General features: G+C 36.8%; 73 protein-coding genes, 1 tRNA gene and 1 pseudogene (1 of these 75 only partly in view). 45 read left to right on the forward strand and 30 right to left on the reverse strand.

All coding sequences use genetic code 11. From position 1 onward, the window contains the following. The 3 genes from murA to KIM67_RS06965 all read right to left on the reverse strand — a co-directional run. On the reverse strand, positions 1-919 hold the 5' portion of the coding sequence (gene murA / locus KIM67_RS06955) for a UDP-N-acetylglucosamine 1-carboxyvinyltransferase (protein WP_213830622.1). The gene continues 389 nt to the left of window position 1, outside the view; 919 of the gene's 1,308 nt are visible here — the first part of the coding sequence; the start codon lies at positions 917-919; its stop codon lies beyond the left edge, outside the window. A gap of 15 nt (positions 920-934) precedes the next feature. Beyond that, positions 935-1,594 carry a DUF4290 domain-containing protein gene (locus tag KIM67_RS06960; RefSeq protein WP_213830623.1) on the reverse strand — a complete coding sequence of 220 codons (660 nt, stop codon included), beginning with the start codon at positions 1,592-1,594 and terminating at the stop codon, positions 935-937. A gap of 85 nt (positions 1,595-1,679) precedes the next feature. Beyond that, complete coding sequence (locus KIM67_RS06965; RefSeq protein ID WP_213830624.1) at positions 1,680-1,967, reverse strand: DUF493 family protein; 288 nt, start codon at positions 1,965-1,967, stop codon at positions 1,680-1,682. A gap of 88 nt (positions 1,968-2,055) precedes the next feature. Between KIM67_RS06965 and KIM67_RS06970 the strand changes: the two genes are divergently transcribed. The 5 genes from KIM67_RS06970 to KIM67_RS06990 all read left to right on the forward strand — a co-directional run bounded on the left by KIM67_RS06970 (position 2,056) and on the right by KIM67_RS06990 (position 6,597). Next, positions 2,056-2,619: an AAA family ATPase gene (locus KIM67_RS06970; protein ID WP_213830625.1), complete on the forward strand. Its 564-nt coding sequence runs from the start codon at positions 2,056-2,058 to the stop codon at positions 2,617-2,619. Next, positions 2,619-4,514, forward strand: a complete 1,896-nt coding sequence (locus KIM67_RS06975; RefSeq protein ID WP_213830626.1) for an ATP-dependent DNA helicase RecQ — start codon at positions 2,619-2,621, stop codon at positions 4,512-4,514. Before KIM67_RS06970 ends, KIM67_RS06975 begins: the two co-directional genes overlap by 1 nt. Continuing rightward, on the forward strand, positions 4,495-5,457 hold the full coding sequence (gene fmt / locus KIM67_RS06980) for a methionyl-tRNA formyltransferase (protein WP_213830694.1): 963 nt from the start codon (positions 4,495-4,497) through the stop codon (positions 5,455-5,457). The genes KIM67_RS06975 and fmt overlap by 20 nt, the downstream gene beginning before the upstream one ends. Before the next feature lie 176 nt (positions 5,458-5,633). Next, on the forward strand, positions 5,634-5,906 hold the full coding sequence (locus KIM67_RS06985) for an HU family DNA-binding protein (RefSeq protein ID WP_213830627.1): 273 nt from the start codon (positions 5,634-5,636) through the stop codon (positions 5,904-5,906). A gap of 130 nt (positions 5,907-6,036) precedes the next feature. Further along, a complete protein-coding gene (locus tag KIM67_RS06990; RefSeq protein ID WP_213830628.1) occupies positions 6,037-6,597 on the forward strand; it encodes a YqgE/AlgH family protein in 561 nt (186 codons plus the stop codon). A 1-nt stretch (position 6,598) separates the two neighbouring features. Here the strand turns inward: KIM67_RS06990 and KIM67_RS06995 are convergent, their stop codons facing one another. After that, entirely contained in the window at positions 6,599-7,444 is an 846-nt protein-coding gene (locus tag KIM67_RS06995; protein ID WP_213830629.1) for an aminotransferase class IV, read from the reverse strand. A 54-nt stretch (positions 7,445-7,498) separates the two neighbouring features. Then, positions 7,499-7,882 carry an START-like domain-containing protein gene (locus KIM67_RS07000; RefSeq protein WP_163419110.1) on the reverse strand — a complete coding sequence of 128 codons (384 nt, stop codon included), beginning with the start codon at positions 7,880-7,882 and terminating at the stop codon, positions 7,499-7,501. Between the two features lie 135 nt (positions 7,883-8,017). Here KIM67_RS07000 and KIM67_RS07005 point away from each other — a divergent pair. The 9 genes from KIM67_RS07005 (at position 8,018) to KIM67_RS07045 (ending at position 19,996) form a co-directional block, all read left to right on the forward strand. Beyond that, a tRNA-Met gene (locus tag KIM67_RS07005) sits at positions 8,018-8,091 on the forward strand. A gap of 619 nt (positions 8,092-8,710) precedes the next feature. Further along, positions 8,711-12,163: a hypothetical protein gene (locus KIM67_RS07010; RefSeq protein WP_213830630.1), complete on the forward strand. Its 3,453-nt coding sequence runs from the start codon at positions 8,711-8,713 to the stop codon at positions 12,161-12,163. Positions 12,164-12,173: 10 nt separating this feature from the next. Further along, positions 12,174-12,647, forward strand: a complete 474-nt coding sequence (locus KIM67_RS07015; protein ID WP_213830631.1) for a lipocalin family protein — start codon at positions 12,174-12,176, stop codon at positions 12,645-12,647. A 12-nt stretch (positions 12,648-12,659) separates the two neighbouring features. Then, positions 12,660-17,387 carry a DUF6443 domain-containing protein gene (locus KIM67_RS07020; RefSeq protein ID WP_213830632.1) on the forward strand — a complete coding sequence of 1,576 codons (4,728 nt, stop codon included), beginning with the start codon at positions 12,660-12,662 and terminating at the stop codon, positions 17,385-17,387. A 22-nt stretch (positions 17,388-17,409) separates the two neighbouring features. Continuing rightward, positions 17,410-17,850, forward strand: coding sequence for a hypothetical protein (locus KIM67_RS07025; protein WP_213830633.1), 441 nt, complete (start codon positions 17,410-17,412; stop codon positions 17,848-17,850). A gap of 152 nt (positions 17,851-18,002) precedes the next feature. Further along, positions 18,003-18,320 (forward strand): hypothetical protein, encoded by a 318-nt coding sequence (locus KIM67_RS07030; RefSeq protein WP_213830634.1) that lies wholly within the window; start codon positions 18,003-18,005, stop codon positions 18,318-18,320. Positions 18,321-18,326: 6 nt separating this feature from the next. Further along, positions 18,327-18,659 carry a hypothetical protein gene (locus tag KIM67_RS07035; RefSeq protein ID WP_213830635.1) on the forward strand — a complete coding sequence of 111 codons (333 nt, stop codon included), beginning with the start codon at positions 18,327-18,329 and terminating at the stop codon, positions 18,657-18,659. 315 nt (positions 18,660-18,974) lie between these two features. Beyond that, entirely contained in the window at positions 18,975-19,274 is a 300-nt protein-coding gene (locus tag KIM67_RS07040) for a hypothetical protein (RefSeq protein WP_213830636.1), read from the forward strand. A 293-nt stretch (positions 19,275-19,567) separates the two neighbouring features. Next, positions 19,568-19,996: a hypothetical protein gene (locus tag KIM67_RS07045; protein ID WP_213830637.1), complete on the forward strand. Its 429-nt coding sequence runs from the start codon at positions 19,568-19,570 to the stop codon at positions 19,994-19,996. 143 nt (positions 19,997-20,139) lie between these two features. On the opposite strand, the gene KIM67_RS07050 is transcribed toward KIM67_RS07045, so the two are convergent. From KIM67_RS07050 to KIM67_RS07070, 5 genes are all read right to left on the reverse strand, one after another. Beyond that, on the reverse strand, positions 20,140-21,075 hold the full coding sequence (locus KIM67_RS07050; protein ID WP_213830638.1) for a phosphate/phosphite/phosphonate ABC transporter substrate-binding protein: 936 nt from the start codon (positions 21,073-21,075) through the stop codon (positions 20,140-20,142). Between the two features lie 193 nt (positions 21,076-21,268). Beyond that, positions 21,269-22,132 (reverse strand): M43 family zinc metalloprotease, encoded by an 864-nt coding sequence (locus KIM67_RS07055; protein ID WP_213830639.1) that lies wholly within the window; start codon positions 22,130-22,132, stop codon positions 21,269-21,271. A gap of 50 nt (positions 22,133-22,182) precedes the next feature. Continuing rightward, positions 22,183-22,962 carry a sterol desaturase family protein gene (locus KIM67_RS07060; protein ID WP_213830640.1) on the reverse strand — a complete coding sequence of 260 codons (780 nt, stop codon included), beginning with the start codon at positions 22,960-22,962 and terminating at the stop codon, positions 22,183-22,185. Positions 22,963-23,042: 80 nt separating this feature from the next. Further along, the gene (locus tag KIM67_RS07065; protein WP_213830641.1) at positions 23,043-23,606 is read right to left on the reverse strand and encodes a Crp/Fnr family transcriptional regulator; all 564 of its coding nucleotides are present in this window, start codon (positions 23,604-23,606) and stop codon (positions 23,043-23,045) included. Positions 23,607-23,747: 141 nt separating this feature from the next. Continuing rightward, positions 23,748-25,520, reverse strand: coding sequence for a DNA mismatch repair protein MutS (locus KIM67_RS07070; protein ID WP_213830642.1), 1,773 nt, complete (start codon positions 25,518-25,520; stop codon positions 23,748-23,750). 141 nt (positions 25,521-25,661) lie between these two features. On the opposite strand from KIM67_RS07070, the gene KIM67_RS07075 reads away from it, so the two are divergent. Together KIM67_RS07075 and KIM67_RS07080 are read left to right on the forward strand one after the other, a co-directional pair. Beyond that, positions 25,662-27,581, forward strand: a complete 1,920-nt coding sequence (locus KIM67_RS07075; protein ID WP_213830643.1) for a DUF294 nucleotidyltransferase-like domain-containing protein — start codon at positions 25,662-25,664, stop codon at positions 27,579-27,581. Further along, positions 27,578-28,258 carry a PolC-type DNA polymerase III gene (locus KIM67_RS07080; protein WP_213830644.1) on the forward strand — a complete coding sequence of 227 codons (681 nt, stop codon included), beginning with the start codon at positions 27,578-27,580 and terminating at the stop codon, positions 28,256-28,258. The genes KIM67_RS07075 and KIM67_RS07080 overlap by 4 nt, the downstream gene beginning before the upstream one ends. A gap of 3 nt (positions 28,259-28,261) precedes the next feature. Here the strand turns inward: KIM67_RS07080 and acs are convergent. The 10 genes and pseudogenes from acs to KIM67_RS07130 form a co-directional block, all read right to left on the reverse strand. Next, positions 28,262-30,181, reverse strand: a pseudogene (gene acs, locus KIM67_RS07085) (acetate--CoA ligase); the annotation flags it as partial. Between the two features lie 34 nt (positions 30,182-30,215). Then, positions 30,216-30,578: a response regulator gene (locus KIM67_RS07090; RefSeq protein ID WP_213830646.1), complete on the reverse strand. Its 363-nt coding sequence runs from the start codon at positions 30,576-30,578 to the stop codon at positions 30,216-30,218. Between the two features lie 2 nt (positions 30,579-30,580). After that, positions 30,581-33,268, reverse strand: coding sequence for a sensor histidine kinase (locus tag KIM67_RS07095; RefSeq protein WP_213830647.1), 2,688 nt, complete (start codon positions 33,266-33,268; stop codon positions 30,581-30,583). Next, positions 33,261-33,455 carry a hypothetical protein gene (locus KIM67_RS07100; protein WP_163419119.1) on the reverse strand — a complete coding sequence of 65 codons (195 nt, stop codon included), beginning with the start codon at positions 33,453-33,455 and terminating at the stop codon, positions 33,261-33,263. The genes KIM67_RS07095 and KIM67_RS07100 overlap by 8 nt, the downstream gene beginning before the upstream one ends. Before the next feature lie 96 nt (positions 33,456-33,551). After that, positions 33,552-35,267 carry a sodium:solute symporter family protein gene (locus KIM67_RS07105; RefSeq protein ID WP_213830648.1) on the reverse strand — a complete coding sequence of 572 codons (1,716 nt, stop codon included), beginning with the start codon at positions 35,265-35,267 and terminating at the stop codon, positions 33,552-33,554. Positions 35,268-35,290: 23 nt separating this feature from the next. Then, complete coding sequence (locus KIM67_RS07110) at positions 35,291-35,551, reverse strand: DUF4212 domain-containing protein (RefSeq protein ID WP_213830649.1); 261 nt, start codon at positions 35,549-35,551, stop codon at positions 35,291-35,293. A 12-nt stretch (positions 35,552-35,563) separates the two neighbouring features. Continuing rightward, positions 35,564-36,793, reverse strand: a complete 1,230-nt coding sequence (locus KIM67_RS07115) for a hypothetical protein (protein WP_213830650.1) — start codon at positions 36,791-36,793, stop codon at positions 35,564-35,566. A 98-nt stretch (positions 36,794-36,891) separates the two neighbouring features. Further along, the gene (locus tag KIM67_RS07120; protein WP_213830651.1) at positions 36,892-37,305 is read right to left on the reverse strand and encodes a helix-turn-helix domain-containing protein; all 414 of its coding nucleotides are present in this window, start codon (positions 37,303-37,305) and stop codon (positions 36,892-36,894) included. A gap of 140 nt (positions 37,306-37,445) precedes the next feature. Further along, positions 37,446-38,399, reverse strand: coding sequence for a phosphoribosylaminoimidazolesuccinocarboxamide synthase (locus KIM67_RS07125; protein ID WP_213830652.1), 954 nt, complete (start codon positions 38,397-38,399; stop codon positions 37,446-37,448). 169 nt (positions 38,400-38,568) lie between these two features. Further along, on the reverse strand, positions 38,569-39,522 hold the full coding sequence (locus tag KIM67_RS07130) for a PhoH family protein (protein WP_213830653.1): 954 nt from the start codon (positions 39,520-39,522) through the stop codon (positions 38,569-38,571). A gap of 122 nt (positions 39,523-39,644) precedes the next feature. On the opposite strand from KIM67_RS07130, the gene KIM67_RS07135 reads away from it, so the two are divergent. The 5 genes from KIM67_RS07135 (at position 39,645) to dnaN (ending at position 44,581) form a co-directional block, all read left to right on the forward strand. After that, on the forward strand, positions 39,645-40,475 hold the full coding sequence (locus tag KIM67_RS07135; protein WP_213830654.1) for an S-adenosyl-l-methionine hydroxide adenosyltransferase family protein: 831 nt from the start codon (positions 39,645-39,647) through the stop codon (positions 40,473-40,475). Next, positions 40,476-40,766, forward strand: a complete 291-nt coding sequence (locus tag KIM67_RS07140) for a putative quinol monooxygenase (protein WP_213830655.1) — start codon at positions 40,476-40,478, stop codon at positions 40,764-40,766. It abuts the gene before it with no gap. A 179-nt stretch (positions 40,767-40,945) separates the two neighbouring features. Beyond that, positions 40,946-41,677, forward strand: coding sequence for a gliding motility-associated ABC transporter permease subunit GldF (gldF, locus tag KIM67_RS07145; RefSeq protein ID WP_213830656.1), 732 nt, complete (start codon positions 40,946-40,948; stop codon positions 41,675-41,677). Beyond that, complete coding sequence (gene gldG, locus KIM67_RS07150; protein ID WP_213830657.1) at positions 41,674-43,341, forward strand: gliding motility-associated ABC transporter substrate-binding protein GldG; 1,668 nt, start codon at positions 41,674-41,676, stop codon at positions 43,339-43,341. Before gldF ends, gldG begins: the two co-directional genes overlap by 4 nt. A 121-nt stretch (positions 43,342-43,462) precedes the next feature. Next, a complete protein-coding gene (dnaN, locus tag KIM67_RS07155) occupies positions 43,463-44,581 on the forward strand; it encodes a DNA polymerase III subunit beta (RefSeq protein ID WP_213830658.1) in 1,119 nt (372 codons plus the stop codon). Between the two features lie 56 nt (positions 44,582-44,637). Here the strand turns inward: dnaN and KIM67_RS07160 are convergent, their stop codons facing one another. Continuing rightward, entirely contained in the window at positions 44,638-44,997 is a 360-nt protein-coding gene (locus KIM67_RS07160) for a DUF4870 domain-containing protein (protein WP_213830659.1), read from the reverse strand. An 86-nt stretch (positions 44,998-45,083) separates the two neighbouring features. Between KIM67_RS07160 and mnmE the strand changes: the two genes are divergently transcribed. The 4 genes from mnmE (at position 45,084) to KIM67_RS07180 (ending at position 48,978) form a co-directional block, all read left to right on the forward strand. Then, positions 45,084-46,454 (forward strand): tRNA uridine-5-carboxymethylaminomethyl(34) synthesis GTPase MnmE, encoded by a 1,371-nt coding sequence (mnmE, locus tag KIM67_RS07165; protein WP_213830660.1) that lies wholly within the window; start codon positions 45,084-45,086, stop codon positions 46,452-46,454. Between the two features lie 141 nt (positions 46,455-46,595). Continuing rightward, positions 46,596-47,462 carry a phosphatase PAP2 family protein gene (locus tag KIM67_RS07170; RefSeq protein ID WP_213830661.1) on the forward strand — a complete coding sequence of 289 codons (867 nt, stop codon included), beginning with the start codon at positions 46,596-46,598 and terminating at the stop codon, positions 47,460-47,462. A gap of 70 nt (positions 47,463-47,532) precedes the next feature. Beyond that, a complete protein-coding gene (locus tag KIM67_RS07175) occupies positions 47,533-48,102 on the forward strand; it encodes a phosphatase PAP2 family protein (protein ID WP_213830662.1) in 570 nt (189 codons plus the stop codon). A 135-nt stretch (positions 48,103-48,237) separates the two neighbouring features. After that, positions 48,238-48,978 carry a tyrosine-protein phosphatase gene (locus KIM67_RS07180; protein ID WP_213830663.1) on the forward strand — a complete coding sequence of 247 codons (741 nt, stop codon included), beginning with the start codon at positions 48,238-48,240 and terminating at the stop codon, positions 48,976-48,978. A gap of 28 nt (positions 48,979-49,006) precedes the next feature. On the opposite strand, the gene KIM67_RS07185 is transcribed toward KIM67_RS07180, so the two are convergent. From KIM67_RS07185 to KIM67_RS07200, 4 genes are read right to left on the reverse strand one after another with little or no spacing between them, the layout of a single operon-like run. Continuing rightward, on the reverse strand, positions 49,007-51,385 hold the full coding sequence (locus tag KIM67_RS07185; RefSeq protein ID WP_250149186.1) for a tyrosine-protein kinase: 2,379 nt from the start codon (positions 51,383-51,385) through the stop codon (positions 49,007-49,009). Positions 51,386-51,419: 34 nt separating this feature from the next. Beyond that, positions 51,420-52,211, reverse strand: coding sequence for a polysaccharide biosynthesis/export family protein (locus KIM67_RS07190; RefSeq protein WP_213830664.1), 792 nt, complete (start codon positions 52,209-52,211; stop codon positions 51,420-51,422). 29 nt (positions 52,212-52,240) lie between these two features. Beyond that, entirely contained in the window at positions 52,241-54,178 is a 1,938-nt protein-coding gene (locus KIM67_RS07195) for a nucleoside-diphosphate sugar epimerase/dehydratase (RefSeq protein WP_213830665.1), read from the reverse strand. 2 nt (positions 54,179-54,180) lie between these two features. Further along, positions 54,181-55,308, reverse strand: coding sequence for a DegT/DnrJ/EryC1/StrS family aminotransferase (locus KIM67_RS07200; protein ID WP_213830666.1), 1,128 nt, complete (start codon positions 55,306-55,308; stop codon positions 54,181-54,183). A 510-nt stretch (positions 55,309-55,818) separates the two neighbouring features. On the opposite strand from KIM67_RS07200, the gene KIM67_RS07205 reads away from it, so the two are divergent. The 14 genes from KIM67_RS07205 to KIM67_RS07270 all read left to right on the forward strand — a co-directional run bounded on the left by KIM67_RS07205 (position 55,819) and on the right by KIM67_RS07270 (position 71,664). Then, on the forward strand, positions 55,819-56,838 hold the full coding sequence (locus tag KIM67_RS07205; protein ID WP_213830667.1) for an NAD-dependent epimerase: 1,020 nt from the start codon (positions 55,819-55,821) through the stop codon (positions 56,836-56,838). Positions 56,839-57,038: 200 nt separating this feature from the next. Further along, positions 57,039-58,037, forward strand: coding sequence for an SDR family oxidoreductase (locus KIM67_RS07210; RefSeq protein WP_213830668.1), 999 nt, complete (start codon positions 57,039-57,041; stop codon positions 58,035-58,037). A gap of 6 nt (positions 58,038-58,043) precedes the next feature. Next, positions 58,044-59,375, forward strand: coding sequence for a UDP-glucose/GDP-mannose dehydrogenase family protein (locus KIM67_RS07215; RefSeq protein WP_213830669.1), 1,332 nt, complete (start codon positions 58,044-58,046; stop codon positions 59,373-59,375). 5 nt (positions 59,376-59,380) lie between these two features. Next, on the forward strand, positions 59,381-60,661 hold the full coding sequence (locus KIM67_RS07220; RefSeq protein ID WP_213830670.1) for a nucleotide sugar dehydrogenase: 1,281 nt from the start codon (positions 59,381-59,383) through the stop codon (positions 60,659-60,661). After that, positions 60,661-62,184, forward strand: coding sequence for a lipopolysaccharide biosynthesis protein (locus tag KIM67_RS07225; protein ID WP_213830671.1), 1,524 nt, complete (start codon positions 60,661-60,663; stop codon positions 62,182-62,184). Before KIM67_RS07220 ends, KIM67_RS07225 begins: the two co-directional genes overlap by 1 nt. Positions 62,185-62,326: 142 nt before the next feature. Beyond that, positions 62,327-63,391 carry a polysaccharide pyruvyl transferase family protein gene (locus KIM67_RS07230; RefSeq protein ID WP_213830672.1) on the forward strand — a complete coding sequence of 355 codons (1,065 nt, stop codon included), beginning with the start codon at positions 62,327-62,329 and terminating at the stop codon, positions 63,389-63,391. Between the two features lie 2 nt (positions 63,392-63,393). Continuing rightward, positions 63,394-64,362 carry a glycosyltransferase gene (locus KIM67_RS07235; RefSeq protein ID WP_213830673.1) on the forward strand — a complete coding sequence of 323 codons (969 nt, stop codon included), beginning with the start codon at positions 63,394-63,396 and terminating at the stop codon, positions 64,360-64,362. Positions 64,363-64,371: 9 nt separating this feature from the next. After that, positions 64,372-65,289 (forward strand): ATP-grasp fold amidoligase family protein, encoded by a 918-nt coding sequence (locus KIM67_RS07240; RefSeq protein WP_213830674.1) that lies wholly within the window; start codon positions 64,372-64,374, stop codon positions 65,287-65,289. 10 nt (positions 65,290-65,299) lie between these two features. Then, entirely contained in the window at positions 65,300-66,427 is a 1,128-nt protein-coding gene (locus KIM67_RS07245; RefSeq protein ID WP_213830675.1) for a glycosyltransferase, read from the forward strand. A 5-nt stretch (positions 66,428-66,432) separates the two neighbouring features. After that, complete coding sequence (locus tag KIM67_RS07250) at positions 66,433-67,341, forward strand: glycosyltransferase family A protein (protein WP_213830676.1); 909 nt, start codon at positions 66,433-66,435, stop codon at positions 67,339-67,341. A gap of 4 nt (positions 67,342-67,345) precedes the next feature. Beyond that, complete coding sequence (locus KIM67_RS07255) at positions 67,346-68,455, forward strand: EpsG family protein (protein WP_213830677.1); 1,110 nt, start codon at positions 67,346-67,348, stop codon at positions 68,453-68,455. Between the two features lie 33 nt (positions 68,456-68,488). Continuing rightward, positions 68,489-69,256, forward strand: a complete 768-nt coding sequence (locus KIM67_RS07260) for a formyl transferase (RefSeq protein WP_213830678.1) — start codon at positions 68,489-68,491, stop codon at positions 69,254-69,256. A gap of 8 nt (positions 69,257-69,264) precedes the next feature. Continuing rightward, entirely contained in the window at positions 69,265-70,254 is a 990-nt protein-coding gene (locus KIM67_RS07265) for a polysaccharide deacetylase family protein (protein ID WP_213830679.1), read from the forward strand. Positions 70,255-70,317: 63 nt separating this feature from the next. Then, entirely contained in the window at positions 70,318-71,664 is a 1,347-nt protein-coding gene (locus KIM67_RS07270; RefSeq protein ID WP_213830680.1) for a phenylacetate--CoA ligase family protein, read from the forward strand. A 57-nt stretch (positions 71,665-71,721) separates the two neighbouring features. Here KIM67_RS07270 and KIM67_RS07275 read toward each other — a convergent pair whose 3' ends face one another. Further along, positions 71,722-73,632: a right-handed parallel beta-helix repeat-containing protein gene (locus tag KIM67_RS07275; protein ID WP_213830681.1), complete on the reverse strand. Its 1,911-nt coding sequence runs from the start codon at positions 73,630-73,632 to the stop codon at positions 71,722-71,724. Between the two features lie 259 nt (positions 73,633-73,891). Between KIM67_RS07275 and KIM67_RS07280 the strand changes: the two genes are divergently transcribed. From KIM67_RS07280 to KIM67_RS07295, 4 genes are all read left to right on the forward strand, one after another. Then, a complete protein-coding gene (locus tag KIM67_RS07280) occupies positions 73,892-75,067 on the forward strand; it encodes a glycosyltransferase family 4 protein (protein ID WP_213830682.1) in 1,176 nt (391 codons plus the stop codon). Between the two features lie 408 nt (positions 75,068-75,475). Beyond that, the gene (locus KIM67_RS07285) at positions 75,476-76,123 is read left to right on the forward strand and encodes a NeuD/PglB/VioB family sugar acetyltransferase (protein WP_213830683.1); all 648 of its coding nucleotides are present in this window, start codon (positions 75,476-75,478) and stop codon (positions 76,121-76,123) included. 4 nt (positions 76,124-76,127) lie between these two features. Next, positions 76,128-77,720, forward strand: a complete 1,593-nt coding sequence (locus tag KIM67_RS07290) for an FAD/NAD(P)-binding protein (protein ID WP_213830684.1) — start codon at positions 76,128-76,130, stop codon at positions 77,718-77,720. 72 nt (positions 77,721-77,792) lie between these two features. After that, positions 77,793-78,398, forward strand: coding sequence for a sugar transferase (locus tag KIM67_RS07295; protein WP_213830696.1), 606 nt, complete (start codon positions 77,793-77,795; stop codon positions 78,396-78,398). 7 nt (positions 78,399-78,405) lie between these two features. On the opposite strand, the gene KIM67_RS07300 is transcribed toward KIM67_RS07295, so the two are convergent. After that, complete coding sequence (locus tag KIM67_RS07300; protein ID WP_213830685.1) at positions 78,406-79,827, reverse strand: CoF synthetase; 1,422 nt, start codon at positions 79,825-79,827, stop codon at positions 78,406-78,408. 86 nt (positions 79,828-79,913) lie between these two features. After that, the gene (locus KIM67_RS07305; protein WP_213830686.1) at positions 79,914-80,084 is read right to left on the reverse strand and encodes a hypothetical protein; all 171 of its coding nucleotides are present in this window, start codon (positions 80,082-80,084) and stop codon (positions 79,914-79,916) included. 659 nt (positions 80,085-80,743) lie between these two features. Between KIM67_RS07305 and KIM67_RS07310 the strand changes: the two genes are divergently transcribed. Together KIM67_RS07310 and KIM67_RS07315 are read left to right on the forward strand one after the other, a co-directional pair. Then, positions 80,744-82,945: a TonB-dependent receptor gene (locus tag KIM67_RS07310; RefSeq protein WP_213830687.1), complete on the forward strand. Its 2,202-nt coding sequence runs from the start codon at positions 80,744-80,746 to the stop codon at positions 82,943-82,945. A gap of 3 nt (positions 82,946-82,948) precedes the next feature. After that, the gene (locus KIM67_RS07315) at positions 82,949-83,314 is read left to right on the forward strand and encodes a heavy-metal-associated domain-containing protein (protein WP_213830688.1); all 366 of its coding nucleotides are present in this window, start codon (positions 82,949-82,951) and stop codon (positions 83,312-83,314) included. A gap of 99 nt (positions 83,315-83,413) precedes the next feature. Here the strand turns inward: KIM67_RS07315 and KIM67_RS07320 are convergent, their stop codons facing one another. Both KIM67_RS07320 and KIM67_RS07325 read right to left on the reverse strand, forming a co-directional pair. Further along, on the reverse strand, positions 83,414-84,772 hold the full coding sequence (locus tag KIM67_RS07320; protein ID WP_213830689.1) for a tyrosinase family protein: 1,359 nt from the start codon (positions 84,770-84,772) through the stop codon (positions 83,414-83,416). Between the two features lie 48 nt (positions 84,773-84,820). Continuing rightward, the coding region (locus tag KIM67_RS07325) for a fibronectin type III domain-containing protein (RefSeq protein ID WP_213830690.1) at positions 84,821-85,687 on the reverse strand (867 nt) is incomplete at its 5' end.

Consider the following 85,687-nt stretch of genomic DNA (forward strand, 5'->3'; position numbering starts at 1 on the left):
ATATAGATCCATCTATATAATTCTGCACCTCATATCCGTTCTCATGTTTGGGGATATATATATCGTCGCCTTTTCGTTCTATTCGTATTCCCAGTTTTTGAAACGCATTGGGTATTTGTCCCAAATCATCCCAACTTACATTTTTAATGGTCAGCTCGCTTCGGGTCATTGCAGCCAAACCTATCCAGCTACCGATTTCAATCATATCTGGCAGCATTGTATGGGTTGTTCCTCCTAAAGATTCTACGCCTTCAATAGACAAAAGATTAGAACCTATACCGGTAATTTTCGCCCCCATCCTGTTCAACATCTTGCATAATTGTTGCAGGTAGGGTTCACAAGCGGCATTGTAGATTGTTGTAGTCCCCTCCGCCAATACAGCTGCCATTAGGATGTTTGCAGTTCCTGTGACCGAAGCTTCATCCAAGAGCATATAGGCACCTTTGAGTTTTTCCGCTTCCACACCATAAAAGTATTCCTCTCTGTTGTATCTAAACTTAGCACCAAGTTTTATAAAGCCTTCAAAATGAGTATCTAGACGCCTGCGTCCTATTTTATCGCCTCCAGGTTTTGGAATATATCCTTTACCGAATCTTGCCAGTAATGGACCAACTAACATAATGGAACCTCGCAATCCCCGACCGTCTTGCTTGAACTGGTCGGATTGTAGGTAGTCCAGATTAACATCATCAGCCTTAAAAGTATAAGAGCCCTTTCCCTTTTTTTGAATCTTGACCCCCAAGTCTTCAAGTAGCGCAATCAACTTATTGACATCTATGATATCTGGAATATTATTGATCGTGATTTTTTCTCCTGAAAGCAGTACGGCACAAAGAATCTGTAGTGCTTCGTTCTTTGCTCCCTGAGGTGTAATTTCACCGTGTAACTGGTGACCACCTTCTATCCGAAATGTTCCCATGTATTCCTTTGGAATTTAATACCTTTTTTTACCTCTGTTGTTACGTTGTCCCTTTTTATTATGACTACTACCACCGCTTCTATTGGATTTAGCTAGGCGATTTTTAAGAAACTGTCCACTATCGGTCAAACTCTCGCCCTTTGGGGCCAAGTCTATTTCCCCGTCGCTCAATTCTTTTAAGTGTGCGAAAATCGCCGAATCTTCAACCGTATCCTTGTTCCAGTTTAGGTAACACTTCTTCATGTGGTTGGCAATGGCATATTCCAATCCAGAGCGCATATCACCCTTTTCCCATTTAATGGCCACATCTATCATTCTTTTAATGTTGTTACCGTAAAATCGATACTTTGGATGGTTTTGTGGATATTCCAAAGGCTCCGGTCGCTGTTGCAAAACTTCCTGTGGTGTAATGGGGAATGGGGAATCAACATCCAATTTAAAATCGGACATAATAAAAAGTTGGTCCCATAACTTATGTTGAAAATCTGCAACATCACGTAAATGAGGCTGTAAATTACCCATTACACTAATAATGGACTTAGCAACTTTATTACGTTCTTCTTTATCGGCTATGGAGACGGCATGGTCGACCATTTTTTGAAAATGACGTCCGTATTCTGGGATTATAAGCTTGGTCCGCTCCGTATTATATTCTAAATTTTCTACTAGATTCAAATTAAAAGAGTTTAATGAAATTAATTTAGTGGGAAGTCTTTCCACTAACGCATGCAAAATACTAAAATTATGTCAATTGTAGGTTTTATAGGGAAATTACTCCCTCAATACTGGAAACTTCCTTGTACTTGGCAATAACCTCATCTGGGTTATTTAGGTGCACGGTAATGGAAACACTGGTGTATGTGCCTTTTTTGGATTGTTTTGATTCTATGACCGCCCCAGGTATATTGAAGATAGTTGTGATCTGGTCAATTTTCTCTTCATCGGTAGGTACGATAAACTTGTACAGATAGTTGGACGGCCACTGCGTATTCTCCAACAACTGTTCTTTCAATCTAGCATAAAATGCATCGGACTCCTCCTTGTTCATGCGTCTATTTTGTGCAAAGATATGGGTTAGCTTACAATTTTTTTTCCTTCTTCGTATTTCATTACTTTGTATTGATAAATTTTTGCGGTTGAATACAAAAAAAGTAGTTATTACAGGAGCACCTGGAACTGGAAAAACCTCAATAATCAATGACTTGGAAAACAAGGGTTTTCAGTGTTTCCATGAGATTATACGAGACATGACTTCCGAAGCGAAAATAAACGGTGAATCTAGTGAATTTATATCCAATCCGTTGGTGTTTGTTGATGATGCAATGCAGTTTAACAAAGACCTATTATCCGGAAGGGCAAAACACCATGAAGAATCACAGCACCTAAACGTGGCTTTGAGTTTCTTTGACCGCGGTGTTCCGGACGTATTGGCCTATATGGATTTTTTTGAACAAGCCTATGGAGAAGATTTTATTGCCGTATGTAAGAATCATCGGTACGATGTTATATTCATTGTACCTCCTTGGAAAGAAATCTATATTTCAGATAATGAACGTTTGGAAACCTTCGAGGAAGCTGAAAAACTTCATAATGCCTTGATGAAGACCTATACAACGTTCGGGTACGAGCCAATACTAGTTCCGAAAAAACCTGTTGAACAGCGAACTACATTCATACTGGATTTACTTAATAACAATTAGTGCAGAAAAAAGCCGTAGTAGTTTTAAAAGAGATTTGGGGCTTTGAAGCTTTCAGGGGCTCTCAAAAAGAAATCATCGATGCTGTTATCTCCGGAAAAGATGTTTTAGCGTTACTGCCTACTGGAGGGGGAAAATCCATTTGCTATCAAGTACCTGCCTTGGTGAACGAAGGTATCTGTATTGTTGTCTCGCCACTGGTAGCGCTGATTCAAGATCAGGTGGATCGGTTAAAGTTAAAAGGTATTAAAGCGATTGCACTTACTGGAGGAATTTCCTTTGAAGAACTCAACAACCTCTTGGACAACTGTCTTTATGGAAATTATAAATTCCTGTATTTATCCCCTGAACGTTTACAACAATCCGTTGTCCAACAAAGGATTAGGGAGATGAATGTAAATCTAATCGCAATTGATGAAGCGCATTGTATATCGCAATGGGGAAATGATTTTAGACCGGCTTACTTGGAATGTGCAATCTTGAGAGAACTTGCTCCAAATTCACCAATGATTGCACTTACGGCAACCGCTACGCCAAAAGTTGTAGAAGACATCTTGGAAAATCTTGAGCTCAAAGAGGCTAAGATATTCAAAGATTCATTTTCCAGGTCCAACATCATATTTAAGGTTAAAAAAACAGAAGATAAGCTCTATCAACTTAAAAAGTATATAACTACTATACCAGGTAGTTCCATTGTTTATGTAAGATCGCGTAAAATGTCTTTGTTCCTTGCTGAATTTTTAAATAAAAATGGATGTAAAGCTTCCTTTTTCCATGGAGGGATTTCTAGAGCAGAGAAAAAAGAAAAGTTGAGCCTATGGCTTGATGGTGATTTAGAAATCATGGTAGCCACCAATGCTTTTGGAATGGGTGTGGACAAACCAAATGTTCGATTGGTAGTACATTATCAGGTTCCGGATAGTTTAGAAAGTTATTTTCAAGAAGCAGGACGTGCGGGGAGAGATGGCGAAACAGCTACTGCGGTTCTACTGAATACCAAAGAAGATGAAGAATTGGCGAAAAAGCAATTTATTACTTCGTTACCTGATGTCGATTTTGTCAAAAAACTTTATGCAAAGTTGAACAGTTATTTTCAGATTTCTTACGGGGAATCGACCTCGGAAACATTCGCCTTAAAATTTAATTCGTTTTGTAGGCGTTACGAATTCAACCCAAATATGGCATACCATGGTTTGCGTATTCTCGACCAAAATTCCGTAATTAACTTATCCGATACCTATAATGAAAAAACCACACTTAGATTTATTGCCTCCAAAACAAATATTTTCAATTACTTGGACAATAACCGTAAGACCGCACCGGTAATACAAACAATTCTTCGCACATATGGTGGAATCACAGATTATAACACCAGCATTAATATCCAATTGATTTCAAAAAAAACAGGAGAACAAGAAAAATCAATAAAGAAAATACTGGAACAGCTTCAAACGGATGGTATCGCAGAATATAGGAATACAGCTAGCGACTTGGAAATCAATTTTCTGATTCCACGAGAAGATGAACGGACCATAAATACCTTTGCAAACAAGATTAGAGACTTTAACAAGGTCAAACAAAGCAATATGGATGCTATGTTGGGTTACATCAACAATACCAGCTCATGTCGCAGTAACTTTATACTAAATTATTTTGGGGAAGACGTAAAAGAAGAATGTGGGACTTGCGATATTTGCACGACAAGCAATGACCATAGTTTATTTGATATTAAATCAGAAATAATCCAATTATTAAAGGCTAGTCCAAAAACCTCTAGAAAACTTGCAGAATCTATGACCGTTGATGAAAAGAAAATTTTGGAAGCATTAGTGATACTGCTCGAAGATGAAACGGTACTTTTAAACTATAAAAATGAATATGCCATCAATGTCCAATAGTTCTTTACGTATCGTGTTTATGGGAACACCAGATTTTGCAGTTGTAAGCTTAAAAGGTATTCTAGACGCAGGCTTTAATGTAGTGGGAGTGATTACAGCACCAGATAGGCCAGCAGGCAGGGGAAGAAAGATTCAGGAATCTGCGGTAAAACAATTCGCGACAGCACAAAACTTAAAGATATTACAGCCCACAAATTTAAAGAGTGAACAATTTTTAGAGGAACTTAAAGATTTGGAGGCAAACCTTCATGTTGTTGTCGCCTTTAGAATGCTACCCAAAGGCGTTTGGCAGATGCCCAAATTTGGTACGTTTAACCTTCATGCTTCTTTACTGCCACAGTACCGTGGAGCCGCTCCAATAAATTGGGCCGTAATCAATGGAGAAACCAAAACAGGGGTCACTACTTTTTTTATTGATGAAAAAATCGATACCGGAGGTATCATACTACAAAAAGAAGAAGAAATCCAATTAGAAGATACCGCAGGTACGCTTCATGATAGGTTGATGATATTGGGGGCCGAACTTGTTGTAGATACATGCCAACAGATTTCTGAAGGTAAAGTTGCCAGTACTACACAAAAACATTTTGAAAATTTAAAACCAGCACCTAAACTTCATAAAGAAAATTGTAAGATCGATTGGGAAGCACCTTTGGCAAACATCCATAACCATGTTCGGGGTTTAAGCCCCTACCCTTCCGCATGGTGTTATTTGTTGAACGGCGAAAAAGAAGAAAGTATCAAGATTTATAAAACCCGCATAGCGCTAGAAAAACATGATTATAATGTAGGGCGACTTTTTGCGGATAAAAAGACTTTAAAAGTTGCTACTAAAGAAGGGTATCTACAACTTTTGGAAATACAACTTTCGGGAAAGCGAAAAATGAACGTTTCTGAAATTCTGAACGGCTTAAATCTTCATGAAAATGCATGTCTTCGCTAAAGCCTTACTATGACTAGGCTTGCAATTGGTCGACTTTTTTTTCTACTTTATCAACAAACGTTTCAAGTTATCAACAAAAAACCCTATTTCCCTTGGTTTTACTTGCGTTAAAAGCAAATCCATATAAATTTGTTTAGCATTAAAATTATTTTAACAACAATTAATTTAATTCCATTATGAACAAAACAGAATTAATCGATGCCATGGCAGCTGATGCTGGCATCACTAAGGCAGCAGCTAAAAAGGCATTGGAATCTTTCTTAGGAAACGTAGAAGGATCTCTTAAAAAAGGAAACAGGGTTTCTTTAGTAGGTTTTGGTTCTTGGTCAGTATCCAAGAGAAATGCAAGAGAAGGTAGAAATCCACAAACTGGAGCAACTATCAAAATCGCAGCTAAGAACGTAGTAAAGTTCAAAGCAGGAGCAGAATTGAGTGGTTCAGTAAACTAATCGATTACCATTTGAAATATATTAAAGCACTTCTTGAGAAAGAGGTGCTTTTTTATTTTCTGCATTTTCCAGCGTTTTTTGTAATTATAATATATTATGTTACATTTAAGAATAAGAATCTAAAATTACTATGGTTAGCCTTAAACCTAAAAAAGGAAAACTACTGGTTGCCGAACCAACATTAACAGGCGATGTTTCTTTTAATAGATCGGTAGTTTTGCTTGCTGAACATAACAATGAGGGGTCTGTAGGTTTTATTCTAAATAAGCCTTTGGATTATACCATAAACGACCTTATTTCTGAAATTACCGTTCCCTTCAAAGTTTTTAACGGAGGCCCCGTAGAGCAGGACAATCTTTATTTTATACATAAAGTACCTCACCTTATCCAAGACAGTATTGAGATTTCTGATGGTATATTTTGGGGTGGTGATTTTGAACAAACCGTAGAGCTTATCAATAACGAGACTATCACTGCCCAAGATATACGTTTTTTTTTAGGATATTCCGGTTGGGATTCCAGTCAGTTAGATCAGGAACTTTCTTCAAAATCGTGGATTGTAGTACAAAATGAATATGAAAGCGGAATCCTAGAAAAATCTTCCAATGCTTTTTGGAAAGAAAAAATGGTAGAGCTTGGCGGAGACTATCTATTATGGTCCAATGCCCCTGAAAACCCTTCCTTAAATTAGGCTAACCAATTCTGGCCTTTGCATTCAGTTTTCCTATTAGACTTTTACTGATACTATTGGAATACTCTTTTTTTCGATACTTGCTTATAGGCCGTATGCCATCAATGCTATTGGTTATAAAAAGTTCATCCGCTTTTTGAAGTTCAAAGGGTGAAATCGATACTTCTTGTAACTCGAAATCCGGAATGCCATTTATAATCTCCATTAGTTTTTTCCTAATGATACCATCCAAACTGCCGTCACTCAGAGGAGGCGTTTTAATGACCTTATCCTTGACCAAAAAAAGATTACCGTTAATAACCTCGACTACTTGTTTATTGTTATTGATGAGAATGCAGTTTTCATATCCGTTTTCTTTGGCATAAACGCTGGCAACCACATTTAGAATTTTATTGGTCGTCTTTAAATTGGACAACATGTCTTTATTGATGTAGTAGTCTTTAAAAAGCTCCACTTCGTAATGTTCGTCATTAACAAGATAAAACGGTGATTTTAATTCACTTATTTCAATGATATAAGAGACTTCATTGGTTTTAGGTCCATAAAGCCCTCCGCCATTTCTGAAGACGGTTAAGCGTACCCTGGCCGAATTGATATCCAATCCATTTTCACCAACAGTTTTTAGAATCTGTTCTTCCAAGAATTCCAATGTGAACTCCATGGGTATTTCCATTCTCAGGATACGCATGGAAGACATCAACCTAAAATAGTGGTCTTCCCAAAAGAAGATGGTACCGTTTACACAACGAACCGTCTCAAAAAGAGCATCCCCGTACTTTAGTCCCCTGTTATCGTAATTTAAAATATCGGTATCCTTGGAAAAAAGTTTGCCGTTAAAATTGACCATAAAAAAAGCCTTGAAAAAATCAAGGCCAAATATACGTTTTAGTTGAGAATACTGCTATTTTGAACCCAGTACTTGTTTTAAATCCGATACTTGGTTTTCCCAAAGCATTTTAGCTTCATCCACTTCGTCTTCTTCGGCAAAGTCGGTTATGAACAACGAAACGTCTTTAGTAATCTCGTCTACAATAATCTTCATCTCAAAAAAGGTATCATCATCGTTTTCTTCCCAAGAAAATTTAACAAATTCGTCACTCTTCCGCTTCAACATCTTTGCACTTTCTTCAGATCCGTCCCATATAAAAGTAAACAACTCACTACGGGAATTTACATTATCGGCATACCATTCTGATAGGCCGGAAGGAGTAGAAATATATTGATAAAGCAACTGTGGAGAAGCTTGAATAACAAATTCTATTTCAAATTTAATCTTATCACTCATTATACTGTTCAGTTTTTCCTTTCAACAATTGATATAGTTTGGGAAGATATAAAAATAAATATCAAATAATAAATTAATAATGAATTTTGATTCGGCAAAAATTAAACTTTATATTTGCAGCCGCTAAAAAGGCATGGCGAGGTAGCTCAGCTGGTTAGAGCGTCGGATTCATAACCCGGAGGCCGAGGGTTCAAGTCCCTCTCTCGCTACAGGAAAACAGAAGAACCCCCAAGACTTGAGTCTTGGGGGTTCTTGTTTCTACTCAAGGAAAAAAACCTTTCATATATAGAACAGGTAAAAACAATAAGAACGCTATCCAAAAGGCAATTACCTCCCTAATAAATATCAAATATCTTTATCCAAAGTATACACCCTATTTTAAATAAAAGTTAATTGTTTGTATAATCAATACTAAATGTAATATTATTCTTATAATTTTTGAGTATTATTCATTACATTTAATAAGGCCAAATTATATGATATAACGATTAATTCTCTAGAATTCCATGTCAACAACCTTTTCCAATTTTAAACAACTTCTGCTGACTTTCAAACTGACAAAAAAAACCATGTTCAATGGTAAAATCCCAAACGCTTTAGTAGCCGAATTTTCATCCGGTTAAATAGAACCAGCACATAAAATCCCTTCACTGTTTTCTTAATAATAGTACTCCTTCATTCATAGTACAAATAATAAAGGTGAGACTACCCTATTGACTTATTTCAGCTTTGTTATAAACAAGGACACAACTTAAAATGGTAAAGTGAAATCTTCACAGGTTACCATCAAAGCAATTTATACATCTACCCATTTAAAAAACTTATGAAATGAAACTTAAATATTCACTTCTAACAACATTAATTTTATTCTCAATTTGTGTACTATCTCAGGATAAAAGCTATTTTTCAGAACTTGTACCGCCAACTCCAGACGTTGCTCAACTGGGACAATATGGGGTGACCCAAGTAGGCAAATATACTGGTACGGCCAATGTTAGTGTACCAATACATTCAATCGACCTCGATGGTCTTAATATTCCTATTGCCCTTTCCTATCAGACCGGGGGCATAAAAGTTGCCCAAGAAGCTTCATGGGTAGGTTTGGGATGGAATCTTTCGGCGAATGCAGTCATAACACGTCAAGTAAACGGTTATGATGACCTTGCAAATGGAAACGGTGCTGTTGGTTATCTTTTTAGTCCAAGCTACAGTCATGATAATTTGACTCCTGCTCAAGAAACTGCAATTTTCAATGCACATTTTAACAACATTCCCCATGATACGCAGCCTGATCTTTTCACTGCCAATATTTTTGGTGAATCTATTCAATTCCGATTACCAAAGAAGGGAGCAGGAAACACCGTAGAAGCGGTTGTTGTGAACAACAAGGTCTTTAAGGTGTACTACCGTGTCGACGAAAGGGATTTTACCATTGTCAACGGACAAGGATATGAATTCAACTTTGGAAAGGCCAACAATAATTTCTCGAAAGAGTTTACCACAATTTACAGAAGTGACGGGTCATCATTTTCCTCTGATAATGCTGCTTTGTCGGGTAGTATTGCCTATCAAACCAGTGACAACCTAAGGACGTGGCAAAAAAATTCAGCCTGGCACATTGACAATGTAATCGCACCCTCGGGCAGGACCATTAATTTTACATACGACAAGGTCTCTTACTTTGGTTATCCGAGCTTTTCAGAAAGTTACAACTTTGTCACGTGTACCGGCCTACCTTCCTATAACGGAATGGCATACGTTAATTATGATGGTGATACCTCCAAAGTAGTGAGCTGTTCCATAACTGGTTTCCAGGCATTGCATTTAAAAACGATAAGCGGAGATTTTGGCACAGTAGATTTTGTACTTTCCAATCGGGAGGATATCTCTTCAAGATACCAAACCAATAGTAATAATTTTCCATCCGTAGTAACCTCAGGCAATCCAATACAGCGATTAACAGGAATCACCATAAAAAACAGTCTTAACCAAATCATAAAGACGGTAGGTTTTAACCAATCCTATTTTAACAGTGATAAGTCTACGGATACGGGTAGCTATAAAAAAGAAAAATACATCAGGCTAAAATTGGATAGTGTCACGGTCAACGACCAGACCTATTCTTTTGAATATATACAACCAAATGATTTACCCGCCAAAGACAGTAAGGATGTAGACTTTTGGGGTTTTTACAATGGAAAATCCAATATGGGCAGAATGCCCTCATTTGGTAGATTGACCTTATGTAGCAACAATCAAAGAGACGTTTTCTTTAATCTGAAAGGAGCCAATCGTGGAGCCGATTTTGTATATGGCAAAATAGGATTGCTTAACAAAGTAATCTATCCTACAAAAGGATATACCGAATTTGAGTACGAAGGAAATTCTGCACTTGTGGATAAGCCCACATCCGCAGGGTATTCAAATATCAATACCAATTCCTCTGATATTGGCTACAACTATCAGTACCTAAAACGTACTTTAACTGATGGATATGAGACCAGATTATCACATGGGGACGTGTTCGAGATTACTACAGCAAACAATCTTCCTTTTGCCTTTAACATATTTGTGGATTATTCCATTGCCTGCGCTACTAACCCATGCACTGGAGGAGGTGTAGGCAACCAGGATATGGTAAGAATTGTAAAGCTAGATAATCCAGGAGCTGGCTTAAAGGAATCAATAAAGTATAGAGCACCTTCCCAAGGAAGTACAATTGTAGAATCTGAAGAATTTAATTTGCCAAATGGCACCTATAGATTTGAACAGCCATTTTTTGTATCGCCTCCTGGTGGGGAATTTTTAAGCTATTCAGTAAATGCTTACTTTCTTGACGACCCTTCTGATTCTCCATTTCCTTGGGAAGAGTTTGAGGTCGGTGGAGTACGTATTAAATATGTAACTAATCGAGATACCAATGGAAGCTTTATCAGTAAAAAGGAGTATGTCTATGAAGAAAGTAATCTAGGGCAAATTGTATCCACCGGTAAGCTGATGAACCAATTGGTATACCATTCCAAATATGGTTTTTTGGATTATACCCCCCAAAGTTTTTTAAATGTCTTTACCATGTCCTCTGGAAGCTCAGTTTCTTTGGATTTCTCTGCACAAGGCAGTCATATTGGCTATGGTTATGTTACGGAAAAGGACATTTCCAAAACAAGTGTTGCCAAGGGTACTATTCTTACTGCTTATGAAAACCTGCCTAACGAACTGGTCAATTATTTTTTAGGCTCCGTTCCTTTGAGCAACGGACCATATTCGGGAAATCCTGGAAGTATACAGAATTTGGATGTCCACTATGGTAATGCCTATTTAATTGGGGTTCCCCCTAAAACCTTTAACCATAGAAATGGTAAAGTACTCTGGGAAGAGACATGGGACAATGCTTTTAATCTGCTAAGACGGACAGATAATACGTATGAAAACTATGTAGTCGACAATATACCTGTGTACAAGGCCTATTTTTCATCTGTTGGCATGGTGGCCGATCATGGGTATGAGCAAACAAGCGGTCAATTTCTACCTGTAACTGTTCAAAATAACGAACATTTCGAAGGCGATATTCTTTCTACCTCAATTACAAATACTTATGAGCCTCAAAAAAACTTGCCCAGAAGTACTTCGACAACAACATCCGAAGATGGTATAACAAGAAAACAAGAGACCTTTTACATATTCGATACTGCTCATGGTATTGGTTCTGATCCGCATAGATCTAGCTTATTAGCTTTGAACAAGGTCACCGAACCAGTTCTTATCAGAAGCTACGAGAACAGTACACTTCTCTCGCAAACCAAGTTCAAATACGGAAGTTTTTTCGGAGATTATTGGCATACTGAAGTTTTAGAGGCTAAGGATGGTAATCAACTTATCCAGCGAATGGACTTCGTCTCCTATGATGACCTGGGAAATTTACTGGAGTACAAACAAACCGACGGGACATCGGTCAGCTATATCTGGGGGTATGACCAAATGTATCCCGTGGCCAAGGTTGTTAACGCGAACAGATTGGCCATAAATGCGCTTTTTAGCTCAAACTTTCATACAGGAACAGGAGGACTGACGACCGCTCAGGAAAATACATTGCGAGCAGGATTACCAAATGCGATGATAACCACCTATTCCTATAAACCAGCTGTAGGTGTAACCCGGGTTACTGACCCAAGAGGTAACATTATCAAGTACGAATACGATACAAATAATCGCCTCATTAATACAAAAGACAGGGACGATAAAATCATCACTGACTATACCTATCACTACAAAGGACAATAAACTCAAACCGATGATGAAAAAAAAGAAGCAAACCCATTCTGAAATTGGAAGAACAGGTATCTCGTACCTGTTACTTCTGGTGATTACTTGTACGAGCATTAATGCCCAAAAAATTGAGGGTCAAAACTATCTACTGGGAACATGGACTTTTGACAGTACAAGTCTTAAAAACTATATGGAGAATGAATCAAAACAAAGATTGGATTCATTGCCAAATGTCAAAGCCGTCTTTAAAGAGGCATATGAAGGTAGAAAGGAAACCTTTATGCCGAATGGAGAACATCTGACAACATTGACCGATGGTCGAAACACCAAGTCAAAATGGGCTTTAGATGAAAGTGGTATTCTTTTAATCAGTTATGTGGACGGATTTGTACAACGTTACCGGATTTCGGTCTTAACGGAAAAAGAAATTGTACTTGTGCCGATAAATACGGGAGATACGAGACCATTTATGACCGAGCTACACTTTTTCAAAAACTAAAACAACCCACCCATGCAAAATCTAACACACAACAAATACTTTATTACGCCATTTTTTGGGTTATTGGTATCGTTTTTATGCTGCTCTTTTGCCTATGGCCAGTATGCCATAATTGGACCATCAAGTGCTACTGCAGGACAAACCAAGAATTATACGCTTTCAGGTCCGTCACTTATTTATAATACTTGGTCCGTGAACAACGGGGGAACCATTGTTTCCAGTTCCGATTATCAAATTACGGTAAAGTTCAACAATGGGGGAAACACGACTATATCCGCAAGTATCTTAGGACCAGGATGGACCGGCTACGGAGCTTCCAAAATCGTTGCAGTTTCAGGGGGGATACCTGGAACACCTCCTAGCCCTTCCATTGCTAGTAATAATTGCGGACAGGCCTTATTAGAGCGGAACGGTTCGCCAGGTAATGGGATTACATGGTACTGGCAGGGAAAGACATCCAATGGAACAAGCACGACAAAAGGGTCAGGTACTACTTATGTTCCCAATGAAGGTAATGGTACCTACTACATTCGCGCACGGAACAGTTCAGGTCAATGGAGTACAGGTTCTGGAAGCCGATCTGTTACAATACGGAACTTTTCCGCAGGGTCAGTCTCTGGGGACCAAACTATTTGTTATGGTGGTGACCCTATTACCTTTAGTAACGTACAAGGCCCCAGCGGAGGGGATGGATATAGCATACAATGGATGTCTTCTACTAATAATGGGCAAACTGGATGGCTGCCTATTAGTGGAGCAACATTATACACCTACAATCCTCCACCAAACCTCACCAAAACGACTTGGTATAGGAGAAGGGTCACTTCCTGTGGCCAGAACCTTTATTCTTCTGGTACAAAGAAGATAAAGGTTACGGTTCTTCCCGATTTGGATGCTGGATCCATAAACGGAGTGGCCCCTATTTGTGAAGGAGAAAGTCCAGGTCAATTAAGCAATACTGCTCTCGCATCTGGTGGGAATAATAGTTATTCCTATCAATGGCAGGTTTCCAATAATGGTACCAGTGGATGGGCTAATGTTTCCGGTGCAAGCTCTTCCTCCTATACTCCAGGTACGCTCTCCTCAGATAAGTGGTATCGTAGAAGGGTAATTTCATGCAGTCAGACAAAATATTCAAATAAAACAAAAGTAGTTGTAAAACCATTACAGACGTATTATAGCGATGTGGACAATGATGGACTCGGAGATCCATTGAACTCAGTTCAAGATTGTGAGCAACCTGCTGGTTATGTTACCAATGCTTCAGATAACTGCACAAACATTTCTGACCCGTTCAACGAGTGTACCCCTCCTTTGAACAGCGACCCACAAACACATAATTACATCTACTCCCGAACGTATCAAAAACCAACTTCTTCGATACCCACATCAAAATTTGAAGATAACGATGACTATATCCAGAGCATCACCTACTATGATGGAATAGGGAGGCCACGACAACAAGTAGGAATACGACAATCGCCTGATTCCCTAGATATTGTGACCCATATAGGTTACGATGAATATGGCAGAAAAATAAAAGACTGGCTGCCTTTCCACGAGCCTACCGAAACCAGGGGATACTTTAGGACCGGTGATTTGGAAGCGTCTACAAGGGACTACCATAAACTTAAGTATGCGGACGACTTTCCCAATATGTCCAATATCGCTGTCAATGCCTATTCTCAAAAGGAATTTGAAGCATCACCTTTAAATAGGGTCCTCAAACAAGCCGCCCCGGGAAAGGATTGGAAAATGGGCAATGGACATGAGATGGAATTTGATTATGATACAAATAGTACCAATGAGGTGCGTCACTTTTCCGTTGCCTTTAGCGGTGGTGATACCGAGGCTCCCCAGTTGGTCAACCATGGTCATTATTCGGCCAAGGCTCTCTATAAAACCATAACCTATGACGAGAACCATGATGGTTCGGCCTCCAAACTGCACACCACCGAGGAGTTTACCGATAAGCTCGGCAGAGTCGTTCTCAAACGGGCCTATGGAGAAGTGGGGTCGCCGAGCGTAGTCGAGGCGCACGACACCCATTACGTATACGACAAATACGGGAACCTAACCTACGTCATCCCTCCCAAGGTAACCGTGGACAATGTAAGCAGCGTAGAACTTAACGAGCTCTGCTATCAGTACAAATACGATCATCGCAACCGCTTGGTGGAAAAAAAGCTGCCGGGCAAGGGCTGGGAACATATCGTCTATAATACTTTGGACCAACCCGTCATGACCCAAGATTCCGTGCAGCGGACCAACAACCAATGGTCCTACACCAAGTACGATGCTTTTAGCAGGGTGGTACTGGCGGGAATACTGGACCTTAACGTAACACGCACCCAGGCACAGACCAATGTGGAAAATGCCGCTGCCCAGTACGAGGAACGTGTGGGAGATGTGTATACGAACAATGCCTACCCTTCCATCTTCAACAGTTTTGGCGTGCCACAAATACATGTCCTCAACTTTTACGATGACTATGAATTCCCGCTTTTTGGCTATTCACTTCCCACTACGGTACTGGGACAAACAGTTACACAGAACGTAAAAGGTCTGCCCACCGGTGGGGGCGTATTGGTGCTGGACGGCAACGATGACAAATGGATAAGATGGGCCAAGGCCTACGACGAAAAGGGAAGGGTGATCGTTGAGGGAAATATTGATGAACTGACACAGACTTTTAAGCAAATTGAGACCAAACTGGATTTTGTGGGCAGGCCCGAACAGGTGGTCACCACCCATACCAAAGGAGCCAGTCCACCATTGGTGACCACGGACAACTTTGAGTACGACCATATGGGCAGGCTCACCAAACAAATCCAGACCATAGGGGCCCATACCGAGACCTTGGTGGAGCACACCTATGACGAACTGGGACAACTGGTACAGAAGAAAGTGGGTGGCGGTCTACAGACAGTTGACTACGATCACAACGTAAGGGGATGGCTCAAGCGTATCAACGACCCTTCGAGCATGGGCGATGACCTTTTTGCTTTTGGGATAAACTATAACACGGTCGACCATGGGGGAACACCACTGTACAACGGCAACATAGCCGAGACCAAGTGGCGGACTGCCAACACCTACAATGGATTGCGATGGTATCATTATGGTTACGATGCCCTCAACCGGATTACCAGTGCCATGGATAATTTTGCGGCACGTAACATTGCATTGACCTATGATAAAATGGGCAATATCAAGACCTTGGACAGGAACGGGCACATCAACAGTGGGGCCACGAGTTTTGGGCCCATGGACAGGTTGGTGTACTCCTATGACGCCGGGAACAAGCTGACAAAGGTACTTGACAATGGAAACAATACCTATGGTTTTGTTGATGGCACTAACCAGACCATAGAATATACCTACGACGGCAACGGCAACTTAAAATCAGATTTGAACAAGGGCATCACAAACATTGATTACAACCATTTAAGCTTGCCCATGAGCATTTCGATAAACGGCAACGGCAACAACGGCACCATTTCGTATATTTACGATGCCACGGGGACCAAGTTGCAAAAGACCGTGGGAAGTTCTGTGACAGACTATGCGGGCAACTACGTATACCAAAACGGGCAGCTACAGTTCTTTAACCACCCAGAGGGCTATGTGACCCCAGATGGACAGGGTAGCTACGATTACGTGTACAACTATGTTGACCATTTGGGCAATGTACGGTTGAGCTTTATGGACAACAACGGCACCACAGAGATTGTGGAGGAGAACAACTACTACCCCTTTGGCCTAAAGCACAAAGGCTATAACGATGGGGTCTCCCCCTTGGGTAACAGTGTAGCTAAAAAGTGGAAGTACAATGGTATGGAATACGACGAGAGCCTGGGACTGGAAACCTATGACTTTGGCGCCAGGAACTACGACCCGGCATTGGGCAGGTGGATGAACATAGACCCCTTGGCCGAGCAGATGAGAAGGCATTCTCCTTACAACTATGCCTATAACAACCCTGTAGCGTTTATTGACCCTGATGGGATGTTGAGCTTTGCTTCTTATGGATCCTCTTTTGGGATGTGGAGCCTTAGCATTTTTGGCAGTATGTTCACCGAGTCGGAGGCAGCACAAGAACGTAGGGCAAGACAGGATATTTATGATGCCATTGATACTGCATTGGCGGATAGTGGCGTTAGCGATACAGATAATTCTTCGCAACAAGATTGTACTGACTGTCCCGAAAAGATAAATTTACAAAGTAAAGACGTAAATACTATCGTTGATGGATTTGTAGAGTGGGCAATTTACATAAGGGACAACAATGACAAGCTCATTTATTTAAGCGATATGGTTTCATTAGAAACAAATTCAGGATCAAAGTCTATTAAGAAAGGAGCTGCAGCGCTGGGATACGATTCAGAAGCCATAAAAAGTTCAGGGACTCGGTCATATCAGGGAACATCATTAGTTTTGTTCACAGATAAGCATTATATTAAGTCCAATGATGTTGGTTCACAAGTAGCAGATGTTTATGTTCCTGGTAAAAGTATTTATGGAAGTAGAGGCTTTGATATTACTGTTCTAGGGCGCAGGCTCTATGGAAATAGTGGACCTAGATCTATTTTAACTTTGAAAGTATACGACGAAAAAGTTCGTGATAAAATATCCAATAGGATATTTTATCCACCTCTTATTAAAACAATCAAGCATCCAGATGGAACCGAAGAAACTTATTTTAGAAAAGGGCATCCTTTTAATCCTAAAAAAAATTAATATGTTTAGAAAAAGTAGGGTGATGAAAAATTCTATTTGTATCGTTATACTGTTGTTATCCTATTCATGTAATTCTCAAAGTAGCATTGAAGATGAATTAAAGGGAAACTGGTATCCAGGATATTTAGGCGATTTGAATGAAGATTATACAGAGTTTTACATTGATAAAGATAAAATATACTATTTTAACTTATTAAGTGAAACCATTACAAAAAGTGACTATTACATATCTGATTCCTTTCTGTTTTTAAAAAAAAATCAACAAAAAGAATTTGAAAAGATGGGTTCAATTTATATTTTGAATGACACATTATATATTGAAAATCAAGGAACAAAAAGTTTCTTTTTAAAACAGATGTCAACTCCAACATTAGAAAGTTTCATTAAAAAGAAAGTTGACTTGGATGATTTTTTTGATGCTTATCTAAAAAGAATAACTACTTGGAATGAGAATAAATCCTAAAAATAATGGTACTCCAGATTCCTGCTTGTTCCTCCCCTTCTACCGCTAGTCTGCGACTAATGGCAAAGAGCAAGAGTGAGTAAAAGCAAAAGCCACGGCGATAACGCTGTGGCTTTTGATTATTTTACCAGCAGATATAAACTGGCTGGAGCGTGGGGAAGAACGATAGACTAAATTTTAGTAAAGCTCTGGATGGAGCTACAGTTGAAGGCCCAATACCTTTCGAAGGTGCCCTTAGAAGTAATTATGGTCGTTTTATGAAAAGTATACCTGCAAATTCCAAATCGAATGCCTCTTATCATTTATTAAATGATGGAAGTTATTTATTTCGGGCAAATTCACCAGGCGAAGTGCCTGGATCTAGTGCTCTTTATATTAAAAAGGTTAATGCTCAAGGCACCACAACTAATTTTTATAAAATCACATATGCCCCAGATGGAAGCACTATTCACGTTAAACCAAAACTCTAGTCAAAAATGAGAAATAGGAAAGAAGTATTAAAGGATTTGGTATTGCTTCGTGGTAAAATCGAGGATTTGTCAATGGAATTGAAGAAGTATCCTTGGGATTCAGAAGCTCCAATTCTTAAATTCAAAAGAAAAGACCTTATACATGTTGTCAAAAAATTTATTGACTACCATATTTCTTTTGATACCTTGACAAATTGGGCTAATGCCCTTGAATGTAGGGAAGACTTAGAATTTGAAAGTGATGATGTAAAAGAGATTATTTTTAAGTTAGCCAATCCAGAAATAAATATTGTAACGACTAAAATAAAGTTAGAGGAATTCATCAAAGATTTCAGATGACAGCCCCTGCTACCGCTAGTCTATGCCTTAAATCCGCAAGTGTGGATTTAATGGCAAAGGGCAACAAAAGCCACGACGATAACATTGTGGTTTTTTGATTATTTTACTACCAGTTGTAAACTGCCGGGAGCGTGAGAGTTCAATGATTCTGGAACTGACTTCACTGGTAGAATTATACAGTATCATCCAGGTACTCAAAGACATTTTAACGGTTCTCCTTATTGGAAAGTGAGCAATGGTAAAAAAACGGTACGATTCTTAGCAGATTAATTATGAATAACAACAAAGAAAAATTGAAAAAATAGTTTAGAATTAATGGCGATGAATTATGATCAACAAAAGGCAATGTTACCTAATTTTGTGGTAGTTCAAGATGAAGTTATTGCAGATTTTGATGATAGTTTTTTATTATTGCCTGAATTAATAGAAAAAAGATACTTGAACAATTCTTGTATTGCTAATATAATAAGATGCCACAATTTAATTGGATTAGTTACAAGAAATCCTGATAAGGATGCCAAATCATATGAGAAAAATGAAAATCTTTGGAAGAAGATTAGGTTTTTTGCAAAAGATGCATTGGATGAATTGATAAAGGAAGAAGAAGCCAGTTGACTTATTTTTTGTTCGTCCTGCTCCGCTAAATTTCATCAAATACGATAGCTTAAGAGTAAGTACTATTTTACAGGAAGCCAGGGCAACTATGTCGTGGCCTTCTTAGTAGCTTAATTTGCTACCACTGCCTAACTTGATAATCTCATGAGTAGCGAGAGAGAGAGAGAGAGAATCCTATCAAAGCTTGTTCTCATAAGTATAGGTTTTTAGTCTAACTTTAAACTCCACTTGTTATAGACTGGTAGTAGCTGCAAAGCCTTCAGTTAAGGCTATGCAATTAAAAATATCATCAGATGAAGAATACATATAGCCTTTCAAACGGTAAAGTATATTTAGTAAAAACTGCTGATGAATGTGTTTCTGACGAATTAATCAAAAAAATGAATAATTCTTACCAAAAGGTATTGATCATTAACTCTCTTTCTAAATCTTTTAGCCCAATATTTTTACCCATTTACAAAGCTGAAAAGAAAAAGATTTTAAAACAATCTGGGATCAACTCAAAAATAAACCCTACTGATTCAAAATTTTTAAAATTTATTTTAGACGAAGAAATAGTCAATTATGATATCATATTTTTTGGGTTAACTGCATTGCATTATGAGGGTATTTCTTTCCTAGAAAAATATTCATTAGACTTAGTATATAAAATGGGAAAAACAATTGTTTTAATAGACTATAATACAGATTATGATGTAACTTCAATTGATTTATTGACATAGTCTTCTGCTAATAATAAATAGTTTGTAAATAGTCCCCCGCTACTGCTAGATTGTATCTAGTGGGCTCGGCAAGAGTAAAAACCCCAAGACTTGAGTCTTGGGGTTTTGTTTGGTTTCAATAAGACATTCTTTGTCTCTAAATGTCAATCCTTTTGAAACAACTCCAGAATATCATTTAATTCGGTCTTGTTGCCATTGATCATTCTAAAATCATCATAATAACTACCTAATATTGAATGGAATTTTTCGGCCTGCTTAGCCTCAGACCAACCTTCTTTGATAGCTTCTAAAACTGCACTATTGTTTACATCTAAGTTTAGGAACAAATTGGTTATGGTTTCTTTTTCCAAATCAGTAAAGCTATTGTTCAATAAAACCGGCCCTAAAGGTATTTCCTCTGAAGTCCACATTAGTTTATGGGAGTTTAAAAGGGTGGAATCCGCATGGGTCTGTTTAAAATATTCGTTGCTCCCAATGGCACAGATATCAGTTTCTCCTTCTATTAATTTTTTAAAAGTTGCTGTGTGGTCTCCACCATATGTTACAGCTTTAAATTGATTTTCAGGAGATGTAATGCCCAATGAGCTTAAAAATAATCTAGGAACCAGATTGCCAGAGGTTGACCCCTCTGCAACAAACATCATGGTCAGTTTATTAGCATTGGCTTTTAATGCATCCAAATCCTCAATGATATCGTTTTTGGCCAACAGGACAGTCTTATAATTGTCAATAGCCTCATCCTTAACCTTTAAAGTTGCAATGGGCTCCATAGTTGTGTTATCCAAAGATAGAAGCAAGTAACCCAATGTATTTATCAATCCAATATCAACCTCATTGGATTTTATCCCGTCAATAAAAGAGGCAACATCTGGGTAACTCTGAATATGGACCGGCCTTTTTAGAACCTTTTCCAGTTCTTTGGAAAGTGGTGTTAGATTGTTTATCCTATTGTTTGTTGAATATGTATACGTTGCAAGTCTTAATGGTTCATCGTTATCTGTACAGCCTACTTGAAAGAAAAGGAACAAGATTGGCAGTAAAACCAAGAGCTTGTTTATAATGATATGATATCTTTTCATTTTAAAAACTATTTTTTAGCGATTCTGTCTGTTCTAACTACTGATTTTGCTTAAAGGTAGCTTAGTTTTTTCTTTTTTCTTCAACTATACTGTCTTCTAGATAATGGACTTAAACTTGCTCTTTAAATTTTAAAGCCTTATACCTAAGATAAAAATGAACGTTTCAACATTCATGGCACTTATAATTAAGGTATTACCTATTGATTACTTTACTGGATAATAAAGCATGTCTCCCTTTATGGTTGTTTAGTACATAATGCATTCTTTTAATTTGATCATTGGTAAAAACATTCATGATTTCGTCTTCACTGAAGTTCATGTAATTTGAAATCATAACCATTTCCCCTTCACATCCTAAGAATGTATTTCTCCCAAAAACTGGACTATCTACTGCCGGAGTATCCAAACAGTAGTCATTTGTACTACAGACACCGTTTCCCCATGGATGCAACAACCCTAAATAATGCCCTATTTCATGTGTAAGCGTTCTTCCCAAATTCGCATGACACGCTATGTCCGACTCACCAAAATGTACCGTATTAATTAAGATTCCTTCCGCATCTCCTTTTTTTGGTATTGCCAACAAATCTGTTCCTGGTAAATCAGTTTTAGGTCCGGAGGATAATCCTAAAACCAGACAGTTTGCTTCGAGTGGCAAGGGAGTGAGCCATATATTGATATATTTATTAGGATTCCAGTAAGCATATTGCGCGTAATGATTTTGATTATATCCCATTTGCTCAACCTCCATTGAGTTCAAGTTTATTCTATTAATTCCATCAATAGAATTACCATCGGGGTCTTTTTGTGCCAAGACAAATTCAATTTTAGAATCACCCCCGTTAGGATGTTCATTATAGCCCCTTGTTCCTATTTTCCTTCTGTAATCGTTGTTAAGTAAGGTAATCTGGTGCATGATCCTTGTACTTGAAAGGTTTCTCCCTTCACCAATAGGTTCACCATTATGGAGTACATGGATTATTACAGGTAAATAGAAAATGTCATCCTCATAAAGCTTTGTTGTACCGTCATCTTTGGTACAAGCAAATAGTAGCATGTTTAAAATACCAATACTTAGAATATATTTTATTTTATTCGGATAATAAGTCATTGTTTAGGTTTTGAAGTAATATCCTTAAAGCGCAGCATTTCCAAGATTCTATTGGAGGCCCCTGAATAAAATCCTGTTTCTTTTTCAAAATACCTAGGGTTTTTAAATGTTCCAAAAATCATATCGATCACAGGTAAATCTGTATAATTATAGCCATGAACTCCTTTTGCATGATGTAATGAGTGACTTTCTGGCCGTTGGACAATATATCCCAACCATCTTGGCGTTTTGATATTTGCGTGTTGAAAAACCCCTAAAAATGTCAACGCCAGTATAATTACGGTAATTGCCTGAGGAGCTAGGCCCATTATCAAAGTAAAACTCACCGATCCTACTAAAGATAATCCAATCATATCGTTAATGCTAAACATAAAAGCACTGGGAACGTCCAAGCGTTCAGCACTGTGGTGCATTTGATGCGATACCCTAAAAAGAAAGTCAGATTTGTGCATACTGATATGCCAACCATATTGGACGAGTTCAAATAATACCACGCCTATTAGTACCTGAATTGGTATACTCATGGTACTCAAGTCAATTAATTGATAAGAAGCCAAAAAACTATCCCACAACAATGGAATATAGGTAGTCAATAGCATGTAGGCCAAAAAGAAAAGCAAGCCTTTTAGTTTCCAAAAACGAATTTTAGGCAATTTTCTGGCAGGAAATAAGGTTTCCCAGATAAACAAACCTCCAAAAATAGCATAGACGATCAAAGAAATAGGGTCTAGTAGAATTTCCCATGGTGTGGGTAGTTGTTGAATTAAATTTTCCATACTCTTAGTTTTTATTTTTTTTGAAACCGCAAACTTACATGCAGTTAAAACCTTAAACTAAAAATTGGACTTGACCTATGTTAGGAATTTAGTTTCTTCCGAATTCTACTTAAGCTCTCCGGATGAATGCCCAAGTATTTCGCAATTTTATTAACCGGAATAGAAGATATATACTGAGGTTGGGTTTTAAACATTTCAGCATATATCTCTTCCGCTGTTTTAGTCAAAAGTGCTTTTTCCCTATTTGATTTGCGAATGTACGCACCCTCCATTATTTTTCTGCCAAACTTGTTTATGCTCAAATCATGTTCATAAGCTTCTATCAAGTCGCTATACTTCACCATTTCCAGTTCGCAATCTATTAAAGCGGTTAATTTCACATCACTTTGAGCTTGTATCAAAAAAGATGTTAAGCTGGCTACCATTTCATTTTCAAAAAAGAAATCAATGATTTTTTCTGTCATATAGCTCTTAATGCTCAACTCTACGATTCCCTTATTTATGAAATAAACCGAGTCTTCTACTTCACCATAATCCGTAATGACAGCACCTTTGCCAAAAATTATCTTTTCAACTGGAAAAGACAACTCATCATAGGTCTTATTTTCCTTTAAAACAGCATTGTAAAAAGCTAGAAAAGTCATTGGGATTTCACATTTTATTTTCCCTATAAATTAATTGAAATAATATAGAAAATCAAAAAATGACCATTTTTAGAATCGACAAACATCCTTTTTAAAATGTATAAAACGGTATAAAGAATCTATAGTTGAACAGTGAATCATTCAAGTAATGTTCATCTTCAGCAACAAAAACGAGGCGTTCATGTTCTTGCAAACGCCATCTTTTAGTTTATAATCAAAATACAGTTCGTTGTTCTCGATTTCGGTTTCGAAAAAGTAGTTTTTAACGTTTTCCAAGCTATTCGCTATTTTACAAAGACTAAGGTCGTGCGTAGCAATAATTCCCGGTACGCCCATACCTACCAATTTTTCGATTAGTTTTTTTGAACCGGCTGCTTTGTCCACACTATTGGTTCCTTTTAAGATTTCATCCAGTATCACCAAATAAGCGTCCTTTTGAAGATGTTCCATAATAAATTGCAATCGTGTCAATTCAGAGAAGAAATACGAGCTGTTATCCGTTAGGGAATCGCTCGTACGCATACTTGTCATCAACTTTATGGGCCTGTAAGAACTAACTTCTGCACATACAGGCAATCCAACGTTGGACATGAGGACAAACAAAGAAACCGACCTTAAAAACGTACTCTTACCAGCCATATTAGCTCCAGTGATAATGAGGAAGTCGCTCCCCTCCAGTAAAAAATCACTGTCCACTCTTTCCTTTTTTGGAATAAGAGGATGTCCCATCGATTTGGCTTTGATCAGCGTAGTATGGGAACTGGCCAAATCTGGATAGGTAAAGCTTGGGTGATTGTAGGCAAAAGTTGCCAATGTGTTGTAAGCATCAAAAAATGCTACGGTTTCAAACCAATGATCCACGACCGCCCGGTTTTCGAGTATCCATTTTTCAATGCGTAAGGAACAGCGTAAATCCCACAAAAAAAGACCATTGCCCAATAAAGCGATAATTAGGTTGTTTCGATTATCCAAAGCATCCAAGGCCGTAGAAAAAGTTTTGAAAATTTGCGAAGCCTTTGTTTTTCCAGATTCAATTTTTGCCTTTTCCGATTGTAACAGCGATGACTTGAATTCCCTATGTTCAATTTCATCCAACAATAGGGCATATTGCTGTATGGTCTCTTTGATGCGGCTGGTCTTGGCACTCAAATCATTGACCCTTTTTACAAAAAACAAGGTAACTGCCAATCCCAACAAAAACCAGTACAAAACAAACTGAACACCAATAAGTTTTAAACTTGAAGTAGCTATAATACCGATTGAAATGATTCCAAAAACGGCGACAATCCATGTAAAGACACTCGGAATAAAAGGTTGATACCCACTAAGCCAACTGGATATCGACTTGCAAGAAGTCTCACTTTCTATGATTCGGGAAATTGCCGTATACTTTTGCCTCCATTCGGTAAACCCAGAAAGTTCTTTTACCGCTTCTTGCCGCTCCTTAATGCTATCAATATCATTAGCGGTCAACAGGCCGACCAAGTATTGTGTCCCTTCCTTTAGTCCCGTTCTGTTCAGGTATTGAAATAGCGACCCTCTTCCGAACAAATCAATATCAGAACTAAAAAAATGGGTAGGTTCATTGAATACTTCACCGTCATACCTATCCAAATATGTCCCGTTCCCTATTGCTATCTCTTCCTCATTGATTGTTTTTAATGCTTTGTTCAATGTTTGTTCCGCTTTGTGCGCTACATACTTCTTCAATAAAAAAAGAAACAATGAAACACCTATAATAGCTATTGTAGAGGCCAATATAGCTTGATTAAAAAAAAGATAGACCAAGAAAATAGTTGTCACAAAAACCAACAATCTGAGCATGCTAATGAGGTACAATGACTTTTTATTCTTTTGAAGCTGAGCTTCAAACATACGCTTACGTTCCTTATAAAAAGAGATGGGGTCTTCCATAAAAATTTGCTAAATAATAGCGTTAGGGTTACAAACCAAACTTATGATTATTTCGGTGCGCTAAGATAAAATCTAAATTCCAACCTTTTCCCATTTAGTTTTGATATTCATATTTATATGGATTAGACCTAAATTTACAGTATGAAGAACACAATTTCTGAAAGGGTCTCCGATTTTTTGAAGCACTATCCACCTTTTAATATTCTGGAACAGGAACAACTTGAAAAGCTATCTTGTGAAGTAACTATCATTTATAAAACTAATAATAGCGTCATTTTTACCGAAGAAGAAATTCCGCACGATTGTTTCTATATCGTACATAAAGGAGCTGTGGCGCTTGCCAAAAAAGGTTCTAAAGCTATTATGGATATTTGTGATGAGGGCGATATTTTTGGCCTACGGCCATTAATGGCAAACGAGAATTACAAGTTGGAAGCCAAGGCCCATGAAGAAAGTATCCTCTATGCCATTCCTATAAAAGAATTTAAACCATTGGCTCTGGAAAATACACAAGTAGGTAATTTTTTGATAGAGAGCTTTGCCTCCAATACGCGTAATCCATACTCCAATAAACATAGAGGCCAATTGTATGGTATTACCGATACCACAGAAAGCAATACGGAAGGTACATTATTGGACGTACAACCCGTTCGGTATTCCACTAACTTGGTCACCTGTTCGGAGAACACCACTATAACAGATTTGGCAAATACCATGACCACCAATAACGTAGGATGCATCTTGGTGGTAAAGGATGAACTTGCTATTGGAATAATTACGGACAAGGATCTAAGAAATAAAGTTTTTACATGTCAAGTTCCCACAACTGCCACTGCAAAGGAAGTTATGACCGCTCCCGTAATAACCTATCCAAAAAATCTGACCATCGCTCAAGCCCAAATGGCAATGATGAAAAGTAATATCAGTCATTTGTGTCTTACCGAAGATGGAACGCCAGATACACCTGCTATAGGCATCCTGTCCAAACACGATGTTATGCTTGCGGTTGGAAACAATCCCGCCGTATTGATGCGAGCCATTAAAAGAGCTAGAAGTATAAAAACATTGCGAACTATCCGTCGTGGTGTAACTAATTTGCTACGCGGTTACTTGGACCAGAACATTCCGCTACGATTGGTTTCTAAAATTGTATCGGAACTAAACGATGCAACCATCAAACAAGTAATCAAAATTGTAATCAAAGAGATGGAGCAAAAACCTCCTGTCAAGTTTGCTTGGTTGACCATGGGAAGTCAGGGAAGAGCAGAACAACTGCTGAATACGGACCAGGACAATGCCATTTTATTTGAAAATGTCCCTGCTGCAAAATTAAAAGAGACCAATGCATTCTTTTTGGAGTTGGGAAGCCGAGTGACCAAAGAACTGAATACAATAGGTTACGAGTATTGTCCTGCCGAAATGATGGCTTCAAACCAGTTATGGTGCCACAGTCTTGACGAATGGAAAAAGGTTACATCCTTTTGGATAGAAAATCCAGGACCAGATGAAGTACTCTTATCCTCTATATTTTTTGATTACACCGTGACGTATGGTGATAAAACGCTGGTTGATACGCTTTCTTCCCATATTTTTGAGCGTATTGAAAAGCATCCTTTGTTTTTGGTACATCTGGCGAGTGGCGCGCTGCAAAACCCCTCTCCCACGGGTTTCTTCCGAAGCTTTTTGGTGGAACAAGATGGTGAGCATAAAGACTTTTTCGATTTAAAACTACGTGCATTAATGCCCATGATAGACGCTGCACGGGTCCTTATCCTCTCGCACGCCATAAAATCAATAAACAACACGGCAGAACGTTACGAGAAGTTGGCAGAGCTGGAGCCTCAAAACAAAGAATTGTATCTATCCTGTTCTTATGCAAGTAAGGCACTATTGAAATTTAGAACCATACAGGGTTTGTTGCACAATGATTCAGGCAGGTTTATTGCTTTGGATAAATTGAACAAGGAAGAAAAAATAAAACTAAAACGGACTTTTAAAACCATTAAGGAAATACAGGAACTCTTGCAGGTACGCTTTCAAGTAAAAACGATTTTGGGATGATGCGCTTCTTTAAAAAGAAAAAACCTATCGACCTTCCTAATTTTTGGAAAGATTATGCAACTCTTTTTGAAAAGCCTTTTCCTTCTGATTTAAAGGATGTGCGATATGTTGTGCTGGATACCGAAACAACGGGTTTCAATTACGAGCAGGATCGTATGCTATGTATAGGTGCGCTGAAACTGTTTCATAAAAACATTGCGGTGAAAGAAAGTTTTGAGGTCTATCTCTCCCAAAATCATTACGATGTAGAAAGCGCGGAAATTCACGGAATCCTGAAAAAGGAAAACGTAGAATACATTACTGAACTTGAAGCATTGCAACGGTTTTTAATCTATGTTAAAAATGATGTCATCGTGGGACACCATGTGATGTTCGATGTCAACATGATCAATGCTGCATTGGAACGACACGAACTTCCCAAGTTGAAAAACCAAACATTGGATACAGGATTGCTTTACCGAAGAACGCTGCTCAACACTACGGTACTCCAAAAAAAAGAACACTATTCCTTGGATGATTTGGCCGAGAAATTCAGCATCTCCAAAAAAGACAGACATACTGCTTTAGGAGATGCATTGATTACAGCCATAGCCTTGCTTCATATTATCGATAAGCTTAAACCAGAAGACCTCAAGGATCTTATTAAAAAACAACGACCTTTAAAATATGGCTTCTAAGCGCTATAAACTCTCCTTCATAATGGCATCCACTACTTCAGGGTTTAGTAATGTCGAAGTATCGCCTAGATTACTGGTTTCCTTAGAGGCAATTTTCCTTAGAATACGACGCATAATCTTTCCACTTCGAGTTTTTGGGAGCCCTATAACAAATTGAATCTTATCCAATTTGGCAATTGGTCCAATATGTTCCGTAATAACCTGATTTATTTCCTTTTTAAGATTGTCACGATCACGGGATTCCCCTGTTTCCTTTAAGGTCACGTAGCCATATAGTGCATTTCCTTTGATATCATGGGGAAAGCCTACTATTGCTGACTCCGCAACGGCAGGATGCTCATTAATGGCATCTTCAATAGGTGCCGTACCCAAATTATGTCCAGAAACAATGATCACATCATCTACCCTACCCGTAATCCTATAATAGCCCACCTCATCGCGGAGCGCACCATCTCCTGTAAAATACATTCCCTTAAAAGCACTAAAATAGGTATCCTTATAGCGTTGATGATCTCCCCATATCGTCCTGGCGATAGAGGGCCAAGGAAACCTAATACAAAGCCTTCCGTCAACCTGGTTCCCCTTAATTTCTTTTCCGTTCTCATCCATTAAAACAGGCTGCACACCAGGCATGGGCAATGTCGCATAGGTGGGTTTGGTTGGGGTTGCAAACGGTATTGGTGAAATTAATACCCCACCTGTTTCGGTTTGCCACCAAGTGTCTACAATAGGACACTTTTTTTCACCGACCTGTTCATTATACCAATGCCATGCTTCCTCATTAATGGGTTCGCCAACAGTACCCAATACTTTTAAACTAGAGAGATCATGCTCCGTTATAAAGTCAAGGTTTTCCTTTGCTAAGGCCCTGATTGCCGTTGGCGCGGTATAAAAATGGGTGATTTTATGCTTTTGGACCACATCCCAAAACCGACCAAAATCCGGATAAGAGGGTACTCCTTCGAACATAACGGTAGTGGCTCCATTGGCCAAAGGACCATAAACGATGTAAGAGTGGCCTGTAATCCAACCAATATCGGCAGTACACCAGTAGATATCGTCTTCACGGTATTGGAATACATTTTTAAACGTGTAGGCCGTGTAGACCATATAGCCTCCAGTGGTATGCACCATACCTTTAGGTTTGCCCGTTGAACCTGAGGTGTACAGGATAAATAATGGGTCCTCCGCATCCATAATATCAGCTGTGTAATCGGCATACGCTTTATCCAATAAAGGTTGCAACCATTTGTCCCTACCTTTTGTCATATTGATGTTGGATTTTATCCGTTTGGCTACCAAAACCGTTTCAACATCAGGACATTTTTCCAAAGCTTCATCTACAATTCCCTTTAAGTCGATGGTTTTTGCACCACGGTACGAACCATCTGATGTGATGACCATTTTTGCACCACAATCATTGATTCGAGTTCCCAACGCAGTAGAGGAAAAACCAGCAAAAACTACAGAGTGGATTGCGCCAACACGTGCACAGGCCAGAAGCGAAATTGCCAATTCCGGAATCATGGGCAAATAAATAACTATCCTATCCCCTTTTTCAATACCGTTGTCCTTTAGTACATTGGCAAACCTGCACACTTTTTCGTGAAGTTGTTTATATGTAATGTGCTGTGCTTCTTCTTTTGGGTCATTGGGTTCAAACAGGATTGCTGTTTTGTCTCCCCTAACCGGTAAATGGCGGTCAAGGCAATTCTCCGTTATGTTCAGTTTTGCACCTTTGAACCAATTGATTTCTGGTTTGGAAAAATCCCATTCCAAGACGCTGTCCCATCTTTTGCGCCATACAAAGTGCTCTTCGGCAACCTCTTCCCAAAAACTCTCTGGATTTCTGACGGATTTACGATAGACTTGATAGTATTCCTCAAAATGTTTTATGTGATAATTACTCATGATCTTTTCGTTTAAGTTATATTTATTTCAGTGTCTGTTTATTTAGTTATGCTATCAATTGCTCTACATCCTTGACTATTTTTTTAATGGAAAAAGGTTTGGTCATATAACCGTCCGCTCCCAACTTCATTCCCTTTTCTACGTCTGCCAGTTTACTTTTGGCAGATAAAAAGATAATCTTGGTTTCTTTTAATTCTTTGTTTTCCTTTATTTTTTGAAGTGTTTCATAGCCATCCATTTGCGGCATCATAATATCCAGTAAAATAATGTGGGGCGTCTGTTTATGTGCTATTTCTAATGCCTCTTTTCCATCTCTGGCAATGAACACCTCAAAATCCTTTTTCTTGAAGGCATACTCCAGGGACATTACAATATTGGGTTCATCATCTACGATCAGTATTTTTTTCACGCTCACTTTAATTTAGGAATAGTAAAAACCATGCGGGCTCCATCTGTATATGTAGCGTCCGCCCATATACTCCCTTTGTGGCTTTCTATAATTTTTTTACAGATCGCCAATCCAAATCCACTGCCCTGGGGTTTTTTTGTATTCTGGTTTTTTGATTGATAAAATTTTTCAAAAATATAATTGTGCTCTTCTTTTGGAATGCCTTTTCCATTATCCGCTACGGCAACTTCAATGGTTTCGTCATTTTCTTCCAATTGAATTTTGATGATGCCCTTGTTTTCCTCTGTAAACTTTAAGGAATTGGATAAAAGATTCGTGAAAACCTGAAGGATTCTGTCCTCATCATAAAGACCGGTCAAAAGAATATCGTTTTCAAACAGCACTTTTACACCCCTTTTATTTGCTATCTGTGAAATACCGTTAATAGCTTTTTGAATGGTGCTGTTGATTTCATGACTTTTTACATCCAATTCTGCACGATCACTGGACAATTTTTCAAGGTCAAGAATATTGTGTATCAAAACGGCTAAACGATCCGTATCCTTGCTTATATTTTTCAAAAAGCGTTTTCGAAGTTCTGGGGGCATTTCTTCATCTTCCAAAACTTCGGAAGCGGCTTTTATTGAGGTAATGGGTGTTTTAAGTTCATGGGCCACGGTATCCAGAAAATCATCCTTTTGTTTATCTTGATTCCGCAGTTCTTGATTTACTATTTTCAACTGATTTGCCATGTTGGATAACTCGGCCGACTTTTCAACCAACAGTTTATTATTCGCCTTGGTCTCTTTTGTATCCTCCAATATGTTCAATACCTCAACAAGACTAATGGGCTTTTCCTTGGAAACCGATGATAATAGAATCTTAGCGGAGGCACTGCCAATACTCCCTGTCAAAAGTTTTTCAGAAAAGTTGATAAGTCTGGCATCTGCTTTTTCTTCGGTTTCGGATATGTTGTACTTCCGATTAAAAATATAGAATGCCCTATTGGTTCGTTGCTCACCCAAAAAGCGATATAACAGTTCTTTAATGTCCGTGACATAAGCTTCTCCCTTCCAAACAAAGGCACCTTCTTGTAAATTTTCGTAGTTTTCGTTGTGAACAAAAATTTCCGCATAATTGCGTTCCCTGTAATTCCCTTTCGATAACACCGAAATTGAAACAAACCCGAGCAGATTAAAACTCAAACTCCATAAAAACGCATTGCTCTCGGGTGTCAAATAATCTATTCCGAACAATTGCGACGGCCTTAACCATTTTGCTCCAAAAAGCCCTTGTGTTTCAAATGTGTTGTCCTGATTTATTGCATCTACAACTATTGGCGAAATCAATGTGTATACTACCACAAGGAGACCGATTACAATACCTGTCTTAGCAGCTTTTGCGGTACCTCGACGCCAAAATAACCCAAAAAAGAAGGATGGTGCCAATTGAGATATAACTACAAAAGAAATCAATCCAATGGAATACAAAGACAACTGTGTAGAAAACTCAACATAAAAAAAATAAGCAGAAATAATAAGCGTAAAAACAGCTATCCTACGAATGTTTTTGATGTTTTTTGAGTTGTCTTCAAGATTTCCCTCGACCATTTTCTTTAGAAATCCATACGGAATTATGACATTGTTACTAACCATGGTTGAAAGTGCCAATGTGGACACTACAATCATAGAGATTACCGCAGAAAATCCACCTATAAATACCAGTCCCGATAAAAAGACGTTGCCCTCTTGCAAGGGTAATAGCAACGTATAATAATCTGGATTTACGTTTTCTGATAGCTTTATATTTCCAGCCCAAGCAATAAAAATCACAAAAACATTGAACAGCAATAAGTATAGCGGAAACAACCAGATAGCTTTCTTTAAGTGACGTTCCGTTTCATTTTCGACCACCGCAACATGAAATTGACGTGGCAATAGGAATATGGCAAAAAAGGAGAGACAAATCGTGAACAACCAATTAAAACCATTTTCCAATCCACCAAATGATGACAACTGCTTAAAATTCTCGGTTTGTAATGCTTGTTCGTAAACATCTCCCGTACCATTGAACAGATAGAACGTTACGTAGATGCCTATTACCAAGAAGAATACAAGTTTTAAAATAGATTCAAGGGCAACGGTGGCTATAATACCTTTCTTGCGTTGCGATGCATCTGTTGAAAGTGTCCCAAAAAAGGCTACAAAAATTGCTATCAACAATGCAATGTAAAATGTGGAATCATCTAAAATACCCGTTGTGCTATAGCTGTGATCACCAGTAATGATTTCAAAGGTTTCCGATACTGCTTTTAATTGTAATGAGATATAGGGTATCGTTGCAAGGAGACAGGTTGCGGTGACCAAAGCTCCTAGAAGTCGATTGTTCCCATATCTCATCGATATAAAGTCGGCAATACTCGAAATCTTTTGCTGCTTGGAGATACGAATGATCTTCCGCATGATGACAATCCATAAAGGTAATGCTATTACAGGGCCAAGATAGATGGTAAGAAAACTTATCCCCGACTTTGAAGCAATGCCCACACTACCGTAGTAGGTCCAAGCGGTACAGTATACTGCTAAGGAAAGCACGTAAATGTAGGGATTGTTGACCCATTTGCTTTTCCGGTTTTTTTCTGCGTAGAATGCTATGAAAAACAAAAAAGCCAAGTAACAAACGATAATCAATATGAGCAAATAGTTACTCATAGTACTTTTTCAGGATTAAAAATGAAACTATAATCGCGACGAACCAGCTTAGAAAAATAAAGACATAAAATATGGGAAAGCCGAACAATTGTGCATCACCATCAAAAATGGTTACAAAAGGAACATTCCATAAAAAGAATAGCAGTACGGCGAGTACCACTAATTTTTGCTGATGTCTTTTCTTCATTTTCATTTTCAAGAGGTGCTTTTGTTGAAATTACAAAAAAAACGGTGCGGCAGTCGTTCACCAGCACCGCTTTTTTAACAATCAACTAATTTAATATTAGTGGGATGACGCTTCGCCAGCTCCACTGGGTATTCGTATATCCTCAACAATTTGCTGAACATTCTCTGGCGGTGCTTTTGTGAACTTATTGACCACCAAGGAAACTACAAAGTTTACCAGCATGGCGATGGTACCAAAACCTTCTGGTGAAATGCCAAACCACCAAGATGCTTTAAGACCTTCTACTGCTGACTTGCCTCCATCGAAAATGCCGAACTTAAATTTCAACATGTAGAAAAGCATCAATAAAATACCGACTACCATTCCTGCAACGGCACCTTCTTTGTTCATTTTCTTGTAAAAAATTCCCAATACAATGGCCGGAAAAAATGAAGCAGCAGCAAGTCCGAATGCCAACGCTACCACAGCTGCAACAAAGCCGGGCGGGTTTATTCCAAAATAACCGGCAATCACCACCGCAACCGTAGCGGCACCACGAGCGGCCCAGAGTTCTCCTTTTTCAGAAATATTAGGAACAAAGATTTTCTTTACCAAATCGTGGGATACCGAAGATGAAATAACCAATAGCAACCCGGCAGCCGTAGAAAGTGCGGCAGCAAGACCACCTGCAGCTACGAGCGCAATGACCCAAGCGGGCAGATTTGCAATCTCCGGATTGGCCAATACCATAATGTCCCTATCAACGGTCAGTTCATTTTTAGCTTTATCCGCCACATATTGAATTTTTCCATCTTTATTTTTATCATCAAAAGCAAGAAGTCCTGTGCCTTCCCAGTTTTTAAACCATTCGGGCATAGACGAATATTCTTTATCACTCACCGTTTCGATCATATTGGTCCTCGCAAATACCGCGACCGCAGGTGCCGTAGTATAAAGTATAGCGATAAGCAACAATGCCAACCCTGCGGACTTACGGGCATCTTTCACCCTTTTTACGGTAAAAAACCGTACAATCACGTGGGGAAGTCCAGCGGTACCTACCATTAATGCCAAGGTAATTGCAAATACGTCCACTAAACTTTTAGAACCAGAGGTATATTCTGCAAATCCAAGCTCCGTGGATAATCCATTTAGTTTTTCCAACAAATACACCCCGGAACCATCATTTACCGTGCTTCCCATTCCCAATTGTGGAATAGGATTGCCGGTCATTTGTATGGAAATAAAAATTGCCGGAACCATAAAGGCAAATATCAAGACACAGTATTGTGCTACTTGGGTATAGGTAATCCCTTTCATTCCACCTAAAACGGCATAGAACAGCACAATCACCATCCCAATAATGACCCCGGTATTAATATCAACTTCCAAAAATCTGGAAAAAACGACACCGACTCCACGCATTTGGCCAGCCACATAAGTAAAAGAGACCAGCAAAGCACAAAAAACGGCGACCATTCTAGCAGTATTGGAATAATAGCGGTCTCCAATAAAATCGGGTACCGTAAACTTACCAAACTTTCGTAGGTACGGTGCCAGTAAAAGTGCCAACAGTACATAACCTCCTGTCCATCCCATTAAATATACAGATCCGTCATATCCTGCAAAGGCAATGATACCTGCCATTGAAATAAAGGATGCGGCGGACATCCAATCTGCAGCTGTTGCCATGGCATTTGCCAATGGGGAAACTCCCCCGCCAGCAACATAAAATTCTTTTGTTGATCCTGCTCTGGACCAAATTGCAATTCCTATGTAAAGACCAAAGGTTATCGCAACCAGTGCATAGGTCCATATTTGAACATCGTTCATATTGTAGTGTTTTTAGTTAGTTATTACTCGTCGTAGCCGTATTTTTTATCCAGCTTGTTCATTAATCGTACGTAGACGAAAATCAAGATCACAAATACGTAGATCGATCCTTGTTGCGCAAACCAAAACCCTAGCTTAAAGCCACCGATTTGGATGGTATTGAGTGCGTCTTTAAAAATAATGGCAGCTCCATAGGAAACAGCGAACCAAATGGCTAGCAGGATAAAAAGATATCCAAGGTTTTCTTTCCAGTAGGCGGATGCTTTTTGTTGTTTTTCTGACATAATTCGTTGGTTTTATAAATAAATCATTGCTTGAACCGTAAATATTCCATTGCTATCACCATCTCCATATTTGAAGTTGGAATATTCAAAAGATAGTTTGGAATGGTGTCCGGTAAAGTAAATGTTCCCTCCAACTCCAAATCGATTTGCGGAGTCGTCAATAGCGTCTACGCTGCGGTTTTGATACGAAAGATAGGGCTGAAACCGAGTCTTATCCTTTTCACCAGCTAGTAAATAGCCTACATGCCCATAGATCATATTTCCCGAATCGTAAGTAGTTCCCAAGGCAAAATCACGGCCATAGTCATTATTTTGAAACTTAGCGTACGCTGTAATCGCACTGCCGTCTGCGCCCAAAGGGGTATCATAAAAAGCATCGACCGCAAAAACAGAAACATCCTCTCCAGATAATTCCCCTGCACTATCCGCAACCACAGAGCCGTTGGGATGCACTAAAAAGCCAGCACCAATATTGAACACTTTTTTACTACCTAGGTATGTACCCACTTTATAGGGAAGGAAATTGGATTCTTGATCTAAGAAATTATAGGAAAAATACCCTTGCACCAATTTTCCAGCATCACGTGAGCCCAACAATCTTCTCCCTGCATATATTGCCGAGCCGTCTGGGGTTGGTGCTACATCTTCCTGAAGATTATTTGTACCTGCTTCATCCAAAGAAAGGTTATAGAACAGTTTGCCAAACTTTCCTTTGATATATACACCAATATGTCGTGCAAATTGGTCTGAAAGCCCCAAAACTGCCCAAGATTGTCGGTTGTTATCCAAGGTCATAAAGTTTAGGGTACTGGCACTATTTAATCTAGAAATACCGTTCCAATAGTGTAATCCAGCTCCAATTTGATGGTTTTCATCATAAGACCACTCTCCCCAAAAGTCATGAAAAAACAATTGTGAGTTAGCACCTGTTCCTATGGCGCTTTGGTTTTCACCATTTAATGAATTTAGCCCTAAATGGGTCAAAATCATGAATTTTTTATTCAACTGTGTATAGGTAAGTAGTCGAGCTCTTCGTACACTAAGGTTGAATTTGCTGGCATCATCGGCAACATTGTCGTTGTATTGTGCCCAAAATTGACCCCATGCAATTATTCGAAAATATTTAGAGCCGTCTTCGTTCAATTTTACTTTGTAACCTCCATCATACTCAGTGCTACCTTGTGAACGAACTACCTGCATGACCAGCAGACCTAGTGCCAGTCCAAAGACTATTTTTTTCATTTTTAGCTGTTATTAGTGATTTGTTGCATGCACTACGAACATCCAAAAAAAACAGTGTGAAAGAAAACTTAATATACTTTAATGGTAATTTGATATAGTTATTCCCTGAAACGTTCCCATTTAATCAGCATAAACTTATCACCAAGTTCTGCAACCAAAACTCCTGCGCCTTTAATATTCGATGGGTTTTGAAAATAGGTTTTCAACTCTTTTTCGTTAAGAATTTTATAGGTTGGATGGTAATTCGTTTTGTAGGGCCGCTTAATATTATATTTCCGTACCCAGTTCATTATGGATACGTGGGAAACTCCTAAAATTCTTTCGATTTCTCGATAGGTCAAACCTTCTAGATATAGCTGTAGTGCCTTATTGACATAGTAGTCATCAATTTGCTTGCCTAGCTTTCCGACAGTAAAAAAATAATTACAGGATTTACATTTATACCGTTGTCTTTGATTTACGATTCCAGCTTTTGTAAATTTTGTTGAAGCACAATTAGGGCAGGCATCCATAATAACTATAGTATTTTTGCATAAATATATCAATTTAGCAAAATATATAGTAAATGTTTAAGGTTTTAAGGATTATTTTAAAAAAAGCTGTCTTTCAACTGAAAATATTCATTCTCAGCTTTGTCAATAAACAGAACTATCTAAAGAGATTTTAAGTAATTGGAAATATTAAGTGAAATACGCTCCTGTAGATTAGAGACTTCGGCTTTTAGAAAAGGCTCTCCCATAATACTTTCATAGAGCTCAATATAACGTTCTGAGACCGATGTTATATAGTCATCGCTCATTTCAGGAACATCTTGGCCTTCAAGACCTTGAAAATCATTGGAGATAAGCCATTGTCGAACAAACTCTTTTGACAATTGCTTTTGGGCTTCTCCTTTAGCCTGACGTTCTTCATATCCATCGGCATAAAAATAGCGCGAAGAATCTGGCGTATGAATTTCATCTATCAGAACGATTTCACCATCTTGTGTCTTACCAAATTCATATTTGGTATCAACAAGAATCAATCCACGTTTAGCAGTAATTTCCGTACCTCGCTGGAACAGGTCTCTGGTATACTTTTCCAGTACTTCATAATCACTTTTAGAAACAATTCCCTTGCTCAGTATTTCAGCTTTGGATATATCCTCGTCATGGTTACCTTTTTCTGCTTTTGTTGCAGGGGTAATTATAGGATTAGGGAATTTATCATTCTCTTTCATACCCTCAGGCATAGGCTCTCCACATATGGTACGCCTGCCTTCTTTATACTCTCTTGCAGCGTGCCCCGATAAGTATCCCCTGATCACCATCTCAACCTTAAAGGGCTCACAAGCTTTACCTATCGCTACATTTGGATCTGGCGTCGCCATTAACCAATTAGGCACAATATCCTCAGTTGCCTTCATCATTTTAGTAGCAATCTGGTTGAGGATTTGTCCTTTATAAGGTATTCCCTTTGGCATGACCACATCAAAAGCGGATAATCTATCCGTAGCGACCATAACCAAAATATAGTTGTTAAGGGTATAGACTTCCCGTACTTTTCCTTTGTAGACCGATTTTTGTCCAGCAAAGTGAAAATTAGTATCCATCAAGGTGTTTTTCATACTGCGATTCTATGAATGATTTTGTAGTATTTTTTAGAGACACAAATTCTACGAGTTTTCACCAGGAATTAAAGTTTAGGTGTTTCATCAGAAAAAGTTTGGAAGGTTTAATGAAAAAAATAGCATAAACAAACTTTGTATTTCCTATTTCTAACCTCGTACTTCTAACTTAATTATGATGCTCAATATTTTTATAGGCGTCAATAACCTTTTTGACCAACTTATGGCGGATTACATCTTTATCATCTAAATAGATCATGCTTATCCCCTCAACATTCTGTAGTACCAAAAGCGCTTCTTTTAAACCAGAAATTACCCGTCTTGGCAAATCGATCTGTCCTGGGTCGCCCGTTAATAAAAACTTTGCATTCTTTCCCATTCGGGTGAGGAACATCTTCATTTGTGCATGGGTCGTGTTCTGGGCTTCATCCAAAATAACAAAGGCATTATCCAAGGTCCTACCGCGCATAAACGCCATGGGTGCAATCTGAATTGTACCGTCCTCAATATATTTATCCAACTTTTCAGATGCGATCATATCCCGCAACGCATCATATAACGGCTGCATATATGGGTCTAATTTCTCCTTTAAATCTCCGGGCAAAAACCCCAAATTCTCTCCAGCTTCTACCGCAGGGCGAGTCAAAATAATACGGCGTACTTCTTTTTCCTTCAATGCCTTTACGGCTAAAGCAACTCCAGTGTAGGTCTTACCAGTACCGGCAGGCCCTATTGCAAAGACCATATCATCTTTCTTGCATGCATCCACCAGACGTCTCTGATTAGCCGTCTGTGCCTTTATCAGCTTACCACTAACACCATGTACCAGCACATCACCACTACTTTTAGACGATGTATAATCCTCTTTCCCATTACTGGTAAGTACGCGCTCTATCATATTCTCGTCCAGCTTGTTGTACTTGGCAAAATGGTTGGTGAGCATATCAAAACGCTTGTCGAACTCCTCCAGAAGCGCTTCATCACCATATACCTTTATTTTGCTGCCACGGGCAACAATCTTCAGTTTGGGAAAATACTTTTTTAGTAATTCAATGTTTTCATTGCGTTGCCCAAAAAAATCCTGTGGGCTAATCTCCGTAAGTTCTATGATTAATTCGTTCAAAAAGAGTGGGATGTTTTAAGGTTATTTTTGCGGCGTTCTTATTCGTTCTTTTTATTTAATTTTATCGCACAAACTTAACCAAAAATCGATTTGAGCAGGGAAAAACATATCAACAGTATTGCATGGCAATCATAACATTAACTACAGATTTTGGGTACAAAGACCATTTTGTAGGTGCTATAAAGGGAACTATACTAAATAACCTGCCAGAAACCACAGTTGTTGATATTTCACATGCCATCAGTCCGTTCAATATTCAGGAGTGTGCGTATATCCTGAAAAATGCATATCGTTCTTTTCCAGAGGGTACGGTCCATGTTGTTGGCGTAGATTCGGAGTTATCTATTGAAAACCAACATATTGCGGTCCACGTCGACGGGCATTATTTTGTTAGTGCCAACAACGGCGTAATTTCTTTGATCACTTCAGAAATAAATCCTGATAAAATTGTTGAAATAAACATTCCAAATTCAAGTGCGGGTTCTTTTCCAGTTTTCAACATTTTTGCACAAGTGGCTTGCCATATTGCAAGGGGAGGAAAATTGGAGGTCATTGGAAAACCATTCGATGATTTAAAAGAATTAAAGGAATTTGAACCTCGAATCATTAATAATGGGAAAAGTATCACTGGAAATGTTATCTATATTGATAACTATGGCAATGTAATCACCAACATACAAAGGAATCTTTTTGAAGCCTATCGCAACGGACGCGATTTTGAGGTAATCGCAAGAACCAATAAGCTCAAGACCATTCATGGTACGTATAACGGAATCATAGATTTTGATTTGGACAAGGTGAACCGCAAAGGTCCTGGTGATGCATTGGCGCTTTTCAATTCTGCCGGTTACATTGAACTTGCTATCTATAAAAGTGATCTAAAGACTGTTGGGGGCGCCTCTACCCTACTGGGCCTAAATTATAGGGATACCGTAACCATAAATTTTCTGTAAATGCTCATTCGCATCGTAAAACTCACTTTTAAAAGCGAAAATATTGCTAGTTTTAAGCAAATTTTTGAAACGACCAAACCTAGCATACTAGCCTTTGAAGGGTGTACGCTAGTGGAATTGTACCAAGACCTTAAAAATCCCTGTATTTTTTTCACCTATAGTTTTTGGGAAAAAGAATCTGATTTGGAAAACTATCGGCAATCCGATTTTTTTAAAGGTGTTTGGAGCAATACTAAAACATTGTTTTCGGAAAAACCTGAAGCATGGAGTGTGGAAAAAGTCGATGGTTGATGGTTGATGGTTGATGGTTGATGGTTGATGGTTGATGGTTGATGGTTGATGGTTGATGGTTGATGGTTGATGGTAAGAAAAAATAATTAGCTTATAAAGTATTGAATATGAACAAAAAAGTATTGACAAATACGGATTACCGCCAACTGCCAACTGTAAACTGATAACCTTTTCAAAATATGTTTGCAATTTTTAAGCGGGAAGTACAATCTTTTTTTACATCGCCGATCGGTTACTTGATCGTGGGAGTGTTTTTATTACTGAATGGACTTTTCCTATGGGTATTTAAAGGTGACTTCAATATTTTTGATTATGGCTTTGCCGACCTCGGTAACCTCTTCTATCTAGCTCCATGGATTTTTATCTTTTTAGTGCCTGCCATAACCATGAAAAGTTTTTCGGAGGAACGTAAAGTGGGCACTTTGGAATTACTATTGATAAAGCCCATATCTATCTGGAAATTGGTTTTAGGGAAGTTTTGGGGTGCTGTTCTTCTATGTACCATTGCCGTACTGCCCACGATTATATACGTATTTGCAATTTCAGATTTAGGGATTACCGAAGGAAATTATGATTTGGGCGTAGTTTTAGGTTCATACTTCGGACTTTTTTTCTTGATTGCAGCATATACCGCTATAGGGCTTTTTTCATCTACCTTGTCCGATAATCAAATTGTGGCTTTTATCATTGGGATTCTTGTATGTTTTTTGTTGTTCAATGGATTTGAGACGGTTTCATCTCTTTTTTCTGAGGGGGAAACGCAACAACTTATCAAAAATATAGGCATGAGTGCACATTTTGATAGTATTGCAAGAGGTGTAGTCGATACTCGGGATTTAGTGTATTTTATCTCTATTACACTATTCTTTTTATTTGCAACCTTACTTCGAATTAAACAGTTGCCAAGATGACAAGAAAGTTTTCAATTTCACTTCTCGTAGCAATTGTTGTAGTTATATTGATAAATGTGCTAGGTAGTTTCTTTAATACAAGATTCGACCTTACCGAAGATAAAAGATTTACCTTATCCGAACCTGCTATTAAAACAGTCAAAAAATTCGATGCACCCGTTGTTATCGACATTCTTTTGGACGGTAATATTCCTCCGGAATTTTCAAGACTCAAAACGGAGACGTTACAATTATTGGCATCCTTCACTTCTGAAAATAAGAATATTGAATACAATTTAGTGAACCCGCTAGAGGATGAAACCCAAACACAACAGACCATTACGGATTTGCAACGCCTTGGTCTTACTCCTGCGAACATAACCGTGGAAGAAAATGGAAAGGTTTCCCAAGAGCTTGTTTTTCCCTGGGCCATGGTCAATTATAAAGAACAGACCGTAAAAGTGCCCCTACTCAAAAACAAATTGGGTTCAACTACGGAGGAACGTGTCAACAATTCCGTGCAGCAATTGGAATATGCTTTTGCAGATGCCTTTACCAAACTGACCATAGACGAAAAAAAACGGGTCGCTGTCATCAAAGGGAACGGAGAACTGGAAGATATTTATATCGCTGATTTTCTGACCTCTATTCAAGAGTATTATAATATTGGTGCCATTACGCTGGATTCAGTTGCCGAGAATCCCCAACGTGTACTGGAGCAATTAAAAGAGTTTGACCTCGCGTTGATCGCCAAACCAACAGAAGCTTTTTCAGATGGCGAAAAATATATCATGGACCAGTTTATTGTAAACGGTGGCAGGTCTATTTGGTTAATGGATAAAGTGGCCATAGAAATAGACAGCATTTTTAAAGGCGGGGGAAGTGCTTTGGCAATGCAGCGCAACTTAAACCTCAACGATTTTTTCTTCAAATATGGGGTACGTATCAATCCCGTGTTGGTTAACGACCTCTATTTTACCCAAATTGTTTTAGCTTCGGGAGAAGGTAACGATTCGCAATACAATCCAGTTCCGTGGTACTATAATCCCATGGTATTTTCTCGAAATGACCATCCCATCAATACCAATATTGAAGCTGTGCGCTATCAGTTTGCAAATACTATGGATGTATTGGAAAATGACTATAAAAAAACAGTTTTGTTAAGAAGTTCCCCCCTATCCAAAACAGAGGGAACACCCAAACAGATTGGGCTGGATATTTTGAACACCCCTCCGGATAGGGAATCTTACATAGATGGAAATCAACCCTTGGCGGTATTGATAGAAGGAGCATTCAATTCTACATTCAAAAATAGGGTGAAACCGATTGAGCTCTCCAATACCCTAGATCAAGGACCCGAGAATAAAATGATTGTCATCTCTGATGGCGACGTCATAAAGAATCAAGTACGGAATGGCAGACCTTTGGATTTAGGGTATGACAAATGGACAAATAGTACATACGGCAACAAGGAATTTCTGGTGAATTGCATGAACTATCTTTTAGATGATAACGGACTTATAAACATTAGAAATAAAAAAGTGTCCATCCCTTTACTGGATGTTGAGAAAATCGCGGCAAAAAAAACAAAATGGCAGCTTATAAACGTTGGGCTTCCAGTACTTTTAACCTTTGTGATAGGCATTTTCTTCGGCATATACAGAAAACGAAAATTTGCAGCATAGGTGTTAATAAATTTGTTTCATTGCTATCGTGTTTTAAGATATATTTGTTTCTATTGATTTTATGAGTTTTGCCGCATTATGATTTTTAGGCAAACACAATGCTAAAAAAAGAGTCCTTTTAATGAAATTTATAGTATCCAGTACATATTTATTAAAACAACTTCAGATTTTAGGAGGTGTAATCAACAACAGTAATACGCTCCCAATTCTAGATAATTTTCTTTTCGATTTAAAACAAAATAAATTAACGGTTTCCGCATCTGACTTAGAAACCACTATGAGTTCTGTCTTAGAGGTCGATTCTGATTCTGAAGGAACCATTGCAGTTCCGGCAAGGCTGTTGTTAGATACATTAAAGACCTTTCCCGAACAACCATTAACATTTGTTGTAGAGGATAACAATACTGTTGAAATAAGCTCAAACCATGGTAAATATGCTTTGGCATATGCCGATGGAGCTGAATTCCCAAAAGCTGTGGAAGTTACAAATCCAAGCTCCACTACCCTACTTGGCGATATCTTGGCAACGGCCATCAACAAAACTATTTTTGCTGCTGGGAATGATGATTTACGCCCAGTGATGAGCGGTGTGTTTTTTCAATTCTCAACAGAAAACCTAACATTCGTTGCTACGGATGCCCATAAATTGGTAAAATACCAACGTAATGACGTGACAGCTTCCGAAGTTGCAGAATTTATAATGCCCAAGAAGCCCTTGACACTTTTAAAAGGTATTCTTTCTGGTTCTGAATCCGAAGTGACCATTGAATACAATGACAGTAATGCCAAATTTATTTTTGACGATTCAGAGCTGATCTGTAGACTTATAGATGGAAAATACCCTAACTACGAAGCGGTGATTCCAAAAGAAAATCCAAATAGGTTATCTATAGGCAGAAATCAATTCCTGAGTTCTGTGCGCAGGGTATCCATATTTTCCAATAAAACCACCCATCAGATACGATTGAAGATTGCTGGTGCCGAATTAAATATATCTGCAGAAGATGTTGATTACAGCAACAAAGCGGAAGAACGGCTTTCCTGCGCTTATCAAGGCGACGATATGCAGATTGGTTTTAATTCCAGATTTTTGGTGGAAATGCTCAACAACTTGACTTCAGATGAAGTTTCGTTAGAAATGAGCCTACCCAATAGGGCTGGAATATTAACTCCTGTTGATGGATTGGATGAGGGCGAACATGTTACCATGCTTGTAATGCCCGTTATGCTGAATAACTAATTACCTATACCTAAATACTTGAAAAGCTAGCGCAAATTGTGCTAGCTTTTTTCTTTTTAAAGAAACGGGATGGTCAAAAAATAAGAGGGGGATTCTCCATTTGCTGCTTTCACAGCATTTACTATAGGGAGCACAAAGCCTAAAATGGCAACTCCTATAAGTCCTAAGATTCCCAATCCCAATAACAGAATCGCAGGAACGCTTATAATAATGTAAAGCAATAAACTTAACTGCAGATTGATTACAGCTTTCCCGTGTTCATTCATTCCCTCAACGGTACGTCTTGAGGTCAACCAGATGATCAACGGTACAATAAAACCTCCAAAGCCTGTTACATAATGCAATAATTGTGATAAATGTGTAATGGATAAAAGTGTATTGTCCTTTCTGATTACATTTTGATTGATGATTTCCATTTTGATTGATTTTTGATGATATGTTATATGGGTATACATTTTTAAAGAAATGTTACAGGAGTTACGTAATTTGTATTTTTGCCCATATGTCAAATGTAGATACCATAATTGCTTTAGCAACACCATCCGGTACAGGCGCCATTGCGGTAATACGAGTCTCTGGACCTAGCGCCATTATTATCTCGGATACTGTTTTTAAATCTGTTAGCAATAAAAAGCTGACCAATCAAAAAAGCCACACCATTCACTTAGGCCATATTGTTCAAAACGATAAAATTCTGGACAAAGTTTTGGTCTCCTTATTTAAGGCACCTCACTCCTACACCGGTGAAAATATTATTGAGATATCTTGTCATGGTTCACCTTACATTCAGCAGCAAATCGTCCAACTCTTTTTAAGACAAGGGTGCAGAACAGCAACTGCCGGTGAGTTCACCTTACGAGCTTTTTTAAATGGAAAAATGGACCTTAGCCAAGCAGAGGCCGTTGCAGACCTCATTGCGAGCGATAGCGCTGCAGCACACGAAGTGGCCATACAGCAGATGCGCGGCGGCTTCAGTAATGAAATCCAACAACTACGTGAAGAGTTATTAAATTTTGCCTCATTGATCGAGTTGGAGTTGGATTTTTCGCAAGAAGATGTTGAGTTTGCCGACCGAAGCGAGTTCAATGCCCTATTGAATCGTATAAGCGAGGTACTAAAGAAGTTAATTGATTCTTTTGCCCTTGGCAATGTCGTAAAGAATGGTATTCCTGTTGCCATAGTAGGAGAACCCAATGTTGGTAAATCAACACTCTTAAATACGCTTTTAAACGAAGAACGGGCAATCGTAAGCGATATAGCTGGTACAACCAGGGATACCGTTGAGGACCAAATTAGTCTTGGTGGAATCAATTTCAGGTTTATTGATACGGCAGGTATTCGAAAGACAAAAGATGTAGTCGAACAAATAGGCATTCAACGAACCTTCGAGAAAATTGAAAAAGCCAGATTGATCATTTTTATTTTTGACAGTCCGGATTTTGATAGGTCGGAATTGAAAAGTATACGGGAGATGTACCCCAATAAAGAAATCCTGCCAATCTGTAATAAAGTCGATGCTCTGGATAATCAGCAAATTGATTTACTCAAAAAAGAAGTTCCTGATGTGATGTTCTTGTCAGCCAAACATGGAACCGGAATATCGAGCTTGGAAGAAAAATTGTTATCTCTCGTCGATTCAGGTGCCCTGAGCGGTGACCAAACCATTGTCACTAATAACAGGCATTACGATGCCTTGCTCAAAGCATTGGAGGAAATCCAAAAAGTAAAAGAAGGAATGGAAATTGGATTAGCAAGTGATTTAATGGCTATTGACATTAGACAAGCCCTTTTTCATTTGGGTGAAATTACAGGAAGTGTGACTACTGATGATTTACTGGGAAATATTTTTTCTAATTTCTGTATCGGGAAATAGCTTTTTTATTGACTTTCATCCAATTATCAATTTTTAAAAGGAATTTTCGATGCTTTAGTTTCAGATATGAGTGACTAAAATGCTATTATTTTCATCAAACAAAACGTTTGGTAGATTATCTTTGTTGGTCAAAAATCGTTAATGGCCCCTTACAAAGTTCGTTTTTCAAACAAAACAGTACTCTTAATCTTCTTTATCCTATTTTATACTGCTAAAACTTTTGGCCAGTATAACAAAAATGCCGATTCTTCAAAAACAACATGGCAGTTGTTCAAATATGATGTAGGCAATGTCTTTGGGAGTATCGGACACTCCTATTCCAGACCTTTTCATTGGAAAGGTAAACAATGGGGAACATTTGGAGCTGTTGCGACTGGTTCTGGCTTACTTTATCTTTTTGATGAGCAGACCTCTGAGTTTGCGATAAACCAAAAACAAAGTGTTCCCCTTTTTATCCGTAATTACGGTACTAAGGTTGGAAAACCCCAGTATAATTATATGCTTACTGGCGGGGTATATTTATCTGGATTGTTTGCAAAAAATGAAAAATTGAGACGTACTGGTGTCTTATTATTGGCTTCGGCTTCTTCAGCAGGTTTTTTACAGCAAGTTACAAAGTCGCTAATTGGAAGGGCACGTCCAGTTAGTGGTAAAGGGAAGGATACCTTTGACCCATTTAACTCAAACAGGAATTTTCATTCTTTTCCTTCTGGACACGCCATTCTTGCTTTTACCAATGCCTATGCTATAGGAAAGCAATTTAAAAATCCTTGGGTAAAAACAGGAATCTATATTGTTGGCCTTGTCCCTGGAATATCCAGACTTTGGGAAGGACAGCATTGGTTTACTGATGTTGCCCTTGGTGTTGCCATAAGTATTTTCACCGTAGAATCTATAGATAAGTACCTTGATAAAAAATATGACCAAAAATATAATGTCCAAGACAAGAAGGTAAGTTGGAATATGCACTTTGGACCAGGTCAAGTAGGCTTCTCTGCTCGCTTTTAATCATATTGATTTTAGAAAGTTTATGTAGTATTTTTTGCTCATTGGCCATAGTTACAAGTTTGAATAATCTATGCTAGAAGAAATTCTTAAAATCGATAAAGAACTCTTTCTATACTTAAATGGATTGGGAACGCCCTTATGGGATGGTTTTTGGATATATCTATCACGAACCCTTAGTTTTGTTACCGTCCCAATTTATCTCTTTGTACTTCTCTATTCCTATCGGGTTTTTGGTCTAAAAAAAACGATATTTGCATTGTTCACAATAACCTTACTGATTATTTCTACTGAACTGCTATCCATTCTTTTTAAAAGTGAAATTGCCAGATTAAGACCTTGTTATGATGATGAAATTAAGGATGTAATTAGGCTTGTAAAGGATTATTGTGGAGGTAAGTTTAGTTATTTTTCCGCCCACGCAGCAAACTCATCTGCATTTGCTATTTTCTTTGGAGTACTATTTATTAAACAGAATAGATTTTTGTTTTCTCTATTAATAATATGGGCACTATTGGTGAGTTATAGCCGTATCTATATTGGTGTTCATTTTCCCCTAGATGTATTGACAGGGATTGTTTTTGGTATTTTTTTCGGATGGTTGTTTGCAGTTATGTTCTTTGTGTTTAAGATTCGCATGTAACTGTTTTTTAGTGTTATTCAAATCACTCATTGAATACCTTACCGCTCAGTTTGAAATATTCTAAAATTAAGTGTAAGAAAAATAACTCTTTTAAAAATTCTTATAACATATCTTTGTGTCCATCAAATAGGAAGTATGTTCAGTTTTTTTCAAAAAAAAATATTCTTGATTGATCATCTTCACGGATTGGTTGATATGCATAACCATATTCTACCGGGTATCGACGATGGTGCCAAGACTGTTGAAGAGTCTGTTGATTTGATCAAAGGTTTCTCAGAATTTGGGATTACAAATTTTATTTGTACACCACATATAATGCACCACTACTATCCTAATACTCCAGAAACTATTGAAAACTCTTTTAAAATACTGCAAAAAGAATTATCAAAATATGATTTAGAAAAGACCTCAATTGATATCGCTGCAGAACACATGATTGATGATAACTTCGAAAATATTCTTGAAAAGGGTTATTTTATGAGGTTAAAGAAGGATTATTTACTTGTAGAAATGTCTTATCTACAACCACCTATTAATTTTGAAAATTCTATTGGAAAAATTAAGTCTAGAGGAATACACCCTGTTCTGGCCCACCCAGAGCGTTATGTCTATCTCCACAAAAAAATGGAGACTTATTCTAATTATAAAAAATCAAACATACATTTTCAATTAAATATGCTATCTCTTAGTAATTATTATGGGAAGGAAATAAAAAAAATCGCTTTAAAATTACTAGATGAAGGATTTTTCAATTTTATATCCAGTGATGTGCACCATAACAAACATCTTGAATATCTTAAAACAATCAATTTAGAAAAAAAGAGATTAGACGATATCCTTTACCTAGTCAACAACACAATAGACAATTTCACCTAAATAATACGGTGCTACAAGACTCTCAATTTTAAAATTTCCACCATTTCTTAAGTGGTCTACTGTATCCGTAGCCATATTTACCTCCATAACCAAGATTTGAAGCATTAACATTGTTAACTACAAATGACAAATTATTCAGCTTTCCTTCACTCTTAAGTTTTAAAGGAAACTCTAAAACCTTACTCTCTGTAACACCCGCTTTTGTAACATAAATAATTTGACTTGCATGTTCACTTATTAATAATGTGTCTGCGACAACCATTAAAGGTGCAGTGTCCACAATAACATAATCATACATTCTGGAGACTTCATTAAACAAATCACCTATTCTGTTGTTTAACAGGAGTTCCGCGGGATTAGGAGGGATTTTACCGGAGTAAATGATATCTATAGTATTATCATGAACCAACATTGGCGTGATAATATCTTTAGGTTTTAGGTCCTGGTTAACCAAATATTCCGTTAGACCGGTATCTTTAATTCTTCTAGGCTTATTGATTGCGTCCGATTCTATACCAGAAAAGAACTTGTAGAGTTTTGGATTTCTTACATCTGCTCCAATTAGTAGCACTTTTTTATTGGTACTGGCAAGCACCATTGATAAGTTGGAAGACAGAAAAGTTTTTCCCTCTCCAGATACACTGGATGTTATGAAAATCAAATTCTTTTTATCGGTTCTTCTGTTAGAAGTTATAATATAGTCCAAGTTGGTTCTTAAAATCCTAAGGGACTCCGCCAACACAGATCTGTCTTTATTATATACTAGCTTATTCTCTTTCTTGGAAAGTTTGGGTAACTCAGCCAAAACAGGAACATCGCCCACCAATTTTTCAACATCAAGTTTATTATGTACTTTATTATCCAATAATTCTCCCGCATAAATAATCGCGAATGGAACAAACAATCCAATTAAGAAAGCTACAATGTATATTTTATCTTTTTCCGGTGAAACTGGGCCAGTACTTTCACTATATGCACTATCAATGATTCTGGATTTAGGTGTTGCCGAAGCAAAAGCTATCTGTGACTCTTCTCTTTTTTGAAGAAGGTAGAGGTATAACTGTTCTGTTGTCTGTTGTTTTCTGGTAATATCTCTCAGAGCGCGTTCGTTTCCAGGTGCCGAATAGATTCTGGAGTTGATTTGGGATTTACGCACGTTAAGATTGTTCAATTGTAAACCTAAATTATTGGTCATACTATTGAGACTTGATTGCATATTGCGTTTTAAACCATCTAACTGTTCGTCTAAGTTCACGATAATTGGATTCTTCTCATTAGAACTTTTCAACAAACGCTTACGTTCTAGAACTAATTCGTTGTATTTTGCAGAAATATTTCCAATTGTTGGATCAGATAAACCAATATTCGATGGTAACACCTCATGCCCCTCTTGATTATCAACGATATCTTTCATTGAAGAAGCAATATTGAGCTGGGTATTAGTATTCTGTAATTCCTGCTGGTTTGTCGCACCTACAGTCAAATTTATATTAGATTCTGAGGCAATATCAGTAAGCCCTCTATCTGTCTTAAAATCCTCAGCAGATTGATCTACGTTTGAGAGATTTGATGAAATATCGGCTATCCTATTGTTTATAAAATCGGATGTTCTGTTTGCAATTGTTCTCTTATCTTCTACAGCATTTTGATTGTAGAGATAAATAAGTTCATTTATTACATCTTTTGCTTTTTGCTGAATGTTATCCTTCAACGAAATGTTTATAATACTTGATGCTTTATCAGCAGGATAGATATTTATTCTTTTTAAGTATACTTGTGCCACTGCCCAAACTGGAGATACTATAATTCTAAATTTCCTTCCTTTATAATTATTAATTTTCTGAAGATTTGGAGTAATTACAAGCCCTCCCAAATCCGTATCCACTTTTTTACCAAATGAAAAAGTTTGAAATGGTCCATCCTCACTCTTTGCGAATGACAAAGAATTTTGCGAATCTACCGTAATATAAAACTCAGAACTTGAATTATGAATAATGGAATCTGCTTCTATAAAATTAAGATTAAACGGTGTTTCTTTGTAGATTTCTGAGTCCAAGATATTTCCAAGTAGTACTGTTTTTACGTTCAACCTTAAATCCTTAACTATTTCAATGAAATTTGACCTTGACTTGATGGTCTGAATTTCATCTTCCACAGGATTTGAATTCCCAGCGAATACGTCCAAATCTTGAAAAACACTCAACTCAGGAGCAGAACTCTGACTATCAAGTATTTGCACTTTAGCTTGTGCTGAATACTCTGGAGTTGAATATCTTATTATTGTAAAAGCAATTCCAAGGGTTATTACCAATGAAATAATAAACCATTTCCAATGGCTCAAATAATTTCTCAAAAGTTCCTTTAAATCAATCGAATTCGATGAATTGCTTTCCATGCCTGGGTTCATATCAAGGATGTAAGGGATTGGGGTATTTTTCTATTTAGTTTCTCGTGATAAGAATTACTCCTGTAGTTATAAGTAACGAAATTATTGATACTGTAATTGTAGCTCTACTGTCTAAACTAGAGGAGGCCACCGCTGAATTATTGGGCTCTACGTAAATCACATCATTTTGTGTTAAATAATATACTGGAGACTTCATAGCTTCTTTACTGGTTAAATCAATACGGTTATAAACTTTGGTTCCATCAAAATCCCTAATAACCAGCACATTATCCCTAATTCCACGAATACTCAAATCTCCTGCTAATCCTAGTGCTTCTAAAATAGTAATCTGTTCACCTGTAACTGGGTACGTTCCAGGCCGTTGAACTTCCCCCAATACGGTTACTGTAAAATTTAGTATTCGAATATTGATTATCGGGTCTTTCAAATACTCTGAAAGCAGTTCTCTAAGTTTCACTCGCAACTCTTCTTGCGAAAAACCTTCAACCTTGACTTTACCCAATACTGGAAAATCTATTTCCCCATCCTTATCCACTAAATAACTAACTTGTTGACCAGTACTCACTCCAGGATTAGCTCCAGAATCCGCTGAGATTCCCACTGCAAGATTGAATGGAGCACTTGCTTCAGGATTTAGTGTCGATACATGTATGCTAATAAGATCATCTACTTTAAATTTAGGTGAGAAGACATTATCGCTTACCAAGGTTTCAAAATTACCTGCATCTTGAAAATAAACTACATCCTGTCGTGAAGCACAGGATGTTAAAAGTATTGCAAATATGGCAAGAGAAAAGAACCAAGGATTATTGTTTTTAATATACATGTGTTTGGTTTAATTACTTAAAGTGTTTCTTATGGGTGTAAAATTTCATCGTTCTGGCGCTTATGGACGACCTTCACATTTTTATCTTCATCCAATTTACAAAGTTCAGAATTATTTGATATAAATTCAGGAACTATTTTTTTCATTAAAGGAACCGTATTTTCCTTAAAAAACATGTTAGCCACACAAAGTTCGTCTATAAAGGATTGCACCTGCACATAATTTAATTCCCTAACCTTGCTAATCATTATTTTTTTATGATAGGTGGGTAATGTATTCTCACCATTCGCCAACAATTCTTCATATAATTTTTCACCTGGTCGAAGCCCTGTTATCTTAATGTCGATATCTTCGGGATACCGCAAGCCGGATAATTTTATCATGTTCTTCGCTAAATTAAAAATCTTTACAGATTCCCCCATGTCGAACAGAAAGATTTCTCCACCATCCCCCATGGCACCAGCTTCCAATACCAATTGTGAAGCCTCAGGAATAGTCATAAAGAATCGTGTTACATTTTTATCGGTAACAGTCAAAGGACCTCCTTTTTCTATTTGTTTTTTAAATAAAGGTATTACCGAGCCATTAGAACCTAATACATTACCAAAACGAGTCGTGATAAACTTGGTTTTACCTTTTTGTTGCATGCAACTAATGTACATTTCCGCAATACGTTTAGTGGCTCCCATTACATTTGTTGGGTTCACAGCTTTGTCTGTAGAAACAAATACAAATTTATCTACATTATAATTTGAAGATAAGTCGGCTAAAGCTTTTGTTCCAGCTACGTTAATTTTTATAGCTTCATAGGAATTATACTCCATTAATGGCACATGCTTATAGGCAGCGGCATGGAATACCAAATTAGGACGGTACTCTTGAAAAATATGATTCATTCTATTTTTGTCCCTAATGTCGCCTACAATGGCCACAAAATTATGATAGCCATTTTGTTTTAGTTCCTGCTGTAAATCATACAGCGCAGATTCTGCTTGATCGACAACTACTAGAGATTTATAATTGTATTTACATATTTGCCTTACCAGTTCACTACCTATCGACCCAGCTCCACCGCTTACCAAAATCACTTTGTCTGTAAGTTCTGAAGGTATTTTAGAATTTTCTATGTTTATTGGGGCTCTGTCCAACAAATCCTCAATTTGTACTTGTTTAATTTGGGACACCTTTAATTCTCCATTGATCCAATCTTCGACAGGAGGAACGATTTTTACCAAAACAGGAAAGTCAACTAAACTTTCCACCAATTTTCTCAATTTCTTATGATCAATGTTCTGGATCGAAAATATAACTTCTGAAATATCTTTATTACGTATGAAACTCTCCGTCAATATATCGTTGCCAAAAACCTTTACACCGTTTATATTTTTACCTATTTTTTGTTTATTTCCATCGACATAGCCTACAACTTTCACACTACTTCTAGTATGATTTGTAATGGCGTTGTGCGTAAGAATCCCAGATTCGCCTGCTCCATAAATAACTACATTTTTAGAAGATTTGAACTTGTTTATCAATCCGTAATAAAGACTTTTAAACAAATATCTAGATGCAGTCAGCGATACAAAAGCTATTAAACTATGGATTATAATTATAGACAATGGAATGGTAAAATCATCTAAAATGTGTATTTGTCTATTTACTATAACCAAAAAAATGGATAGTACACTTGATAAACAAACCGCGTTAAATAGGTTGTAAACATCTTTGACCCCGGTATGTCTAACCACACCTTTATAAGATCCTGTAAGAAGAAAAGATATAAGAGTGGTAGCCAGAATGAAGGGTAACTGAACAAAAAGTTTATTTACATCAAAATTAAGTGTTAGATTAAATCGTATAAAGTAGGATAACATAAAGGCAATGCCCACAACAAAAAGATCGATGCCCAATACAATCCATTTAGATGAATATCTAAAAATGGTTTTGGTTAAGTATTTTTCTATCATTGTTAAGATTTTTTGATTAGATGTACTACTCTTTCTAAATCTTCGATACTTAGATTAGAACCACTTGGTAGACATAATCCGCGTTCGAACAATTTTTCTGAAGTACCATTTATAAAATTTGGGGAATTTTTAAAAACTGGTTGCATATGAAGAGGTTTCCAAAGTGGTCGTGATTCTATATCTTCTTTCAATAAGTTTAGGCGTATGCTTTCTCTTGCCGCATACGAAGGAGTCAAAATGCAGCTAAGCCACCTGTTGGAAAAAAAACCACTTGGTTCCTCTAAAAATTCTATTTCCGATAAATGACCTAAGCTATTCTTATAAAAATCAAAATTTCGCCGTCTCGCATTAACACGATCATCAAGAACCTCCATTTGTCCACATCCTATACCAGCCAATACATTACTCATTCGGTAATTATAACCAACCTCAGAATGCTGATAATGGGGAGCATCATCTCTTGCTTGAGTAGCCAAATAAATCGCCTTTTCCTTTATACTGATATTTTTAGTTAGTAGTGCCCCACCACCAGAAGTAGTGATGATTTTATTTCCATTAAAAGATAAAACTCCAATATCACCAAAACTTCCACACTTAGCACCTTTATAAGTACTTCCCAGAGCTTCAGCACTATCCTCAATAATCGGAATCCCATATGTATTGGCAATTTCGGATATTTCCTCTACCATATAGGGCATCCCGTACAAATGCACAGCGATAATAGCTTTTGGTTTCTTTCCAGATTCTATTCGGTCGATAATGGCTTTTTTCAATAACTCTGGAGACATATTCCAAGTATGATGTTCACTATCGATGAATACGGGAGTCGCCCCTAAATAAAGAATGGGGTTAGCAGATGCTGAGAATGTAAAACTTTGACATAACACTTCATCACCTCGGGATACGCCAAGTAATTCTAATGCTAAATGAATTGCTGCCGTACCGGAACTCAAAGCTGCTACATGTACTTGACCACTTACATAATCACCAATGACTTTTTCAAAACGATTAACAAACGGTCCAAGAGGTGCAATCCAGTTGGTATCGAAAGCCTCTTTCACATAGTGTTGTTCGTTTTCCCCTATGTGAGGAGAGGAAAGCCATATTTTTTGAGAGGTTGAAATTTTCAATTTTATTTTTTTTCTTTTATTAAAGCTTTTTAATCCAGTCAATCCTATTTTACTTTAAACTGCTTAAAAATCTGTTTTTATAGTTTAAAGCCGTTCAGCTGTTAAAATTAGCTCTATTATTATCGTAGAAATGCATAATTCGCTCAATGCATTAAATAATCGGTCAAATGTGTTGCATATATCTTTTAATTGGAAAAATACAGGTGAATAATTTACAAAATAGACCATCGACCTTCTTTTGGATGTTCTTGATGTACAGTTAACAGTATCAACCTATTCTCATATATATGAAGAAACAATTCAGTACAAGCACACATTTTCAGGATTTTGGAAAAAAAATTCAAATTATAATTTTATGTGCTAAACTCAAGTATAGATTTTAATAAAATAAGTGAGCTGGTTTTTGCCACTCATACTTTATTTTACGTTCATAACCAATATCAAAAATACATTTGCATATTTTTGCCAAATCTTTGTTCATTCTTCAAAAAGATTTTTAAAAGTTAGAAAATGAAAGTATTAGTTACAGGAGCTGCTGGATTTATTGGATATTATGTCGCTAAAAGCCTTTTGGACAAAGGACACTCCGTAATAGGTTTAGATAATATAAACGATTATTATGATACAAATCTTAAGTATGCACGATTAAAGGAACTTGGTATTATTAAAGAAAAGGCCAAAATTTTTAGTGTTGTTAGTAAAAGTGATTTTTATCTTGAATCGTTCAAATTTATACGTCTACACTTAGAAGATAGAGCTGGGTTACCCAAATTGTTTGAATCTGAAAAATTTGATATTGTTTGTAACTTGGCAGCACAAGCAGGCGTTAGATATAGTCTTGAAAATCCAGAAGCCTACATTGATAGTAATGTGGTTGGTTTTTTGAATGTTTTGGAGTGTGTACGAAACTATGGTGTCAAGCATTTGGTATATGCCAGCAGTTCAAGTGTATACGGAACCAATAAAAAAATTCCTTTTGAAACTACCGATAGTGTAGACAATCCCATTAGCCTCTATGCAGCGACAAAAAAAAGTAATGAACTTATGGCTCACACGTATAGTCATTTGTATGGTTTCGCTACAACAGGGCTTCGCTTTTTTACAGTGTATGGACCTTGGGGGCGTCCAGATATGGCTATGTTTTTATTTACCGAGGCGATAGTGAAAAATAAACCAATAAAGGTTTTCAATAAGGGGAACATGGAAAGGGACTTCACTTATATTTCTGACATAACTGAAGGTGTGGTACGGATTATCGAGAAAAAAATGGAAGAAAGAGACAATTATAAGGTCTACAATATTGGAAATAACAATTCGGTAAAACTCTTAGATTTCATAGATTTAATTGAAGCTGAACTCGGTATACAAGCAAAGAAAGAAATGCTTCCTATGCAGCCCGGTGATGTAGAGAAAACATGGGCCGACGTAAAAGAACTCATAAAAGATTACGACTACAGTCCCAATACCCCCATCTCTGTTGGCGTTAAAAATTTTGTGGATTGGTATCGCTCTTATTATAAGATAAATTAATTTTTAAATCGTAAATATTTCCCAGTTGTAATTTTCACAATTGTTGTTTCTTTTTTTTGAAATGACGTTTCAGTGAAAAGTAATCAAGAAAAAATAAAAATAGTATCAGCTGTTCATTTCATCGGATTTAAAGGAACTTAAAATAAAATTAAGCTTATTTTAATATCTTTTAATCATCTTTGCCGCTCAAAAAATAACCAATGGAAATTAGTTCTTTAAACTTAAATCCAAAGTATAAAATACTTGTAACGGGAGGCGCTGGTTTTATAGGTTCCAACCTATGTGAGGCACTATTAAAAAATGGCAATTCTGTAACCTGTTTGGATAACTTTGCAACAGGTAGAAAACAAAATATACACCATTTACTCGATAATAAAAATTTCACACTTTTAGAAGGAGATATTAGAGAGCTAGGAGATTGTAATAAGGCATGTGTAGGAGTGGACTACGTACTGCATCAGGCTGCACTAGGTTCAGTTCCTAGATCGATCAATGATCCTATTACTAGTAACTCTGTTAATGTCTCTGGGTTTCTTAACATGCTGGTGGCTTCAAAAGATGCAAATGTAAAACGTTTTGTATACGCAGCAAGTTCTTCTACCTATGGGGATTCCGAAAGTCTTCCAAAGGTTGAAGACAAGATAGGCAAACCACTATCACCGTATGCAATTACTAAATATGTAAATGAGCTATATGCAGATATTTTTTCCAAAACGTATGGTTTAGAAACAATAGGTTTGAGATACTTTAATGTATTTGGAAGAAAACAAGACCCAAATGGTGCTTATGCAGCAGTAATACCAAAGTTCGTAATGCAATTAATGAATTATGAAGCTCCTGTTATCAATGGTGATGGTTCTTTTTCGAGAGATTTCACCTATATAGACAATGTTATTCAAATGAATGTTTTAGCAATTTGTAACAGTTCAAAAAATGCTATAAACACAGTTTACAATGTAGCTTACGGTGAACGCACCGATTTAAAAGAGCTGGTATCACTTTTAAAGCAATATTTAAGTACTTTTGACCCCAAAATAAATACCATAGTTCCAACGTTTGGTCCAAGTAGACAGGGTGATGTACCGCACTCACTTGCATCTGTTGAAAAAGCTAAAAAACTATTGGGCTATAATCCAAGATATGATTTAAAAAGTGGATTAAAAGAGGCTGTTAGTTGGTATTGGGAAAATCTAAAATAAACAAAAATGAACTTAACTGTAATAGGCACTGGATATGTTGGCCTTGTAAGTGGAACATGTTTTGCTGAAATGGGCAATAATGTAACATGTATTGATATAGATGAAAAGAAAATAAAAGATTTAAGAAACGGGATTATACCTATCTACGAGCCGGGCCTAGAACAAATGGTAAAGCGTAATGTAGAAAATGGAACCTTAAAATTCGGCACAGTATTAGCAGAAAATTTAGGTAAATGTGATATTGCCTTCATCGCAGTTGGAACACCGATGGGCGAAGATGGTTCTGCGGATCTTAAATATGTTCTGCAAGTGGCAAAAGAGATTGGACAAAACATGTCGCACTCTCTAATAATTGTTGATAAGTCTACCGTTCCTGTCGGTACCGCAGATAAAGTTAATGATACCATCCAACAACAATTGGAAAAGCGCGGAGTGTCTATCCCATTTGATATTGTTTCCAATCCAGAGTTTTTAAAAGAAGGAGATGCCATTAACGATTTTATGAAACCTGATAGAGTCGTTATAGGGTCAGACAATATCGAGGCAACCGAAAAGATGAGAACACTGTATACCCCATTCTTTAGAAGTAGCCTTGATCGACTTATTACCATGGATGTTCGTTCAGCAGAGATGACAAAGTATGTTGCCAATGCCATGTTAGCTACAAAAATTTCATTCATGAATGAAATAGCAAATATCTGTGAACTTGTCGGTGCAGATGTAAACAAAGTACGAATTGGTATTGGCTCCGATAGTAGAATTGGTTACAGTTTTATTTATCCTGGAAGCGGTTATGGAGGATCGTGTTTCCCCAAGGATGTTAAAGCCCTAAAAAAAACAGCCGAAGAAAATGGTTATAAGGCAAGTTTGATAAAAGCCGTTGAGGATGTTAATGACAGGCAAAAATTAGTCATAGCCAATAAGGTCATAAAAAAATATGGAGAAAATCTCTCTGGTAAGACTTTTGCCATTTGGGGCTTGGCCTTTAAACCAGAAACAGACGATATGAGGGAAGCACCAGCCATATACATCATCAAAGAGTTGGCAAAAAGAGGCGCAAAAATCAAAGCATATGATCCTAAGGCTATGGAAGAAGCACAACATTTTTATTTAAAGGATGTTGGCAATGTTTCATACCATGAATCTAAGTACGATGTATTACAAAATGCTGATGCTCTAATTTTATTGACCGAATGGAAAGAGTTTAGGTCACCCGACTTTGACGAGCTTAAAAAGCAACTAACCCAACCTGTAGTTTTCGATGGACGAAACCAATACAATCATGGACAAATGATAAAAAATGGATTCGAATACCATCAGATAGGTAAAATCAACTAAGAAATATGAATTCTGATAAAATTGCGGTAATAGGTCTTGGCTATGTGGGACTTCCACTGGCACGACTATTTGCAACGAAATATCCCGTAATAGGTTTTGACATTAATCTAGAAAGAATAAAAGAATTACAATCAGGAACGGATAGTACTCTTGAAGTGGACGATTCGGTTTTGCAGGAGGTACTGAGCGACTCGCCAGATATGGAAAAGGGACTATATTGCACGAATGACTTAAGCTTGATACAAGATTGTATTTTCTATATTGTAACTGTTCCTACGCCAGTGGACAAAAATAATCGCCCAGACCTTACACCCCTTTACAAATCCAGTGAGACAGTCGGTAAGGTACTTAAAAAAGGTGATATCGTTATTTATGAATCAACGGTTTATCCAGGTGTAACGGAAGAGGAGTGCATACCTGTGTTGGAAAAAATAAGTGGTCTTAAGTACAACATAGACTTCTTTGCAGGATATTCTCCTGAACGAATAAATCCTGGAGATAAAGAACATACTGTAGAGAAAATTCTAAAGGTGACTTCTGGGTCAACTCCAGAAATTGGAAATAAAGTTGACAACCTCTATGCATCGGTTATCACAGCTGGCACACACCTAGCCCCAACAATAAAAGTAGCTGAAGCGGCTAAGGTTATTGAAAACTCTCAAAGGGATATTAATATTGCCTTTGTCAATGAACTGGCTAAAATCTTCAACCTCATGGAAATTGATACCCATGCAGTGTTAGAGGCAGCAGGTACAAAATGGAACTTTCTTCCTTTTAAACCAGGCTTGGTCGGAGGTCATTGTATAGGTGTTGACCCTTATTATTTGGCACAGCGGGCACAAGAATTTGGTTATCATCCAGAGATTATATTGGCAGGTAGACGAATGAATGATAGTATGGGGCAGTATGTTGCATCAGAAATCATAAAGCTTATGGTCCAAAATGATATTAAAATAAAAGGAGGTAAAATATTGGTGTTGGGCATTACCTTCAAAGAGAACTGTCCAGATGTTCGTAATACCAAAGCAGTTGATGTCATTCGCAATCTAAAAAGCTATGGAACAGATATTGCTATTTATGATCCATGGGTATCCCCGGAAGAAGTTGCGCACGAATATAATTTAGAAACTACAACTACTATACCACAAGAAAAGTATGATGCTGTGGTACTAGCGGTCGCACATAGGCAATTCAAATCATTGGACTTCAAAAATCTCCTGAAAGATAATGGTGTAGTATATGATGTGAAAGGTACAATAGAAAATTATCTTGTTAAAAGGCTTTAATGAAAATTAACCAGCTTAAAGGCGGGGCTGCTCTCTCTTATGTGAGTATTTTTCTTACGAATGTAATTGGCTTAGTAATAACTCCTTTGATTATACGTTCATTGGGAAGTGCCGAATATGGACTTTATACCATGATCGGTGCCCTAGTAGGTTACATGAGTGTCCTGGATTTTGGATTAAACAATACGGTAGTCAGATTTGTTGCAAAGTACCGTTCTTTAGTGGACAAGAAAGGAGAAGAAAACTTTTTGGCACACAGTTTTATGATGTACAGCTGTATATCTGTGCTCATCATAATTATAGGCGGGGTTATTTATCTTAATCTTGAAATTTTGTATGAAGAAAGCCTAACCGTAAATCAATTAGGTAAGGCAAAGACTATGATGCTGATTCTTATTTTCAATCTGGCCATATCGCTTCCAGGTGGCGCCTTTAGAGGTATTTGTAGTGGATACGAAGAATTTATTCTTCCAAAACTTGTAAACATTTCGAGATATATTGTAAGAAGTGCATTAGTAATAGGTCTTTTGTATCTTGGAGGTGACTCCATAGGATTGGTTATCCTAGACACTATAATGAATCTTCTCATAATAGGAGTTAATGCATTTATAGTGTTCAAAAAACTTAATGTAAAGGTGAGACTACATGTATTCGACAAAAAACTATTCTCTCATATTCTAGGATTTTCGCTGTGGATATTCATTTTTGCGATAGTTCATCAACTAAGGTGGCAATTTGGACAATTGATAATAGGTGTTTATTATAGTACGTCAATCGTTGCTATATATGCCGTGGGCATAACCCTGGGCAATTATTATGGGGCATTCTCCAGCGCCATAGAAACTGTTTTTTTACCTAGAGCAATTCAAATGACCGTTAAAAAGATTCCTTCTTCGGAGCTTACAAATATGTTCATTAAAATTTCTCGAATCATCCTTTTGGTCCTATTGTATATTCTTGGAGGGTTTATACTTGTAGGCAAGGATTTTGTATTTTTTTGGGTAGGAACAGAATATGAAATGGCATATTATTATGTCATTATAATAATGATCGGTCTTACTCCTATCCTTAGTCAAGGCTTTGCAAATAATATACTGGAAGCTAAAAACTTGTTGTCGTATCGGGGTAAGTTACTTCTTAGCTTAACGATCATAGGAACTCTATTAGGTATTTACGTAGTACAGGAATTTGGTGTCTTAGAAATGATTATAACGACTGTTGTGTTTATGTTGCTAGAGAGAGTATTCATGATTCCTTATTATATAAAAAAGGCAAAGTTAGAGATGTTGCGTTATTATAAGGAAATAAGTCCCTTGTTTATTGGAATGTTTATAGCAGTATCATCATTACTATTTGTAAATCATTTTCTACCTCATAAGAATCTCTTAATCCTATTTGGTAACCTAATAGGATACAGTTTGATTTACTTTTTGATTTTATTTTTGTTCATGACCAGCTTTGAAAAAAACCTGGTAAGGTCCGTTGCCCTTAAACTTCCGATACTTAAAAAACGTTTTCAATGAAAATAAAGATTATTTTAAATCGTTCTGGAAAAACGTTCAATTTAATTCGCAATTATTTGTAAATAAGGAATATAGAGATGTGATTTTTATGTTTTATGCCAAACCTTTTTCAATCTATCTTCCAGCAACTAAAGACTAAAAAATGATTAAAAAAATTATTCCATTTTCAGTTAAAGCGAAACTATTATTGAGGCGTTTTCAATCCAAACCTCTTCAAGCACTTTCATTTAAGCCTCCAAAACAGACTGAAAAGAGGGCTTATATCTTTCTCGCAGCGGATTATGGCAATTTAGGGGATGTGGCCATAACTTATGCTCAGCACAAATTCTTGCAAAATCTATATCCAGATTATTTGATAACAGAAATACCCATTAGTAAAACTATCGAAGGAATAGCGTTCGTGAAAAAAATTCTTTCATCGACTGATGTAGTCACCACGGTCGGTGGCGGCAATATGGGAGATCTCTACCCTATGATTGAGCATTTTAGGCAAATGGTGATATCAAATTTTAAAAGTAATCGGGTAATCTCTTTTCCCCAAACTATTGATTTTGGAGATACGCATATTGGAAGAAAGTCCTTAAAAAAAGCAATAAAGGTATATTCGAAACATCCAAACCTAATTTTGCTTGCTCGCGAACAAAAATCCTATGATTTTTTTAAGAAACATTTTACGACCAACACAATTATAAAAGTTCCTGATATAGTGCTTACTCTCGACAAAACTGCAGAAAATTCAAAGAGGGATGGCGCTATAATCTGCTTGAGGGACGATAAGGAAAAGAAACTGAATCCTGATCAGGAAAAGAAACTCTTATCTCTAGTAAAAGAAAAATTTGGAGGGTTTACTTCGAGAGACACACATATTGGTGGTGCCAATATTTCTCTCAATGGGCGAGTTAAGGCACTGGAAAAAATATGGAGCGATTTTAGACGGGCCGAAGTTGTGATAACGGACAGATTGCACGGAATGATCTTTTGCTACATTACCAATACACCTGCGTTGGTTTTCTTGAACAACAATCATAAAATAAAATCTTCTTATGCCTGGATTGATCACGCAAAGCATATACGTTTAATGGAAAATTTCTCAAAAGAGGATATTAACGAATCGTTGGAGTTTTTAAAAACCCAGAAAGTAACAATTAAAAAGGACCTATTACCGCAATATACTGAACTAAAAAAGATTATATCATCTAAAGACTAAGTATGACCCCTATTTTGTCAATAGTAATTCCAGTATACAATGTATCAGCATATGTTGAAAAATGTATAAGAAGTTGTTTTGATCAATCCGTTGGCTCTGAGGAATTCGAGGTAATCGTAGTTGATGATGGAGGAACGGACAACAGTCTGCAAATTTGTAAAGGGCTACTGAACGATTTTCCTTCTATGAAAATTATAAGCCAAAAAAACAAGGGATTAAGCGGTGCCAGAAATACTGGGTTAAACCATGCAAAAGGAAATTATGTGTGGTTTGTTGACTCAGATGATTGGATAAGTTCAAATTGCCTTAAAGATATTTTTCATAAGTTACGTTCGAACAGTTTGGATATACTCTGGTTGGGCCATGATGTCATTTATAACGATAAGGTCACTAGGCAATATATTCCAACTGCATTAGAAAAACCAATATACGGTGAGACCTTATTTATTGACTATCTCAACAATTTATTTTACATCTGGAAGTTTATTTATAAAAGGAGTTTTTTAGAGGAAAACCAGCTTTTCTTTTATGAGGGCATACTATACGAAGATTTAGAATTCACGCCAAGGGCCTTGTTAAAGGCAAAACACTGTGATACATTACCAAAGGCATATTATCATTATTTGATGCGGGAAGGAAGTATAATCAACTCTATTTCAACTAAAAATGTTGAAGATAGATTTTTGATTTTGAATGCCTTGCATGAATTGAAAAATGAAAAAAATGTTTCTAATAAATATAAAGAAACATTAGAAAAAACAATCATTCACTTTTTTGCAGGTTCGGTCAAAATGGCAGCCAGAGCTAAGTTACCACTTCCAAAAACAGCCTACAGTATTATAAAAAAAATCAAAAAGAAATATGGGAGTTCCAAAAATGGAAATAAGGATTTTAAATTAATGGCTATAAGTCTAAAGACATACCATAAAACATATAGTAGCATTTATAATTTATACAAAAAAGTTTCTTAACTGGTTAGTATGGGAAAATATATCAACAAGAAAAAAATCGATAACTCCACAATCCTAAGTTGGATGTTTCGCCAATATACAAAGTATCGATACAAAACTATACCCGATAAAGAATTTGTGGAAATGGCTTACAAAAGACAGTTCAATAAAAATTTGGACTGGCAGAACCCTGTATCCTATCAAGAAAAACTACAATGGCTCAAAATCAACCATAGGCTCGACCTACAAACACAATGTGCCGACAAGGTGGCTGTTAGGGACTATGTTAAAGAGAAAATAGGTGAACAGTATCTGATTCCCCAGCCAATGGTTTTTGATTCGGTAAAAGAATTGGTGCCAGATGAACTCCCCAATGTTCCATTCATCATTAAATGCAATCACAACAGTGCCGGTTATACCATTGTCAGGGATAAAACAAAAATCAATTGGAAAAATGAAAGAAAGAAGTTCGATAACCTCTTAAAGCAGAATTACTATTACCAGTCGAGGGAATGGCAATACAAAAATATCGCTCCAAAAATAATAATTGAAGAACTATTACTCGATGAGCAAAACAACATTCCTCTAGATTATAAGTTCTATTGCTACAATGGTGAACCAAAAAACATTCATGTAAGCATAAAAAGGGATGGCGTACATTATGTGATTTTTTACGATCTTGATTGGAACAAGATTCCCTTAAAATATTATGATTATCCAAATGACGGCGGTTTTGAAATTGAGAGACCAAGGAGATTGAAAGAAATGGAGGAGTTGGCTACCGTACTTAGTTCACATTATCCATTTGTCAGAGTGGATTTCTATCATAATAAGAATGAAATCTTCTTTGGTGAAATAACTTATCATCCGGGAAGCGGTTTATTACCATATTCCCCTAAAGAATATAATAAACTAATGGGTGACTGGATCAATTTAGAAAATCTATAAGCCTCAACCTATGATTAGAATACTACACATTACTGGAGCAATGCAGCGTGCAGGTGCCGAGACCTTGTTGATGAACCTCTATCGTAATTTAGACACAAATAATTTTCAATTTGATTTTTTGTATTTCACAGCCAGCAAATGTGACTACGATGACGAAATAAAGAAACTAGGAGGCAATATTTACCGTATTCCCAATAGAGGAAAGAATAGACTTTCCAGAATCTGGAAAAGATATGTAGACTATGCAAAGCTTATCAAAAGCTTACCTGACCATCAAGTCATCCATTCACACATTAATCTTAACGGTACTGTTTTCTTATTGATCGCTTATCTACAGAAAAAAAAGGTCCGGGTCTCCCACTCCCATATCTCCAAAGGAAAAAAAACGCTCAGAGCCAGGATTTATAGATTTATATGCAGAAGACTTATAAAGAAAAGCTGTAACGTTTATATGGCTTGTGGCGAAGCTGCGGGAGAATACTTATATCCATCAATTCCAAAAGAAAAAGTGGTCGTATTTCCCAATTCAATTGACATCAATTTTTTTCAGGGTCAAGAGAAATACTCCGAATTTTTAAGGAAAGAGCTTAACCTTAAAGAGAATACTAAGATAGTTACACAAATAGGTCGTTTTACTTTTCAAAAAAACTTTGAATTCACTATAAATTTTGTGTCAGAATTGGTCAAACGCCATCACGATATTCATTATGTGTTCTTAGGAACCGGCCCACTGGAAAATAAGCTTAAAAAAATGGTAAAGGACAGAGATTTAGAAAAAGTAATAACTTTTTATGGTATTAGTTCCGAAATCCCTAAGATTCTCCATAGTTCCGACATATTCTTTATGCCTTCAAATCTTGAAGGATTTCCAGTCGTGTTGGTAGAAGCGCAAGCCTGTGGCCTTCCCTGTATTATTTCGACCAACATTTCAAGTGAAGTTGACATGGGACTTGATTTAATCACTTTTCTTGATTTGAACGAAAACCTTAAGGTATGGGAACAAGCTTTATTGGATTCATTTAAGAAAAAGTCAACTGATTTTGAAAAAATAAAATCTCAAATGAGATTGAGAAATTTCGACGCTGCAGACAGTGTGAAAAAACTGCAGCATATTTATAGTGAAGGTATAAATTCGTAATACAGATGTCTAAAGATTTAGATTCGGCTTTGGTCTCAATAGGAGTACCTTTTTACAATTCGGAAAAATTCTTAGGATTCGCTATTACATCAGTAATCAACCAATCCTATTCCAATTGGGAACTCTTGTTGATGGATGACGGCAGTTCGGATAATTCGGTCAAGGTTGCGCAATCTTTTGAAAAACTGGACAATCGAATAAAAGTCTTCCATGACGGAACAAACAAAGGACTACCAGCACGTCTAAATGAACTTTCACAGCTTTCAAAAGGAGAATTCTATGTGCGTATGGACGCCGATGACATTATGCACCCTCAAAGAATATTTCGACAAATTGAATTCTTAAAAGCTCATTCTAAAGTGGATTTGGTAGGCACTGGACTTATATCCATTGATAATAACAACAATATACTAGGTATTCGGGGAAACAACCAAAAAGAGGAATATACGATCGGTGACATGATTGCTGGACACTGGAGCGTTCATCCTACAATAGCGGGAAGGACAAGTTGGTTTAAAAAAAACAATTATGACACTTCTTTGAAGAGAGCACAGGATTTTGATTTATGGATAAGAACAATAAACCAAAGTAATTTTGCAAAAATCTCATGTCCGTATTTATATTATCGAGAAGCAAGTACCTCATCATTAAAAAAGTATAGGGCCTCTACTAAATATGCAATCAAGATTTATTGGAAAAACAAAAAGGTAATAGGTACACTAAAATGTATTAAACTCACTTTAACGAAATTTTTAAAACTATTTGTCTATTTAATTGGTTCAATGTTCAATTCAACAGATAAAATTATAAAAAGAAGATATAACGAAATCTCTAAGGAATCGGTTAAAGAGCATCAAAATACCTTAGAGACGGCAATAGAATTAAAAATAAAGGCTGAGGGCCAGGAAAGTTAAACGTATGGATTATTTCTTCAGTAATTTTACGCAATCAAATTATACGTTGTTATTCAAGATTGTACTTGCTTCTTATATAATATTAGGTGCTCTCATTTTAAGGTCTAAACGTGAGAACTCCCAATCCTATTTAAGGCAGGATAGAAATCTGTTGTTGAGTTTTGTGTTTTTTATGATTTTCTTTGCCGGAACTAGAAATATCAGAATCGGTACTGACACAATCAACTATTACAACTTTTACTTTTTAAAAGGAATAAACATCCAAGACCCAGTTGCTTTTTTCGGATATTTTCAAACTGATCTTTTGTTTGAGGTACTCATGTTCATAACCTTCCCATTCAAGAGTTTCACTTTGTTTCTTTTGGTACTGGCGGTTGTTTTGAACATAGGTCTATACTTTTTCGTCAGAAGATTTTCAGACTACGGGAAGGATGGTAGCAGTTTAATTCTATTTTTAACTTTTGCAAGTGCCTTTTCTTTTTTACAATTAGAAGTGAACATCATAAGAAATGGTCTTTCAATAACTTTCATTCTACTAGCAATGGACTGTTTGTTAAAGGAAAAGCTAAAGCCAGCGATATTTTTGTTTGTGATAGCATACTTTTTTCATGGAACTTCTTTGATACCAATATCTGCAATACTGCTATCTAGATGGCTAAAGAATATAGAAATAAAATATTTTATCGTATTGTTCGTACTAGCTGTTGGTCTTTCATTTGTGGGATTCGGTTTTCATTCAATACCTTTTCTTCAAAATGTAAATAGCGAGGATTTTAAACGTTTGGTCTTTGCCGGTGAAACTACATATCGGATAGGCTTTAGGTTAGATTTTGTATTGTATAATGCTTTTTTTCTGTTTCTATTTGTCAAGTTTAGTAATTTAAAGAATGCCAAAGATTTGTTTCTTATCAAATATTTCGTCATCACATCGGTGATTTTCTTTTTTAATTTCAATATTCCTTTTTCTGATAGAATAGGTCTTTATAGTTGGGTTGCAATTCCACTTCTACTCTTCAACACCATTAAAAACTCCTACAAAGAAAAGAGTCTTTATTTGTCCAGTTTAGGTGCATTATTATATTTTGTGATAAACCATATAATACTATTTCCTTAAAAACATTTTAATAAAATTTAAAGTAACAAATAAATGAAAAATACGAAAGTTGTTCTATTTACTAGCAATGGCACTATTGGTAATGTTGTTTATGATTTTTTAAGCAAAAATTACGATGTTGTTAGTGTAGTTTTTGATTCTCCTGGCTCTAAGAGTTTTATGGTGAAAAGAAGAATAAAGAAAATGGGGTTCTTTAAAGTTTTTAGACAACTTATATTTATGAGAGGTCTTGTCCCCTTGTTGGAAAAAGAAGGTCGAAAAAGAAAGGAAGAGATACTATCATCCTTCAATACCGAATCACTCAAAAGTGAAGTCAATATATTTAAGCCCTCCTCTATAAACGATCCAAAAGTCGTTGAACATGTAAATAGTATAAATCCCGATGTTATTATGGTATGTGGGACTCGTATCATAAAGAAACAAATTATAGAAGGTTTAAAGGCTCCATTGTTGAATATGCACGTAGGAATCACCCCTAAATATAGAGGCGTCCATGGTGGATATTGGGCGCTTGTTAACAAAGATTTGGAAAACTGTGGTGTTACAGTCCATTATATAGATCCAGGAATAGATACTGGAGGTGTCATAAGTCAAAAAAGGATTACCCCCACTAAAAAAGATAATTATATCACCTATCCTTACTTGCAAGTTATCAAAGGGTTAGAGTGTATTAAGGAAGCGATTGGGCAAATAGAAAACGGAGGTCTAACTACCATTAAAAATGGATTGCCAAGCAAATTGTATTACCATCCTACAATAAACACCTACCTTTATCATCGCTTTTTTAAAGGCGTTAAATAGATTAAGATATGGAAAATCCAAGTGGGACTTTTGTAATATCACTAGATTTTGAATTGCATTGGGGGATTTTTGATGTTAAATCCGTTGATGACTATAAACTGAATTTGGAAAATACAAGAAAAGCCATACGTGGCATTCTAGAGTTAAGCGATAAATACAAAATACGTCTTACATTTTCCACTGTAGGTTTTTTGTTTGCAGAAAACAAAGATGAGCTCACACACTTTGCACCAAAGGTCAAACCTAGATACACCAACCAAAATTTAAACCCATATCCTTTGATATCGTCAATAGGCAAGGATGAAATAGACGCTCCGTACCATTTTGCAAAAAAAGAAATAGAACAAATTGCCAAAAACCCGAATCATGAGATAGGCACACACACTTTTTCACATTATTACTGTTGTGCAGAAGGACAAACTTTAGAGCAATTCGACAATGATATAAATGCTGCTGTGAAAATTGCTGAGGCCATGGGAATATCAATAAATAGTATTGTGTTTCCAAGAAACCAGGTAAAAGATGACTATTTGAGAACGTGTTTCAAAAACGGAATAACGTCTTATCGAGGCACGGAAGAAGCAGGAGTGTATCAACCTCGTAAGTCCATGCCCCGTATAATGGAAAAAGGATTAAGGCTTATGGATAGTTATGTCAATGTTTTTGGGTACCATACTTATCCTTTAGGGACATTACAACTTTCTCGCTCAAAAAATGGTGAATGCCTTAATATTCCTTCATCGAGGTTTTTAAGACCTTATTCCAAAACATTAAAAATTCTTGAAAAGCTCAAAATCTTAAGAATCAAAAAAGCAATGACACACGCTGCCAAACATGGTCATTTGTATCACCTATGGTGGCATCCGCACAATTTTGGAGCCAATATGAAAGAAAACCTAGGAAATTTAGAAATGATTTTCAAACATTTTCAAAAATTGGAAAAAGACTATTCTTTTACAAGTAATACGATGACCTCATTAAAAGAACAATTCGATTAGCTAATATATTAAACCGTGAACTTAAATAAGCTCTTTGAAAATTCTCCGCTAGTTATAAAAAAAATGATGCTCAATACTAAAGCATTGAGTAATTACAATAGGAGATACAATAAAGATTTCAAAAAATACTTCAAAAATTTCAAGTGTACTTGGACACTATCTTTAGAGGAAATCAAAGAGTATCAAAAAAAACAGTTGATAGATTTATTATTAGAATGCTTTACTTTTTCTGAATGGTATAAAGAGATATTTCATCATCTTAAAATAAATGAGGACGACATTAAAAATAATCCATATGAAGTACTTAAAAAACTTCCAATACTTCAAAAAACTGTAAGAAAATCTGAGGTAGAATCAATAATCAATAAAAATCCTGAAAGACAAACAGCAGCAGTCGGTTATACAAGTGGTACATCTGGTTCTCCTACTAAAAATTATATGGACAAGGAGTCCATTAATATAAGTTTTGCTTTATGGAAACGCTTTCACCATGTCATAGGATTCAATAGCATACATCCTAAAACTGTCCGTTTTTCTGGTAACATTGTAATTCCTGTCAAAACGAAAAAACCCCCATTTTGGTTATATAATATCTTCGAGAAACAACTTTATATGTCTACTTATCATCTTACCGATGAAAATATTCCTAAGTACATAGAAAAGCTAAACAACTTTAAGCCTAAACTATTGGACGGATATCCTTCTGCCATGTTTACATTGGCGAATTATATAAATCAAAAAAAAATAGACTTAAAGTTTTCACCAATAGCGATAGCAACTACCTCAGAAACACTATACGATGAGCAAAGAATCGCTATAGAAAAAGCATTCAATTGCCGTGTGTACAATCAATATGCTTCAAGCGAAGGAAGTCCATTCATCACTGAATGTATAAATGGCAACCTACATCTTAATCTAGATTCAGGTGTTTTTGAACTATTGGACGAAAACTATAATCCAGCTCTCCCTGGTAGTGTTGCCAAACTTGTTGTTACAAGCTTCCGTAATATGAAGACTCCACTTATACGATACGATATTAAGGATTCCGTTTTAATTCCCAAGTTTCCAAAATCTTGTAATTGTGGTTGCCAAATGCCAATGGTGGAAAAAATAGTTGGACGTGAAGATGATTTGTTGATAGCTAATAACGACTCCTACATTGGAATGTCTGCATACAAGGTTTTTAAGTATGCCAAACATCTTAAAAATGGTCAGATAGTTCAAAAAAGTAAATATTTATTTGTAATCAATATTGAAATTACGGATGACTTTAATGAATCCGACAAAGAATTTTTAGAAGAAAAAGTCAAATCGTCTTTTGGGGAAAATAGCAAGGTAGAAATTGTAGTTCTTGACAAAATACCATTAGGAGCCAATGGGAAATTTAAGGCCGTAATACGGGATTTTTAAATAAAAAACCCATAGAAAAATTCTACAGGTTTTTATATAATCAACTTTTTAATACGATCAATCTGGATCTGTATTGTTACTTATATTGATGTTAGTGGAATTGTTTACAGTAATATCTGTATTTAAAATATTATTTGTAATTGATATATTGCTTGAGTTTTCTATGAAGTTAGCCTTTTGATCAACAGAAATCAACTCACAGTTTGTAAAAGTTAGGGGGTCATTTGAACGTGCTTCAATGCTTCTTAAATTAATTGGTCTATAATCTACATTTATAGTTTCATTCGTAACGCTAACATTTGTTAAAGTGGCTCCTCGAGAAAAATAAGCTATACTGAAGTCAACATCTGAAGTAAACTCATTTCCATAGAACTCCCCCCCATCTATGTTTTCAAATCCAAGTGCATTTTTATTATTGATAAATTTATTGTCAAAGACCTTAAAATCTTTTCCACCAAGAATCATTGCATTGCCGTAACCTTCGATTGTGTTACCCGAAATTGTATAATTATAAGTGAATTCACCGTCCCACTCACTAATGTTGGATTGTAGATTCAAAGCATAGTTAAAAGGTTTACCATCCTCATCGATTCTAGCCTTCATTGTATTATTTCGAATAATAATATCATTGGCTGCTATATTACCGATTCTACTGTCAAAAAAGTTTTCTTCAATAGTAATATTGGAGCAAGTAAATAAAACAACGTCTCCCGCATGATTGTTTTTAAAAGTATTCCCTCTTAAAGTAACATTTTCAATTCGATTATATTCCAAAAGCTCTCCACTTTCCGTACGCTCTCTATACGCTTCGAAACTTACTCCATACCTAGGAGAGGTACCTCCTGTTCCAAAAGTACTACCATCCTCAACAGGTCCAAGACCAGTATCGAGAATTTGGCAGTTCTCTATAAGAATTCCATCACCGTCCAAAATACTCATACCATTTCGCCTAGCAGCCTCTATCGTGCAATTTCTCATGGTTACGTTTTTCGAAATAACAGATTCCCCAGGAGTACCATCTGCATTTCTTATTGAACTGCCATGTACACCAAAACCATCGCCTATGGGATTGGCCAGATAAACATTTTCTATTAAAACATTTGTGCCACCCTGAACCTTAATGATATGACCCCATGCATGGCTATTTCTGGGTCTTCCCTCAGTATCATTTACAGGAGAATAGTCATGTTCCCATCTATCACCGTACAAATTGCCTCCAGTAATTTTAATATTATTCCCTTCGAACACAGACATTAAATTGTAGGCAGGAGCACCGTTAGGTTGAACCCTAATGTGCGTATTACCGCTCATTTTTAAGTGAAAGTCAGAACTGGGAAGTAAAATCGACTCTTGCGCTTGAAACTTAGGATTGGCCAAATAAATCTGTACGTCAACATAAAAATCGATTTCGCCTATTTCAAATATCTTTCCACCAAGTTCATGAACCAAGTCGATAGCTTTTCTTAAGTTTAATTTATTGGACAACGCTTTCTGATCAGTAGTTTTCCCATCTACAATGCCCCATCTTTCAGGGTAAAAGCTAAATGTCTCTTCCTTCAATTCAACAGTACCATCAATACTAAGGTTGTGATTCAACAACTTCCCATCAATAACTCCGCCGTTAAAGTTAAGGGTACCGTTGACTATTTCTCCACCATTAAAATCCAAAGATACGTTTGAAGCTAAATTAACAGTTTCACCATTTAAATCCATTAAACAATCAATTGATGTGGTCGAATTGGCTTCTAAGCTAGAAAGCGTAAAATCACAAGGCGTCTCACTTATCTTGCCAAGAGGACTTATTTCTGGGTCAGTGGCAGGACTTTCATCTTCTGAATCAGTATCATCTACTTCTTCTTCCTTAGTATTCTCAGCAATAAATTCATTGAAAATTTCCTCATCCGAACATGATAAAAAAGTTAGAGAGAAAAATATTATAACTGGAAGAAAAATGGTAAATGACTTCATGTTTAATAGTTTGGGGTTAGAAAAAAGAAGTTTCATACTATGAAATAACGGGTAAAATTTAAATTAACGTTTAAAAGCGCTTTTTTTTCGATAAAATGCACATTTCAATTACGATTAAACGAATTTTTTGGATGTTCTATAACATAACTTTAACATATACGGGGTTTCCCATTTTTGATTGCACCAGTTATTTTTTTATAAAACAAATTAGATATATTTGCCAGACCATTCCGCTAATAACCCATTTCATTTTCATTTAATGAGTAAAGAAAAAATAATTAGGATAACTACAGTTCCTAGATCTTTAGGCGGCTTATTAAGAGGTCAACTGAAGTATATGACCCGCTCTTTTGAGATTGTTGGAATCTCATCTTCCGACGATGGACGTTTAGATAAGGTAGCTAGTGATGAAAATATAAGGGTAATACCTGTTGAGATGACCCGAAAAATCACTCCAATCAAGGACATCAAAGCAGTAATTCGATTATACCAAATTTTAAAAAAAGAAAAGCCTTTAATCGTACATAGTCATACTCCAAAAGCTGGCACTGTTGGTATGCTTGCCGCAAAAATTGCCGGTGTTCCCCACAGATTGCATACAATAGCAGGGCTTCCTTTAGTGGAGGCAACAGGTGTCAAAAGATGGTTATTAAATTTTGTCGAAAAAATAACCTACAATTGTGCAACCATGATTTATCCAAACTCTTTCGGTTTAGAGGAAATCATCCTTAATCACAACTTCGCTAAAGCAAAAAAATTGAAAGTGATAGCCAATGGAAGCTCTAATGGCATAGATATGAACCATTTTGACCCAGCTGTTTTTACTGTTGAAGAAAAAGAAAACCTAAAACAGAGCATTAATATAAAGCCTGAGGATTTCGTTTTTATTTATGTGGGGCGTTTTGTTGCGGACAAGGGAATAAATGAATTGGTCGCTGCTTTTGCCGAAATCAATAAATCTTATCCCAATACTAAACTGTTACTGGTAGGTAATTATGAAAAAGAACTGGATCCCATACTACAAGAATCCGAGGACCTAATTGCTAATCATACCAGTATTATAGCCGTGGGGTGGAGAACTGATGTAAGACCATACTTTGCAATTGCCGATGCCCTGTTATTCCCCAGTTATAGGGAGGGTTTCCCTAATGTAGTCATGCAAGCTGGCGCAATGGGATTATATAGTGCCGTCACCAACATAAATGGTTGTAATGAAATCATTATTGAGGGTGAAAATGGGACTATTTTTCCTCCAAAAAATGTACACGCCCTGATTGCCGTTATTAAAAATATTTTAGAAAAGGGAAAAACAAGTGGCTGTGATTCGGAAAGAATAAGGGGGATGATAGCTAATAGATATGATCAGAAAATGATTTGGAAGAAAATCGAAGAAGAATACATGACAATAATTTCAAAAAATACTTCTGAAGCTTAATTTTTCTGCGATTGGTTCAAGAGCTAAAAGTTACCTACGGTATGTTTTGTATGAACAATAGTTTTCAATTGACACTGAAATAATCTTAATGCCAAACTTATTTTAACAGATCATCAAAAAAAACCAACTTTAAACGCAAATAGAACATTGTTCTAGGTTTTTGGGCTAATTTTACTTTATTGCTTTTCGAGCGCCCGTAAGTTTTTAAGAAAAGAAAGCAACCAATACCACAAACAAGCATTAAGAGTTTGAAGATTATGAATAATATTAAAACCAGTTTTGAAGTTTCTTAAAAGTTTTATAACTGTTAGTTTAAGTAGTCCCGTAAGAAATCCCCTCAATTTGTTTTAAATTTAATTATTGACTGAAAAATTGCACTCACAAATTGTATACAAAGTTATTGATTGAATGGAAAGTTCGGTAATTATAGGGGCTGGGACCCAAGGACAAATATATGCTTCGTACATTAAAGAAGCAGGTATAAACTTAATCGGCTTCATAGACGACAATCCTGAACTGGAAGGTAAGAATGTACTAGGCTTACCCATTTTAGGAAAATATGCAGATCTTCTTCATAAAAATTATAAAAACAAAATTCAAAACGTTTATTGTCCAATAGGAGATAATAAGGTACGTTCAGAATATTTGTCAACATTAAAGAAAGAAGGTTATGGCATTCCCAGTTTTATACACCATACAGTATCTATCGCGCCAGATGTAACTTTAGGAGAAGCCAATTATATGCTAGCAGGAAATATTGTTATGCCTCATACGAAAATTGGGAATTACCTTATGGTGAACCAAGGAAGTACCATAGCGCACCATGTTGATATAGGGGATGGAGTATTCATATCATCTGGGGTAAATGTGGGTGCTAGTTTGGTCGTTGAAGATTTTGCCTATATTGGAATGGGTGTTACAGTAATGACCGGTATTAAAAGAGTGGGAAGGGACTGTTTGCTGGGCGCCGGTGCAGTTGTAATAAGGGATGTTCCTGACTTTGCAACCGTTGTAGGTAATCCAGGAAGAATCATCAAAACAAAAGATAAAACGTAAAATAATGGATTCTATCAAGAAAGAAAATGTTTACGATATGGGCTTTATTGGCTCTGGAATATCGACAGCATTCACCCTACTCCGATTTATCGAAAAATTGGAAGATGTAAAAATCGATAAACCTATCAAAATAGCCGTAATTGAAAAGTCCAAAGATTTTTACATGGGATTACCCTATGGCTTAAGGTCTGGGTTCTCCTCTTTACTTATTACCTCTTTGGAAGATTTTTTACCGCAGCCCGAACTTGAAATATTCATAGCCTGGTTGTCAAAAAACAAATCATGGTTGCTTGAAGAGTTCAAAAAAGATGGTGGTACATTATCCAAAGAATGGCTGAAAAACCATAAAGAAGAAATTGATAATAATCAATGGAAGCGACTGTTCATTCCAAGGCGATTTTTTGGTGAATATATAAAAGGAAAAGTGCTTGCTCAGATTGAAAAAGGTGAGTCAATGAAAATTATAAAAGTAGACCATATTTCAATGTCTGTTGTAAATGTGGTCGAAAATGAAGATAGTTATCAGGTCATTTCTGATGAAAAACGGGTTCGTTGTAAAAAGGTAATCTTAGCAATAGGCTCTCCCCCACCAAGGAAAATCTGGGCGACCGATTTCAGCAAGTCTGATGAAAGTAAGGAGCTGGGTCTTTTTAGCAATCCATATGCCAAAGGAATCAACAGTACATTGGATGAAATTGACACTTTCTTGTCCAAAAGAAAAACGCTCAGAACCAATGTTTTAATAATAGGGGCAAATGCCAGTGCCTTGGAAATGTTATATAAGATAAATGACAATCCTGGGCGTGCTGGGCGCATAGATAAATTTTACTTTATGTCTACCCTTGGTATGGTACCCGATTCCGTAGTTGATGAAGCAAAAAAGGAAAAGTTTAGTCCCTATAATTTATTTTCACTTCAAAACTCAAAAAATCTTACTGCCGAACAAATAGTGAAAGCCGCCTTTGCCGACCTCGATGTAGCAGAAGATATGGACTTGGGAGCAGCTACTACAGTAAAGCCTATTTCTGAAGCCTTTGCCAAATTATTAGGTTCGCTTGACAATAATGAATTGGAAAACTTTGCCTGCTTTGCTGGAAATGAAATTGGTAGAAGGCAACGCTGTGCCGGCCAACATTATTCAAATACGGTATCCAATTTAAAAAAAGAAGGAAGGTTCGAGCATATTGCCGGGCGTTTTATTGATTTGGTAAAACAGGTAGATGGTACTTTTAAATTTAGATATTTAAAAACAGATACGAGAAAAGAAGAATTACACGATGATAGTATAAATATTGTCATTAATTGTATTGGAAGTGAGTTGCTGGATAACGAAAACATATCGACCCTTTATAAAAACTTGATGAATTCAGGTTTATGTACACCCAATAAGTCTTATCGTGGTTTTTATGTGAATAATGAATTCGAAGCTGTACCCAACTTTCATATACTGGGACCTTTACTTGCTGGTAATCTAATAGATGGCAAAGCCGTTTGGCATGTAGAACACTGTGGTAGGATAGTATGGTTGTCCAATCTGTTGTCCAAAAAGCTAAGTGATCACTTTTTGAAGCCAATGTTAAAAAATAAAAATCCCTGATAATAGTATTTGCACTTTACTGTATTAATGGGTTTAGCAAAACTAGGGTTGTAAATTGTATCGAAAAAAATGATGTATCGTAAGTTTTTCAAAAGAGTATTGGATCTACTGGTAGCACTTGTAGGATTGATTTTTTTATCTCCTATTTTTATAACCGTTGTTATTATGCTTATTGTCACTAATAATGGAAAACCATTTTTCTTTCAGAAAAGACCGGGGAAAAACGGAAAGATATTCAGCATCGTCAAATTCAAAACCATGAACGATAAGACCGACGAGCAAGGAAAACTACTATCTTTTGAACATAGAGTAACCAAAATCGGACTTTTTATAAGAAAGTATTCTTTGGATGAGATTCCACAACTGCTAAATGTACTGGCTGGCCATATGAGCATAGTTGGTCCAAGACCGCTCTTGGTGCAATATCTACCTCTGTATTCCGATTTTCAAAGGCAAAGACATAATGTAAGACCAGGGATTACGGGGTGGGCACAGGTAAATGGTCGCAACGCACTTTCCTGGGGGCAAAAATTTGAATATGACGTTTGGTATGTTAAAAACCTGTCTTTTGTATTGGACACGAAAATCTTATTGTTAACAGTAAAGAAGGTATTCTTAAAAGAAGGTGTCAATAGCAGCAGTAATGTGAATATGGAACCTTTCATGGGAAATACATAACACTTGATTATTTTCCGTATTCTGTTTCACACCTTTCACCTTTTGAATCTTCTTTCATATTTTCTTCTTCCTGTTCATGGGCTTGAGCAACACTCTTTGAGTTCAATTTGTCAATTGCATTATTTATAACCAATTTTCTTTTACCAGATAATAACAATGGTATTTCATTTACGTACTCTACCTTTATTTTGGCATCATTCCCAAAGTATTCTTTATACTGGTCAATTAGTTTTGCTTCATTATTATAGTCAAAACGATTCAGTAATTTTAATTTGATAATATACGTCGAGGCTCCTTCTTGAACAAATTGGAATTGATCAATTTGATCATATTGAAGGATTTGATGTATTATATGGGGTGAAACATATTCTCCTTTAGTATTTGTGAACATGTCCATTTTTCTCCCTTCGATTTGTGCAAAAACCATAGGTTTATCTGGGTCTTCATCGTCATAACCTAAACTGCCTACATCCCCTGTATCATAACGAATCAATGGCATGGCGCTATTGAACAAATCCGTGACCACTATTCTTCCTGTTTCACCAAACGGCAGGGGAATATCTTCATTCATTGCTAAAATCTCTACGTGATAACTTGCCCAATTAATCATATAATCCCTATTGTCTGCCTCATTCTGGTTCTGTTGTGCAATGATTCCATTTTCACTGTTGGAATATCTTGATACAGGTGTCACCTTAAAATGCCGTTTGATCGCGTCTCTCGTATAATCGTTTAAGCTTTCCGCCATTGATATGACTGTCTTGACTTTGCAATCTTTGATTTTTTTGCCGGTATTATCCAAATGTTTGCAAATTGATTGTAGTCCGGATGAATATCCCAATATTCCTTTAACGGACAAATCGTTCTCCATCTGGTCCACTACATTTGATAAATACGCTTCGTTGAAATCGTCTACAGAATGCATTACCACATTTTGAATCCAGGAAAGCATAGTGCTTTTTCGATATTGTTTGTCCCACAACCTAAAGTAGTACAATCGCGATCCGATTTCAAAACCTGCTTTTTTTCCATAGAATATAGTATCAGCTGTACTTCTATTTCGCTTATTTTGATCATGGTATACCTTGAAGGGATTTCCGGTTGACCCACTTGTTACAACCTCATGCTGCTTTTTTTTGATAAAAGCCTGACTCCTAAATAAATCATAGTTATCCCTCACCAATGCTTTATCGATGATAGGGAAATCAGAAAGAGAAACCGGAAGCTTCAATCCTTGGTAAAATGGTACAGTCTTAATTGTATGGTCGAGTAAGTTCTGTAAGCTTTTCTTTTTTCGTCGTCGTGCATTTTCAGAAGCAAAATTTTCATGAACGAACCTGATGTCCATGTAATGCTTTCTAATTCCCCCTCCATTAAGAAAATCAACAGTCCAAAACAAATACTTACGTGCAAATTCAAATATTCCCATTGTAAAACAAACAATTAATCATTCTAAAAAGACCTTGAAGGGGATTTAATCGGTCAAACTCTTATAGTAAAATGAACGTACCTACTTCAATCATCAACTTGAAGCTGTACATGGATGACTTTATACTTCATATCAATACTATCCACAGTATAAGTACTTCTAACTGTTTCTCTAGGCATTTTTAGATAGAGGGCGAAATTTTGATTGTCCACAGTTGCATATATCAAAGGGTCATCCTCCAGACTGTTATACCTCAAAACTTTGTACTTACTTATATCTTTCGGTTTTAAGTCGTTAAAAGACATTGAAAATAACGAAACATTCCTAAGAATATATTGACTATTATTAAGTACTCGAATCTCAGTATTGTTAATATCGTGAATGTTTTTACCCGACGTACAAACTGTTGATAAAATAATAATGAATATATAACTTAAATATTTCATAATCATATTTTAACCTAGTTTTTGTTAACAGTTTTTAAAAAATTTCTGCATCATAACCATGAAAGTTATTTGCAGACCTATTTAAAATAAAACACCACAACAAAATCAAGAATACGTATTTTATATTATGAATTTCTGCAATTTTACTTTAAACTTAGTCAATTTAGCATGAATCAAAACAAAAACCCGCTAACTGCCAAAAAACTCTGCTAAAGAAACATTTTAATGGTTTTTAATCTCAAAAACTATTCTACCCAACTGTCACTTCTTATCTTTGCAATTCAATTTCAGATGTTGACAACATAACAGAATACTAATAGGTATACTATCTCATTTAGAAAAATAATATGTTTTATAAAAAGTTATAGCATTAATAGATGGTAATAACCAAACTAGACAACTTCCAATCGATTTTTCTAGCTTTTTTAAGAATAAGCATATTAGTTTTTTTTCTTTTTCACAATACTGTCATGAATTCACAACTTCAAATAAAAGGAGTTGTAATGGGTATTGAAAATCAAGAAAAAGAAATTTTACTTTCCAATGTCAATGTTTTTTGGCTCGGGAGCACCATTGGCACAGTTACCAATGAACAGGGTCAGTTTTCCATACCTTATCAGACAGAGTTCAAAAAACTAGTTGTTCAGTATATAGGATACCGAACGGATACTATATATGCCAACCGACCAAATTTGGGTATTATTAGATTAAGAAATAATACAGAATTAGAAGAAGTAGTAGTACGCAAAAAAGTAAACCCCCTCCAGAAGTCCCTCTTCGATGTCCAGAATGTAGTTACTGTAAATAGCAGGGAAATGTTAAAAGCAGCATGTTGTAACTTATCTGAAAGTTTTGAAACCAACCCCTCCGTTGATGTTAACATTTCAGATGCGATCACTGGCGCCAAGCAAATCCAAATGTTGGGCCTTAATAGTCCTTACCTCCTGTTTACCCAAGAAAATATGCCTTCTATACGAGGTGCCTCACAAATTTACGGGCTATCTTTTGTTCCAGGTTCTTGGATAGAAAGTATTCAAATAACCAAAGGTGCTGGCAATGTCCTCAATGGTTTTGAAAGTATTTCGGGCCAAATAAACACCGAGCTGGTAAAACCATTCACTGATAAAAGATTTTTCCTTAATCTGTATGCCAATAATTTTGAGAGATATGAATTTAACACAAGATACAACCATATAATATCTGAAAAATGGGCTACTGGACTTTATCTTCATGGTAATTTAAGGAATGGAGAAATCGATAGAAATACTGATTCTTTTTTAGATACTCCCTTAGCCAACCAAGTTAATGTTATGAATAGATGGCAATATCTTGATACAGAAAAAGGTTGGGTCGGATTTCTTAACTTACAGTTTTTGGATGACGAAAAACAAACTGGACAAGTACTGTTCAATCCAAGTACAGATAGGTTTACAAGTAATGCATGGGGAAGTGAAGTAAATACGCAACGCTTGGATGTTTCGGGAAAAGTTGGTTATGTTTTCCCCGAATTACCTTATCAGAGTATTGGCTTTCAAGCGGCTTATAGCGACCACAAGCAAGATTCATATTATGGATTGAATGAATATGATATCTTACATCGCTCTTTTTATTCCAATGCTATCTTCAATAGTATCTTAGGTAGTACACAGCATAAGTTTAAAACCGGTGTCAGTTTTACTTATGATGTTTTTGACGAGAATGTAAATGGTGGAGACTTACAACGAACCGACAATTCCTTGGGCACTTTTTTTGAATATACTTATGACAGTTTGGAAAAACTAAGTCTCGTGGCTGGATTACGTTTAGACCATGGTAACAGACTTTCAACTTTTATTACGCCAAGATTGCACATGCGATATTCGTTATGGGACAAAGCTAGTTTAAGAGGTTCCGTAGGAAAAGGTAAGCGGGCTGCAAATATCTTTTCCGAAAATCAACAACTTTTTGCTTCGGCAAGACAAATAAACATAATCGACAATGGTGGTTCTATTTATGGATTGAATCCTGAAGTAGCTTGGAATTTTGGTGCTGGTTTTGTGCAAAAATTATATGTATGGAATCGTACTATGGAGCTCTCTTTGGACTTTTACAGAACCAGTTTCCAGAATCAGGTTATTATTGATTGGGAAAATCCTAGAGAGATTTCCTTTTACAATTTAATAGGCAAAAGTTATGCAAATAGCTTCCAATTTGATTTCAATTATGAAATAGTTCAAAATCTTGATTTAAGGGCAACTTACAAAAACTATGATGTAATGATAGATTATCTATCTGAAAGACTACAAAAACCGCTACAACCAGAACATAGGGTTTTTCTAAACTTAAATTACGAGACCCTAAAAAAAAGTGAAGGTGCCCAATGGCGTATAGATTTTACATTCAATTGGCTTGGAAAACAAAGGATACCAAGTACAGAACTTAATCCAATTGAATTTAGATTTAGCGATTTCTCCCCTTCTTTCAGCATTTTAAATTTTCAGGTTACTAGAGTGTTTTCAAATCAATTCGAAGTATATTTAGGTGGGGAAAACATAACCAATTATACTCAAAATATTCCAATTTTAGGAAGCGATGACCCATTTGGCTCATTTTTTGACAGTACATTGTCATTTGCTCCTGTTTTAGAGGCCACTTATTATTTAGGCTTACGTTATAAAATTAATACTGATTAAGAAATGAAAAATTCATTACTATTTGTTTTACTGATTTCGTTTTCAATACAATTGAGTGCACAGAAAAAGAACAAAAAGGTAGATTTTGAGGTAAAGGGCAACTGCGGAATGTGCAAAGAACGTATAGAAGAAACCGCAATTAAATTAAAAGGAGTAAAATATGCCTCCTGGGACATTCCTTCAAAGAAACTTACATTAATCATAAACGAAAATAAATGCACTCCCTTGGATGTAAAGCGGGCTATAGCCAATGTAGGCCATGACACGGACAAGGCTACGGCAAAAGCCGAGGTGTATGATAAACTGCCTCCCTGCTGTAAGTATAGAGATCCAAATTCTTTACTTATGGATCACGGGGGCAAACATTAGAACATCTAATTAACGTTATGGTTAGTTACCTACTGATACATAACCAATAGTTAGTTATATCAACTCCTTATTGAGAATCAGTTACTAAGAAAGTACTGATTAAAGCTTGACTACCCGCTTGGCAAGTAATATATCTCCTTGACCATCGACTACCCTTATGACATAAAAACCAGCGGAAAGTCCATAAAGCTTATTTATTTCAAGCTTATCCGTATTCTGAAAAGTTTCCTGTTTTATAAGCATACCCATCATATTAAACACCTCAATGGCACAGTCTGTTTTTTTATCTAACCTGATAGTGATCTTGTCCACGAATGGATTTGGGGTAGCTGTAAGCAGTACTGGCTTTCCTTCGCCCTCGCTTTCTTCCCAAACGATTGGTTTTAAATCAGCAATAAAATCATAAGGCTTTTTTCTGTTTGAAGCCAATAGTCCAGATTTACTGCTAAGCCCATTGGTAACATCTATGGATGCATTGAATGTAGCCCCTGGGACTACCTCAAAACCAGGGGTAAAGTTTATCTCGGTTACCGATTCCATAGAGCAATTAGTACCAGAGGGGACGATAAAATTGTTTCCAGCTTCAATAACAAATTGATAATAAAAGACCTCTTCTGCCCTGTAAGTGTTACTAACAATATAATTGTCCAGCTGGGCCAACCCATTTTCTCCATAAAAAACTCCCAGCGTTCTAGAATCTGTAATGTCATTAGGGTTTACAACAGGTAAAGTCTGCCCATCAAAAACATATGTGCCGTCATAGCGCAACATATCGGTCATAATAAATGATGAGGATTGATGTATTTCTTCCCAATCCTGCCAAACTTTATCCACAAAAGAATGATGAAAGTAGAAAACAGGATCTCTGGGGGAAACTGCCGTAGGCATTGCTCCGCCTACCCAAACATGTGCTCCCCTATGAACTGGTCTTCGTTCCAATTCGTTTGAAAACAAAAGAAAATCAGTAAAATTCATTAGGTTAGAAACATCGGTTGGCGTTGGCAATGGACCATTTCCGCCCAGATTTCTTCTTAACGTCCAATTACTGTTGAAACTCCCCAAAAAGCTTTCATCCCATAGAGGACCAGTAGTGGATTGATCGACGGATGAATCCCAGAAGGCAAGGCTAATCTTAGGGTTAATATCCTGAACAGCCTGTTCCATTTCAAACATTTGCCTTCGGTGCCAAGCAAGAAATATATCACGTTCGGCTTCATCAGGCAGATTAAAATGTAAGTCGAGTCGAGTGGGGTCAGCTGTATTGTCAAAATTAAAAAAGTCCATATGAAAATCGGCCAAATCATTAAAAAGGTCCGGCCCTTCCCTAAGTTCATAAAAGGCATTTACCAACTCAGATTTTTCATAATCGGTCATCTCTTGGAAATCTTTCCTGATGCTCTGTGACCTAATCACACTAAAAACACTAAACAAAAATATAACTAAGTAGTATTTCTTCATAAGTATAGATTATCTACTGGGAATAAAACTTTATTGGTTGCTTTTAATTCACTTTTCTTGTTGCATGATTCTCTCGAAAAGAATCATTAATCTCTTGTTCTGCTCCTCTAATCTTTCGATTTTCTTTTCTTGATCTATTGTATAGAGCGTAAGTTCTTCAATTTTCTGAAGCAATTTCGCATCCATTTTACCTAAATCTATTCCCTCTTCTTCAACTTCTTCCGCACTGGGCATATCAATTAGGTATCCATTTTTTATAATATGTTGCTCAACACTCCTAAGACTTGGAAGCTCATAACCACTTTCAAAAACAAAGTCAGGCCAATCAACCTGTAAGTCCACTTTTACCCCTTCTGCAATCATACCTCCAGCAACCGCCAATCTGAATCCTTGAGTATTGGTGGTTCCAATACCTATATTTTGACTGGCAAATAAATCCCTTGCTTGCCAATCTATAGTTGCAAGGTTGGAGTTCTCAGAAGTATAATCTACCACACCTCCACCAGAAAGAGTATTTATGTTCTCAGTATTGCTCACAACCGAAGTGTTTCCGATAGCATCACGCGCAAACACCGTGAAGGCATATCCGGTACTGGGCGCAAGGCCCGTAACGTTCAGAGCGGTCGCTCCTCCCGTACTGCCGATACTGATGCCATCTTGGAAAACCTCATAATCCGTAACACCCACATTGTCCCCTGGATCGCTCCATGAAAGGTCCGTTGCCGTGGAAGTGGTGTTGGAGGACGTAAGGTCGGTCACCGCATTGGGTGCCTGTGTGTCCGAAGCAGCTAGGGTGTTCACATTTTCCGCATTGCTCACTGCCGAAGTGTTTCCCACCGCATCACGGGCGAAGACCGTGAAGGCGTATGCCGTACTTGGCGAAAGACCGGTCACGTTGAGCGTGGTCGCACCTCC

The sequence above is a fragment of the Flagellimonas sp. 389 genome, assembly GCF_018449435.1.
Taxonomy (GTDB): domain Bacteria; phylum Bacteroidota; class Bacteroidia; order Flavobacteriales; family Flavobacteriaceae; genus Flagellimonas.

Excerpts from the sequence above, each read along its gene's own strand:
- KIM67_RS06965 (WP_213830624.1), bottom strand. The coding sequence starts at position 1,967 with ATGAACAAGGAGGAGTCCGATGCATTTTATGCTAGATTGAAAGAACAG.
- fmt (WP_213830694.1), top strand. The coding sequence starts at position 4,495 with ATGCCATCAATGTCCAATAGTTCTTTACGTATCGTGTTTATGGGAACA.
- KIM67_RS06985 (WP_213830627.1), top strand. The coding sequence starts at position 5,634 with ATGAACAAAACAGAATTAATCGATGCCATGGCAGCTGATGCTGGCATC.
- KIM67_RS06990 (WP_213830628.1), top strand. The coding sequence starts at position 6,037 with ATGGTTAGCCTTAAACCTAAAAAAGGAAAACTACTGGTTGCCGAACCA.
- KIM67_RS06995 (WP_213830629.1), bottom strand. The coding sequence starts at position 7,444 with ATGGTCAATTTTAACGGCAAACTTTTTTCCAAGGATACCGATATTTTA.
- KIM67_RS07000 (WP_163419110.1), bottom strand. The coding sequence starts at position 7,882 with ATGAGTGATAAGATTAAATTTGAAATAGAATTTGTTATTCAAGCTTCT.
- KIM67_RS07010 (WP_213830630.1), top strand. The coding sequence starts at position 8,711 with ATGAAACTTAAATATTCACTTCTAACAACATTAATTTTATTCTCAATT.
- KIM67_RS07015 (WP_213830631.1), top strand. The coding sequence starts at position 12,174 with ATGATGAAAAAAAAGAAGCAAACCCATTCTGAAATTGGAAGAACAGGT.
- KIM67_RS07020 (WP_213830632.1), top strand. The coding sequence starts at position 12,660 with ATGCAAAATCTAACACACAACAAATACTTTATTACGCCATTTTTTGGG.
- KIM67_RS07025 (WP_213830633.1), top strand. The coding sequence starts at position 17,410 with ATGAAAAATTCTATTTGTATCGTTATACTGTTGTTATCCTATTCATGT.
- KIM67_RS07035 (WP_213830635.1), top strand. The coding sequence starts at position 18,327 with ATGAGAAATAGGAAAGAAGTATTAAAGGATTTGGTATTGCTTCGTGGT.
- KIM67_RS07040 (WP_213830636.1), top strand. The coding sequence starts at position 18,975 with ATGGCGATGAATTATGATCAACAAAAGGCAATGTTACCTAATTTTGTG.
- KIM67_RS07045 (WP_213830637.1), top strand. The coding sequence starts at position 19,568 with ATGAAGAATACATATAGCCTTTCAAACGGTAAAGTATATTTAGTAAAA.
- KIM67_RS07050 (WP_213830638.1), bottom strand. The coding sequence starts at position 21,075 with ATGAAAAGATATCATATCATTATAAACAAGCTCTTGGTTTTACTGCCA.
- KIM67_RS07055 (WP_213830639.1), bottom strand. The coding sequence starts at position 22,132 with ATGCTACTATTTGCTTGTACCAAAGATGACGGTACAACAAAGCTTTAT.
- KIM67_RS07060 (WP_213830640.1), bottom strand. The coding sequence starts at position 22,962 with ATGGAAAATTTAATTCAACAACTACCCACACCATGGGAAATTCTACTA.
- KIM67_RS07065 (WP_213830641.1), bottom strand. The coding sequence starts at position 23,606 with ATGACTTTTCTAGCTTTTTACAATGCTGTTTTAAAGGAAAATAAGACC.
- KIM67_RS07070 (WP_213830642.1), bottom strand. The coding sequence starts at position 25,520 with ATGGAAGACCCCATCTCTTTTTATAAGGAACGTAAGCGTATGTTTGAA.
- KIM67_RS07075 (WP_213830643.1), top strand. The coding sequence starts at position 25,662 with ATGAAGAACACAATTTCTGAAAGGGTCTCCGATTTTTTGAAGCACTAT.
- KIM67_RS07080 (WP_213830644.1), top strand. The coding sequence starts at position 27,578 with ATGATGCGCTTCTTTAAAAAGAAAAAACCTATCGACCTTCCTAATTTT.
- KIM67_RS07095 (WP_213830647.1), bottom strand. The coding sequence starts at position 33,268 with ATGAGTAACTATTTGCTCATATTGATTATCGTTTGTTACTTGGCTTTT.
- KIM67_RS07100 (WP_163419119.1), bottom strand. The coding sequence starts at position 33,455 with ATGAAGAAAAGACATCAGCAAAAATTAGTGGTACTCGCCGTACTGCTA.
- KIM67_RS07105 (WP_213830648.1), bottom strand. The coding sequence starts at position 35,267 with ATGAACGATGTTCAAATATGGACCTATGCACTGGTTGCGATAACCTTT.
- KIM67_RS07110 (WP_213830649.1), bottom strand. The coding sequence starts at position 35,551 with ATGTCAGAAAAACAACAAAAAGCATCCGCCTACTGGAAAGAAAACCTT.
- KIM67_RS07115 (WP_213830650.1), bottom strand. The coding sequence starts at position 36,793 with ATGAAAAAAATAGTCTTTGGACTGGCACTAGGTCTGCTGGTCATGCAG.
- KIM67_RS07120 (WP_213830651.1), bottom strand. The coding sequence starts at position 37,305 with ATGGATGCCTGCCCTAATTGTGCTTCAACAAAATTTACAAAAGCTGGA.
- KIM67_RS07125 (WP_213830652.1), bottom strand. The coding sequence starts at position 38,399 with ATGAAAAACACCTTGATGGATACTAATTTTCACTTTGCTGGACAAAAA.
- KIM67_RS07135 (WP_213830654.1), top strand. The coding sequence starts at position 39,645 with ATGGCAATCATAACATTAACTACAGATTTTGGGTACAAAGACCATTTT.
- KIM67_RS07140 (WP_213830655.1), top strand. The coding sequence starts at position 40,476 with ATGCTCATTCGCATCGTAAAACTCACTTTTAAAAGCGAAAATATTGCT.
- gldF (WP_213830656.1), top strand. The coding sequence starts at position 40,946 with ATGTTTGCAATTTTTAAGCGGGAAGTACAATCTTTTTTTACATCGCCG.
- gldG (WP_213830657.1), top strand. The coding sequence starts at position 41,674 with ATGACAAGAAAGTTTTCAATTTCACTTCTCGTAGCAATTGTTGTAGTT.
- dnaN (WP_213830658.1), top strand. The coding sequence starts at position 43,463 with ATGAAATTTATAGTATCCAGTACATATTTATTAAAACAACTTCAGATT.
- KIM67_RS07160 (WP_213830659.1), bottom strand. The coding sequence starts at position 44,997 with ATGGAAATCATCAATCAAAATGTAATCAGAAAGGACAATACACTTTTA.
- mnmE (WP_213830660.1), top strand. The coding sequence starts at position 45,084 with ATGTCAAATGTAGATACCATAATTGCTTTAGCAACACCATCCGGTACA.
- KIM67_RS07170 (WP_213830661.1), top strand. The coding sequence starts at position 46,596 with ATGGCCCCTTACAAAGTTCGTTTTTCAAACAAAACAGTACTCTTAATC.
- KIM67_RS07175 (WP_213830662.1), top strand. The coding sequence starts at position 47,533 with ATGCTAGAAGAAATTCTTAAAATCGATAAAGAACTCTTTCTATACTTA.
- KIM67_RS07180 (WP_213830663.1), top strand. The coding sequence starts at position 48,238 with ATGTTCAGTTTTTTTCAAAAAAAAATATTCTTGATTGATCATCTTCAC.
- KIM67_RS07185 (WP_250149186.1), bottom strand. The coding sequence starts at position 51,385 with ATGAACCCAGGCATGGAAAGCAATTCATCGAATTCGATTGATTTAAAG.
- KIM67_RS07190 (WP_213830664.1), bottom strand. The coding sequence starts at position 52,211 with ATGTATATTAAAAACAATAATCCTTGGTTCTTTTCTCTTGCCATATTT.
- KIM67_RS07195 (WP_213830665.1), bottom strand. The coding sequence starts at position 54,178 with ATGATAGAAAAATACTTAACCAAAACCATTTTTAGATATTCATCTAAA.
- KIM67_RS07205 (WP_213830667.1), top strand. The coding sequence starts at position 55,819 with ATGAAAGTATTAGTTACAGGAGCTGCTGGATTTATTGGATATTATGTC.
- KIM67_RS07210 (WP_213830668.1), top strand. The coding sequence starts at position 57,039 with ATGGAAATTAGTTCTTTAAACTTAAATCCAAAGTATAAAATACTTGTA.
- KIM67_RS07215 (WP_213830669.1), top strand. The coding sequence starts at position 58,044 with ATGAACTTAACTGTAATAGGCACTGGATATGTTGGCCTTGTAAGTGGA.
- KIM67_RS07220 (WP_213830670.1), top strand. The coding sequence starts at position 59,381 with ATGAATTCTGATAAAATTGCGGTAATAGGTCTTGGCTATGTGGGACTT.
- KIM67_RS07225 (WP_213830671.1), top strand. The coding sequence starts at position 60,661 with ATGAAAATTAACCAGCTTAAAGGCGGGGCTGCTCTCTCTTATGTGAGT.
- KIM67_RS07230 (WP_213830672.1), top strand. The coding sequence starts at position 62,327 with ATGATTAAAAAAATTATTCCATTTTCAGTTAAAGCGAAACTATTATTG.
- KIM67_RS07235 (WP_213830673.1), top strand. The coding sequence starts at position 63,394 with ATGACCCCTATTTTGTCAATAGTAATTCCAGTATACAATGTATCAGCA.
- KIM67_RS07240 (WP_213830674.1), top strand. The coding sequence starts at position 64,372 with ATGGGAAAATATATCAACAAGAAAAAAATCGATAACTCCACAATCCTA.
- KIM67_RS07245 (WP_213830675.1), top strand. The coding sequence starts at position 65,300 with ATGATTAGAATACTACACATTACTGGAGCAATGCAGCGTGCAGGTGCC.
- KIM67_RS07250 (WP_213830676.1), top strand. The coding sequence starts at position 66,433 with ATGTCTAAAGATTTAGATTCGGCTTTGGTCTCAATAGGAGTACCTTTT.
- KIM67_RS07255 (WP_213830677.1), top strand. The coding sequence starts at position 67,346 with ATGGATTATTTCTTCAGTAATTTTACGCAATCAAATTATACGTTGTTA.
- KIM67_RS07260 (WP_213830678.1), top strand. The coding sequence starts at position 68,489 with ATGAAAAATACGAAAGTTGTTCTATTTACTAGCAATGGCACTATTGGT.
- KIM67_RS07265 (WP_213830679.1), top strand. The coding sequence starts at position 69,265 with ATGGAAAATCCAAGTGGGACTTTTGTAATATCACTAGATTTTGAATTG.
- KIM67_RS07270 (WP_213830680.1), top strand. The coding sequence starts at position 70,318 with ATGATGCTCAATACTAAAGCATTGAGTAATTACAATAGGAGATACAAT.
- KIM67_RS07275 (WP_213830681.1), bottom strand. The coding sequence starts at position 73,632 with ATGAAGTCATTTACCATTTTTCTTCCAGTTATAATATTTTTCTCTCTA.
- KIM67_RS07280 (WP_213830682.1), top strand. The coding sequence starts at position 73,892 with ATGAGTAAAGAAAAAATAATTAGGATAACTACAGTTCCTAGATCTTTA.
- KIM67_RS07285 (WP_213830683.1), top strand. The coding sequence starts at position 75,476 with ATGGAAAGTTCGGTAATTATAGGGGCTGGGACCCAAGGACAAATATAT.
- KIM67_RS07290 (WP_213830684.1), top strand. The coding sequence starts at position 76,128 with ATGGATTCTATCAAGAAAGAAAATGTTTACGATATGGGCTTTATTGGC.
- KIM67_RS07295 (WP_213830696.1), top strand. The coding sequence starts at position 77,793 with ATGTATCGTAAGTTTTTCAAAAGAGTATTGGATCTACTGGTAGCACTT.
- KIM67_RS07300 (WP_213830685.1), bottom strand. The coding sequence starts at position 79,827 with ATGGGAATATTTGAATTTGCACGTAAGTATTTGTTTTGGACTGTTGAT.
- KIM67_RS07310 (WP_213830687.1), top strand. The coding sequence starts at position 80,744 with ATGAATTCACAACTTCAAATAAAAGGAGTTGTAATGGGTATTGAAAAT.
- KIM67_RS07315 (WP_213830688.1), top strand. The coding sequence starts at position 82,949 with ATGAAAAATTCATTACTATTTGTTTTACTGATTTCGTTTTCAATACAA.
- KIM67_RS07320 (WP_213830689.1), bottom strand. The coding sequence starts at position 84,772 with ATGAAGAAATACTACTTAGTTATATTTTTGTTTAGTGTTTTTAGTGTG.